Source organism: Marinobacterium aestuariivivens (genome assembly GCF_042661465.1).
GTDB lineage: Bacteria > Pseudomonadota > Gammaproteobacteria > Pseudomonadales > Balneatricaceae > Marinobacterium_A > Marinobacterium_A aestuariivivens.
Window position 1 is genome coordinate 5,601,335 of record NZ_JBHSWE010000001.1, and the last position, 112,487, is coordinate 5,713,821.

114 protein-coding genes and 15 pseudogenes (2 of these 129 running past the window's edge) are annotated in these 112,487 nt (G+C 62.8%); 37 read left to right on the forward strand and 92 right to left on the reverse strand.

Annotation, left to right across the window (positions count from 1 at the left end; translation table 11 throughout):
* The 3 genes from ACFQDL_RS29440 to ACFQDL_RS29450 all read left to right on the forward strand — a co-directional run.
* On the forward strand, positions 1-256 hold the 3' portion of the coding sequence (locus ACFQDL_RS29440; RefSeq protein WP_379912384.1) for a hypothetical protein. 74 nt of this gene lie to the left of the window's left edge; only the last 256 of its 330 coding nucleotides appear in the window; the start codon falls outside the window, past its left edge; the stop codon is at positions 254-256.
* Between the two features lie 122 nt (positions 257-378).
* Positions 379-1,146 (forward strand): class II aldolase/adducin family protein, encoded by a 768-nt coding sequence (locus ACFQDL_RS29445; protein WP_379912386.1) that lies wholly within the window; start codon positions 379-381, stop codon positions 1,144-1,146.
* Positions 1,147-1,178: 32 nt separating this feature from the next.
* Positions 1,179-2,354 carry a mandelate racemase/muconate lactonizing enzyme family protein gene (locus tag ACFQDL_RS29450; protein WP_379912388.1) on the forward strand — a complete coding sequence of 392 codons (1,176 nt, stop codon included), beginning with the start codon at positions 1,179-1,181 and terminating at the stop codon, positions 2,352-2,354.
* 67 nt (positions 2,355-2,421) lie between these two features.
* On the opposite strand, the gene ACFQDL_RS29455 is transcribed toward ACFQDL_RS29450, so the two are convergent.
* The 5 genes and pseudogenes from ACFQDL_RS29455 to ACFQDL_RS29475 form a co-directional block, all read right to left on the reverse strand.
* Positions 2,422-3,270: an amidohydrolase family protein gene (locus ACFQDL_RS29455; RefSeq protein WP_379912390.1), complete on the reverse strand. Its 849-nt coding sequence runs from the start codon at positions 3,268-3,270 to the stop codon at positions 2,422-2,424.
* 10 nt (positions 3,271-3,280) lie between these two features.
* A complete protein-coding gene (locus ACFQDL_RS29460) occupies positions 3,281-4,009 on the reverse strand; it encodes an SDR family NAD(P)-dependent oxidoreductase (RefSeq protein WP_379912392.1) in 729 nt (242 codons plus the stop codon).
* 11 nt (positions 4,010-4,020) lie between these two features.
* Positions 4,021-4,503 carry a phosphohistidine phosphatase SixA gene (gene sixA, locus ACFQDL_RS29465; RefSeq protein WP_379912394.1) on the reverse strand — a complete coding sequence of 161 codons (483 nt, stop codon included), beginning with the start codon at positions 4,501-4,503 and terminating at the stop codon, positions 4,021-4,023.
* 201 nt (positions 4,504-4,704) lie between these two features.
* A complete protein-coding gene (locus ACFQDL_RS29470) occupies positions 4,705-5,298 on the reverse strand; it encodes a hypothetical protein (protein WP_379912396.1) in 594 nt (197 codons plus the stop codon).
* 10 nt (positions 5,299-5,308) lie between these two features.
* A pseudogene (locus ACFQDL_RS29475) lies at positions 5,309-5,955 on the reverse strand (HupE/UreJ family protein).
* Positions 5,956-6,351: 396 nt separating this feature from the next.
* Here ACFQDL_RS29475 and ACFQDL_RS29480 point away from each other — a divergent pair.
* Genes ACFQDL_RS29480 through ACFQDL_RS29510 form a run of 7 tightly spaced genes read left to right on the forward strand, consistent with a single transcriptional unit; the run spans position 6,352 to position 12,469 of the window.
* Entirely contained in the window at positions 6,352-7,590 is a 1,239-nt protein-coding gene (locus tag ACFQDL_RS29480) for a cation:proton antiporter (RefSeq protein WP_379912398.1), read from the forward strand.
* On the forward strand, positions 7,587-8,549 hold the full coding sequence (locus ACFQDL_RS29485; protein WP_379912400.1) for an HlyD family secretion protein: 963 nt from the start codon (positions 7,587-7,589) through the stop codon (positions 8,547-8,549). Before ACFQDL_RS29480 ends, ACFQDL_RS29485 begins: the two co-directional genes overlap by 4 nt.
* Positions 8,550-10,058, forward strand: a complete 1,509-nt coding sequence (locus ACFQDL_RS29490; protein ID WP_379912402.1) for an ATP-binding cassette domain-containing protein — start codon at positions 8,550-8,552, stop codon at positions 10,056-10,058.
* Positions 9,944-10,288, forward strand: a complete 345-nt coding sequence (locus tag ACFQDL_RS29495) for an AAA family ATPase (protein WP_379913437.1) — start codon at positions 9,944-9,946, stop codon at positions 10,286-10,288. Before ACFQDL_RS29490 ends, ACFQDL_RS29495 begins: the two co-directional genes overlap by 115 nt.
* Positions 10,285-10,479, forward strand: a complete 195-nt coding sequence (locus tag ACFQDL_RS29500) for a hypothetical protein (RefSeq protein WP_379912404.1) — start codon at positions 10,285-10,287, stop codon at positions 10,477-10,479. Before ACFQDL_RS29495 ends, ACFQDL_RS29500 begins: the two co-directional genes overlap by 4 nt.
* Positions 10,479-11,378, forward strand: coding sequence for an ABC transporter permease (locus ACFQDL_RS29505; protein WP_379913439.1), 900 nt, complete (start codon positions 10,479-10,481; stop codon positions 11,376-11,378). Before ACFQDL_RS29500 ends, ACFQDL_RS29505 begins: the two co-directional genes overlap by 1 nt.
* A complete protein-coding gene (locus tag ACFQDL_RS29510) occupies positions 11,378-12,469 on the forward strand; it encodes an ABC transporter permease (RefSeq protein WP_379912406.1) in 1,092 nt (363 codons plus the stop codon). The genes ACFQDL_RS29505 and ACFQDL_RS29510 overlap by 1 nt, the downstream gene beginning before the upstream one ends.
* Before the next feature lie 74 nt (positions 12,470-12,543).
* On the opposite strand, the gene ACFQDL_RS29515 is transcribed toward ACFQDL_RS29510, so the two are convergent.
* From ACFQDL_RS29515 to ACFQDL_RS29600, 17 genes are all read right to left on the reverse strand, one after another.
* The gene (locus ACFQDL_RS29515) at positions 12,544-12,837 is read right to left on the reverse strand and encodes a hypothetical protein (protein ID WP_379912408.1); all 294 of its coding nucleotides are present in this window, start codon (positions 12,835-12,837) and stop codon (positions 12,544-12,546) included.
* Between the two features lie 11 nt (positions 12,838-12,848).
* On the reverse strand, positions 12,849-13,232 hold the full coding sequence (locus tag ACFQDL_RS29520; RefSeq protein WP_379912410.1) for a hypothetical protein: 384 nt from the start codon (positions 13,230-13,232) through the stop codon (positions 12,849-12,851).
* Between the two features lie 62 nt (positions 13,233-13,294).
* A complete protein-coding gene (locus ACFQDL_RS29525) occupies positions 13,295-13,699 on the reverse strand; it encodes a c-type cytochrome (RefSeq protein WP_379912412.1) in 405 nt (134 codons plus the stop codon).
* 27 nt (positions 13,700-13,726) lie between these two features.
* Positions 13,727-14,185, reverse strand: a complete 459-nt coding sequence (locus tag ACFQDL_RS29530) for an ATPase (RefSeq protein ID WP_379912414.1) — start codon at positions 14,183-14,185, stop codon at positions 13,727-13,729.
* 10 nt (positions 14,186-14,195) lie between these two features.
* On the reverse strand, positions 14,196-14,846 hold the full coding sequence (locus tag ACFQDL_RS29535) for an MBL fold metallo-hydrolase RNA specificity domain-containing protein (protein WP_379912416.1): 651 nt from the start codon (positions 14,844-14,846) through the stop codon (positions 14,196-14,198).
* Positions 14,840-15,550, reverse strand: a complete 711-nt coding sequence (locus tag ACFQDL_RS29540) for an MBL fold metallo-hydrolase (RefSeq protein WP_379912418.1) — start codon at positions 15,548-15,550, stop codon at positions 14,840-14,842. Before ACFQDL_RS29540 ends, ACFQDL_RS29535 begins: the two co-directional genes overlap by 7 nt.
* Before the next feature lie 78 nt (positions 15,551-15,628).
* The gene (locus ACFQDL_RS29545) at positions 15,629-16,309 is read right to left on the reverse strand and encodes a hypothetical protein (RefSeq protein WP_379912420.1); all 681 of its coding nucleotides are present in this window, start codon (positions 16,307-16,309) and stop codon (positions 15,629-15,631) included.
* A 140-nt stretch (positions 16,310-16,449) separates the two neighbouring features.
* A complete protein-coding gene (locus ACFQDL_RS29550; RefSeq protein WP_379912422.1) occupies positions 16,450-16,707 on the reverse strand; it encodes a heavy-metal-associated domain-containing protein in 258 nt (85 codons plus the stop codon).
* Between the two features lie 68 nt (positions 16,708-16,775).
* Positions 16,776-17,441, reverse strand: a complete 666-nt coding sequence (locus tag ACFQDL_RS29555; protein WP_379912424.1) for a methyltransferase family protein — start codon at positions 17,439-17,441, stop codon at positions 16,776-16,778.
* Between the two features lie 52 nt (positions 17,442-17,493).
* On the reverse strand, positions 17,494-17,682 hold the full coding sequence (locus ACFQDL_RS29560) for a DUF2933 domain-containing protein (protein ID WP_379912426.1): 189 nt from the start codon (positions 17,680-17,682) through the stop codon (positions 17,494-17,496).
* An 18-nt stretch (positions 17,683-17,700) separates the two neighbouring features.
* Positions 17,701-18,087, reverse strand: a complete 387-nt coding sequence (locus ACFQDL_RS29565) for a cupredoxin domain-containing protein (protein ID WP_379912428.1) — start codon at positions 18,085-18,087, stop codon at positions 17,701-17,703.
* Positions 18,084-20,381: a heavy metal translocating P-type ATPase gene (locus tag ACFQDL_RS29570; RefSeq protein WP_379912430.1), complete on the reverse strand. Its 2,298-nt coding sequence runs from the start codon at positions 20,379-20,381 to the stop codon at positions 18,084-18,086. The genes ACFQDL_RS29565 and ACFQDL_RS29570 overlap by 4 nt, the downstream gene beginning before the upstream one ends.
* Positions 20,378-20,860 carry a MerR family transcriptional regulator gene (locus ACFQDL_RS29575; RefSeq protein ID WP_379912432.1) on the reverse strand — a complete coding sequence of 161 codons (483 nt, stop codon included), beginning with the start codon at positions 20,858-20,860 and terminating at the stop codon, positions 20,378-20,380. The genes ACFQDL_RS29570 and ACFQDL_RS29575 overlap by 4 nt, the downstream gene beginning before the upstream one ends.
* A 73-nt stretch (positions 20,861-20,933) precedes the next feature.
* The gene (locus tag ACFQDL_RS29580; protein ID WP_379912434.1) at positions 20,934-21,290 is read right to left on the reverse strand and encodes an NfeD family protein; all 357 of its coding nucleotides are present in this window, start codon (positions 21,288-21,290) and stop codon (positions 20,934-20,936) included.
* A gap of 25 nt (positions 21,291-21,315) precedes the next feature.
* Positions 21,316-22,464, reverse strand: coding sequence for a heavy metal sensor histidine kinase (locus tag ACFQDL_RS29590; RefSeq protein ID WP_465264004.1), 1,149 nt, complete (start codon positions 22,462-22,464; stop codon positions 21,316-21,318).
* The gene (locus tag ACFQDL_RS29595; RefSeq protein WP_379912436.1) at positions 22,427-22,840 is read right to left on the reverse strand and encodes a hypothetical protein; all 414 of its coding nucleotides are present in this window, start codon (positions 22,838-22,840) and stop codon (positions 22,427-22,429) included. Before ACFQDL_RS29595 ends, ACFQDL_RS29590 begins: the two co-directional genes overlap by 38 nt.
* Positions 22,840-23,520, reverse strand: coding sequence for a heavy metal response regulator transcription factor (locus ACFQDL_RS29600; protein ID WP_379912438.1), 681 nt, complete (start codon positions 23,518-23,520; stop codon positions 22,840-22,842). The genes ACFQDL_RS29595 and ACFQDL_RS29600 overlap by 1 nt, the downstream gene beginning before the upstream one ends.
* 161 nt (positions 23,521-23,681) lie before the next feature.
* On the opposite strand from ACFQDL_RS29600, the gene ACFQDL_RS29605 reads away from it, so the two are divergent.
* The 10 genes from ACFQDL_RS29605 to ACFQDL_RS29645 all read left to right on the forward strand — a co-directional run bounded on the left by ACFQDL_RS29605 (position 23,682) and on the right by ACFQDL_RS29645 (position 35,152).
* Complete coding sequence (locus ACFQDL_RS29605) at positions 23,682-24,233, forward strand: cupredoxin domain-containing protein (RefSeq protein ID WP_379912440.1); 552 nt, start codon at positions 23,682-23,684, stop codon at positions 24,231-24,233.
* Between the two features lie 27 nt (positions 24,234-24,260).
* The gene (locus ACFQDL_RS29610; protein ID WP_379912442.1) at positions 24,261-26,156 is read left to right on the forward strand and encodes a copper resistance system multicopper oxidase; all 1,896 of its coding nucleotides are present in this window, start codon (positions 24,261-24,263) and stop codon (positions 26,154-26,156) included.
* Between the two features lie 13 nt (positions 26,157-26,169).
* Positions 26,170-26,898, forward strand: a complete 729-nt coding sequence (locus tag ACFQDL_RS29615; protein WP_379912444.1) for a copper resistance protein B — start codon at positions 26,170-26,172, stop codon at positions 26,896-26,898.
* A 126-nt stretch (positions 26,899-27,024) separates the two neighbouring features.
* Entirely contained in the window at positions 27,025-28,200 is a 1,176-nt protein-coding gene (locus ACFQDL_RS29620; RefSeq protein WP_379912446.1) for an ABC transporter ATP-binding protein, read from the forward strand.
* A 219-nt stretch (positions 28,201-28,419) separates the two neighbouring features.
* Entirely contained in the window at positions 28,420-28,809 is a 390-nt protein-coding gene (locus ACFQDL_RS29625) for a hypothetical protein (RefSeq protein WP_379912448.1), read from the forward strand.
* Between the two features lie 135 nt (positions 28,810-28,944).
* Positions 28,945-30,219: a TolC family protein gene (locus tag ACFQDL_RS29630; RefSeq protein WP_379912450.1), complete on the forward strand. Its 1,275-nt coding sequence runs from the start codon at positions 28,945-28,947 to the stop codon at positions 30,217-30,219.
* A gap of 135 nt (positions 30,220-30,354) precedes the next feature.
* Complete coding sequence (locus ACFQDL_RS33110) at positions 30,355-30,915, forward strand: heavy metal-binding domain-containing protein (RefSeq protein ID WP_465264005.1); 561 nt, start codon at positions 30,355-30,357, stop codon at positions 30,913-30,915.
* Positions 30,888-31,676, forward strand: a complete 789-nt coding sequence (locus ACFQDL_RS33115; protein WP_465264006.1) for an efflux RND transporter periplasmic adaptor subunit — start codon at positions 30,888-30,890, stop codon at positions 31,674-31,676. Before ACFQDL_RS33110 ends, ACFQDL_RS33115 begins: the two co-directional genes overlap by 28 nt.
* A gap of 63 nt (positions 31,677-31,739) precedes the next feature.
* Positions 31,740-34,904 (forward strand): efflux RND transporter permease subunit, encoded by a 3,165-nt coding sequence (locus tag ACFQDL_RS29640; RefSeq protein WP_379912452.1) that lies wholly within the window; start codon positions 31,740-31,742, stop codon positions 34,902-34,904.
* Between the two features lie 125 nt (positions 34,905-35,029).
* Positions 35,030-35,152, forward strand: coding sequence for a hypothetical protein (locus ACFQDL_RS29645; RefSeq protein WP_379912454.1), 123 nt, complete (start codon positions 35,030-35,032; stop codon positions 35,150-35,152).
* A 79-nt stretch (positions 35,153-35,231) separates the two neighbouring features.
* On the opposite strand, the gene ACFQDL_RS29650 is transcribed toward ACFQDL_RS29645, so the two are convergent.
* The 11 genes and pseudogenes from ACFQDL_RS29650 to ACFQDL_RS29700 form a co-directional block, all read right to left on the reverse strand.
* Positions 35,232-36,695: a sensor domain-containing diguanylate cyclase gene (locus tag ACFQDL_RS29650; RefSeq protein WP_379912456.1), complete on the reverse strand. Its 1,464-nt coding sequence runs from the start codon at positions 36,693-36,695 to the stop codon at positions 35,232-35,234.
* Between the two features lie 187 nt (positions 36,696-36,882).
* Positions 36,883-37,926: a succinylglutamate desuccinylase/aspartoacylase family protein gene (locus ACFQDL_RS29655; protein ID WP_379912458.1), complete on the reverse strand. Its 1,044-nt coding sequence runs from the start codon at positions 37,924-37,926 to the stop codon at positions 36,883-36,885.
* Between the two features lie 99 nt (positions 37,927-38,025).
* Positions 38,026-38,454 (reverse strand): VOC family protein, encoded by a 429-nt coding sequence (locus ACFQDL_RS29660; protein ID WP_379912459.1) that lies wholly within the window; start codon positions 38,452-38,454, stop codon positions 38,026-38,028.
* 147 nt (positions 38,455-38,601) lie between these two features.
* Positions 38,602-39,039, reverse strand: a complete 438-nt coding sequence (locus tag ACFQDL_RS29665) for a rhodanese-like domain-containing protein (RefSeq protein ID WP_379913443.1) — start codon at positions 39,037-39,039, stop codon at positions 38,602-38,604.
* Between the two features lie 150 nt (positions 39,040-39,189).
* Positions 39,190-39,635: pseudogene (locus ACFQDL_RS29670) on the reverse strand (MBL fold metallo-hydrolase); the annotation flags it as partial.
* A 130-nt stretch (positions 39,636-39,765) separates the two neighbouring features.
* Positions 39,766-41,290, reverse strand: a pseudogene (gene nhaC, locus ACFQDL_RS29675) (Na+/H+ antiporter NhaC).
* Between the two features lie 397 nt (positions 41,291-41,687).
* Positions 41,688-41,849, reverse strand: coding sequence for a hypothetical protein (locus ACFQDL_RS29680; RefSeq protein WP_379912461.1), 162 nt, complete (start codon positions 41,847-41,849; stop codon positions 41,688-41,690).
* Between the two features lie 73 nt (positions 41,850-41,922).
* Complete coding sequence (locus ACFQDL_RS29685) at positions 41,923-42,717, reverse strand: aldehyde dehydrogenase family protein (protein WP_379912463.1); 795 nt, start codon at positions 42,715-42,717, stop codon at positions 41,923-41,925.
* An 8-nt stretch (positions 42,718-42,725) separates the two neighbouring features.
* On the reverse strand, positions 42,726-42,866 hold the full coding sequence (locus tag ACFQDL_RS29690) for a hypothetical protein (protein WP_379912465.1): 141 nt from the start codon (positions 42,864-42,866) through the stop codon (positions 42,726-42,728).
* Positions 42,851-45,088 (reverse strand): bifunctional proline dehydrogenase/L-glutamate gamma-semialdehyde dehydrogenase PutA, encoded by a 2,238-nt coding sequence (gene putA / locus ACFQDL_RS29695; protein WP_379912467.1) that lies wholly within the window; start codon positions 45,086-45,088, stop codon positions 42,851-42,853. The genes ACFQDL_RS29690 and putA overlap by 16 nt, the downstream gene beginning before the upstream one ends.
* Positions 45,034-45,537, reverse strand: a complete 504-nt coding sequence (locus ACFQDL_RS29700) for a hypothetical protein (RefSeq protein WP_379912468.1) — start codon at positions 45,535-45,537, stop codon at positions 45,034-45,036. Before ACFQDL_RS29700 ends, putA begins: the two co-directional genes overlap by 55 nt.
* Before the next feature lie 571 nt (positions 45,538-46,108).
* Here ACFQDL_RS29700 and ACFQDL_RS29705 point away from each other — a divergent pair.
* Positions 46,109-46,564, forward strand: a complete 456-nt coding sequence (locus tag ACFQDL_RS29705) for an Lrp/AsnC family transcriptional regulator (protein ID WP_379912470.1) — start codon at positions 46,109-46,111, stop codon at positions 46,562-46,564.
* Positions 46,565-47,000: 436 nt separating this feature from the next.
* Here ACFQDL_RS29705 and ACFQDL_RS29710 read toward each other — a convergent pair whose 3' ends face one another.
* From ACFQDL_RS29710 to lhpI, 3 genes are all read right to left on the reverse strand, one after another.
* A complete protein-coding gene (locus ACFQDL_RS29710) occupies positions 47,001-48,278 on the reverse strand; it encodes an NAD(P)/FAD-dependent oxidoreductase (protein ID WP_379912472.1) in 1,278 nt (425 codons plus the stop codon).
* Positions 48,278-49,762 carry a Na+/H+ antiporter NhaC gene (nhaC, locus tag ACFQDL_RS29715; RefSeq protein ID WP_379912474.1) on the reverse strand — a complete coding sequence of 495 codons (1,485 nt, stop codon included), beginning with the start codon at positions 49,760-49,762 and terminating at the stop codon, positions 48,278-48,280. Before nhaC (ACFQDL_RS29715) ends, ACFQDL_RS29710 begins: the two co-directional genes overlap by 1 nt.
* 103 nt (positions 49,763-49,865) lie before the next feature.
* Positions 49,866-50,822: a bifunctional Delta(1)-pyrroline-2-carboxylate/Delta(1)-piperideine-2-carboxylate reductase gene (gene lhpI, locus ACFQDL_RS29720; RefSeq protein WP_379912476.1), complete on the reverse strand. Its 957-nt coding sequence runs from the start codon at positions 50,820-50,822 to the stop codon at positions 49,866-49,868.
* Positions 50,823-50,945: 123 nt separating this feature from the next.
* Between lhpI and ACFQDL_RS29725 the strand changes: the two genes are divergently transcribed.
* Positions 50,946-51,746, forward strand: coding sequence for a helix-turn-helix domain-containing protein (locus ACFQDL_RS29725; RefSeq protein ID WP_379912477.1), 801 nt, complete (start codon positions 50,946-50,948; stop codon positions 51,744-51,746).
* Between the two features lie 4 nt (positions 51,747-51,750).
* On the opposite strand, the gene ACFQDL_RS29730 is transcribed toward ACFQDL_RS29725, so the two are convergent.
* The 18 genes and pseudogenes from ACFQDL_RS29730 to ACFQDL_RS29815 all read right to left on the reverse strand — a co-directional run bounded on the left by ACFQDL_RS29730 (position 51,751) and on the right by ACFQDL_RS29815 (position 65,266).
* A complete protein-coding gene (locus tag ACFQDL_RS29730) occupies positions 51,751-51,930 on the reverse strand; it encodes a hypothetical protein (RefSeq protein ID WP_379912478.1) in 180 nt (59 codons plus the stop codon).
* 89 nt (positions 51,931-52,019) lie between these two features.
* Positions 52,020-52,433 (reverse strand): class I SAM-dependent methyltransferase, encoded by a 414-nt coding sequence (locus ACFQDL_RS29735; protein WP_379912480.1) that lies wholly within the window; start codon positions 52,431-52,433, stop codon positions 52,020-52,022.
* 137 nt (positions 52,434-52,570) lie between these two features.
* The gene (locus ACFQDL_RS29740) at positions 52,571-53,347 is read right to left on the reverse strand and encodes an NAD(P)-binding domain-containing protein (RefSeq protein WP_379912482.1); all 777 of its coding nucleotides are present in this window, start codon (positions 53,345-53,347) and stop codon (positions 52,571-52,573) included.
* A gap of 273 nt (positions 53,348-53,620) precedes the next feature.
* On the reverse strand, positions 53,621-54,727 hold the full coding sequence (locus ACFQDL_RS29745; protein ID WP_379912486.1) for a malate dehydrogenase: 1,107 nt from the start codon (positions 54,725-54,727) through the stop codon (positions 53,621-53,623).
* Between the two features lie 419 nt (positions 54,728-55,146).
* Positions 55,147-55,938, reverse strand: a complete 792-nt coding sequence (locus ACFQDL_RS29750) for a TatD family hydrolase (protein WP_379912488.1) — start codon at positions 55,936-55,938, stop codon at positions 55,147-55,149.
* 57 nt (positions 55,939-55,995) lie between these two features.
* On the reverse strand, positions 55,996-56,346 hold the full coding sequence (locus tag ACFQDL_RS29755; protein WP_379912490.1) for a PilZ domain-containing protein: 351 nt from the start codon (positions 56,344-56,346) through the stop codon (positions 55,996-55,998).
* A gap of 72 nt (positions 56,347-56,418) precedes the next feature.
* Complete coding sequence (locus ACFQDL_RS29760; protein WP_379913445.1) at positions 56,419-57,045, reverse strand: DNA polymerase III subunit delta' C-terminal domain-containing protein; 627 nt, start codon at positions 57,043-57,045, stop codon at positions 56,419-56,421.
* A gap of 97 nt (positions 57,046-57,142) precedes the next feature.
* Positions 57,143-57,499 (reverse strand): annotated as a pseudogene (locus tag ACFQDL_RS29765) (hypothetical protein); the annotation flags it as partial.
* On the reverse strand, positions 57,420-58,061 hold the full coding sequence (gene tmk / locus ACFQDL_RS29770; protein ID WP_379912492.1) for a dTMP kinase: 642 nt from the start codon (positions 58,059-58,061) through the stop codon (positions 57,420-57,422). The gene tmk and the pseudogene ACFQDL_RS29765, both read right to left, overlap by 80 nt.
* Positions 58,034-59,098: an endolytic transglycosylase MltG gene (gene mltG / locus ACFQDL_RS29775; protein WP_379912494.1), complete on the reverse strand. Its 1,065-nt coding sequence runs from the start codon at positions 59,096-59,098 to the stop codon at positions 58,034-58,036. The genes tmk and mltG overlap by 28 nt, the downstream gene beginning before the upstream one ends.
* The gene (gene pabC, locus ACFQDL_RS29780; protein ID WP_379912496.1) at positions 59,092-59,943 is read right to left on the reverse strand and encodes an aminodeoxychorismate lyase; all 852 of its coding nucleotides are present in this window, start codon (positions 59,941-59,943) and stop codon (positions 59,092-59,094) included. The genes mltG and pabC overlap by 7 nt, the downstream gene beginning before the upstream one ends.
* 34 nt (positions 59,944-59,977) lie before the next feature.
* Entirely contained in the window at positions 59,978-61,216 is a 1,239-nt protein-coding gene (gene fabF, locus ACFQDL_RS29785) for a beta-ketoacyl-ACP synthase II (RefSeq protein ID WP_379912498.1), read from the reverse strand.
* An 89-nt stretch (positions 61,217-61,305) separates the two neighbouring features.
* Positions 61,306-61,539 carry an acyl carrier protein gene (acpP, locus tag ACFQDL_RS29790; protein ID WP_188862345.1) on the reverse strand — a complete coding sequence of 78 codons (234 nt, stop codon included), beginning with the start codon at positions 61,537-61,539 and terminating at the stop codon, positions 61,306-61,308.
* 167 nt (positions 61,540-61,706) lie between these two features.
* A pseudogene (fabG, locus tag ACFQDL_RS29795) lies at positions 61,707-62,449 on the reverse strand (3-oxoacyl-ACP reductase FabG).
* A gap of 20 nt (positions 62,450-62,469) precedes the next feature.
* The gene (gene fabD, locus ACFQDL_RS29800) at positions 62,470-63,402 is read right to left on the reverse strand and encodes an ACP S-malonyltransferase (protein ID WP_379912500.1); all 933 of its coding nucleotides are present in this window, start codon (positions 63,400-63,402) and stop codon (positions 62,470-62,472) included.
* 207 nt (positions 63,403-63,609) lie between these two features.
* Positions 63,610-64,625: pseudogene (gene plsX / locus ACFQDL_RS29805) on the reverse strand (phosphate acyltransferase PlsX).
* A 2-nt stretch (positions 64,626-64,627) separates the two neighbouring features.
* Entirely contained in the window at positions 64,628-64,810 is a 183-nt protein-coding gene (gene rpmF, locus ACFQDL_RS29810; protein ID WP_379912502.1) for a 50S ribosomal protein L32, read from the reverse strand.
* Between the two features lie 18 nt (positions 64,811-64,828).
* A complete protein-coding gene (locus ACFQDL_RS29815; protein WP_379912504.1) occupies positions 64,829-65,266 on the reverse strand; it encodes a YceD family protein in 438 nt (145 codons plus the stop codon).
* Between the two features lie 214 nt (positions 65,267-65,480).
* Here ACFQDL_RS29815 and ACFQDL_RS29820 point away from each other — a divergent pair, with 214 nt between their 5' ends.
* Complete coding sequence (locus ACFQDL_RS29820; RefSeq protein WP_379912506.1) at positions 65,481-66,059, forward strand: Maf family protein; 579 nt, start codon at positions 65,481-65,483, stop codon at positions 66,057-66,059.
* Between the two features lie 27 nt (positions 66,060-66,086).
* Here the strand turns inward: ACFQDL_RS29820 and ACFQDL_RS29825 are convergent, their stop codons facing one another.
* From ACFQDL_RS29825 to ACFQDL_RS29835, 3 genes and pseudogenes are all read right to left on the reverse strand, one after another.
* Positions 66,087-67,094, reverse strand: coding sequence for a S49 family peptidase (locus ACFQDL_RS29825; RefSeq protein ID WP_379912508.1), 1,008 nt, complete (start codon positions 67,092-67,094; stop codon positions 66,087-66,089).
* An 11-nt stretch (positions 67,095-67,105) separates the two neighbouring features.
* Positions 67,106-67,762, reverse strand: a complete 657-nt coding sequence (locus tag ACFQDL_RS29830) for an HAD-IA family hydrolase (RefSeq protein ID WP_379912510.1) — start codon at positions 67,760-67,762, stop codon at positions 67,106-67,108.
* 263 nt (positions 67,763-68,025) lie between these two features.
* Positions 68,026-68,625 (reverse strand): annotated as a pseudogene (locus ACFQDL_RS29835) (ISAs1 family transposase); the annotation flags it as partial.
* A 312-nt stretch (positions 68,626-68,937) separates the two neighbouring features.
* Here ACFQDL_RS29835 and ACFQDL_RS29840 point away from each other — a divergent pair.
* A complete protein-coding gene (locus tag ACFQDL_RS29840; RefSeq protein WP_379912512.1) occupies positions 68,938-69,366 on the forward strand; it encodes an RrF2 family transcriptional regulator in 429 nt (142 codons plus the stop codon).
* A 38-nt stretch (positions 69,367-69,404) separates the two neighbouring features.
* Here the strand turns inward: ACFQDL_RS29840 and ACFQDL_RS29845 are convergent, their stop codons facing one another.
* The 4 genes from ACFQDL_RS29845 to rraA form a co-directional block, all read right to left on the reverse strand.
* On the reverse strand, positions 69,405-70,436 hold the full coding sequence (locus ACFQDL_RS29845; protein WP_379912514.1) for an NAD(P)/FAD-dependent oxidoreductase: 1,032 nt from the start codon (positions 70,434-70,436) through the stop codon (positions 69,405-69,407).
* Entirely contained in the window at positions 70,433-70,828 is a 396-nt protein-coding gene (locus tag ACFQDL_RS29850) for a hypothetical protein (protein ID WP_379912516.1), read from the reverse strand. Before ACFQDL_RS29850 ends, ACFQDL_RS29845 begins: the two co-directional genes overlap by 4 nt.
* The gene (locus ACFQDL_RS29855; protein WP_379912518.1) at positions 70,828-71,001 is read right to left on the reverse strand and encodes a hypothetical protein; all 174 of its coding nucleotides are present in this window, start codon (positions 70,999-71,001) and stop codon (positions 70,828-70,830) included. Before ACFQDL_RS29855 ends, ACFQDL_RS29850 begins: the two co-directional genes overlap by 1 nt.
* Positions 71,002-71,124: 123 nt before the next feature.
* Positions 71,125-71,616: a ribonuclease E activity regulator RraA gene (gene rraA / locus ACFQDL_RS29860; RefSeq protein ID WP_379912520.1), complete on the reverse strand. Its 492-nt coding sequence runs from the start codon at positions 71,614-71,616 to the stop codon at positions 71,125-71,127.
* Positions 71,617-71,771: 155 nt separating this feature from the next.
* On the opposite strand from rraA, the gene ACFQDL_RS29865 reads away from it, so the two are divergent.
* A complete protein-coding gene (locus tag ACFQDL_RS29865) occupies positions 71,772-72,224 on the forward strand; it encodes a YaiI/YqxD family protein (protein ID WP_379912522.1) in 453 nt (150 codons plus the stop codon).
* A gap of 4 nt (positions 72,225-72,228) precedes the next feature.
* On the opposite strand, the gene chrA is transcribed toward ACFQDL_RS29865, so the two are convergent.
* Positions 72,229-73,374, reverse strand: coding sequence for a chromate efflux transporter (chrA, locus tag ACFQDL_RS29870; protein ID WP_379912524.1), 1,146 nt, complete (start codon positions 73,372-73,374; stop codon positions 72,229-72,231).
* A gap of 109 nt (positions 73,375-73,483) precedes the next feature.
* Here chrA and ACFQDL_RS29875 point away from each other — a divergent pair, with 109 nt between their 5' ends.
* Entirely contained in the window at positions 73,484-74,881 is a 1,398-nt protein-coding gene (locus ACFQDL_RS29875; RefSeq protein WP_379912526.1) for an NfeD family protein, read from the forward strand.
* Positions 74,882-74,883: 2 nt separating this feature from the next.
* A complete protein-coding gene (locus ACFQDL_RS29880) occupies positions 74,884-75,639 on the forward strand; it encodes a slipin family protein (protein ID WP_379912527.1) in 756 nt (251 codons plus the stop codon).
* Here ACFQDL_RS29880 and ACFQDL_RS29885 read toward each other — a convergent pair whose 3' ends face one another.
* Complete coding sequence (locus ACFQDL_RS29885) at positions 75,640-76,518, reverse strand: LysR family transcriptional regulator (RefSeq protein ID WP_379912529.1); 879 nt, start codon at positions 76,516-76,518, stop codon at positions 75,640-75,642. It lies immediately after the preceding gene.
* 117 nt (positions 76,519-76,635) lie between these two features.
* Here ACFQDL_RS29885 and ACFQDL_RS29890 point away from each other — a divergent pair.
* Positions 76,636-77,408 (forward strand): annotated as a pseudogene (locus ACFQDL_RS29890) (ferredoxin--NADP reductase).
* A gap of 203 nt (positions 77,409-77,611) precedes the next feature.
* On the opposite strand, the pseudogene ydiJ reads toward ACFQDL_RS29890, so the two are convergent.
* Positions 77,612-80,680, reverse strand: a pseudogene (ydiJ, locus tag ACFQDL_RS29895) (D-2-hydroxyglutarate dehydrogenase YdiJ).
* Positions 80,681-80,816: 136 nt separating this feature from the next.
* On the opposite strand from ydiJ, the gene ACFQDL_RS29900 reads away from it, so the two are divergent.
* On the forward strand, positions 80,817-81,755 hold the full coding sequence (locus ACFQDL_RS29900) for a LysR family transcriptional regulator (protein WP_379912531.1): 939 nt from the start codon (positions 80,817-80,819) through the stop codon (positions 81,753-81,755).
* Positions 81,756-81,905: 150 nt separating this feature from the next.
* On the opposite strand, the gene ACFQDL_RS29905 is transcribed toward ACFQDL_RS29900, so the two are convergent.
* The 17 genes and pseudogenes from ACFQDL_RS29905 to ACFQDL_RS29985 form a co-directional block, all read right to left on the reverse strand.
* The gene (locus ACFQDL_RS29905) at positions 81,906-83,291 is read right to left on the reverse strand and encodes a TRAP transporter large permease (protein WP_379913447.1); all 1,386 of its coding nucleotides are present in this window, start codon (positions 83,289-83,291) and stop codon (positions 81,906-81,908) included.
* Positions 83,292-83,330: 39 nt separating this feature from the next.
* Positions 83,331-83,999 (reverse strand): annotated as a pseudogene (locus ACFQDL_RS29910) (TRAP transporter small permease subunit); the annotation flags it as partial.
* A 42-nt stretch (positions 84,000-84,041) separates the two neighbouring features.
* Entirely contained in the window at positions 84,042-85,112 is a 1,071-nt protein-coding gene (locus tag ACFQDL_RS29915) for a TRAP transporter substrate-binding protein (protein WP_379912533.1), read from the reverse strand.
* An 86-nt stretch (positions 85,113-85,198) separates the two neighbouring features.
* Positions 85,199-85,792, reverse strand: a complete 594-nt coding sequence (locus ACFQDL_RS29920; protein ID WP_379913449.1) for a 3-hydroxybutyrate dehydrogenase — start codon at positions 85,790-85,792, stop codon at positions 85,199-85,201.
* 98 nt (positions 85,793-85,890) lie between these two features.
* Positions 85,891-85,980, reverse strand: a pseudogene (locus tag ACFQDL_RS29925) (SDR family NAD(P)-dependent oxidoreductase); the annotation flags it as partial.
* A 482-nt stretch (positions 85,981-86,462) separates the two neighbouring features.
* Positions 86,463-86,852 carry a VOC family protein gene (locus tag ACFQDL_RS29930; RefSeq protein WP_379912535.1) on the reverse strand — a complete coding sequence of 130 codons (390 nt, stop codon included), beginning with the start codon at positions 86,850-86,852 and terminating at the stop codon, positions 86,463-86,465.
* Positions 86,853-86,894: 42 nt separating this feature from the next.
* Positions 86,895-87,311, reverse strand: a complete 417-nt coding sequence (arfB, locus tag ACFQDL_RS29935; protein ID WP_379912537.1) for an alternative ribosome rescue aminoacyl-tRNA hydrolase ArfB — start codon at positions 87,309-87,311, stop codon at positions 86,895-86,897.
* A gap of 64 nt (positions 87,312-87,375) precedes the next feature.
* Positions 87,376-88,737: a nicotinate phosphoribosyltransferase gene (locus tag ACFQDL_RS29940; RefSeq protein WP_379912539.1), complete on the reverse strand. Its 1,362-nt coding sequence runs from the start codon at positions 88,735-88,737 to the stop codon at positions 87,376-87,378.
* Entirely contained in the window at positions 88,724-89,329 is a 606-nt protein-coding gene (locus ACFQDL_RS29945) for an isochorismatase family protein (RefSeq protein ID WP_379912541.1), read from the reverse strand. The genes ACFQDL_RS29940 and ACFQDL_RS29945 overlap by 14 nt, the downstream gene beginning before the upstream one ends.
* A 96-nt stretch (positions 89,330-89,425) precedes the next feature.
* Entirely contained in the window at positions 89,426-92,065 is a 2,640-nt protein-coding gene (locus ACFQDL_RS29950; protein ID WP_379912543.1) for a cation-translocating P-type ATPase, read from the reverse strand.
* A gap of 1 nt (position 92,066) precedes the next feature.
* Positions 92,067-92,651, reverse strand: coding sequence for a VIT1/CCC1 transporter family protein (locus tag ACFQDL_RS29955; RefSeq protein ID WP_379912545.1), 585 nt, complete (start codon positions 92,649-92,651; stop codon positions 92,067-92,069).
* 6 nt (positions 92,652-92,657) lie between these two features.
* Positions 92,658-92,933 carry a DUF211 domain-containing protein gene (locus ACFQDL_RS29960; protein ID WP_379912547.1) on the reverse strand — a complete coding sequence of 92 codons (276 nt, stop codon included), beginning with the start codon at positions 92,931-92,933 and terminating at the stop codon, positions 92,658-92,660.
* Positions 92,934-93,048: 115 nt separating this feature from the next.
* Complete coding sequence (locus tag ACFQDL_RS29965) at positions 93,049-93,690, reverse strand: DUF502 domain-containing protein (RefSeq protein ID WP_379912549.1); 642 nt, start codon at positions 93,688-93,690, stop codon at positions 93,049-93,051.
* 28 nt (positions 93,691-93,718) lie between these two features.
* On the reverse strand, positions 93,719-94,339 hold the full coding sequence (locus ACFQDL_RS29970; RefSeq protein WP_379912551.1) for a hypothetical protein: 621 nt from the start codon (positions 94,337-94,339) through the stop codon (positions 93,719-93,721).
* Positions 94,309-94,818, reverse strand: coding sequence for a hypothetical protein (locus tag ACFQDL_RS29975; protein WP_379912553.1), 510 nt, complete (start codon positions 94,816-94,818; stop codon positions 94,309-94,311). Before ACFQDL_RS29975 ends, ACFQDL_RS29970 begins: the two co-directional genes overlap by 31 nt.
* A 108-nt stretch (positions 94,819-94,926) precedes the next feature.
* Positions 94,927-95,343 (reverse strand): SMU1112c/YaeR family gloxylase I-like metalloprotein, encoded by a 417-nt coding sequence (gene gloA2, locus ACFQDL_RS29980; protein WP_379912555.1) that lies wholly within the window; start codon positions 95,341-95,343, stop codon positions 94,927-94,929.
* 14 nt (positions 95,344-95,357) lie between these two features.
* Positions 95,358-96,086, reverse strand: a complete 729-nt coding sequence (locus ACFQDL_RS29985; protein ID WP_379912557.1) for a metal-dependent hydrolase — start codon at positions 96,084-96,086, stop codon at positions 95,358-95,360.
* A 207-nt stretch (positions 96,087-96,293) separates the two neighbouring features.
* On the opposite strand from ACFQDL_RS29985, the pseudogene ACFQDL_RS29990 reads away from it, so the two are divergent.
* From ACFQDL_RS29990 to ACFQDL_RS30010, 5 genes and pseudogenes are all read left to right on the forward strand, one after another.
* Positions 96,294-96,452 (forward strand): annotated as a pseudogene (locus ACFQDL_RS29990) (PAS domain S-box protein); the annotation flags it as partial.
* 68 nt (positions 96,453-96,520) lie between these two features.
* Entirely contained in the window at positions 96,521-97,855 is a 1,335-nt protein-coding gene (locus ACFQDL_RS29995; protein WP_379912559.1) for a methyl-accepting chemotaxis protein, read from the forward strand.
* Between the two features lie 458 nt (positions 97,856-98,313).
* Positions 98,314-98,565, forward strand: a complete 252-nt coding sequence (locus ACFQDL_RS30000; protein WP_379912561.1) for a hypothetical protein — start codon at positions 98,314-98,316, stop codon at positions 98,563-98,565.
* Between the two features lie 20 nt (positions 98,566-98,585).
* On the forward strand, positions 98,586-98,987 hold the full coding sequence (locus tag ACFQDL_RS30005; protein ID WP_379912563.1) for a PRC-barrel domain-containing protein: 402 nt from the start codon (positions 98,586-98,588) through the stop codon (positions 98,985-98,987).
* Between the two features lie 83 nt (positions 98,988-99,070).
* Positions 99,071-99,280, forward strand: coding sequence for a hypothetical protein (locus ACFQDL_RS30010; RefSeq protein WP_379912565.1), 210 nt, complete (start codon positions 99,071-99,073; stop codon positions 99,278-99,280).
* A gap of 51 nt (positions 99,281-99,331) precedes the next feature.
* Here the strand turns inward: ACFQDL_RS30010 and ACFQDL_RS30015 are convergent, their stop codons facing one another.
* Positions 99,332-99,811, reverse strand: coding sequence for a retropepsin-like aspartic protease family protein (locus ACFQDL_RS30015; RefSeq protein ID WP_379912567.1), 480 nt, complete (start codon positions 99,809-99,811; stop codon positions 99,332-99,334).
* Between the two features lie 120 nt (positions 99,812-99,931).
* Positions 99,932-100,105, reverse strand: a complete 174-nt coding sequence (locus ACFQDL_RS30020) for a hypothetical protein (protein WP_379912569.1) — start codon at positions 100,103-100,105, stop codon at positions 99,932-99,934.
* Between ACFQDL_RS30020 and fucP the strand changes: the two genes are divergently transcribed.
* A complete protein-coding gene (gene fucP, locus ACFQDL_RS30025; RefSeq protein ID WP_379912571.1) occupies positions 100,104-101,513 on the forward strand; it encodes an L-fucose:H+ symporter permease in 1,410 nt (469 codons plus the stop codon). The two genes, ACFQDL_RS30020 and fucP, sit on opposite strands and share 2 nt — an antisense overlap.
* A gap of 278 nt (positions 101,514-101,791) precedes the next feature.
* Here the strand turns inward: fucP and ACFQDL_RS30030 are convergent.
* A pseudogene (locus ACFQDL_RS30030) lies at positions 101,792-102,946 on the reverse strand (MFS transporter); the annotation flags it as partial.
* Between the two features lie 265 nt (positions 102,947-103,211).
* Here ACFQDL_RS30030 and ACFQDL_RS30035 point away from each other — a divergent pair.
* A complete protein-coding gene (locus ACFQDL_RS30035; RefSeq protein ID WP_379912573.1) occupies positions 103,212-103,901 on the forward strand; it encodes a hypothetical protein in 690 nt (229 codons plus the stop codon).
* Position 103,902: 1 nt separating this feature from the next.
* Here ACFQDL_RS30035 and mgrA read toward each other — a convergent pair whose 3' ends face one another.
* The 8 genes and pseudogenes from mgrA to ACFQDL_RS30075 form a co-directional block, all read right to left on the reverse strand.
* The gene (gene mgrA / locus ACFQDL_RS30040; RefSeq protein WP_379912575.1) at positions 103,903-104,931 is read right to left on the reverse strand and encodes an L-glyceraldehyde 3-phosphate reductase; all 1,029 of its coding nucleotides are present in this window, start codon (positions 104,929-104,931) and stop codon (positions 103,903-103,905) included.
* A 92-nt stretch (positions 104,932-105,023) separates the two neighbouring features.
* Positions 105,024-106,142 (reverse strand): ABC transporter ATP-binding protein, encoded by a 1,119-nt coding sequence (locus tag ACFQDL_RS30045; RefSeq protein WP_379912577.1) that lies wholly within the window; start codon positions 106,140-106,142, stop codon positions 105,024-105,026.
* A 24-nt stretch (positions 106,143-106,166) separates the two neighbouring features.
* A pseudogene (locus ACFQDL_RS30050) lies at positions 106,167-107,038 on the reverse strand (carbohydrate ABC transporter permease).
* Entirely contained in the window at positions 107,031-107,189 is a 159-nt protein-coding gene (locus ACFQDL_RS30055) for a hypothetical protein (protein WP_379912579.1), read from the reverse strand. The pseudogene ACFQDL_RS30050 and the gene ACFQDL_RS30055 overlap by 8 nt, the downstream one beginning before the upstream one ends.
* A complete protein-coding gene (locus tag ACFQDL_RS30060; RefSeq protein ID WP_379912581.1) occupies positions 107,182-108,117 on the reverse strand; it encodes a carbohydrate ABC transporter permease in 936 nt (311 codons plus the stop codon). The genes ACFQDL_RS30055 and ACFQDL_RS30060 overlap by 8 nt, the downstream gene beginning before the upstream one ends.
* Positions 108,118-108,216: 99 nt before the next feature.
* Positions 108,217-109,463, reverse strand: a pseudogene (locus tag ACFQDL_RS30065) (ABC transporter substrate-binding protein).
* Between the two features lie 220 nt (positions 109,464-109,683).
* On the reverse strand, positions 109,684-110,610 hold the full coding sequence (locus ACFQDL_RS30070) for a pseudouridine-5'-phosphate glycosidase (RefSeq protein ID WP_379912583.1): 927 nt from the start codon (positions 110,608-110,610) through the stop codon (positions 109,684-109,686).
* Positions 110,611-110,857: 247 nt separating this feature from the next.
* The gene (locus tag ACFQDL_RS30075; RefSeq protein ID WP_379912585.1) at positions 110,858-111,097 is read right to left on the reverse strand and encodes a hypothetical protein; all 240 of its coding nucleotides are present in this window, start codon (positions 111,095-111,097) and stop codon (positions 110,858-110,860) included.
* Between the two features lie 781 nt (positions 111,098-111,878).
* On the opposite strand from ACFQDL_RS30075, the gene ACFQDL_RS30080 reads away from it, so the two are divergent.
* On the forward strand, positions 111,879-112,487 hold the 5' portion of the coding sequence (locus ACFQDL_RS30080; RefSeq protein ID WP_379912587.1) for a flavin-containing monooxygenase. Its footprint extends 1,035 nt past the window's final position; only the first 609 of its 1,644 coding nucleotides appear in the window; its start codon is at positions 111,879-111,881; the stop codon falls past the right edge of the window.

Below are 112,487 nucleotides of genomic sequence, written 5' to 3' on the forward strand. Positions count from 1 at the left end.
TATATGGAAATCCGAATGTATTGTAAAGAACGGGCCTGGACGAAAGATCCACTGTCACTTGATGGCTGGCTTCAGCCAGCATTTTTGGACAGAGCCGCCATTCCAAATAATAGAAATGATCATATATATGGTAAATGTAATATTTATGACAGAAACGGCAGGCCGGTTGCTTGCGCACACCCGCGTCAGCGGGATCGCGGTCAGCATCAGCTGCGGCGGCGACGAGATCGAAACACTGCAGGCCTGCCGGGGTTGAAAGGGCATCACTCCCCCTTCCCACTGAGCTGAATATCGCCGGTGGCGGCTTTACTTTCGCCGCCAATGGGCTTTGCTCTTAGGTAGTGTTTCCGATAAAGCCGGCTCCGGAAGGAGGTCCAGGTGTTTGAACTGCCTGTAATCGACATGCAAGCGCAGGTCCCGACCGACGAGTGGCGGCTGCGGGTCGATCTGGCCGCCTGCTATCGTCTCGTCGCCCATTTCGGCTGGGACGACCTGATCTACACCCACATCTCGGCCCGCGTACCCGGCAGCCACCACTTCCTGGTCAATCCATTCGGCCTGACCTTCGACGAAATCACGGCGTCCAGCCTGGTCAAGGTCGATCTGGACGGCCGGGTGCTGAACGACACGCCGTTCAGCTTCAATCCCGCGGGCTTTACCATTCACAGCGCCATACACGAGGCGCGCGACGATGCCCGCTGCGTGCTTCACCTGCACACCAACGCCACCATCGCCGTCGCCACGCAAAAGGCGGGGCTGCTGCCATTGAGCCAGTTCGCGCTTTTTTCGTTACCGTCGCTGGGATATCACGCCTACGAAGGCCTGGCGGTCAACCCGGATGAAAAGCGACGCCTGCAGGAGGATCTGGGCAGCAACCACCATCTGCTGCTGCGCAATCACGGCGCCCTGACCGTCGGACCGACCGTCGGCGACGCCTTCATGCGGATGTATGACCTCCAGCGGGCCTGTGAGATTCAGCTGCTGCTGCTGGCCTCGAAAGCTGAAACCGTGCCGGTTTCAGCCGCCATCGTCCACGGCATCGCGCAACAGGCCGGCGTGGTGCATTCCGGCACCACCGGCGGCTGCAAGAACTGGCCGGCCATGCTGCGCAAGGCCTACCGCCTGGACCCGGGTTTCGCCGCCTGAGGAACCCGAATTCCGCACACCAAGGAGCCGATATGAAAATCAAAGCTGTCGAAATTTTCGATATAGAGTGCCCGAAGCGCCCGGTCTGGCATCCGGTGTTTGTGCGCATCCATACCGACGAGGGCATCAGCGGCGTCGGCGAGGCCGGCCTGGCCTACGACCTTGGCCACAGCGCGGCGGCCGCCATGATCAGGGAGATCGCCGACGCCATGCTGCTCGGCTGGGATCCGTTACAGACCGAACGGCTCTGGAGCCGGATGCTGCGGGAAAGCTTCTGGGGCCTGGGCGGCGGTCCGGTGATCTATTCCGCCATGAGCGCCATCGACACCGCGCTCTGGGATATCAAGGGCAAGGCCCTGGGGCTGCCCGTCTACCAGTTGCTGGGCGGCAAACACAACGACCGGCTGCGTACTTATGCCAGTCAACTGCAGTTCGACTGGGACCGCGAATTCAATCGCCTCGTTGAACCGGCCGACTACGGCCGGGCCGCGGAGAAGGCCGTCGCCGAAGGCTACGACTGCGTCAAGGTCGATCCCATCATGTACGACAGCGACGGCGTCACCCATTTCGACCGCACCCGCATCTTCACCCGCCCGGAAATGAAACTGTTCCGCGCCCGCCTGCAGGCGATCCGGGATGCCGTCGGCGACGATGTCGATATCATCTTCGAATGCCACAGCCTGCCCGGCGCGACAACGGCCATCCAGCTCGGCGAGCTCTGCGAGGAGGTCGGTTGCATGTACTTCGAGGAGCCGGTCAATTACCTCAACTCCGCGCTCCACGCCAAGGTGGCGGCAGCGGTCAGGGTGCCTCTCGCGGGTGGCGAGCGCCTCTACAACCGCTGGGGTGTGCGCCCCTATTTCGAGGACCAGAGCCTGGACGTGCTGCAGCCCGACGTGGGTCTTTGCGGCGGACTGACCGAAACCAGGAAAGTGTGCGACTACGCCGACATTTACGATATCCGGATTCAGGCCCACGTCTGCGGCGGTCCGGTCGCCACCGCCGCGGCGCTGCAGCTGGAATCGGCCATTCCCAACTTCCTGATCCATGAACATCACACCTATGCAATCAAGGACTGGAACCGGGAACTCTGCCTGCAGGATTACCAGCCGGTCAACGGCGTCTTTCAGGCACCGGACGCACCGGGCCTCGGGATCGAACTGAACGATGAGGTGGTGATGCGCTCGCCACGGGTCGAGGTGAAATAGCTCCCACGATCGGGGGTTGTCCGGGCCCCTTGAAGCACACCCGGTTTCCCGCCAAAGTGCGGCAAACTCAAAACCCGTACCAGCGCCGGGCATTGCCCGAACAGAGCGCCTCGCGCTCGGTTTCAGTAAAGCCCGGCAGCGAGCAGTACCATTGCCACAGCTCGCCATAGCGGGTAGCCAACTCGCAAAGCGGGAAATTGCTGGCCAGCATCACCCGTTCGATGCCGAAGCGCTCGATAACGGTTCCGAGCACCTGCTCGGCCCATCGGGGTCGCCAGCGCCGTGCAACCAACTCCCAACCAGAGCATTTGATCGCACAATGCGGGAACTGCGCCAGCCGCCCGATATTCGCCTGCCAGGCAACCCATCGCCCGCCGTCTATCGGCGGAAAGCCGCCATGGCCAATACAGACGCGCAGTTCCGGATTGGCTGCCAGTTGGCGGCAGAGCTGTGCGACGCTCTCGTCATCGGTTGCGAAGAGTTGCGCTTCGAAGATCAGCTGTTTCGCACCCAGACGTTCCAGCGCGTCCGCCACCGTTTTCAGGCTCAGCAATTCCGCCGCCCTTTCGTCGAGGATCTGGCGAATGCCGACGAGCGACGGATAGCTCTGCAACCGGTCCAGGACCTCGGCGAAGTCCGCTTGGCGCAGGTCGGCAAAGGCGATGCTGCGAAAGGGTCTGCGACAATGACGCTCGAGCCAGGCCAGCTCCCGCCAGGGCGCCGCATTGTCGAACCCCGCCTCTATATGGACAAAGCCTTCCAGCTCGAGCGGTGACGGCAACTTCAGGTCCGCCTCGAGATAGTCGCGCCGCAGCTGCGGCTTGTCCGGCCAGGCCGGCGGCGGGTCCGGTTTCAGCCAGCCGTAGTCGCCTTCGGCGAGGTCGAAGAGGTGCAGATGGGGGTCGATAATCTTCATCCGGCGCGGCTCAGCGGGCGGTATAACCGCCGTCGATGACCTGCAGGCTGCCGGTGATGAAGGACGCCTTGTCGCTGGCGAGAAAATGGATCAGCGCGGCTACTTCCTCGGGACGGCCGATGCGTCCCAGCGGCTGCAGCTGCGCCTCTTCGGCATGGACCGCCGCTTCCTCGGCACCGCTGCGGGCACAGTAGGCATCGATCGCCTTGTGGTACAGCGGCGTATCGATCGTGCCCGGACAGACGGCATTGGCGCGAATGCCATATTGCGCATAGTCCAGCGCCGTCGTCCTGGCCATCGAGGCAATGGCCGACTTGCTGAGGTTGTAGATAAAGGAGTTGGACTTGCCGACCAGCGCCTGGTCCGACGCGGTCAGCACGATGGCACCGCCGTGCTGCGCCTTCATCGCGGGCAGCACCGTACGTATCGCGGCATAGGCCCCTTTCACATTGGTCGCGAATACCCGGTCGAAATCCGCCTCGGCGGTGTCTTCGATGGTGGCGGAGAAATGAATGCCGGCGTTGGCCACCAGCACATCGATGCGACCGGTTGTCGCCAGTATGCCCGCAATCGCCCGTTCGACCTCGGCCACCCGCGTCATGTCGCAACGGATCGTTTCGCAGGCATCGGTGGCTGTGATATCCAGGTTGAAGACCCGATATCCGTCCTCAATAAAGACCTCGACGACACTTCGTCCGATGCCCGATGATCCCCCGGTGACGATACAGACCCTGCCCATGGCCTCTCCCCTTACCGGACCAGGCCCGGGCTCAGCATCCAGCGCACCCGATACCGCTGCGCACGGTCTGGATCGGGGGTCAGCTTGACCAGGCCCGCGTTTTCGAAGGCGACAACGGTTTGAGCTTCGTTCCCGGTCATCAGCAGGGCCGCCAGTCGCGCCAGCGATGGCAGATGCCCCACCAGCGTCAGCGCTTCCACGCCTTCGGCTGTGCGCTCCTGCAGCCATTCCACCAGGGGCATGACGGGATCCTTGGGATTGAGGCCGGCCAGATACTGCACCCGCCCCCTGCGATTCAGCGCCTCGGCCAGGATTTCGGCGCTTTCCCGCGCTCTGACCTTGCCGCTGTGATAAATCGGGCCCGACTCCAGTCCCAGTTCGGCCGTCCGGTTCGCGACGCGATGGACCGCATTCAACCCCTCCTCGCTCAGGTGCCGCTCCGGATCCGTCTCCTTATCAGCGGCGAGCCCATGTTGCATCAGATAGATCTCCATTGCCGCCTCCCAGTTGCGCTACAGCTCGGGAACCTGCGAAAAGATCCCCGTGATTCTTATTGGGGCCATCAACGCAGGTTCCCTAAGTGTAGGTCCATACCATTGAATGCGAGCGGGATGGGCTGCGATGGATCTCCTGGCGTGAAATCGAAGCGGTGTTTTTCGCCGGTCGGCGAAAAACCGCAAGGGCGGAATCCCCTGTCAGGGCTGGTAGAGCTCGGCGTAATAACCGGCGGTCGTCAGGTGCACCGTCACCGGCTCGGACCCGTTGTTCTGCCAGTACCAGCCATGGGTGCCCTCGAACGGCGCCTCGAAGGAGCCGCTGGCCGTGGTCTCGTTGCGGCCGAGCCAGAAACTGGTGAAATCATCGCCGGCATTCGGCGGCTCGCCGTGCATATCGAAACTGACCGCGCCGCCCTCGACCTGCCAGTGGAAGACGAAGTTCTCGCCCGCCTGCATCAGCGCCTTGATTTCGGCGCCCTGCCCCGGCAGGAGGGTCAGCGACATCTTGTCCGAGCGATAGCCGGTCTCGCTCTTCCAGACCGGCCCGACCGCCGCGCCGGGCGGCTCGACTGAAGCCACGCCGGCGCTGCCTTCGGGTTCCGCTGCATCGGCGGCACTCAGCCCGGTCAACCCCATGGACTTGCCGAGCCCGGTGGGATCGATGCCGTATTCGGCGGGCAGTATGGTGGTCACCAGCAGGGCGCCAGCGGTGACCGCGGCAATCGCAGTCGCCTTGACGAGACGCTTGCCGGAGGGCAGCCCCTCGCGGCTCAGATTGGAAATATCACGCATCCTGGATTCCTCAGGAAAGGGTCAGGTAGCCGGTCAGCTGGTAGCCGATCAGCATGAAGCCGGCCGACATCAGCACCACATTGGCCGCGAAGGCGTGCCGGGCAAAGCCCTCGGTACGGCGCCAGGCGTTCATCGCGATCAGGATCGCACCAAGCGCCAGCAGCTGGCCGATCTCCACCCCGACGTTGAACGCCAGAATGTTCGCGACCAGACCGTCTTCGGACAGCGTAAAGTCCTGCAGCTTGGTGGCGAGACCGAAGCCGTGGAAGAAACCGAAGATCAGCACCGCCGCCCGGGTGTCGGGCTGAAAGCCGAACCAGCGCCGGAAGGCCCCAGGTTGTCCAGTGCCTTATAGACGACGGATAGCCCGATAATGGCGTCGACGATGTACGGGTTGACGTGGGTACCGCTCAGTACCCCGTACAGCAGCGTCACGCTGTGGCCGACGGCGAACAGCGTGACGTAGACGCCGACCTCTTTCATGCGATAGAGGAAGAAGATCACACCGAGCAGAAACAGCAGGTGATCGTAGCCGGTCACCATATGCTTGGCACCGAGATAGATGAAGGGCAGCAGTTGGGCGCCACTGGCCTTTTCGATGAACAGGGCATCACCCTCGGCAACGCCGTGGGCCAGGGCTGCGGAGGCACCGCCCATGGCCAGAACATGAACCGCCAGGCAAAGCACTGCGCGAAGTGAAGTTCCGGCGATGCATGCAACCCCGGTGTCGATATCTGGAAAATTCATAATCGTCGCTGCAATCTGCCACTCTTCAAATGCGGTGGGTATCACTTAACCATTATTGGCCGGCAGATTGAATTGAACTTGGGACCCACTACCTCGGCACTACACCGAAAAAGCTCAACACAGCCTGGTAACCGCACTTCTATACCGGGCACCTGTACTGGTCAGCGCGACCATGAAGATCGTCAGCAATGATCTTCGGGCCGGGTTATTGTATCGAAGCGCTATAACCGGCCCGGCAGGCATGACGCGAGGGTTGCCTGAGGCGATGGACTATGCTGTGAGAACATCTCAACCGGCCCCTGTTCCATGGAAACACTGCTAATCGTTCTGGTTCTGCTGGTCGCGACCCGTCTTGGCGGGCTTGTTGCGGCAAGGCTTCGGCAACCGATGCTGGTTGGCGAACTCCTGGCCGGCGTCGCCCTGGGCCTGATGCTGGCCAGCTTCAAATTCAACCTTCCGCTGATCGAACTGGGCCGGGAACACCATGTGATGGCGCTCACCGACCTCGGCATTTTCTTTCTGATGCTCCTCGGGGGCCTCGAGATGCGCCCCCGCGAACTGGTCGAATCCGGAGTCCGCTCGATGACGGTGGCGGCCTGTGCCATGGTACTGCCGCTTTCAGCCGGTTTCGCCGTCACCTGGCTCTGGCTGCCCTCTTCCGATCTGCGCTTCGCCCAGTCACTGTTCGTCGGTACCGCATTGTCCATCACCGCAGTACCGGTGACGATCCGGGTACTTATGGACATGAACCGTCTCAACACCCGCGTCGGCAGGCTGATCGTCTCGGCCGCGGTGTTCGACGACCTGCTGAGTCTGGTCCTGCTCAGCATCCTCACCGCGATCCTCGGAAGCGGCCAGGTTCCGGGCGGCTTGACACTTGCGCTAATACCGCTGCGCGTACTGCTCTTCGTGACGCTGGTCTTCGCCTTCGGCACCTTTCTGTTGCCGCGCCTGACGCGATGGGTGATCGGCCTCGATGTCGAAGAAATGGGATTCAGCTTTCTGCTGGTGATGGGCGCCCTTTTTTCGCTGCTGGCGGAACTGCTGGGGCTGCATTTCATCCTCGGCGCTTTCGCCGCAGGCCTTTTCTTCGGCCGGGAAACGGTCGACAGCCAGTTGTACGACGACCTGCGTCACAAAGTCACGGCGATCACCACCGGCTTTCTGGCGCCCATTTTCTTCGCTTCGATCGGACTCGAACTGGACCTTTCGGCGATCGCAGAAGTGCCGCTGTTCCTGCTTTCACTGATCGTCGTCGCCTTTCTCGGCAAACTCCTCGGGGCGGCACTGCCGGCGCGGCTGTTCGGCCTTTCGCCGCAAGAGGCCTGGGCAGTCGGTACGGCCATGAGTGCCCGCGGTGCCGTCGAACTCATCATCGCCGGCATTGCATTACGTGCCGGCCTGTTCGAGTCGAATGCGGGGGATTCCGCCATCGTCGCCAATCTTTTCTCGGCGGTGGTGCTGGTCGCCATTGTCACCACCATCGCGGCACCGATCGGTCTGCGACTGATACTGTCACGGGCCGGCGGAGACCGCACACCATGACGGGCAAAGCCTGGGTCTGGACGGCGTTGACGATCGCCGCCGTCGCTGTCGCCTCTTACATCCTGTTTCGGGTGCTGAGTCCCACTCCGCTGCCAGAAGGTATTCTCTATGGCAGCGGACATATCGAGGGAACGGAGATCAGGGTCAGCGCCGAGACCAGCGGCCGCGTGCTCGATAGCCGGATGGAAGAAGGGCAGCCGGTTCGGGCTGGCGAACTGCTGGCCAGCCTCGATGACCGCGAGCTACGAATCCGTCAGGCATTGACCGAAGCCGAGCTGGCGGCCATCCGTCAAGGAATCCAGGCCCGGCAGGCGCAACTGGAGGTCTGGCACCATCATGTCGACACCGCCGCGTCGGACCATGAACGTTTTCTCAAGCTGCGTCAGACTGGTGCCGCGACGCCGCAACAGCTGGCCGGCGCCGAAGACCGCCTCAAGGAGGCGCAGGGCCAGGTCAGATTTCTGCAGGCGCAACTGGCCGAAAGCGAGGCCCGACTGCAGGCCGCCCGGCAGAACCTGCGACTGCTGAAACTGCAACTCGAAAAGACGCAAATCAGGGCACCCGTCGACGGTACCCTGATCGTCAAGGCGATCGAGGCCGGAGAACTCGCCAGTCAGGGTACCGCGATTGCGATGCTGGTCGACCTTTCGCGGCTCAGGCTCAGGGTGTACATCTCGGAACGACTGATCGGCAGGGTCCGGCTCGGCAACGAGGCAAGGGTCCGGATAGACGCCTTTCCCGATCGCTATTTCGAGGCACGGGTCTCGCTGATCGATCAGCGAGCCCAGTTCACGCCGCGGGACGTGCACCTGCCGGAAGAGCGCGCCCGCATGGTCTTCGGCATCGAGCTTTCGCTGGACAATTCCGATGGCTTCCTGAAACCCGGCATGCCGGCCGACGCCTGGATTCGCTGGACCCCTGACCAGTCATGGCCGGAACGGCTTGAGGTCCCGAGATAGATGACGGCGCAGGCTGGCGGAGAGCGAATCATCGAGGCACGGGGACTGGGCAGACGCTTTGGTCGCCACGAAGCGCTGACGGGTATCGATTTGCAGATCGGTCGTGGCGAAATATTCGGAATCCTGGGCCCCGATGGTGCAGGCAAGACCACCCTGATGCAGCTGCTGGCGGCGATCCTGGATCCGACCGCCGGCCGATGCCGTGTGCTGGGTTTCGATACCCGGAGTGAAGCCTCCGAGATAACGGCGCGTGTCGGTTACATGTCACAGGGCTTCACGCTGTACGACCGTCTGAGCGTCGAGGAAAACCTGGCGTTTTCAGCCCGCATTCGCGGCGTGTCCAAGGCGACATACCGGCAGCGACGTCAACGACTGCTGCAGATGGCGGGCCTTCAACAGGCCGTCGACCGCGAGGCTCGCGTCCTGTCGGGCGGCATGCGCAAGAAACTGTCCCTTTGCACCAACCTGATTCACGAGCCCGAGCTTCTGCTTCTGGACGAACTCAGCCTCGGTGTCGATCCGGTATCGCGCCAGGCGTTGTGGAAGATGCTCCGCGCCTTTCGTGAGTCAGGGATGACCATCGTCCTGACGACACCTTATATGGATGAGGCCGGCACCTGCGACCGGCTGGCATTTCTGTACCGGGGGCGCCTGCTGGCCGTGGACACCCCCGGCGCCTTGAAGCACCAGGCGCATGGGCGGATCTACGAAGTGTTGACGTCTCATCCGGCGGCGGTACAGGCACTGCTCGCCGACTATCCCCAGGTCATCAGCGGACAGTGGCTCGCCGACCGTTATCGCTTTCAGCTCGACAACGATCAGGGCATACCGGCACCGCTGCAGCCGAAACTCGAAGCCCTTGGCAGCCTGACGCCGTCCGCGCCCGACCTGGAAAACGCCTTTGTACAGCTGACGTCGCAGCCGGACGATCGTCTCGCGACAACCGGCTCGCGCAGTCCCGAACCCGGTCGGGCCGGCCATGGGACGGCCATTGCCGCCGCCGATATCAGTGTCCGCTTCGGCGAATTCACGGCCGTGAAGCAGGTATCCTTCCGTATCGCCGCCGGCGAGGTGATCGGCTGGCTGGGACCGAACGGCGCCGGCAAGACCACCCTGATCCGCGTACTTTGCGGCCTGCAACGCCCGAGCGCCGGCGAAGCCCGGATCGCCGGCCTGCCACTGGCGGCCGCATCGGCACAGATCAAGGCCCGCATCGGCTATATGTCGCAGCGCTTTTCGCTCTACCCCGACCTCAGCGTGATCGAGAACCTGCGCTTCTTCGCCGGCGTCTATGGCCTCTCGGGGCAACGCCGGCGCGATGCGATCCGCTGGGTCAAACCCTGGTCGGCATCGACGGCACAGACGATGACCGCACCGAAGCACTCTCCGGCGCCCTGCGCCAGCGACTGGCACTGGCCTGCGCCATCATGCACAGACCTTCGGTCCTCTTCCTCGATGAGCCGACCGCCGGTATCGATCCCCTGGCACGCCGCCGGTTCTGGCAACTGATCCAGCGCCTGGCCCAATCCGGCATGGCGATCCTGGTCACCACCCATTATCTCGAAGAGGCCCATTACTGCCACCGGCTCGGGCTGATGCACAACGGCCGACTGATTGCCCTGGGCACGCTTGCCGAACTGCGAAGCGGACTGCAGCCTCCGGATCCAGAGGCTCCTGTGGATGCCGTTTTCATGGCCTATCTGAACCGCTCATCGACTGCCACCGGGGACGCACCATGAATCCTGCCCGCATCGGTGCCGTCATCACCAAGGAAACGCGGGAGATCCTGCGCGACCCCATTACGCTGGGCGTCGCCCTGCTGATGCCGCTGGTTATGCTGTTTCTGTTCGGTTATGCCATTTCGCTCGACCTGCGCAGCGCCTCCTGGGCGTACTCGACGAGGACCGCAGCCCGGCCAGCCGTGCGCTGATCGAGCACTTCAGCGCCCACGAATCCTTCCACCTCAGCCGGTCCCTCGCAACCGTCCGGGAGGTGGAGCAGGCGTTGCAACGCAGCCAGCTGGACCTGGTGCTGGTGATTCCAGCGGGTCTGAACGACAGCCTGCTGCGACGGGAACAACCGGTCATTCAGGTCCTGGTCGACGGCACCTACTCAACGACGGCCCTGCTGGCGGCGGGCTATGCCGAAGCCTTGGCTGCGAGTTTCGGTACGGCGCCCAAGGCGAGCTTGAGACTCGAGACCCGGGTCTGGTACAACCCGTCGCTGAAAAGCGTTAATTACGTCGTACCCGGCCTCTATGCCGTGATATTGCTGGCATTCCCGCCGCTGTTAACCGCACTCGGCATCGTACGCGAGAAGGAAAGCGGTACGATTCAGTCGATTTTCGCCTCGCCGCTGACCTCCAGCGAGTTCATTTTCGGCAAACTGGTGCCCTACAGTCTGATCGCGCTGCTGCAGATGCTCATCGTGGTAGCCTTCGGCTATTTCTGGTTCGGCGTGCCGTTTCGGGGCAGTGTCGTCTTTCTGCTGGCAGCCGGTCTGATCTATGTGCTCTGTACCGTGGGTATAGGCCTGCTGGTTTCGACGGTGACCCATACCCAGTTGACCGCCATGCTGCTGGCCCTGATCGTGACGCTGATGCCGTCCTTTCTGTTTTCCGGTCTGCTGTTTCCGATCTTCACGATGCCGGCGCTGCTGCAGCTATACGCCGCAATCTTTCCGGGGCGCTATTTCGTCGATATATCGCGCGGTATCGCACTGAAAGGCACCGGGATCGACATCGTCTGGCTCCAGGTACTGGTGCTGGCCATCTATACCCTGGCGGTGTTTTTCCTCGCCAGTCGCCGGTTGAAGAAAAAGGTGGCCTGATGCGACTGAGCAGCCTGCTGGCCAAGGAGTTGATCCAGTTCTTTCGCGACCGGGTCATACTGCTACTGATCCTGTGGCTCTATACCGCGGAAGTGGTGATCTGTGCCTACGCCCTGGGACTGGATCTTCGGCATCTGCCGCTGGCCGTGCTCGATCACGATCGCAGTGCCACCAGCCGCGAACTGATCGATGCGCTGACCGGCAATGACGCCTTCGAGTTTACCGGCTATCCGCGGGACATGACGCAGGCAGAGCGGTGGCTGCAGGGCGGCCGTGCCCGCGCCGTGCTGGTCATACCCCAGGATTTTGCCGCAGTTCTGTTACGCGATGAAACCCCGACCCTGCAACTGCTGCTCGACGGCAGCGATGCCAATACCGCGGCGACCGCCCGCAACTACATCCTGCAGGGCCTGTCATCAATGCGGCCTGGCACGGATACCGGAACGACGCCCGCTGTCCGACCGGTCATACGCATCTGGTACAACCCGGACCTGACCTATACGCGCTTCATGGTGCTGTCGATGATCGCACTCGCCGCCCTGATGGTCGGCGTCATTCATCCGGCGGCGACCATCGTGCGCGAAAAAGAAATAGGTACCCTCGAGCAACTGCGGGTTACACCGGTGCGAATCAGCGAACTCTTCATCGCCAAGACGGTACCGACGCTGGTGATGGGCACGCTGTCGGTATTCCCGAGCCTGCTGATCGTCTGGTGGTTCGACGTCCCGCTGCGTGGCAGTCTGTTGCTGTTCGTACTCTTGACCGCCCTCTTCCTGCTTAGCGCCATCGCCATCGGCGTGCTGGTCGCAGCGATCTGCCGGACACTGCAGCAGGCGTTGCTGCTGGCCTTCTTCGGCCTGTTTCCGATGATGTTCCTGTCCGGCACCCTGGCACCGGTCGCCAGCATGCCCGCACCGCTGCAGTACCTGTCGCTGCTGAGCCCCTTGCGCTACTACATGGACGTCATTCTCGGCATTTTCCTCAAGGGCAACGGCATCGCCGATCTTTGGCCGCAGGCGCTGGCGCTGGCGACGATCGGTGTGCTGCTGTTCGGTATGGCTGCGTACGTGTTTCGGCGCCAACAACCATGAACGCCCACGCCTCCATGCCTTCGAGAAAACCGAGAGCTCAGAGGGAGCGCCTAGGGCCACGCAGGCCGGCCGTATCAGATGAAATAACCCGCGATGACAAGCCCACTGAGCGCCAGACTGCCGGAAACAAGGGCACTCAAGCGATTGCCGGTCAAATCGGCTCCCAATCCCAGTCGTGCCATCAACCACCTGAGCACGATGAACAGCACTATCACCAGCATGCCATGGCTGATCCAGTGATGGCCGGTGGCGGCCGTCATCCACGCCAGCACCGTCTCGTTGTTTTGCTCCTTCAGGACGACAAGCAGCGCATTCAGCAGACTGGTTATGGCCAGCGCCAGTCCGAAGACAGCGCTGTACTGTCCCACCGCCCTGTTTTTCAGGGTGGTATCCCCTGGGCTTGGGCGGCGAGCAACGCGACCTTGGCCCCCATGCTGACGAGGGCGCCGGCGCCCTCCATACTCAAGCCCAGGACAACGACCCAGCCCGACATCCAAAGCACCACGACTTTCAATTTCGCCCTGCCGGCGGTCAGACCGAAACCCGCGATGGGAAGATAGGTCGACAGCAGCAGCAGACTGAGGAACAGGTGTTCCTTGGTTTCCATGACGAACCCATGGGCGAAGGGCCAGGGACCGGCATTGATCAGCGCCTTGACGGGACCATAGAAATTCACATACCAGTGGCCGCCGGCAACATAGCTCAGCCACATGAACAGCGCACCGAGGAGACTGATCGGGCGCATCCTCGGGCGGCAACTCAAGGGTCAGCTCCACGGCATCAGTGGCTGGCAACACCGTGCCGGTGGCGGAAAGCCATACAGAATCAGTGGTGCCGCTGGTACTCGATACCGTTGGCCTCCTGCACTTCACGGATGAATTTGACGATCGCCGAGGACTGGTAGAATCCGATGCCTTCCTGCTTCGGCATATCGCCATAGGGCCAGTGGTGCTGACGCACGCCGTTGCGCATCGCGTTGTAGATCGACTGGTCGCTGTGGTGACCGGGATTGTAGATCTGATGAATCAGGGGCGGGCCTTTCTCGGTCCCGGTGCCATTCTCACCGTGGCATTTGGCACAGGTTTCGTTAAAGGCCTGCTGGCCGAATTTCGCCATTTCGCTCAGGTTCGGCACGCTGACGTCAACATGGCCGTCGCGATGGCCGGCCAGCGCCGGCTGCACCAGGGCGCCGGCCAACAACAGTACCGCCAGAGTCGCTTTCCGCTTCATAATTGGCGTTCTCCTCTTGAGTAATGCTCAAATATCCTCGAGACGGTTGCCGCCCTGGGCCATCCGCATCGCCTCGTGCGCCTCGATATCGATCAGATTCTGCAACAGCTCGCGTGCCGAGCCTGCGGCCGACTGGGCTTGCAGGTAGCGATAGAGTGCGATGACGCCATGGTGCTGTTCAAGCACGCGGGCCATCAGCTGCTCGATATCGAGGTTGTCATAGTCCGATTCGCACAGGCGTCCGCGCGCTGCCGGATTCTTGTCGAAATATTCGTAGCACCAGGTATTGAGCGCACGGCTGCTGGCCATTGCCTCGAACCGGTCGATCACCCGGGCCAGCTTTTCCTCGTGCTGTTCCAGATAGTCGAGCAGCAAACGGGCCCGCTCGTTGAGGGCCCGGTCCTCGCAATGATGCAGGCAGCGGGACAACTGGCGATGAAAGCCGGCGGTCCAGTTCAGCACGTCTTTCAAAGTTTCGATTTGCATCTGTCTCTCCTTAGAGTGTCAGGGTCGTACCCTTCCTGGCCACCTCGGCGCGGAACGCCGTATGCAGGCCCAGATAGTCACGCATGCCCTCCAGCGCCTCGGGCTCGCCATGCACCAGCCGGATGGCGGTATCCTGTTTGAGTGCGCTCTTATCGAGCCACTGGGCGAGTTCCAGGTAGTCCCCATGGCCCGACAGCCCCGCGAGTACCCGGACGTCGGCGCGCATCGGTACCCACTTGCCATGGATCTTGACCGCTTCGGCACCGGACGTCATTTTCGCGCCCCGGGTTCCGCCGGCCTGGTAGCCGGTAAAGAGCACCGTCGTTCCGGGATTGCCCAGCAGCCGCTTGAAGTGGTGCAGAATCCGACCGCCGGAGGCCATGCCGCTACCGGCGATGATGATATGGGGGTAGGCCTGCCCGGCCAGGGCCTTCGATGCCTCGACGCTGCGGGTATAGGTCGGCACCTGGCACATGGCCTTGCACTGCTGCGGTGTCAGCCGGTGCTGGCTGTGATAGCGGCAGTAGATATCGGAGACGTCGATGGCCATGGGGCTGTCGAGATAGATCGGCAGCCGGGGAATACTGCCGTTCGCCATCAGTGTCGTCAGCATATGCTGCAGCAATTGCGCACGCCCGACGGCAAAGGAGGGAATCAGCACCGCCCCGCCCTTCTGCGCCGCGCCGTTGACCGCATCAGCCAGCTGCGCCCAGGGTCCGTGTCCGGATGCCGGCGGTTGCCGTAGGTCGACTCCAGCAACAGCAGGTCGAGCTCGGGCAGCGGCTGCGGCGGTTGCATGAAGATATCGTCCGGCCGCCCCACGTCGCCGGAAAAGCCCACTCTCCTGCCTTCCGCCTCCAGAATGATACTGGCGGCGCCGAGAATATGACCGGCCGGTTGCAGATGGAACCGGATATCGGCTATCGAGACGTCTTCACCGAAATCGACCGTTCGAAACAGTGCCATGCAGTCTTCGGCTGTCCGCCGGTCATACAGCGGCGCCGGCGACCGGTGCCGGCCGATACGGTGTTTGGCGTAGAATCGGGCATCCTCTTCCTGCAGATGGCCACTGTCGGCCAGCAGGATGCGGCACAGGTCCCGCGTCGCATGATGGGTGTAAACCGGCCCGCGGAACCCCTGATGGTACAGCACCGGCAGATAGCCGGAATGATCCAGATGGGCATGTGTCAGCAGCACCGCATCGAGCGACGCGAAATCGAGTGGTAAAGGCTGCCAGTTGCGTTCACGCAGCCACTTGAATCCCTGGAAGAGGCCGCAATCCACCAGTACCCGGGTCTTGCCGGTCTCGACCAGGTACTTGGACCCGGTGACGGTTTCGGTTCCGCCAAGGAAGGTGATGTTCATCGTCGATACCTCTCATCCGGCCGGACAGTCCCGACAGCGAGGCCTGCCCGGTTAACGAAGGATTGCGGGCTCGGGCTGTCAGTCCTGCTTTTCCATTAACTGTTCGAGCATCTGCTGCATCAGGTCCAGCCGCTTGTCCATCTGCCGGAAGGCTTCCAGCATAGCGGCCTGCCCCTGCTGCCCCATCATCGGCATCGCGCCCTTGCCCATCATGCCCATGCCGCCGCCCATCATGCCCATTCCTCCGCCTTGCTGCATTCCGCGCATCATGCCCATCGCTTCCTGCATCTGGCGGCGGTGTTCTTTCATCAGCTCCATGCGCTTGGCGGGGTCCTCGGTATTGATGATCTCGTCCATCCCGGCCTGCATATCCTGCATGCGCTGCATCATCGGCATCATCCCGGACTGGCCGCCCATCATCCCCATGCCGCCCTGGTTGGCGCCCATCATGCCCATGCCGCCGCCCATCATGCCCATGCCGCCGGGGGCGGCGCCCATCATGGACCGGGTTTCTTGCATCGCCTGGCGATGCTCCTCCATCAACTGGCGACGCTGGGCCGGATCGGCGGTCTCGGCCAGGCGGTCGACAATCGACTGCATCCGGTCGAGCCGTTGCTCCATCGGCGACGGCATCGCGGTGGCGTCGCCTGATACCGCGGCATCCGGATGATGGGCCTGGTGCTCCTGATCCTGCTGTGCCAGCGCCAGCGGGGCGGCCAGCGACAGGGCCAAAGTGAGGACAACTGAAGGTGCTTTCATCTTTTGTGCTCCTGATAGATATCGTCTGTTTCCGTGCAGTTTTGTGTCGGGTTATTACTGGTGCAGCATGCTGTCATTATGGTTTTCGTTATTTCCCCGACGGGGCCTTGTTACAGCAATGAGGTTCGTGTCTGGCATTGTCACGGATGTTCTGGTCGGTAAAGCGGTACCAATGCGCTCGGAGATTCGCCCACCAGCCCCGCTCGAACTTCCCCCTGTGCGCGCACTATTTCCCTGACCTCCCCGATCTGCAGTTGCGAGGCGTCATACTGGATATCGAGCCGACGGGATTCGGGATCGAACATGACAGCAGCGACACCGGGCTGCAGCTGAATCTGCTGGACGATAGCGCTGGCGATCGTCTCTGCCGGCCGCTGGAGTATTAGATGGCGTTTCACCCGAAAGGCTGCATGGACGTCGGACCTGTGGGCTGTATCTGACATGGAAAATCTCCGCTATGGCTTGATCAGGGTTTTCGATGCCCGGACACCTTCGGCCGCTGTGGCCGAAGCCTGGGTATGAAGGCGGGCGTACTCGCCCGGTAGCGGCGGTATTCATCGCCGAACTCACGAATCACCTGTGCTTCCTCACGCTTCGCAAGTCGAAGGTAAATCACCAGCAGTATCGGAAACATGATCAGGGTCAGGAGCGTCGGCCATTGCAACAGAAAACCGAACATGATCAGGATGAATCCCACATACTGGGGGTGACGCATCCGTGCATAGAGTCCGGTCATGGCGAGACGATTTTCCTGCTGTGCTCGATGCAGGACGTTCCAGGCTGAGGCAAGCATAAGAAAGCCGCCTATGATCAGCAGGTTGCTGGCGATATGGAGAGGATCGAAATGCGGATTACCCTCCATTCCCAGCAGCGTATGCCAGAGATGACCGCTGTCGTGAGCGAAGACGTCGAGTTCGGGATAGCGACTCTGCAACCAACCCGAAAGCAGATAGATGGTGAGCGGAAAACCGTACATCTCGGTAAAAAGCGCCACCACGAAGGCCGAAAATGCGCCAAGGCTGCGCCAGTCGAGGCTGGTACGCGGCTTGACGAAGCTGAAGGCGAAGAAGATGAAGACCGCCGAGTTAAACAGCACCAGGGTCCATAATCCATACGCATCGTGTTCCGCCATCACTTCGCTCCCGCTGGCACTTCGCCCCTCTCAACAGGGGCGAGTTCCATGCTCATCGTCCATCGTCGTCGTGGCGATGGGAGCTGTGGCCATGACCGTGATTCATGAACAGGTGCATCAGCGGACAGGCCAGCAAGATCAGGTATGGTGCCCACTCCACCAGATGCTGGCGATGCTCCACCACCAGCAGGTAACCAAGGATGGCAACCGCACCGAGGGCAACGACACCCCGGCTGCTCATCCAGAATGAAGGGGTCTTTCATCGTTCATGATTCATCTCCTGGTTTTCGGCGACGACCAGTTCGCCACGGTACATCTTCATCTGGCAGGTGAAGGCGTAGGTACCGGCCTCCGCGACCTTCAGGCTGATCTCCTTCGGTTTGCCGACCGGCAGTTCCTCGCTAATATCGAGGCCGTCGAAGATCACCATGGCGGCACAGGGACTCGGGTCCTTGCGCAGGAACCGCAGCACCGCCGTCTCGTTCGGTTTGATCCGTACCCGGCTGGGACTGTAGACCCCATCCTCGACGGTAATTGCAACTGCGCCGTGGTTGGCCTGTGTCGCCGTGCCAGGCCGGTAGAGCCAGAACCACCAGACGATCAGGGCAATCAGTGCAATACCAACCAGATTCACCAGAATACTCATGCGGACTCCTCCTGCGGCTTGAACAGGCGCAGACGATTGGCGTTGGTGACGACGGTGACCGACGAGAACGCCATGGCGGCGCCGGCGATCACCGGGTTGAGCAGGATGCCGACGAAGGGGTAGAGCACGCCGGCGGCAAAGGGGATGCCCAGCACGTTGTAGACGAAGGCACCGAAGAGGTTCTGCTTGATATTGCGCAGCGTCGCCTTGGAAATGGCGATCGCATCGGCGATACCGTGCAGCGAACCGCGCATCAGGGTGACATCGGCACTCTCGATCGCCACATCGGTGCCGGTGCCGATGGCGAAACCGACGTCGGCCTGGGCCAGAGCCGGCGCATCGTTGATGCCGTCACCGACCATGCCGACGAGCTTGCCCTGCTGCTGCAGCTGCGCGACCTTGTTCTGCTTGTCGTCCGGCAGCACCTCGGCGAAGTAATGCCTGATACCGACCTTGTCCGCGACCGCCTTCGCCGTGGCCTCGTTGTCGCCGGTGATCATCACCACCTCGAGCCCCAGCTTCTGCAGCCGGCGGATGGCGGCGACCGAATCCTCCTTGACCGGATCCGCCACCGCGATGATGCCGGCGGCCCTGCCGTCCACGGCCAGATACATCGGCGTACGGGCCTGGGCAGCCAGCTCCTGGGCCCTGGTACGCAGGTCACCCAGGTCGACCTCGCGATCCTGCATCAGCTTGTAGTTGCCGAACAGCAGCGCACGGCCCTTTACCGATCCTTCGACGCCGTGGCCGGCGATCGCATTGAAGCCCTCGAGGGAATCCAGGGTCAGCTCACGCGCCTGGGCCGACTCGACGATTGCCTGGGCCAGCGGGTGTTCGGAGCCGGCCTCGAGACTGGCCGCGAGCTTCAGCAGCTCCTCGTCGCCGAAGCCGTTGCGGCTGACCACCTCGGTCACTTCCGGGTGACCGGCGGTAATGGTGCCGGTCTTGTCGAGCACCATGGTATGCAGCTTGCTGGCCTGCTGCAGCGCCCCGCCATTGCGGATCAGCACACCCGCTTCGGCTGCCTTGCCGACGCCGACCATCACCGACATCGGCGTCGCCAGCCCGAGTGCACAGGGACAGGCGATGATCAATACCGTGGTCGCCGTGACCAGCATGTAGGCGACCTGGGGTACAGGTCCGAAGTTGTACCAGACCAGGGCCGACAGCACCGAAATGATCATGACGACAGGCACGAACACCGACGAGATGGTGTCGGCCAGCCGGCCGATCGGCGGCCGGGAATTCTGCGCCTGCTTGACCATCGCGATGATCTGGGCCAGCGCCGTCTCCTTGCCGACCCGGGTGGCGCGGTAGAGGATCGAGCCGGATTTGTTGAGGGTGCCGCCGACCACCTCGTCGCCGGCATCCTTCTCCACCGGCATCGGCTCGCCGGTCAGCATCGACTCGTCGATGCTGGTGTGGCCTTCGGTCACGACGCCGTCGACCGGAACCTTTTCACCGGGCCGGACGCGGATGATATCGTCGATCTGCACCGCCTCGATCGGAATGTCCTTTTCTTCGCCCTTGCGCACCACCCGCGCCGTCTTGGCCTGCAGGCCGAGCAGCCGCTTGATCGCCTGGGAGGTACGACCGCGGGCCCGGATCTCGAGCGCAAGACCGAGGTCGATCAGGCCGATGATCATCGCCGTCGCCTCGAAGTAGACGTGCCGCGCCAGCTCCGGCACGATGCCGGGTGCGATCACCACCACCATCGAATAGAGCCAGGCGGTCCCGGTACCCAGCGCTATCAGCGTATCCATGTTCGCACTGTGGGCCTTGAACGACTTCCAGGCGCCGGTATAGAAGTGACTGCCGGCGAAGACCATCACGCCCAGGGTAACGAGGCCGATCAGCAACCAGAACAGCCGCTCGCCGGTGGTCACGACGTTCATCTCGCCGCCGAGTACGCCATAGGCCATCAGCGGTACACCGAGGGCCAGGGCGATGGCCATTTCCTTCAACAGCTTGCGGTAGTAGGCCTCCTCGGCCTTCTCCTTTTCATCGCTGGCCTGCTCCTCGTCTGTGATCTCCGAGGCGCCATAGCCGGCAGCCTCTACGGCCTGGATCAGGGACCGGGCATCGACCCGGCCGTTGACGATGGCCTCGCGCTCGGCAAGATTGAAGGTCGCCGACTCGACGCCCTCCACCCCGCTCAGGGCTTTTTCGATCGAGCGTACGCAGCTGGCGCAGGATGCCCCCGTGACCGCCAGATGGATGCTTCCTTCGTTGCCGGCGGTTGCGTTATCGGACCGAACTGCGGATTCATGGCAATGGGGTGCCTGGTTCATCATTGCATCTCCCTGTGGTGGCAGGCCAACCCCTTCTCTTTCTTCGGCCTGAACGTGCTGGCTTCCCGGTCTTCGCCTTCCGGGCCCCAGGTTTCGATCAGATGACAGATCATGTCCCCGCAGGGCGCCTGGTCGGGCATTTGATCCCACTGCACGAGAGCGCTCTCCATGCGCTCGAAAAGCGCCTGGGCTTCGCGTAACTGCTCGCGCATCTCGTCGACCCGCTGCACGATCAGTCCACGGACCAGCGGACAGGGCGAGTCACCGCTGTCGGCATGGTCGAGAATCTGCTGGATATCACGCAGCGTAAAACCCAGAAACTTGGCCCGCAGTGCGAAGCGCAGCCGCTCTTCATCCCGGGCGCTGTAACGGCGATAGCCGTTGTCGGCATCCTTGCGCGGTTGCAGCAGTCCTATCCGGGTGTAGTAACGCACCGTATCCGGTGCCACTTTCAGCTTTCGGGCAAGTTCGTTGACCGTCATTGCACTGACCTCTGTACTGGCTCATCGATATGCTAGAACCTGTGAGTTGCTCACAGGTCAAGTATAGTGCCGATTATTCTGTCGATCCGGCACCGCTGCCCAAGCGGCTGACCTTCAGCCGCAGCCCGTCGATACCGACCACCCGAACGGATTCGCCACTCCTCAACGGCTCGGGCGCATCGGCTTCCCAGACTTCATTGCCAACCATCACACGCCAATGATCGCCATTCGCCCCGACGACGACGACCCGGCTGTCGATCAGGGCTTCCGAACCGGTTATGACCGGCCGCCGCATAACCCTGATAACGAGGACATACATCAACAGCGACAATACGAAGATAACGGTATAAATAGGTCCCGCCATACTCAGTGGCCAGACCAGGAAAACCGCCAGACCGAAGACCGGCAGAAAAAGTATCAGATGACACATCCGCTCGACCTCCCAGCCCGCTTCTTTACAGTAGAGGTTCTTTCCGTCCCATCATTCCAGACGTCTTTCCGATAATTGCGCCGGCATTGATCCAGGTCAGGCATCGGCGCGACACCGGGCCCGCCTGTCCGACCGTCTGCCGGTCCCCGTATCCGCCCCGTCGCAGCACGCCGGACTCAGCCTGGCTTGCGCGGCAGGCGGATAATGAAGCGAGTGCTCTGCCGGTCGGACTCGCAGCCGAGACTGCCGCCATGGGACTCGACGATGGCCCGCGTGATCGCCAGGCCGAGCCCGGCATGGCTGCTGTGCCCTCGCGCCGTGCCGGGTCAAGCCGGTAGAAACGGTCGAAGATGCGCTCGATCTCGTCCGCAGGTATCAGGGTGCCGGTATTGGCGACACAAAGCTCCACCGCATCCGGCCGCTCGACGATCCGGACGCTGACCGTTGCATCCCTGTTGCTGTGCCGGATGGCATTGGAGAGCAGGTTCGACAGCGCACGGCGCAGCATTGACGGATCGCCGGTGATACTGCCCTGCCCTTCGCAGGCCAGACGGATGCCCTCGTCGTCGGCCAGCAGTTCGTAATAGTCGAACAGCTGCGATACCAGTTCGCGCAGGTCGATGAACGCCTGTCCGGGCACGATCAGCGCATTGTCGGACTTGGCGATGAACAGCATGTCCTCGACCATCTTGGCCATCCGCTGCAGCTCCTCCAGATTGGAATAGAGCGCCTCGCGATAGTCGTCGGCGCTCCTCGGGCGCGCCAGCACGACTTCGGTATGAGTGATCAGGCTGCTGATGGGCGTGCGCAGCTCATGGGCGATATCGGACGAGAAATTCGACAGGCGGATAAAGTCGTCTTCAAGGCGTGCCAGCATCGAATTGAAGGTCTGTGCCAGCCCCTGCAGCTCTGCCGGTATATCGTCGAGCGGTATGCGCTCTTTCAGTGAACGCGACGAGATAGAGGACACGACGCCGGTGACCGACCGGACAGGGCGCAGACCGTTGCGCGCCACCAGCCAGCCCAGCCCCCAGCTGCCCAGAGCGCACAGTCCGAAGGCGATCCAGAACCAGCGCTCGGCCGTATTCAGGTAACGCTGGTGCAGGCTGTCATCCAGCCAAAGCGCGACCTTTACGTTACCAACGCCTCCCCCGAGCGTTATTTCGCGGCTCATGCCGCGATACAGACGGTCCCCCTCCTGCCACTCCCACAGGAGCTCCCCCGTTGAGACGCGGTGCCGGGGCCTCGCTGCCCTGAACATGCCGGAGCCAGATTTGATTGTCCGGACCCACTATGGTCGCCAGCAGCCGTTCATGGTGGCCGAAGAGCGCGTCGAACTCGGCCGCCCTCAGCGCGAACTGCTGTCGGCTATGGACGTTTTGCAGCAGCTTGGCCGCGCTGTGCAGCTTGCTCTCGAGTTCCTGCTGATCAAGGGTGCGAAAATGCATCAGGCTGAGCTGTTTGAACACGGTGCCCGTCAGCAGCAGCACCGACAGCACCAGCAGCGTGAACATCAGACTCAGACGGGACGTCAGCGACAAATGCGTCATCAGGCTTCGGGCGTTTCGATGACATAACCCATGCCGCGAACCGTCTGGATCAGCCGCGGCGAAAAGCCGTCGTCGACCTTGCTGCGCAGCCGTCGGATCGCCACCTCGATCACATTGGTATCGCTGTCGAAGTTCATGTCCCAGACCTGCGAGGCGATCAGCGACTTCGACAGGACTTCGCCACGGCGGCGCAACAGCAGCTCCAGCAGGGCGTACTCCTTGGCCGTCAACTCGATCCGTTGACCGGCGCGATACACCCGGCGCTTGATGACGTCGACGTCGAGATCGGCGATCTGCAACCGGGTCTGGGCCGGCGTGGCACTGTGACGACGCAGCACCGACCGCACCCGCGCCAGCAACTCGGTGAACGCAAAGGGCTTGATCAGATAGTCGTCGGCCCCGAGTTCGAGCCCCTTGACCCTGTCCTCGACGCCATCGCGGGCCGTCAGGAAGATCACCGGCAGCTCGACACCGCGGGCCCTCAGGGTTCGCAACACTTCCCAGCCATCCGCTCCCGGCATCATGACGTCGAGGATCAGCAGGCTGTAGTCGACGGTCAGCGCCTGCTGCAGGGCGTCGGTGCCGTTTTCGGTCAGGTCGACACTGAACCCGGCCTCGCGCAGCCCTTTCTGCAGGTAGGTCCCGATCTTCGGTTCATCTTCGCCCAGTAATATCTTCATCGTGCACTACAGTGAAATTGAAAGCAGCCCCATTCTGCATCGAAGTGTCCGGCGTCCGCCAGCCTGCTCACCCAAGCTGACAAAAATGTAATGCAGGCGTCAGCCTGGCGTAAGGGTCCGGCGCTTACACTTCCAGCAAAGGAACCAATGGAGAATTTACCATGAGATCGATCAAGCCACTGGCATTCGCTTTGGCACTGGCCATGTCAGCCCCCTTCGTGCATGCCGAAGAAAACCAGGGTCATGGTCACGGCAGCCATGGCGGCGCCGATATCGGTCAGCCCGGAATGACAAAGGACGCGACCCGTACCGTCGAGGTCACCCTCTACGAAATGTACTACGAGCCCGAGACGATCGCTGTCAGTGCAGGAGAAACCGTGCGTTTCGTGGTCAAAAACTCGGGTGAACTGCTGCACGAGTTCAATATCGGCACCGCTGCGATGCATGAAGCCCATCAGGACAAGATGCAGCAGATGATGGATCACGGCATGCTGACGCCAACCGGCATCAACGAGGAGATGGCCAGCATGGACCACAGCGCGATGCCCGGCATGGAGGGCATGGGCCACGACGATGCCAACAGCGTGCTGGTCGAGCCGGGCGAAACGAAGGAGCTGGTCTGGACCTTCTCCGGCGATGCCCGACTGGAATTCGCCTGTAATATCCCCGGACATTACGGTGCCGGCATGGTCGGCGAGATCGAGCAGCACTGATCAGCGTACTCATTTCAGGACAGTTAAATGCTACCCAGTTGTATCAAACAAGCATGCTTTCTCACGGCCGGCCTGTTTTCCATCAGCGCCCTCGCCGGCAGCTACGATCTGGTGATCGACCAGCAACCCCTCGAAATCGACGGCAAGGCAAAGACCGCCATGACCATCAACGGTGGCGTGCCGGGTCCGACGCTGCGCTTCAGGGAAGGCGAAGAGGTCACCATCAATGTCACCAATAAGCTCGATGTCGACAGCTCGATCCACTGGCACGGTCTGCTGCTGCCCTATACTCAGGATGGCGTACCGGGCATCAGCTTTGCGGGCATCGAGCCCGGCGAGACTTTTACCTACCGCTTTCCGATCAAACAGGCCGGTACCTACTGGTACCACAGCCACTCGGGCTTCCAGGAGCAGGAAGGCGTCTATGGCTCGATCGTGATCGAGCCGAAGAAGCGCGAGCCCTTCAGGTTCGATCGTGAATACGTCGTCATGCTGTCGGACTGGTCGGCCGAGACCGGCAAGCAGATCTTTTCCAACCTCAAGGGCCAGAGCGACTACTACAACTACAATCAACAGACCCTTGGCAGCTTCATCGACAACGTCCGGCAGAACGGCTTCGCTGCCACGGTGCGCAACCGCCTCGACTGGGGCAGCATGCGCATGATGCCGACCGATATCGCCGACGTCTCCGGCTACAGTTTCCTGGTCAACGGCAAGTCGCCGGACGATAACTGGACCGGCCTGTTCGAACCGGGCGAGCGGGTGCGTCTTCGCTTCATCAACGGCTCGGCGATGACCTATTTCGATATTCGCATGCCCGGCCTGAAAATGACCCTGGTCCAGGCTGACGGCAACAACGTGCAGCCCGTCACTGTGGACGAGTTCCGCATCGCCGTGGCCGAAACCTACGATGTTATCGTGCAGCCCAAGGAGGACCGCGCCTTTTCGATCCTCGCCGAGTCGATCGACCGCTCCGGTTTCGCCCGCGGCACCCTGGCGCCGCGCGAGGGCATGGACGCCGAAATTCCGGCACTGCGGGAACGGCCACTGCTGACCATGGCCGATATGAGCATGGCGAGTATGGGCGGCATGGATCATGGAGCCATGGGTCATGGCAATATGGCCGGGATGGATCATGCCCGGGCGGTAGACATGGACCAGTCCCGGATGATGGCGAGCGCGGATCAATCCCCGATGCCGGGCATGGACCACTCGCAGATGTCGGGCATGGATCATTCGCAGATGCAGGGCATGGACCACTCGCAGATGCAGGACATGGATCACTCGCAGATGCAGGACATGGACCACTCGCAGATGCCGGGTATGGATCATTCGCAGATGCCGGGTATGGATCATTCCCAGATGCCGGGTATGGATCATTCCCAGATGCCGGGTATGGATCATTCGCAGATGCAGACTGGGGCCGGCGCCAATGGCGACTATGCACCGGGCAGCGGCCTGACACCGGCCGCGGCGAACGGCGGCAAGTTTCTGGTCTACGGCGACCTCAAGGCGATGACGCCTTTTGCCGATTACCGCGCACCGGACCGCGAAATCGAGCTGCGCCTGACCGGCAACATGGAACGTTACTTCTGGTCGATCAACGGCATCAAGTTCTCCGACGCCGAGCCAATCCGGCTGACTTATGGCGAACGTGTCCGAATCAAATTCGTCAACGACACCATGATGATGCACCCGATGCACCTGCATGGCATGTGGATGCAGCTCGACAGGGGCAACGGCCGCTTCAATCCGCTGAAACACGTCGTCAATGTCGCCCCCAACACCACCCTGACGGTGGATGTGCCGGTCGACGCCCTCGGCGAGTGGGCCTTCCATTGCCACCTGATGTACCACATGGCATCGGGCATGTTCCGCAAGGTGATCGTCGAACCGCCGGCCGCCCAGGCCGCGCAGATGTAAGGAAACCGATCCAATGAGCAGATTATCGAACCCGGGCGCACTCCAGCGCCTGACAGTCGCCGCCCTGGCTCTGACCGCCGCCATACCGGTGGCGGCCGATATGAAGGACGACGCGGTGATGAGCAAATTCATGCTGGATCGCTTCGAAACGCGTCGCGACGACGGCCAGGACCTGCTGGCCTGGGAAGCCCAGCTCAATGTGCACACCGATTACCAGGGCCTGGCGCTGAAGCTCGACGGCGAACGCCCCGAGGGTGGCCCTACCGAAAGCGCCGAATACCAGTTGCTGTACCAGCGTCTGGTCTCGGAGTTCTTCGACGCCCAGTTCGGCATTCGCTATGACGATCAGCCTGGGCCGTCCCGCAGCTATGCGGTCGCCGGCCTGCAGGGCCTGGCGCCTTACTGGTTCGAGATCGATGCCAACCTGTATCTCAGCGACGAAGGCGACCTGTCGGCCTCGCTCGAAGCCGAGTACGACCTGCTGCTGACCCAGCGCCTGGTGCTGCAACCGGCCGCGGAGCTGAATGTCGCTTTCAGCGACGACGAGGAGATCGGTGTCGGTTCGGGCCTCGGCACCGCTGAACTGGGGGTGCGACTGCGTTACGAGCTACACCGCAAGTTCGCCCCCTACATCGGTGTTCACTGGGAGAAGAAATTCGGCGATACCGCAGACTTCGCCCGGGAAGAAGGCGAGGACATCGAGTCCACCACCTACCTGCTGGGCGTCACTGCCTGGTTCTGAGGTTGCGGTGACAGGCCGGACGGAACACTCATTCCCCGCGCCTGACGGCTCTGTCCATCCAGTCTCAAACCAATGAGTATCCGGGCCTTTAGGCCCGGACATTCTCACCCGAGTTCGGTTACCTGAATGTTCGAGCAACTCCACCTCTTAAGCGACGAACTGGTTGCTACCTATTTCAGCCATTCGCACTGGTGGCTGCATACGACAGTGCACTGGATACTGCTCGGCTCCCCCATTATGTTAACCGGTTTACTCGCACTTCAACTGCATAAAACCCTGCGATTCTACCTCCACAAGAGTCAACAACTGCTCCCTGCAAAAAATATTCAGCGCAGCAAAATGCACCGAGAGATCAGCGGAACACTCTATTCCTATATTGTATTTAACACCGGCAGGCAACAAGTCCTGCTTTTTCTGGTGGCACTGCTGTCCCTGCCTTTACTGTACATAACACTGGAAATTCCCAAACATATCGTCAACCATGCCATCGGCACCGATGACTTTCCAATCGATATCGTTGGTATCCAGCTTGATCAGCTCGAGTTTCTGTTCGGACTCTGCCTTCTCTATCTGTTGGCCATCAGCCTGAATGGCTCACTCAAATATTCGGTAAACCTGTTCAAGGGTATACTGGCCGAATCGATTCTCCGGCGATTGCGGGTCAAGGTCTACAGCCTGTGGCGCAAGCGCCAGGGCGAGAGCAACCAGTCCCAGGTTATCCCGGTCATTGTGCAGGAACTGGAGGCCATCGCCGGTTTTGCCGGCGATATCGTCGTGCTGCCGGTTTTCCAGGGCGGCACCTTCCTGACCATCCTGTTTTTCCTCTTTATGCAGGACCCGTTGCTGGGCGCTGCGGCCGTATCACTGCTCCCCGTGCAACTTATCGTGATTCCTCATCTGCAGAAAAAGGTCAATTATCTTGGCCGCCTGCGCATGAAGGAGGTGCGGCACCTTGGCAGGGTGATCGGGGACCATACCGATCAATTCCCTTCAAAAACGGTTTCAGCCTTTGCCTCCATTCGCACGCTGCAATCGCTGCGCATCCAGATTTACCGCCGCAAATTCATGATGAAAGGGCTCTACAACTTCGTCACCCATATGACGCCTTTTTTCTTCTATACCATTGGCGGCTATCTGGTCATTGAAGAAAAGTTGACGTTCGGTGCACTGGTGGCCGCACTCGCCGCTCACAAGGATTTTTCGGCACCGCTAAAAGAACTGTTCAGATACTATCAAACACTCGAGGATGTCCGTATCAGATGGAACGAGCTTGCGATTTTATTAAAACGCCAGCCGGGCTAGATCAAGCATAAACCACTAGGAATGCTCGCCGTGACAATAGCGAAGACACGCAGCAGGAAACAGAAAACTATTGATACCCATCAACAAATATCATCTATTATAAGAGTAATATGATTTCGACAATGGCGACCAAAAGTTGCTGAAAGCTATACTAAGTCATATCGGAAAGCAGTACGTTTACTGACAGCGGATAAAACGATTTCAGGAGAATTCGCGACCATGCTGATGCAGCAGTTTCGCAGCCGACGCAAACTGATCCGGCCTCTGCTGCTGTTGTGGCTGATCTGTTCCGCTGCGCTGCTCTGTCAGGCCCTCGTTCCTCCGGCGGCCTCGGCGATCGCGTTGTCGACATCCGCCCTGTCCGACAGCACCACCCTGGATGCGGACGGGTGCGATCATCCGCTAGCCGATCAGGTATCCGACTGCGAACGCCAGTCTGATCTCAGTCTGCCGGCATCGCTGGTGCTGCCACTGGCAGTCCTGTCGCTGCTGATGGCCATCTTCGCCCTGCCCCATCTGCGCCGGATAGCGATCCCGGCCCGGGCCGCCGGGCCCTTCCGTTTTCCGCCTCCCCCACTCCGTCTGCTGAAGTGCTGCTATCTGAATTAGCGCTTCACCTTTCGCCACTGACCCTTGAATGACATGGACGCCGTTGCCGCGTCCGGCACCGCCTGTTGACGCCCGAAATCCGGGGGATCCGAGGCGGCAGCATATCGTACTGCAACACTGGAGTGACCCTTTGCCATGCGACTGACGCTTTTGGTTGCCGGCCTGCTGGCCGCTACCGTTACCTTTGCGGCGCCGCCGCTAACCCTGCTGCAAGCCGAACAGATCGCCCTGGCCCGGGATGCGGAAAGCAGCCGTCTGAATCTGCTCGGCGAGGCTGCGGACCACCAGGCCGTGGCCGAAAGGCAGCTGCCGGACCCCAGGTTGTCCCTCGGGGCACAGAATCTGCCCACCGACACTTTTTCGTTCGATCAGGAACCCATGACCCAGCTGCGACTGGCGCTGACACAGCAGTTTCCCGCCGGCGACAGCCTGCAGTTGGCGGGCAACAGACGACAGCTCGGAGGCGATGTCCAGCGGCAACAACGCCGTGACCGCCAGCTCAAGATTCTGGAAGGCGTGCGACTCGCCTGGCTGGAACTGCTTCACTGGCAGCATGCCCAGAACATCCTGCGGGAGGATGCGCAACTGTTCCGGCAGTTGCGGGATATCACCCGCTCCCTGTACCAGGTCGGCCGGGCCCGGCAACAGGACCTGCTGCGTGCCGAAGTGGAACTCGCTACCCTCGATGACCGGCTGCTGCAGGCCCGGCTACGGGAACAGGAAGTCCAGGCCATGCTGGCACGCTGGATCGGCGACAACAACGCCCGGCGACCGCTGGCCGGCGAACATCCGGCTGCGGCGTCCTGGTCGCGGCAACCGTCGGACATCGATGCAGCCCTGATTGCCCATCCCAGCGTGCAGCAGCGGGATCTGCAGATCGAGATCGCCGAAACCGGCGTAGCGCTGGCGCGCGAAGCTTACAAGCCGGCCTGGGGGCTCGAGGTGGCTTACGGCTGGCGCAACGGCGACAACGCCGACGGATCGGACCGGTCCGATTTCTTCTCCGCCGGGGTCAGCCTGCAACTGCCGCTCTTTACCGGCCAGCGCCAGGATCGAAGGGCCCTGGCCGCGCAGCAAGAGCGCGAGGCCGCCCGGGAGCAACGCCTGGAATGGTTGCGCCAGCTGCAGGCACAGGTGGCCGCCGAACAGGCGCGGGTCGAGCAGTTCGATGCCCGGCTGGTGCTGTACCGGGACCAACTGGTATCTCAGGCCCGCGCCAGGGCCGAAGCGGCGCTGGCCGCCTATCAGTCCAACGCCACCGACTTCCCCGACCTGATGCGCAGCTACCTGGCATGGCAGGCGTTGCGCCTGGAGCAGCTGAGACTGCAAACCGATGCCGCCCAGGCCCATGCCCGGCTGGCATATTTCCTGCCCGTTTCCCAGAGCGTCATGGAGTCACCCGATGCGTAATGCACTGCTGATTGTCACCCTCGTCGCCGGCGCCTTCGCCGCCGGCTGGCATGGCAAGGCGTACTGGCACGCCGACACCGCGAGCGCCTCGACGGAGGAGACCGGTGCCGCGAAGCCCTCTACTGGGTCGCGCCGATGGATCCCAACTACCGCCGCGACAAACCCGGCAAATCGCCGATGGGCATGGACCTGATACCGGTCTATGCCGAGGCGTCGCCGGACGCCGACGACGGCGCCGTGCGGATCAGCCCGGTGACCGAACACAACCTCGGCGTGCGCAGCGCCGAAGTGACCCGCGGACCGTTGCAACTGCCGATCCGCACCGCCGGCACCCTCGTCTTCGACGAAGACCGGCTGAGCCATGTCCACAGCCGGGTCGATGGCTGGATCGAACGGCTCCATGTCAAGGCCGCCGGCGACCCGGTGCGTCAGGGCCAGAAGCTGTTCGACCTCTACTCGCCGGCTCTGGTCAATGCCCAGGAGGAGTATCTCGCCGCGCTGCGCAGCGGCAATGCCGGGCTGCTGCAGGCCTCGCGCGAACGCCTGCGTGCGCTCGGGCTGACCGGGCCGCAGATCGATCGGCTGCACAGGGAACGCAAGGTGGAACAGCTGATCGGCATCCATGCCCCCAGGATGGCGTGGTCGAGCGGCTTCAGGTGCGCCAGGGGATGTTTATCCAGCCGGCCACCGAAGTGATGTCGGTGGCCTCGCTGGAATCGCTCTGGCTGATTGCCGAGGTGTTCGAGCGCCAGGCCGGCTGGGTGCGGCCCGGGCAGCCGGTGGAGATCGCCGTGGCCGCGCAGCCCGGCCGGATCTGGCGCGGCCAGGTCGATTATCTGTATCCGATGCTGGATGCCAAGACCCGCACCCTGCAGGTCCGCGTCAGGATCGACAACCCGGACGGAGTGCTGAAACCGAACATGTTCGCCACCCTGACCCTCGAGGCCAACATCGGCGAGGCGGTGATTTCGGTGCCACGTGAGGCGGTGATCCGCAGCGGCCGCCATGACCGTGTGGTCGTCGCCGAGGGCGACGGCCGCTACCGTCCCGCGCCGGTCAGGCTCGGAGTCGAAGCCGGCGACCGGGTGCAGATCCTGGAAGGCCTGGCACCGGGCCAGCGCGTCGTCACCTCGGCCCAGTTCCTGATCGACTCGGAATCCAGGATCGACGTTTCGCTCGCCGGCCTCACCTCGGCCGACCAGCCCGGTGCCGCACCCGATCGCGTCCGGGTCGAGGGCCGGGTCGAGAGCCTGATGCCGGCGCACGGCATGCTGACCCTCAGCCACGGGCCCGTTGCGGCCTGGCAGTGGCCGGCGATGACGATGGACTTCGTCACCGCAGATGGTCTGAGCCTCGCGGGCATCGAGGCGGGACAGCCGGTGCGTGTGGAAATCAGCCGTCATGGCGAGTCCGATTACCGCATCAGCGCCATCGAACCCGCGTCGCACCGGCACTGACCCCAGGGAGACCCGAATGAACACCCTGACGACCCTCTGCGCTCATCCAGGAGGAGCAGCCGAATGATTGCTGCCGTGATCCGCTGGTCGCTGACCAACCGTTTTCTGGTCGTGCTGGCAAGCGCCCTGCTGATCGGCTGGGGCCTCCTTGCCGTGCGCCAGACACCGATCGACGCCATTCCCGACCTGTCCGATGTGCAGGTCATCATCAAGACTTCCTACCCCGGCCAGGCACCCCAGGTGGTGCAGGACCAGGTGACCTTCCCGCTCACCACCGCGATGCTGTCGGTACCCGGAGCCGTCACGGTACGGGGCTACTCCTTCTTCGGCGACTCCTACGTCTACGTGATCTTCGAGGATGGCACCGACCTCTACTGGGCACGCTCGCGGGTGCTGGAATACCTCAGCCAGGTGGCCGGCAACCTGCCGGCCTCGGCCAGACCGCAGCTCGGACCTGACGCCACCGGTGTCGGCTGGGTCTACGCCTACGCACTGGTCGACCGCAGCGGCCGGCACGATCTGGCGCAGCTGCGCTCGCTGCAGGACTGGTTCCTCAAGTACGAGCTGCAGACCGTGCCCGGCGTATCCGAAGTGGCCTCGGTCGGTGGCATGGTCAAGCAGTACCAGATCCAGGTCGACCCAAACCGCTTGCGCGCCTACGGCATCCCGCTCGCGCACATCAAGCAGGCCATCCAGCGCGGCAACCAGGAGGTGGGCGCCTCGGTGATCGAGATGGCCGAGGCCGAATACATGGTACGGGTCAGCGGCTACGCCCAGGATATCGAGGCCCAGCGCAAGATACCGCTCGGACTCAATGAGCGCGGTACCCCGATACTGCTCGAAGATGTCGCCGATGTCGTGCTGGGGCCGCAGATGCGCCGCGGCATCGCCGAGCTCGACGGCGAGGGCGAGGTGGTCGGCGGCATTATCGTGATGCGCTTCGGCGAGAATGCCCAGAAGACCATCGAGGGCGTCAAGGCCCGGCTCGAAACGCTGAAAAAGGGGCTTCCGGACGGCGTCGAGATCCTGACCACCTACGACCGCTCGGGGCTGATCCAGAACGCGGTGGACAATCTCTATGAAAAGCTGTTCGAGGAATTCGTCGTCGTCACCCTGATCTGCGCCGCCTTCCTGTTCCACCTGCGCTCGGCACTGGTGGTGATCATCAGCCTGCCGATCGGCATCCTTGCCGCCTTTATCGTGATGCAGCAGCAGGGGGTCAATGCCAACATCATGTCGCTCGGGGGCATCGCCATTGCCATCGGTGCCATGGTCGACGGCGCCATCGTGATGATCGAAAACGTGCACAAGCATATGGAGCGCGCCGAACTGACCGACGCCAACCGCTGGCAGATCATCGGCGAGGCAGCATCGGAAGTCGGACCGGCACTGTTTTTCTCGCTGCTGATCATCACCCTGAGCTTCCTGCCGGTGTTCACGCTCGAAGCCCAGGAAGGCAAGCTGTTCGCGCCGCTGGCCTTCACCAAGACCTATGCGATGGCGGCGGCGGCGGGCCTGGCCATCACCCTGGTGCCGGTGCTGATGGGCTATTGCATCCGCGGCCGGGTGCTGCCGGAGCATCGCAATCCGCTCAACCGCCTGCTGACCGCGGCGTACCGGCCGGTGATCCGCGGCGTGCTGCACTTTCCGAAGACCACGCTGCTGCTGGCCGCACTCGCGGTCGCTGTGGGGCTCTGGCCGGCCAGCCGGCTGGGCAGCGAATTCATGCCGCCGCTCGACGAAGGCGACCTGATGTACATGCCCACCACCTATGCGGCGGTATCGATCGAGGAGGCACGGCGGATCCTGCAGCGCACGGATCGCCTGATCCGCACCCTGCCGGAGGTCAAGACGGTGTTCGGCAAGATCGGACGGGCCGACACCGCCACCGACCCGGCGCCGCTGACGATGATCGAAACCTTCATCCAGCTGCAGCCGAAGGACAGCTGGCGCCCGGGCATGACAGCTGAACGGCTGCGCCGCGAACTGGACGCCCTGGTGCAGTTTCCGGGCCTGACCAACGCCTGGGTGATGCCGATCAAGACCCGGATCGACATGCTCTCGACCGGCATCAAGACGCCGGTCGGCATCAAGGTGTCGGGTCCCGACCTGCGCCAAATTGAAAAGATCGGCAAGCGCCTCGAGGAGGTAATGCCCCAGGTCGCCGGCACCGCCTCGGTCTACTCCGAGCGGGTGGCCGGCGGCCGTTACATCAAGGTGGATATCCAGCGCGAGCAGGCCGCGCGCTACGGCCTCAATGTCGCCGACATTCAGGACGTGGTGCGTACCGCCGTCGGCGGCATGAACGTCACCGAGACGGTGGAAGGACTGGAGCGCTATCCAGTCAACCTGCGCTACCCCCAGGCCTACCGCGACTCGGTGGAGCAGCTTCGGCTGCTGCCGGTCGTGACCCCGGCGGGACTACGTATCGCCCTGGCCGACGTCGCCGACATCTACGTCGACGACGGTCCGCCTGCGATCAAGAGCGAGAATGCGCGGCTCAACGGCTGGACCCTGGTGGACATCGACGGCCGCGACCTGGGCTCCTACGTCGTGGAGGCCCAGCGCCTGGTGGCCGAACAGGTGGCGCTGCCGCCGGGCTATTCCATCGCCTGGTCCGGTCAGTACGAGTACATGGTACGGGCCAAGGAACGCCTGACTTTGGTGGTGCCGTTTACCCTGGCCATCATCCTGCTGCTGCTCTATCTCAACTTCCGCAACCTGGTCGAGGTACTGATCATCATGGGCACCCTGCCTTTTGCCCTGGTCGGCGGCGTCTGGCTGCTGTACCTGCTGGGGTACAATCTGTCCATCGCCGTGGCGGTGGGCTTCATCGCGCTGGCCGGGGTCGCGGTGGAGATCGGCGTGCTGATGCTGGTCTACCTGAATCAGTCGCTGTCGCGACGCCGCGCCGAAGCCACGGCCGCCGGACGGGAACTGACGCGGGAGGACCTCCGGGAGGCCGTGATGCAGGGCGCGGGGCTGCGGGTCCGGCCGATCATGATGACGGTGGCGGCCATCGTCGTCGGTCTGGTACCCATCATGCTCGGCAATGGCACCGGCTCCGAGGTGATGCAGCGGATCGCCGGCCCGATGATCGGCGGCATGCTCAGCACCCTGCTGCTGACGCTGATGGTCATCCCGGTGGTCTACTTCCAGTGGCAGACGCTGGCATTGCAACGGTACCGCGCTGAAGACCGGGGCACGGCTTCAACGAGCCGACCCTGATACCGGCCCAAGAGGCTTCCAGCATTGAGCAAGCCCCGGAGTGAGAGTCCGGGGCCGCTGAATCCTGGGGAATGCGACAGGTTATGACCGGTACAGGAACAAGTTGTACCTCATGGCCGAGATCCGTGCGCAGATTCGGTGACGCGCTCTTCGAGGGTGAAACCGGACTCGACGATCAGCGTGTCGACCTGCCGGTCGAGATGGCAGCCGCCGGCCGCGGCATCTCTGCCGCGGGATTCTGTGACTGAAGCCAGGGGATTCAATTGAATACGCACGAACACTTGCAACAGGCCAGGCGCAAGCGCGGTAATGAATTGCCTGCAACGCTCAGATGCACTTGGAGTAGACGACAAACCGGTTTCGGCCACTGGTTTTTGCCACGTACATCACCTGGTCCGCTGCGCGCATCAGGCCCTCCGGATTGTCGAAGTCGTGCTTGTCATTGTGGGTCGCAACGCCCGCCGATGCGGTGATGGTGACTTTCTCGCCACTGTCGGTTGCCAGGGGCGATTTGCGCAGCGACGAGACCAGTCGATTCGCCACCCGGGTGGCGAGGTCGCAATCCATGCCCGGCATTATGATGACGAACTCCTCGCCCCCGTAGCGCGATACGACGTCATAACTGCGCGTATTATCTAGCAATATTTGCGCCACGTGTTCCAGGGCTTCGTCGCCGGTCTGGTGGCCATGCCGGTCATTGATCTGCTTGAAGTGGTCCAGGTCCAGGAAAATGACGCTCATCGGTTGACGATCAGTCTCGCTTTGCTCGAAGAGCGTCTTGATCGACGTATCCAGGTAAGCCCGATTCCACAGACCGGTCAGGTGGTCGCGGTTGGCCTTTTCCTCCAGCAACTGGGCCTTCCGGGCCATCTTCCGAGACTCTTCCCGGTTGCTCTCGAGCACCTGCGCGGTGTGCAGGCTGCGAACCATCATCAGCTCCTTGGCCTGAGTCATCAGGCCGTCCAGGCTCTGGACGTCGATCAGGTCCAGTTCGAACAGCTCTTCGATCTGCGGAACCTCCTTGGCCACGGCACCCAGCACTTCTCCGACCCAGACATTGTCCAGCGACCAGTGCCTGGTGGCAAAGGCACGCACCTTGCCCAGGTGCTCGCCCATGTCGTGAGCCATAAAGAAGTCGGCAATCAACCTCGACAGGGCCACGCAGCGTGCCAGGTCATCTTCGGCGGCCGATCTGCCCAAGTCGTCGCAATGCCCGCTGTCCTGGATGGCGTTCAGGAGGTGCAACGGGAAATGCCACTGATCCAGCAGCCAGACACCGATTTCGAGCTGACCGTTCTCATGACCGTCCTGTTGCGCCGCCGCCGCCCCGGGCTGCACCTTGTCCAACGCAACCAAACCGATGTCACGCAGCATGCTGGCCAGAAAAGCATCTTCTACCGGAACGTCCGGCCTCTTTCCGGCAATCACGCGGGCAGCCGTTGCGGCCAGCAACGAGCGACGCCAAAAGAGGGAATAGTCCATCCCGCCTTCCCGGCTCCGACGCATCGAAGCCGACAACGAAAAACTCAGCGCCAGCATGATGGTGGCGTTCAGCCCCAGCATCATGACCGCCATGTCCAGATTACCTATCTGACGACTGCGGGCATAGAGCGGAGAATTGGCGATACGCATCAGTTTCGTTGCCAGGGCGGGATCAAGGCTCACCGCCTGGCTGATGTCGGCCATGCTGGCCGCGGGGTTCTCGGCCAGCTCGATGACACGTGCGGCGGCCGCTGGCAGGCTGGGGAGGTCGGAACAGGCTTTGAGTTTTCGTTGCAGGCCTTTGTCCATGGCGCGGGCTCTTCTTGTGACGGGATCCTTGCCGATAATTCTACTCCCTCTGTCAATCATTGCACACGCATCAGAAGATCTGCGCGCCCTGCCCGTCAGGATCAATAAGCCAAGCCTGCCGCTGGCCCCGCGGGCCTGGCATGGCGCATTCGGAGCGGCGTGCTTTCAGGCCGCTCAGCATCCGCCATCAGACAATCGGCGGCTCGAGATCGCTGCCCGAGAATTCCAGCCCCTCTTCCTGAAAGCTTTCGACCCGCTCGGCCATGCCCTGCTCGTCTTCGTACCGGGCGATATGGAACAGCGCCTCGCCTTCGTGCACCAGCGGGATATTGGTCCGGCCCACCAGGATGCCGCTGCACCCGGCCCGCACCTCGACATCCGAATCCCCCAGCGGATCGGAAATCATTCCCATTACCTCGCCCTTCTTTACCCAGTTCCCCAGCGCGCAGAGCGTGCGGAAGATGCCGCTGCTCGGTGCCCGAACCCAGGTGCTGGAACGGGCGAAGAAGGGCTCAGGCCGGGGCGTTCCGCGACGCCGCGACGAAGGTAGCATACCCAGCTCGCGCATGACATTGATGATGCCCTTCAGGCCGGCGCGGATGCTCAGCTCGTCGAAACGCAGGGCCTCCCCCGCCTCGTACAGCAACATCGGGATGCCGAGTTCGTCGGCGGCCTGGCGCAGGGAGCCATCGCGCAGATTGGCGTTCATGACCACCGGCACCCCAAAGGCATGCGCCAGCCGGGCCGTTTCCCGATCATCGAGGTTGGCGCGAATCTGCGGCAGGTTGACCCGGTTGATCGCCCCGGTATGAAGATCGATACCATGGGTGGCATTGCCGACGATCTCCCGCATGAAAATGTCGGCCAGCCGGCCCGTCATGGAGCCGCGTTCGGACCCCGGAAAAGCACGGTTGAGGTCTCGCCGGTCAGGCAGGTAGCGCGAGTGATGAATCACGCCATAGACATTGACGATCGGTATCGTGATCAGCGTGCCTTTGAGTCGCCTGAGTCCGCCATACTTCAGCAACCGGCGAATGATCTCGATGCCGTTCAGCTCATCGCCGTGAATCGCGGCGCTGACGAAGAGGCTGGGCCCGTCCTTCCTGCCGCGCACCACCTGCACAGGCATGGTCATGGGGGTGTGGGTATACAGATGCGGCAGCGGCAACTCGAGCATGACCCGGCTGCCCGCGGCGATCTCCTGACCGCCTATCGTTATCGCCTGCGGCATGGCGGTTATCCTTGTTGCAGAACAGGGAATGGATGGCATCCAGGCGGCACCTGCACCCGGTCGCGACGACCGCGGCAGGCTTGATGCCTGGCACCCGGATTACCAGTGGCCGGTATTCTCCATGCTGGCCCAGGGTTCCCGGGGCTCGAGCGCGGGCCCCATTTGCAACAGTTCGATCGAGATATTGTCCGGTGAACGGACGAATGCCATATGGCCGTCGCGTGGCGGGCGGTTAATGGTCACGCCGGCATCCGCGAGTGCCTGGCACAGTTCGTAGATGTTCTCGACCGCATAGGCCAGATGGCCGAAGTGGCGGCTGTCGCCGGGCAGGCCCTCGTCACCGTCCCAGTTATAGGTCAGCTCCACCGGGCATTCGTGCTGCTGCGGCGGCGCCATGAAGACCAGGGTGAATCGGCCTTTCTCGTTATCCGTGCGCCGGGTTTCCTCGAGCCCCAGCAGCTTGAAGAAAGCGATGGTCTTGTCCAGGTCCCTGACCCGGACCATGGTATGCAGATATTTGAGCTTCATTTTCTCTCCCTTCGAACAGGCTTAGCGCATCGTAATCGTTGCGCCAGCCATTTTGCCCGCCAGGTACTCCCCGGCCAAGCTGAACGTGCGTAGCGGCCGTTGCGCCGGCCATCCGCCGGCGGCACCTGTTGCCTGGAGACAAGAGGGTCACTCCGACACTTCGGTTTCGAAGCCGCTTTCCAGCCAGGCGGCCATGCCGCCGTCCAGGGCCGAGGCGCGGAGAAAGCCGAGTTCGCGCAACGTGGCGGCGGCCAGAGTCGAGATTTTGCCCAGCTGGCAGATCGTTACGATCCGCCTGGTCGGGTCCGGCAACACCTGGTTGACCCGCAGCTCCAGTTGCCCCCTCGGCAGATTGATGGCCCCGGGCACATGCGACGATTCGTAGGCCTCCCGTTCACGCACGTCGAGCACGATAAGGTCGCCATCGGGCTGCGCCACCCGCGCGTTGAGTTCCTGCAGCGACACGAAGGGCACCCGCTCGGCCGCCTCGCCGAGCAGCTGGGCGACGCTCTTGCCGCCGCTCATATTGGTGCGCAGCGCTTCGGTCAGGTGGGTCGGCGCGCTCAGGTTCAGGTTGTCCATCATCTCGATGAACAGTGCGCGATCGCGCTGCTGCAGCCGCGGATTGTTCGCCAGCTCCGCGCCGAGGGTGCTGGAACCCAGTTGCTTGTAGTCGTGGGCCGGATAAACCCGTAGCGCCGGATCGAGTTTGAGGATGCCGTTGAACAGGCTGTCGTAGAGGGCCCCCGGGTCGCCGGTCGGCAGATCGGTACGGCCGGTGCCGCCGATCAGCAGGGTATCGCCGGTGAACAGCCGGTCGTCGGCCAGCAGGCACATCGAGTCGCGGGTGTGGCCGGTGTATGGACCGCCTGAATCCGCAACTTGCCCACCACCAGCATGTCGCCGTCCTGCAGGCGCAGGTCGACAAAGGGCGCCGGGCTGTCCCGGTGCATCACCACCGGTATGCCCAGGGCGCGGGCGATGGTTCGCGTCGCCGAGAAATGATCGGCATGGGTATGGGTGTCGATCACGTAGTGAATGCGCAGGCCGTCGCGGCTGGCCAGCGCATGGTAGCGATCGACCTGGTGTATTTCCGGGTCGATCAGCGCCGCCGAACAGCTCTCCTCGCACCCGATCAGATAGGACTGGCAGCCGCCGTTGGCGACCTGTTCGAAAATCATGGCGGGCCTCGGTTGTTTGCGTTGCCTCCTACAACTTTAGCCCGCTTTTGTCCGACTGCCGCGACACGCATTCGGTCCGCACCCGAAGCCGCTCCTGCCTGGCGGAACGGCCCCGGGGCACCGGACAGGATCAGCGCGACACAGCCACCCCGGCGACGCCGGCGTCATCGGCCCATTCGACATGACTCATATCGGCCACAGGCTCCTCGCTCGCTGTCCAGCCTTGACGTTCGGCCTCGGTCGCACGCGGCGAAAAGATGCCGAGATTGGCATAGAGGATGCCGATCAGCGGCGCCGTCCAGCAGGCAAAGGCCAGCGGAATGTACAGCAGGTTCTCGAGATTGCCGTCCGCGATGCCGAGTCCGAGGGCGCTGATCACGAAGGCACCGCCGGCGTTCCAGGAATCAGCGGCGACATGAGGGTGCCGCCTTCCTCGATGGCGCGCGACAGGTTCAGGGTCGAATAGCCCAGGCCCCGGTATACCGGCGCGTACATGCGGCCCGGCAGCGCGATGGAGAGGTAGGGTCGCCCGCCACCAGGTTGGTGGCGATCGAGGTCGTCGCGGCGGCGGTCTGCACACCGGCAAAACCGCGCACTCGGGTGATGATCACACCGATGATCGTCTCCAGGCAGCGGGTTTTCTCCAGCGCGCCCCCGAACCCCAGGGCGATCAGCACCAGGGAGATGGTCCACATCATCGACTGAATGCCGCCCCGATTGAGCAGACTGTCGATCTCGCCGACGCCGGTATCGATCGAATAGCCGCTGTTGCCGTAGGTGAAAAGGTCGTGCAGTCCGACGCCCTGCACCATCATGGCGGCAGCACCACCGGCCAGCACGCCGGCAAACAGGGACGGAATCGGCGGCATGCGCTTGACCGCCAGCACGATGACCAGAACGGCGGGCAGCAGCAACCAGGCGGAGATGGTGAAGTGTTCCTGCAGCGATGCCGTGATGACATTGATCTTGTTGAACGAGGCCTCATCGTTGCCCATCAGCGCAAAGCCGGCGAACAGATAGATCGCGAACGCGATCAGCATCGCCGGAATCGTGGTCGGCATCATGTTCTTGATATGGGAGAAGAGGTCCGTTCCGGTCACGGCCGGCGCGAGATTCGTGGTATCCGACAGCGGCGAGACCTTGTCGCCGAAGAAAGCACCCGACACGACCGCGCCGGCGGTCCAGTAGACCGGGATGTCGAAGCCGGCACCGATGCCCATCAGGGCAAGCCCCACGGTGCCCACGGTGCCCCAGGAGGTACCCAGCGCCAGCGACACGATGGAACAGAGCAGCATTGCCGCGGCGAGAAACAGCTGCGGCGTCAGCAGGGTCAGGCCGTAATAGATCAGGGTGGGAACGGTGCCGCTGGCAATCCAGACGCCGATGATCATGCCGACGCAGATCAATACGGAAACCGAAGGCAGCGATACGTGAATGACGTGAAACACCCCTTCTTCTATATGCCGCCACTTCAAGCCGAGACGTATCCCGACGAGGGCGGTAATCGCCAGGCCGATGGCTAGGGGTATATGCGGCGTGAAATCACCGAAATAGAACAGCTGAAGACCCAGTACCAGCAGGGTCAACACAATGGGCGTCAGCGCCAAAGGCAAGCTGGGCGGTCTGCAGTGCGTCGTACTCGTTGCGTCTGTCATATTAATTCACCTGTACTCACTTGGGTGTAATTGCAGTTTCTGTTGTTGTTGTAATTGAAAACGATATGATCGCCCCTCGTGACAGGTCCCCTCGATGGTGGCCATCACGGCATTGCACTCTTTCACCCGCTCGAGTCCCGAAAGGAACAGACGCCGATAACGCAGATGCAGTGCCGGCCGATCAAATCCGCTGGCAATTAAATGACGAAAAAATGGCCCTCCTGTTTTATTAACCTGGCGTGCAAATAGGTTCCCTACCTATTTGCACATCACCCGCGGAAACGGGCGCAGGTGCGCGGACATGCTGGTTTCCGTGGCGTTCGCATTGACCTGCGGCCAATGATGAAGCATCCCTGCTTCATGTATTAACCCGCCGGGTTAATATTGATAAAAAACGTCAGTTGGAAGATCGGATAAAGCCGGGTTCATCGCCGTCCTGGTCATGCGACGAAACCCAGGACTTCAATCGCCTGTTGATGACTTCTTCGTTCGATCGATTATGTTTTTCAGCGCCGGCGCCCGACCGGGTCAGGGCGGCATCCGAGGATGAGTTTTCCATGGTCAACTCCCGTTGATGAAAGGGACGACTGAGCCCCCACCCCTCGGGGCGGGGCTCAGTCATCCGGTGCTTTTTACTCCGACGCGGCGATCAGGCTGGCATTGCCGCCGGCCGCCGTGGTATCGACGCACAGGTGGCGCTCGATCACGTAGCGTTCGGCGCCATCCCGCCCGCTGAGCAGCGGCAGCAAAGCGCCGTTCCGTCGCGATAGGGCGACACGGTACTGGCGCAGCACCGCTTCGGGCGCCGAGCTGACGACGGCTTCGAAGCCGTCCACGGTTTCCAGCGCAGCGGCCTGCAGCAAGCCGTCGATCCCGATGACCGGAATACCGGTGGCGGTGGCCGACGACAGGGCCTTTTCCGCGTCCGGTGCCACGACGATCGCGGCATTGCCCTGCGACAGGGCGAGTCCGGCCTGCTTCAGCGCCGCGTCCAGATCGGGCCCCAGACAGACCACGACCCCGCGCGGACAGCAGCGCAGCAGGTTGAGCTCACCGGTCGGCCCCGGCAGCTCTTCCGGTTCGGCATCCAGCGCCGCCGGTACGCTGCCGAAGATCGGCTGCAGCCGCTGCGCCCGGTCCTGTTCCCTGACCCAGACACTGCTGTCCAGGCGCCCGATCGCCCGCTGCAGCTGGTCGGCCGCGACGGTTTGCGCGCCGGACAGTTCGACGGCGGCACCGGCACCGGACGTCATGAAACGGCGCACGTACATCGGGCCGCCGGCCTTGGGACCGGTACCCGAGAGCCCTTCACCGCCGAAGGGCTGCGAGCCGACAATGGCGCCGATCTGGTTGCGGTTGACGTAGGTGTTGCCAACCCTGATGCGGCTGACGATCCGCTCGACCCGCTTGTCGACGCGGGTATGCAAGCCGAAGGTCAGGCCGAAGCCCTGGCATTGATCTGGTCCACCACCTGGTCGATCTCGTCCGCCTCGAAGGTGGCGACATGCAGCACCGGCCCGAAGATTTCCTCTTCCAGTTCGTGGATGCCGTCGAGCCGGATCACCGTCGGCGGCACGAAGAGCCCCTCTTCGGGCTTGGCCAGCGCTTGAGCACGCGCCCCTCGCGTTCGAACTTGTCGCAGTGCGCCTCGATACCCCGACGGGCAGCCTCGTCGATCACCGGGCCGACGTCGGTCGACAGCAGCCAGGGATCGCCGACCCGCAGCTCGTCCATGGCGCCGAACAGCATCTCCAGCAGGTGATCGGCGATATCCTTCTGCACATAGAGCATGCGCAGCGCCGAGCAGCGCTGACCGGCACTCTGGAACGAGGACGCCAGCACATCGCGCACCACCTGCTCCGGCAGCGCCGTCGAATCGACGATCATCGCGTTGAGACCGCCGGTTTCGGCGATCAGCGGCGCATCCGGCGCCATGGATTCGGCCATCACCTTGTTGATGTGCTGCGCCGTACCGGTCGAGCCGGTGAAGCAGACGCCGGCGATACGCGGATCGGAGGTCAGCGCCGCACCCACGGTGCTGCCGCTGCCCGGCAACAGCTGAACGGCGTCTTTCGGAATCCCGGCTTCGTGCATCAGTTCGACCGCACGGGTGGCGATCAGCGCGGTCTGGCCGGCCGGCTTGGCGATCACCGCGTTGCCCGCTGCCAGTGCCGCCAGGACCTGACCGGCGAAAATCGCCAGCGGAAAGTTCCACGGCGAGATACAAGCGATCACACCTCTTCCCGCGCCGAATGCCTGATTGCGAATGGCTTCGTTGGGGTAGTAGCGGGCAAAGTCGACCGCTTCGCGGATCTCGGCGACGGCATCCAGCAGACTCTTGCCGGCTTCACGGGTCGCCAGCGTGAACAGCTCGGCCGCATTCGCCTCGAACAGGTCGCCGACACGGCGGATACGGGCCGCCCGCTCCTCGGCCGGCAGCGACGACCAGGCCTCGAAACCTGCCTGGGATGTCGCGATAGCACCTTCGATATCGTCCGCGGACGCCTGAGTCAGGTAACCGACCAGATCAGAGGGTTTTGCCGGGTTGCGCACTTCCGTGACCCTGTCGCTGCGGACTTCGCAGCCGAGCACCGGGCCGCCCTGCCATTGCCGGGTTTTGAACGGTGCACGTGCGCTTTCGATCGCGTCGATCTCCACCGGGTCGGTATGGTCCCAGCCCCTGGCGTTCAGGCGCTTTTCGCCGTAAATCGCTTTGGGCAGCGCAATCGCCTTGCTGGACAGCGAATCCCCCAGGGCTTCGACGGTATCGAAGGGATCGCGGGCGATCTCTTCGGGCTGGATGCGGGTATCGACGATCTGGTTGACGAAGGAGCTGTTGGCGCCGTTCTCCAGCAGACGCCGGACCAGATAGGCCAGCAGGTCCTGGTGGGCGCCCACCGGCGCATAGATACGGCAGCGCGCCTGGCCCTTGCTGACGATGGCATCGTGCAGCGACTCGCCCATGCCGTGCAGGCGCTGGAACTCGAAGCAGTCGCGCCCCTGGGCAAGCTCCAGGATGGCCGATACCGAATGGGCATTGTGCGTCGCGAACTGCGGGTAGATGCGGTCGGTCATGGCCAGCAGTTTCCTGGCGCAGGCGATATAGGACAGATCGCTGTTGACCTTGCGGGTGAACACCGGGAAATCTTTCAGCCCCATGACCTGGGCACGCTTGATTTCGGCATCCCAGTAGGCGCCTTTCACCAGGCGCACCATGATGCGGCGGTCGAGCTTTGTGGACAGCGCGTAGAGCCAGTCGAGCACGTGCGCGGCACGCTTGCCGAAAGCCTGTACCACGACGCCAAAGCCGTCCCAACCCGCCAGCGACGGATCGGACAGCACCGCTTCGATCACGTCCAGGGAGATATCCAGCCGGTCGGCCTCTTCGGCGTCGATATTGAAGCCCATGTTGGCGGCCCGGGCCTTTCGCGCCAGCTCCAGCGCACGGGGCACCAGCTCGTCCATCACCCGGTCTTTCTGACCGAACTCGTAACGCGCGTGCAGTGCCGACAGCTTGACCGAAATGCCGGGATTCCGGCGGATCTCGTCATGGCTGCAGGCCGGTGCCAGCGACTCGATCGCATTGGCATAGGCGCGCAGATAGCGCCGGGCGTCGGCATCAGTACGGGCCGCTTCACCGAGCATATCGTAGGAGTAGGTATAGCCGCGGGACTCGTATTTTTTGGCGCGCTTGAGCGCTTCGTCGATATCTCGGCCGAGCACGAACTGGCGACCCATCTCCTTCATCGCCTGCGCCACGGCGGTACGCACCACCGGCTCGCCCAGACGCTTGACCATGCCACGCAGGGTCGTTGCCAGCCCTGCTGATCGACCGGCGACAGCAGCCGGCCGGTCAGCAGCAGGCCCCAGGTCGCGCTGTTGATCAGCGACGACTTGGACTTGCCGCGGTGGCCGCCCCAGTTGCCCGACGAGATCTTGTCTTCGATCAGCGCATCGATGGTGATCTTGTCCGGCACGCGCAGCAGCGCTTCGGCCAGGCACATCAGGGCCACGCCCTCCCGGGTCGTCAGACCGTACTGCGCCAGGAACTTTTCCATCATGGTCGGCGTGGAGTTGGCCCGCACATCCCTTACCAGGGCAGCGGCCCGCTCCGAAATGCGGGAACGAACGTCCGGGGAGATGCCGGCGTCGGCGGCCAGTGTCTTGACGACCGCAGATTCATCCGCCAGATAATGACTGCGAATAGTCTCGCGGCAAGCGGTCATCGACAGTGCTTTATTGTTCATCCGCCCGTTCTCCTGTGTGACGAGTTATCGATTGAACCATTCTACCGGGCTGGATTAGGTCTTTTTTCCTATTTATTGCCTTCCCTTAGATATTTGTTATTTTAATTTCTATTTATTTATTCTTATCGACAACAAAAATTAACCTAAATAGAGAATATGCCTCAGCCACTTCGAATCGGTACGCCCAAGGCGGGTACTCTCACGGCATGGGCGACTGTGGCGCAGACGAGCGTCACCCCGCTGTCCGCCGCCCCCAGGGCAATCGCACTATCACGAGGCAATGACAAGATCGTCAGGGTCGATGTGGTCGGGCCTGTCTGACACGCCGTGAACTCGTCCCTGAGGGCTCGTCTGCCGCCAGGGAGGGCGGCAGTCGAGCGGTCAGGGACGACGTAAAGCGTGTCGCCCGGAAACGGTACCGCCGGCCCGGACTGGCACTCACAGTCGTCAGGTAGTGCGATTGCCCTGCCGCCGTCCCCCGGATGGCTTTCTCCGGGCGGAACCGGGCTGTAGACTATTAGGCGGCCAACAATCCCGGAAGACGGCAAATCAACTGTCAGATGAAGCGATCATGGACAAAGTGGACCGGATAGACCTGAAGATCATCGACGAGCTCCAGCGCAATGCCAGGATCACGGTCACGGAACTTGCCTCCCGGGTCGGCCTGTCGAAAACGCCCTGCCAGTTGCGCATGCGTCGCCTGGAGGAGCAGGGCTATATCACGGGATATACCGCCCTGGTGGACCAGAGCAAGCTGGGGCTCGATCACATCGCCTTTGTACAGGTGACACTGAACAACACCAGCAGCAAGGCACTGGCCGCCTTCAACGAAGCCGTCAAAAAGGTCGCGGAAGTGGAGCAGTGCCACATGATTGCAGGCGGCTTCGATTACCTGCTGAAGATACGCACCCGGGACATGGCGTCCTATCGCACGGTACTGGGCGAGAAGCTCTCCACGCTGCCGCACGTTCTGCAGACGACAACCTTTGTGGTCATGGAAAATGTCAAGGATTTCGGGCTTGATTGAGCCGGAGGACTATTAACCCTAGTGTACCGTATGCCACGCACGTATGGATGCTGAGCGGCCACGCCACGGAAACGGGCGCAGGTGCGCGGACATGCTGGTTCCCGTGGCTTGGCGTGCAAACAGGTTCCCCTGTTTGCACGCCAGGTTGATAAGAACACCTTAATTGAGAGGAAGCAGAAGCTCATGTCCCACGACCTTGTCGATCAGGCCATAGGGTACTTTGTACTGTTTTCCCCTGAACTTGACCACCGCATATTCAAAGCACATTTTTATAATCGTACATTCGAGAATATTGCTGCCATCCGAAATGCGGACAATATTGTAGTTGTGAAGAATAAGGGCCATTGTCATTCCTGCTGTTTAGATGACGTTTTTTGACCGTTCTGCCCTGGCGAGACCGCGAAACAGGCCCAGGAGCAGCCGGCACGAGGCCGGCTCAGAACCGGGAGACACGGTAAGGCTTCGGATCCAGTCGTGGTTGCCTGCCGGCCATCAGACTGACCACAAGCTCGGCGCTGATCGCCGCCTGGGTCAGGCCCAGATGCTGATTGCCAAAGGCGAACAGCAAACGGTCATGCTGCGGGTGGCGGTCGATCACCGGCAGCGAGTCGGGCAGCGTCGGCCGGTGCCCCATCCACTCGGTGGTTTCGACGGCCGGACCGGCCAGCTCCGGCAACAGTGCCTCGCTGTGGCGGCGCAGGGTTTCGTAACGGCGCCGAAACGGCTTCAGCGTCAAGCCGCCGAGTTCGGTAAAACCGACCGCGCGCAATCCGGACTGTAGCGGACTCATGACGAATCGCCGCTCCGCCGAGCCGATCGGATGCTGCAGGGTATTGGCGCCGGCGGCAAAACTAAGATGGTAGCCCCGCTCGGCTTCCAACGGCACCTCGAGACCGACACTCTGCAACAGCGCTTTGCTCCAGGCCCCGGCACAAATGACAGCCCGGTCGAAACGCAGCGCGCCCGCATCGGTGTCCAGCGCCATCCCGTCCTCTCCGGGCCGCAGCGCCCTGACCGACTGCTGCAGATAGACGCCGCCACGGGCCTCGAAGGCGGCAAACAGCGCCTGACAGAGTTGATAGGGTTCCCGTACCTGACAGGCCTCGGGGAAGTACAGCGCATGACTGACGGTAGCGACCAGCGCTGGCTCCAGTTCCGCCAGCCGGGCCCCCTGCACCAGCTCGGCAGGAATGTCCCACTGGCGCAGATAGTCGGCATGGAGGCGGGCGTCGTCGAGCCGGTCCGGCGACTCCCAGACCAGCAGGTAGCCGGATCGGCACAGCTGTTCGCCGGCGCCGATATCCTCGAGGCAGCGCTGCCAGGCCGGAACCGCCGCCCGATTGAGCGCAACCAGCCCCTGCCGGGAGCGGGCGGCCTGCGACGGGCGGGCCGCCAGGACGAAACGCGCCAGCCAGGGCAGGATGCGGTGCAGATAGCCCAGCGGCAGCGCCAGCGGACCGTCGGGCTTGAGCCACATCGACATAGCCGAACGCAGTGTTTTCCCGGTGGACAGCGGCTCGATCAGCTCGGTGGCAAGATACCCGGCATTGCCGAACGAAGCACCCTTCCCGGGCGCCTCCCGATCGATCAGGGTAACCGTGTATCCCTGGCGCTGAGCTTCCAGCGCGGTACAGAGCCCGACCACCCCGGCGCCGACGATGGCCACCGTACCGGACCGGCTGCCAGGCTTGGTTGCATGACCGGGTTTCTGCATCAGACCACCCCTTTTGCCGTTTGCGCAGCGTCACTGTTATTCACCAGCGCGTCCCGGGCCTGCATTTCGCTGTCATCGGCACGCCGCGAAAACCAGCCGGTCTGGGCATAGAGAATACCGATGGCCGGCGACAGCCAGCAGGCAAAGGCCAGCGGCGCATACAGCAGGTTGCTGAAATCGCCCGATACGGCCGTCAGCCCCAGGGCTCCCATGACAAAGGCTCCGCCGGCATTCCAGGGAATCAGTGGCGACACCAGGGTACCGCCCTCTTCGATCGCGCGGGACAGGTTGAGGCGGCTGTAACCGAGCTTGTTGTATTCCGGCCCGTACATCCGGCCCGGCAGCGCGATCGACAGGTAGACGTCACCGGACACCGCATTGGTCGCCACCGAGGTCAGAATCGCATTGGTCTGCAGCCCGCGGAAACCACGGGTCAGTTTCATGATGGCACTGACCACCGACTCCAGGCAGCGGGTGCGTTCCAGCGCGCCGCCGAAGGCCAGGGCGAACATCATCAGCGTGACCACCCAGGTCATTGACGTGACGCCGCCACGGTTCAGCAGGCTGTCGAGCGCATCCGAACCACTGCTGATCTTGAAGCCGCTGTGAGCGAAGGTGAAGACTTCGTTGAGACCGTAGCCGTAGTTGATCGCGGCCACCAGTGCGCCAAGCACGAAACCGGTAAAGAGCGCTGGAATCGGCGACACCTTGAAGAACGCCAGCGCCATCACCGCCAGCAGCGGTATCAGCGGCAGAATGCCGAGGTCGAAGTGGCTGGCGAGCCCTTCCTTGTACAGGGTGATCTGCTCGAGCTGGGAGGCGTCGACGCCGGACTGCCCGCCGACCAGCAGATAGATCACGAAAGAGATGACCATGGCAGGAATGGTGGTCGGCATCATGTTGCGGATATGGTCGAAGACATTGGTTTCGGTGACGGCCGCCGCCAGGTTGGTGGTATCGGACAGCGGCGAGATCTTGTCGCCGAAGAAGGATCCGGAAACGACGGCACCCGCCGTCCAGTAAAGCGGAATACCGAAGGCAGTTCCGATCCCGACCAGCGCCAGGCCGATGGTGCCGACCGTGGTCCAGCTCGAACCGATCGACAGCGACACCACCGAACAGAGCAACATCGAGGCAGCCAGGAACCAGGACGGGTCGATCAGCTCCAGACCGTAGTAGATCAGCATCGGTACCGTACCGCTGGCGATCCAGGTGCTGACCAGCATGCCGACGATAATCAGCGTCGCGATCGACGGCATTGCCACGTGCAGCACGTGGAAAGCGCCGGATTCGATATCCTTCCAGCGCCACCCCTGGGACCATCCCACCAGCCCGGTGATGGCGAAGCCGACGGCCAGGGCGATATGGGGCGTGAAGTCGTCGTAATAAAAGATCTGCAGACCCAGCAGACCGATCGTCAGCACGACGGGTATCAGTGCGACCCAGAGGTTGGGCATCTCGATTTGGGGGGCTTGTTGTTTCATGTCCAGAACTCCGCAAGATGAGAGATCGCGGTCTTCATCTCTTTGTTATTGTCGATCGAAATAAAAAAAGGCCTGCCATTCAAGCGAAGCCCAAGAGGTACTGTCAGCCCTGGTTCCGGTAGGCCAGAATGGCGGCGGCGAGATCTTCGCGGGAATCGCCGACGGACTTGAACAGGGTAATGGCATTTTCGGGGCCCGCCAGCGCGGCACGCCCGGCATGCAGGCCCCGGCACAACTCGGAGAATTCAGCGATGACCTTGTCAGCCGTGATGACACCTTCGCGGATCGGGATAATCAGGTCGCCGGTTTCGCTCAGCGCGCCGGCCCGGGTATCGACGAAAACGGCGCAGCGCTGCATCGCGGCATTGTCCGTCTCGCGCATCGTCGGGGTGAAGCTGCCGACCAGATCGAGATGGGCGCCGGCCTTCAGCCAGTCTCCGGATATCACCGGTTCCGTTGCCAGGGTGGCGCAACTGACGATGTCTGCACTGCCTGCAGCCTTCTGCAACTGGTCGACCGGGCAGACACGGGCATCGATATCGGCGTCCCGAAGTTCCGCTACCAGTGCCTCGGATGCTGCGTCGTTGCGATCCCAGACGCTGACACGGCTGACCGGACGCACGCTCATATGCGCAGGGATCAGACGGCGTCCCATGCGGCCGGCCCCGACCATCAGCAGCTCGCGGCTGTCCTCGCGGGACAGGTAACGGGACGCCAGCGCTGAGGCTGCGGCGGTTCGGCGGGCGGTCAGTTCGTTACCCTCGAGCAGTGCCAGCGAATTTCCGGTCTTGCCGCAGCTGAGCAGGTAATGGCTGCTGAGGCCCGGCATATTGCGGGCGCTGTTGCCCGGAAAGACGTTGACCTGCTTCACGCCCAGGTATTCGCCCGGGATCCAGGCCGGCATCAGCAGCAGCGTGGCCTCCGGCTCCCCTGGCACCTCGACAGAGTGGTGATGCCGCACCGGCGAACAGACATCGTCGCGGGAAAAGACATCGCGAAGCGATTCGATCATGAGGTTCCAGGGCAGCGCATCGCGGACCTGCTCGGCATTCAGTTGCATCTCGGCTTCTCCTGTTGGTAACCTGTCATAGCATGGTAACGAAACCGGACGTCCTGCCATTGACCGAGACTCTGGAGCCCCATACCCAGACTACGAAACTTCCCTTCCAGTGCGGATTCGTCGATGAATAACAGCCAGGCGCGGCGCAATCTGATCGCGCGACAGAGCGGAGAACACCGCCATGAACATGCCCAGGTGCTGTTCGGCTGGCGTGGCCGCATGGATTGCCGCTTCGACGATACAGCCGGACGCCTTGCCAGCGGCAATGCGGCGCTGGTCCCGGCCTCGGCCGGTCATCTCTATGAAGGGTTGAACGACCACAGCGAACTGCTGGTGATCGATGTATCCCTCGCCGACCCCTATATCGCCTCGCTCGAAAGCGCCTGCGGGTTGAGCCTCGGGGAAACACTGTTCCAGCGTCCCGAGATCGTTTCGCTGGACGCGGACTCGCTGCCGCTGCTGGATTTCGCCGCCGCCCAACTCAAACACGGGACCGACCAGGGCAGTCCACTGGTCAGTTGCCAGCTGGTCTCGCTGTTCATGACGCAGCTGTGTCAGCTCTACCTGAGCGGAACGCCGCAACCGGCTTGCCGGACACGCCTCGATGCTGCCGAACTGAACCGTTTTATCGACCAGCGTCTCGACACACCGCCGGGCAATGCGGCAATGGCACAGGCGATGAATCTCAGCGAAAGCCATTTCTACCACCTGTGCCAGCGTCAATTCGGCGTCACGCCGCAGCAGTACCTGATGAACCGCCGGCTGCAGCATGCCCGGACGCTGCTGCTCGAAAGCCGGATGCCGCTGGCGGCCCTGGCGCTGGAAGTCGGTTTCGCCGACGCCTCGAGCTTTTCGCGCGCCTTCAAGAACCGCTTCAACGAGACGCCGGGCAGGACCCGGCAGCTGCATCAGGGGCTGGGCTGATCGGTCAGCCCGCCGGAACGACACCGTTAGCCGGCGCAGCCCGCCGGTAACTCAGGATCTGTCCCTTGAAGGGCGCACTCAGATAGTCCGGATTGTCCGGCGGGCTTTGGCTGTGGGCATAGCCGAGGCCGACCATGCGTTTGCTGAAACGCGCATGGTTGCCGCGCCCCGGATCGACCAGCACCACTTCGCAGACGGGTCTGGCATGCCTCTCGATGAAGTCGGCGAGCAGCTCGACATGTTCACGCTCGTAGAGCAGATCACTGCCGACGATCAGGTCGAAGCGACCCAGTCCGCAGTCGGGATCGGCCCAGCCGGTGCGGAAAAAGGGAATCTCGCCCCCTGATTGAGGCGGACGTTCTCGCGTAGGAAATTGCCGGCTTCGGGGTGATAGTCCGTCGCCGTGATATCGGCGTGACGGTGATTGAGCACCAGGCTGGTCAGACCGATGCCGCAGCCCACTTCGAGAATTCGCTTGCCGGCGATTTCGTAATCCAGCATCGCATGGGCCAGCACTTCACCTGACGCCCAGACAATACCGAAAAGAGACCAGTTGGCGGAGTGGATCCCGAGCTTTTCGGCCACGCCGCCGGCATCGAGATACTGCTGCAGGTCGCGCAGGGTTCTGAGATGAATATCGACGTCGCCAAACTCGAGTGTCTGGTAACGGAAACGCAGCACGGACATGGATCACCCTCGGTACGATGGTACGCAGCAGTGATCAGGCGAATGAATTTCGCTACGTGTGTAGACCTTCAGCATACTCGCTTTGCGGAACAGCGACCAATGGAATCCGGATCCGCACGGCGATCAGGCCATCGGGCTCAGTCGTCAGACTCCGGCTGCAGCCGCTGATGCAGCCGTTCGCAGGCCCCGGCCCAGGGCGCGAATGCCCCGCTGGCCTTGAGATGATCCAGGCCCAGACGGGTCAGGGTATTGGGTGTCGCGATGCCATCGCTCAGCTGGCCGAGACTCAGGTCCGTTCTTCCGGCCCCCAGCGCGGCCGCGCCTGCGGTGGCGCTCAGCGTCAGCTCACGCGCCTTTTCGGGCGGCAGCCCCTTCTGCTCCAGCCAGCCGCTGACGGTCGCGAACAGGTCCAGCAGCCAGCCGTTGTAACAGGCGGCGACAGTGGCCAGCTCGAACTGCTCTTCGGCCTGCAGCTGAACAACCGTTCCCAGCGGCGCGAACAACCCTGCCACCTCTTCGTTTTCCGGGAAGATCGGAACGGCGCCGGCACCGAACTCGGCACAGGAGAGCGGCATCGCCCGGACCAGGCGAATGGCGCCCGATGCTCCGGCGAAACGGTCTGCGCCAACACCGGCGATACAGGAGATCACCAGCTGATGGTCGCGGAAGCGGCATTCCGCCAGCACCGAATCGAGGATTTCGGGCCGAACGCAGAGCAGGACCCAGTCCGCATGATCGATGACGGCCTGGTTCGAGCCCATCACCTCGCAGCCATGGGTGTCGGCCAGGCCGGCAGCCACCTCCCGGTTGCGTGGCGAGACCAGAATGCGACGATCATCGCCGCCGTTGCGCAGGCCGGCAACGGTATAGCTGGCCAGATGGCCGGCGCCGATTATTCCAAGCGTTGCGGTCATGGAGGAAACTCCCAATAGCACTGCGATCTATCCGAAATCTGGAGGGTGGAACCCGCGTACGACTCCATGGACGGAGTAGGTAGTGCGAAGCTGGATGCCCAAGCCGAGCAATTCCAACGGCACCAAAGGTGAATCAGGCGTTTCGCACCTTGATCCACCCTACAGACTGTAAGCTGCAGGGTACGCGTGACGAAAAGACAGTCGCCCTCGACCTGCCACCCATTTACGAAACGCCCGCCGTTATGGCGGGCGCGGTTTACAGCGGGTTCTGGCCTACAGCACCCTGTTCGTAGTGCTGTAGCGCGACTTTTCGTCGGGGCCGGTGTTGTCGGAATAGAGCGTCACGGTCTGACCGGAACGCAGGCAGATCGAGAGGTTCTCGTGGGACTCGGCGGTTTCCTTCGGCAGCAGGTGTTCGATCATCGATTTTTCGTCGAGCAGCTCGGCCTCGGTTTTAGCCATCCGTTCACGGCTGAAGGCATCGATTTCGAGTCCCTGAATGATCTGGTAGCGGCCGTAGTTGCAGCGTACCGGGAAGGAGTAGATGATCCCCTTCTCAATGCCGTAGCTGCCGTCGCTGACGATACCCATGCTGATGAATTCACCAGGCTCCGTGCCCAGAGTCCAGTCACGCATGTGGTCGGTAATCGCCTGGGCGGCCGAGGGCGCACTGGATACGCCGCGCGCCTTGATGATCTCGCCGCCGCGGTTCTGGACCTGCGGAATGTAATCGTTGGCATACCAGTCCTGGCTGATCTCCTCCATCGCCGGATGACCGTGAATGGTGGCGTGACTGAGGTCGGGGTACTGGGTCGGGGAATGGTTGCCCCAGATGATGACGCGGCTGATGTCCTTCGGGTTGGCGCCGGTCTGGGTCGCGAGGATACCGCGGGCGCGGTTCTGGTCGAGACGGGTCAGGCAGGTAAACTGAGACGGGCTCAGGTCGGGGGCGTTGCGGCTGGCAATCAGGGCATTGGTATTGGCCGGGTTGCCGACCACCAGCACTTTGACGTCACGGTTGGCGTGATCGTTCAGCGCCTTGCCCTGGCGACTGAAGATCTCGGCGTTGACCTCGAGCAGATCGCGACGCTCCATGCCCGGGCCGCGCGGACGCGCACCGATCAGCAGTGCGTAGTGGGCGTTGCTGAAGCCCTCTTCGACATTGTCGTGCAGCGTGATGGTATGCAGCAGCGGATAGGCGCAGTCCTCGAGCTCCATCGCAATACCACGCAGCGCTTCGATCGCCTGAGGCACCTCGATCAACTGCAGAATTACCGGCTGGTCCTTGCCCATCATCTCTCCGGCGGCGATCTTGAACAGCAGGTTGCTGGCAATGCTGCCGGCCGCGCCGGTGATGGCGATACGTACGGGTCTTCTCATGGTTATCCCCTTCCTGTTTCTAGTCTCGGTAAAGCCTGATATAGATCTACTAATACCAAAGTCGAAAGGTTAATGTAAGCGCCGAATCCGACGCCTTGATGACAAACCCCGGTCAAAGCTTAAAAATAGATCAGAATCAGTCCGTTGACGGGATTATTTCGGTTCCTCGTAAAAATGTAGGATGGGTGGAGCCGCCATTGGCGTTTCCGTTCAGAGTGGCACCGGCTTGATGGCGGCGTAACCCTAGGCGGCGAAGGCGCCTTGGCACCGGTAGGCACGGATAATCTCCTTCGGTAACCGACACCTCGTCGATGGGTTGCACGGCGCCCATGGGAATCGGTATCGCTGCAGATTATTCATGATGCGCCGTTCCACCCATCCTACAAATAAAGCTTTCTACCCGAAAGCCCGATGAACCCTTATTTCACTCGACGTTGTGCCGCGCGACTGAACAACCGGTAGAAATTCTCGGACGTCCTTTGGGCCACCTCGTCGATCGAGACGCCCTTGAGATCGGCGATGCACTGGGCGACGGCCGGCACGTAGCGCGGCTCGTTCTTCCTGCCACGATAGGGTACCGGTGCGAGGTAGGGCGAATCGGTCTCGATCAGCATGCGCTCCAGCGGCACCTGGCGCACCACATCGCGCAGTTCCTCGGCATTGCGGAAGGTGATGATGCCGGAGAAGGAGATGAAGTAATTGAGCTCGATCGCGGCCGCCGCCATCCCGGCGCTCTCGGTGAAGCAGTGCAGCACGCCACCGCTGCGCGCATCGCCGTGGCGCTCGATCAGCCGCAGGGTATCCTCTCGGGCATCCCGGGTATGAACGATCACCGGCAGTTGCGCCTGCCCCGCCGCCTCGAGGTGGCGCTGGAAACTCTCCTGCTGCAATTGCGCCGAGTCGGCGTCGTAGTAGTAATCGAGGCCGGTCTCGCCGATCGCCACCACCTTGGGCCGCGCAGCCTCTTCCACCAGTCTGGAAACCTGGACCAGCCCCTCATCGGAGTGCAGCGGGTGAACACCGACCGAGGCATAGAGGCCCTCGCGTGACGCAATGCGCTCGTAGAGCGCCGGGAAACTGGCCATATCGACCGAGACGCTGAGGAGCGTATCCACCTGGTTGGCGCGGGCGGCGTCCAGCATGGCATCGAAATCGTCGGCATAGGGTGTCAGGTCGACCTTGTCGAGATGACAGTGGGAATCAATATACATCGGTCATGAACGCGAAAGATTGGATTGAAGAGGCCTTCGGGGCCTGACGAAAGCAGCTCAGAGGCTGTGGGTACGACGCCCGCTGTTGAGGGAGCCGGCCAGATAGGTCTCGATTTTGCGCACCAGCGCGGAGTCGTCCTGGGACAGCTGAATACCGATGCCCGGCACACGTCCGCCCTGCGCCGCCTTGGGCGTGACCCAGACCACCTTGCCGGTGACCGGAAGCTTGTCCGGCTCGTCCATCAGGCTCAGCAGCATGAAGACTTCCTCGCCGAGCTGATAGGCCCGCGGCGTCGGGATGAACAGGCCGCCGTTGGTAACGAACGGCATATAGGCCTTGTAAAGGTCTTCCTTGGTTTCGATTGCCAAAGACAGAATACCGTGACTGATGCGCGGCACTACGGACATCGAACGAAGCTCCCAATCAGTTTTATCTCACCAGCGCGGACCACCTTCTATCCCGCCCAAACGGACCACTTTTTATCTCGCAAGTGCGGACCACTTGAGCAAAACCCGTTCCAGCAGCAGCTGGCGATTCGGGTTGAGGCGCTGCATCAGATTCAGCCGTTCCTCATGGACCAGATCCGCCAGCGCATACAGCGTCTGGGGACTTGCCCTGCGTGCCACCGCCAGCAGCATGTTGCGTACATCAGCGTGACGCAAGTAGCTTTCGTCGCCGGTGGCCCCGATGCGGACGATATCTAATAACCAACCATACAACCATCCCAGCAAAAGCTCCAGGTCTTCTTTGGCCAGTTGTTGCGCGACGTCCAGCGCCGATCGGCGCTGTTTGAGTATATCCGCGAGCCCGGTAACAAGCTTGCGGCGCAGCGCCATCAGGTCCTGCTGCACATACTCGAGCGCCCGAATCGGCGACCCGAGACTGATACCCAGCAACTGGCTCGCCTCCGCCTGCTCGATCTCAAGACGCTGCGCCAGCCAGGCGGCCGCCTCTTCCGGCGCGGGCGGGTGACAGTCGATACGCTGACAGCGGCTGCGAATGGTCGGCATCACCTGGCCAAGACGGTGTGTCACCAGCAACAGCACCGTTTCGCGCCCCGGTTCCTCCAGGGACTTGAGCAGCGCGTTGGCCGCGGCAACGTTCATTGCCTCGGCCGGCTCCAGCACGACCAGCCGGTACCCCCTGCTGCGCCGTGCTATGAAGAAAGCCGGTCAGCTCACGCACCTGGTCGACGCGTATCTGCTTGCCGGCCTCCTCCGGACTGAGGCGGAACAGATCGGGATGACCGCCGCTGTCGAACAGCACACAGCTTCGGCACTGGCCACAAGCCTCGCTGCCGTCGGGTGACTGGCACAGCAGAAATCGCGCCAGCGCCCGGGCAAAGGCGTGCTTGCCAATCCCCTGGGCGCCGTTGATGACCAGGGCGTGGGGCAGCCTGCCGTCACGGTGCAGCTGGGTGACATGGCGCCAGCGATCCTCCATCCAGGGGAAGACTTCGGCTTCGGTGACACTCCCGGGGTCAGCCATGGGCGGCCTCCAGCATCCGCTCGAGCTGGGCACCGATCTGCCGCTGCACCGCCTCCAGCCCGACAGACGCATCGATCACCGCAAAACGCCCCGGCTCCGCCCGGGCCCGATCGAGATAACAGTCGCGCACGCGCTCGAAAAAGGCCTGTTTCTCCCGCTCGAACCGATCCGGCGCCGAGCGCTGACGGGCCCGGCTCAGGCCCAGCTCGACCGGCAGGTCCAGCAGAAAGGTGCAGTCGGGGCGCAGATCACCCTGCACCAGCGTCTCCAGCGCCTCGATACGCGCCAGGTCGATGCCGCGACCGCCGCCCTGATAGGCGAAGGTGGCATCGGTGAAGCGGTCGCAGAGTACCCAGGCGCCACGGTCCAGCGCGGGCCTGATCAGCTGCGTCAGGTGCTGTGCCCGGGCCGCGAACACCAGCAACAGCTCGGCATCGTCGCAGACTTTCTCGTCGCGCGGCTGCAGCAGCAGATCACGGATCTCTTCGGCCAGTGGCGTGCCGCCAGGCTCGCGGGTCAACACCAGCTCCAGGCCGCGCGCTTCGAGCGTACGGCGAATGAACTCGATATTGCTGCTCTTGCCGGCCCCTTCGGTGCCCTCCACCGTCAGAAAACGGCCTCGATCTGATGACATCTGTCAGTTCCCGGGGTCGAACGATAGTTTTCACGGCGCTTGAGCTGGTAGCGCCGCACGGCGCTGTTGTGCTCGGACAACCGACTGGAAAAATGGTGACTGCCATCGCCCTTGGCAACGAAATAGAGCCAGGGCCCGGGCTCGGGATTCAGTGCCGCGTCGATCGCCGCCGTGCCGACCATGGCGATCGGCGTCGGCGGCAGGCCGTCGATCACGTAAGTGTTATAGGCGGTGGCTTCGCGCAGATCGGCACGGCGCAGGTTGCCCTGGTAGCGCTCGCCCATACCGTAGATCACGGTCGGATCGGTCTGCAACCGCATGCCCTGCCGGAGCCGGCGTACGAACACGCCGCTGATGCGGGGACGCTCGTCCGGTACCGCCGTTTCCTTCTCGACGATCGAGGCCATGATCAGCGCCTGATACGAGTTCTCGTAGGGCAGCCCCTCCTGACGCGCCTGCCAGGCGGCCTCGAGGCTTTCGTCCAGGGCACTGCGGGCGCGGCGCAGCAGATCGAGATCCGACATGCCGCGATAGAACTGGTAGGTCTCGGCCAGAAACATGCCTTCGGCATGGCGCTGCGGCTCGCCGAGCTTCGCCATCACCTCGCCGTCGTCGAGCTCTGCCAGTGTCTGTTCGAGGACCTCGTTTTGCTCGAGGGTTTCGCGCAGCTGACGGAAGCTGGTGCCTTCGACAATGGTGAAATAGTGCCGCAGGATATCGCCCCGGACCATCTTGTCCAGCAGGTCGGCGGCACTCTGGCCGGGCTCGACCTGATATTCTCCCGCTTTGACCTGGTGCGCCAGGCCGTGCAACCGGGCGTAAAGCCGCAGATAAAGCGGATGTTCGATCAGCTCGAGGTTTTCGAGCTCGCCGGCGATATGCGTGAATCCCCGGCCTTTTTCCACCACGAAGGTCACCGGCCCAGCGATCGGCAACGGGCTTTCGACATAGCTGTCGATGTGCCGCCAGCCGGCAAGGGCGATAACCCCCGCCACCAGGGCACTGCCTCCGATTGCGGCCAGAGTCTTTTTCAGCACGCGCGATAGTCCTCCGTCAAGAGCTGCTGCAGTCGCCGGGTCACGGGACCCACCGGCCAGCAGCGCTCGGCCAGCGCGGTCACCGGCCAGATATCGATCAGGCTGTTGCACAGCCAGGCTTCATCGGCTTGTTCAAGATGCGACAGCGGGTATCGCCCCTCTTCGACCTCGAGCCCTTCTTCTGACGCCAGCGCCAGCAGCCGGTTCCGGACGATGCCGCTGACGCCGCTGCGATCGAGCTGCGGCGTGAAGATCCGACCGGCGCAGACCCAGAACAGATTGCTCATCGTGCCCTCGACCAGCCAGCCCTCCTGATCCAGCAGCAGCCCTTCGCGGATCGCCGGGTCCGTCCATTCGGCGCGCGCCAGCACCTGTTCCAGCCGGTTGAGATGCTTGATCCCGGCAAGCCGCGGACTGAGAGCCAGACGCAGGTCGCAAAGCCGTACCCGGACACCGTTGACGGCCGGCGCATCGGCATGGACCGGTGCCCGGGACAACATCAGGATACGCGTGGGCACCAGATCCGGCAGCGGCAGGTAGCCGCGCCCGCCGGCGCCCCGGGTCACAGTGATTTTCAGCACGCCCCAGGCTGCGAGATCCTGCATCGAGGCCAGCCGCGACAGGTCATCGCGCAGCCGCGCAACCAGGCCCTCGCTGGCGATACCCAGACGCCGGCAGCCCTGCAGCAGACGCTCGAAATGAGCCTCGAGCAGCAATGGACGCCCATCCTGCAGCTGGACGGTTTCGAACAGGCCGTCGCCATAGGCAAGGCCACGGTCGGTCACCGGCAGACTGTCGGTCAGAATACCGTTGACCAGAATTACGGGGTCGAGACTCATAGACATGCCGGGCGCGCCACCGGGGACGCGCCCGCTTCGATCAGATCCGGCGGAATGCCAGAGTGCCGTTGGTACCGCCAAAACCGAAGGAGTTGGACAGGGCCACATCGATGCGGCCCTCCTGAGCGGCGTTGGCGACATAGTTCAGGTCGCAGCCCTCGGACGGATTGTCGAGGTTGATGGTCGGCGGCGCCACACTGTCGCGGATCGCCAGCAGACAGAAGATCGCCTCGACGGCACCGGCCGCACCCAGCAGGTGACCGATCATCGATTTGGTCGAGCTCATCCGCATGCGATAGGCGGCATCGCCGAGCACCTGCTTGGCGGCATTGGACTCGGCCTTGTCACCGGCCGGTGTCGAAGTGCCGTGGGCGTTAATGTAGTCGATCTCCTGCGGGTTGAGACCGGCATCGCGAATGGCATTTTCCATCGACCGGGCGGCACCCTCGCCGCTTTCCGGCGGCGCCGTCATGTGGAAGGCATCGTCGCTCATGCCGAAACCCACGACCTCGGCGTAGAGGTTGGCGCCACGGGCTTTCGCCGACTCGTACTCCTCCAGCACCACGATACCGGCACCGTCGCCAAGCACGAAGCCGTCGCGGTCGCGGTCCCAGGGTCGGCTGGCCGCCTGCGGATCGTCGTTGCGGGTGGAGAGCGCACGGGCCGCGGAAAAGCCGCCAATGCCCAGCGGCGTGTTCGCCATTTCGGCGCCGCCCGCGATCATCGCGTCGGCGTCACCGTACTGAATCATGCGCATCGCCTGGCCGATGTTGTGGGTTCCGGTGGTGCAGGCGGTGGTGATGGCGATATTGGGGCCTTTCAGGCCAAACCGGATCGCCAGATTACCGGAGATCATGTTGATAATGCTGCCCGGAACGAAAAAGGGCGAAATGCGTCGTGCACCGCTTTCATTCAGAACATCGTGATTCTTTTCGATCATCGGCAGGCCGCCGATGCCGGAGCCGATCGCGCAACCGATGCGATGGGCGTTGCTGTCGTTGATGTCGATGCCGGAATCCTCGATTGCCTGCATCGCCGCCGCCATCCCGTACTGGATGAACAGGTCCATCTTGCGGGCGTCTTTGACGTTCATGTACTGGCCGACATCGAACCCCTTGATCGGGGCGGAAAAGCGCGTCGCGAACTGGGAAGCGTCGAAATGCTCGATCGGAGCCGCGCCACTCTTCCCTGCAAGAATGCTGTCCCAGGTATCCTTAACCGTATTACCGACCGGCGTCAGCATGCCGATACCGGTAACCACCACTCTCCTGCGAGACATTGCGATCCTCCAGTTCCTCTGGCAGTAAAAAGAAAAGCCGCACCATACTGCGACGGCTGCGGCTTTTCGGGTGTTCTGGTACGGGTCGATTACTGGTGCGCGTTGATGTAATCGATGGCCAGCTGTACGGTGGTGATCTTCTCGGCTTCTTCGTCCGGGATTTCAGTTTCGAACTCTTCTTCCAGAGCCATGACCAGCTCTACGGTGTCGAGAGAGTCAGCGCCCAGATCTTCGACGAAAGAAGCTTCGTTGGTCACTTCTTCCTCTTTAACACCCAGCTGTTCTGCGATGATTTTCTTTACGCGCTCTTCAATGTTGCTCATAACTAATCCTATATTCCTTTCAACCCACGCACCCCAGGATGCGAAACGGGATTCTATCGGGACCGCCCTGCCCAAGCAAGGGTGGCGGCATTTATTATCGCCGTAAACTGACGGCCAATTATCAACAAATTACCGAAAAAAACAATTCTTTGTGTCAGGTCAGGCAATTAACTCATGTACATGCCGCCGTTGACCTGGATCGATTCACCGGTAACGTAGCTGCCGCCCTGGCCTGCCAGGAAGCCCACCACAGCCGCGATCTCCTCGGGCTGACCAAGGCGGTTCATCGGAATCTGCGCCTGCAGATGGGCCTTGTGCTCGTCGGCAAGACCCGATGTCATGTCGGTATCGATGAAGCCCGGCGCCACGCAGTTGACGGTGATATTGCGCGAACCGACCTCACGGGCCAGGGCACGCGTAAAACCCTCCATACCCGATTTGGCGGCGGCATAATTGGCCTGTCCGGCATTGCCCATCGAGGCGACAACGGAGCTGACACTGATGATGCGACCCCAGCGGGCCTTGGTCATGCCACGCAGGCAGGCCTTGACGACGCGATAGACCGACGTGAGATTGGTGTTGAGCACCGCCTCCCACTCGTCGTCCTTCATGCGCATCAGGATATTGTCGCGGGTGATACCGGCATTGTTGACCAGGATCTCCACGGCGCCGAACTCGTCCTGCACCGATTTGATCACCTGCTCGACCGAGGCCGCATCGGCCACATCCAGCACCAGGCCGCGGCCCTTGAAGCCCGCTTCAGCCAGGTAGGCGCTGATCGCCTCGGCGCCCTTCTCGCTGGTCGCGGTGCCGACGACGACGGCCCCTGGCTGCCCAGTTCGGTGGCGATCGCCTTGCCGATACCCCGCGTCGCGCCGGTCACCAGCGCCACTTTACCTTCAATACTCATCCTGCTGTCCTTTGTCAGTATTATTCACCCAGCGCCTTGGCAAGGCCGGCCGGCTCGTTGATGGCGACCACGTTGAGCGCCTTGTGGACCTTCTTGTTCAGACCGGACAGGACCTTGCCGGGTCCGCACTCGACCGTGGTCTCGATGCCCTGCTCGACCATGGCGCGAACCGTATCGGTCCAGAGCACCGGACTGTAGAGCTGGGCGAGCAGATTCTGTTTCAACTGCTCGACCGAAGCCGGCACCCCGGCATCGACATTCTGCAACACCGGGATCTGCGCCTCGGCAACGTCGATGTTCGCCAACTCTGCGGCCATCTGCTCCGCAGCGGGCTTCATCAGCGCACAATGGGACGGCACGCTGACCGGCAGCGGCACGACACGCTTGGCACCGGCGGCCTTGCAGCCTTCGATGGCGCGCTCGACGCCATCCTTCTCGCCGGCAATCACCACCTGGCCCGGGCAGTTGAAATTGACCGGCGACACCACCTGCCCCTGGGCGGCGGCCTCACAGGCAGCGGCGATGGCTGCGTCGTCAAGACCCAGCACGGCCGCCATGGCGCCGGTACCGGCCGGCACCGCCTGCTGCATGTAGCGCCCGCGCGCCTGCACCAGACGCACACCGTCGGCGAAGCCAATCGCACCGGCACAGACCAGGGCACTGTACTCGCCCAGGCTGTGGCCGGCCATCAGTGCGGGCTGCGCGCCGCCCTGCTGCTGCCACAGACGCCAGAGCGCAACGCCCGCGGTCAGCAGTGCAGGCTGGGTAATTTCTGTCTTGTTGAGCTCCTCTTCCGGGCCCTGCTGGACCAGCTGCCAGAGGTCGTAACCCAGCACCTCGGAGGCCTCGGCAAAGGTATCCTGGATCACGGAATGGGTTTCGGCGAGTTCCGCCAGCATCCCCAGATGCTGGGAACCCTGTCCGGGAAATACAAAAGCAAGCGCTTGTGACATGGCTTCCTCGTGGTTGCTCTTCGTTATTGCCATGAGTAGCCCCAACGGGCATACGGGTGCGGTAGTTTACATCAATCGACCGGGATTGGCAGGCATCGGGAGAATGGCCTGCAGCAGCAGGAATTCGACAGCGATCGCCGACCCTGAAGGGGGAGTATAGCCAATCGGACAGGGTCGGCCAGACACGGTCGGTCAGACAGGGTCGTGTCAGACCAGAGCGGCCGCAAGGCGTTCGCTGATGCGCGAGGGCACATCCATCTCGACTTCGGCGACCGCCTGGTCGATGGCATAGCCGAAGCACTTGCGGTTGGCGCCACCATGGCTCTTGACGACGATGCCCTGCAGCCCGAGCAGGCTGGCGCCGTTGCGCGTCGAGGGATCGAGCTGCGCCTGCAGCTCCTTCAGCACCGGCCAGGCCAGCCAGGCCAGCAGACGGCGGTAGAGCCCGCGACGGAACGTCGAACGCACCTTGCGACCGATCAGGCGCGACACCCCCTCGGCGCTTTTCAGCGCGATATTGCCGACAAAACCGTCACAGACCACGACATCGGCACGACCGGCGAACACATCGTCACCCTCGATATAGCCGATGTAGTTCAGCCGCCCATAGGACTCGATCAGCCGGGCCGCGAGCTTGACCTGCTCGTTGCCCTTGATCGCCTCCTCACCGATATTGAGCAGCCCCACACGGGGTGCCTCGATGTGCTCGACCGCCTGACTCATGGTCGACCCCATGATCGCGAACTGCAGCAGGTGACTGGCGCAACTGTCGACATTGGCGCCCAGGTCGAGCATGTAGCAATGCCCCTGAGCGTCGGCACCGCACTGACGATCGCCGGCCGGTCGACACCGGGGAGGGTTTTCAGCACCTTGCGCCCGAACGCCATCAGCGCGCCGGTATTGCCGGCACTGACGCAGGCCCGGGCATGCCCCTCGGCGACCTGCCGCAGCGCAACACAGAGCGAGGAGTTTTGCCCCTTGCGCAGCGCCAGCGACGGCTTCTCGTCCATGCCGATAACATCCTCGGCAGGCACGACCTGGAGCCTGTCGGCGAGTCCCGCGGACAGTCTGTGCAAATGGGGAGAGATCGAATCGGGATGGCCGACCAGACGGATGGTCAGACCGGGGTAACGCTTGAGCGCCTCAACGGTGGCGGGAACCGTAACGCGGGGACCGAAGTCCCCGCCCATCGCATCAACTGCAATGGTGTAAAAGCCGGACAAACTTATTCTTCGTCCTGCTTGCTGACTACCTGACGACCACGATAGAAACCGTCGGCGCTCATGTGGTGGCGACGATGGGTTTCACCGGTGGTAGCATCAACAGACAGAGTCGGGTTGCCCAGCGCATCGTGGGAACGACGCATGTCGCGCTTTGAACGGGACTTTTTGTTCTGCTGTACTGCCATGGTTGGATAACTCCTGTTTCAACTCTTGTCAGTCTTGGCCTTAAGCTGGGCCAATACACTGAACGGGTTCGGTTTTTGTGCCTTCTCGTCTTCCGGGGCGGCTTCCCCGAAAGAGGTCTGAATACTGCAGTCGTCGTGGTAAGGCACCACCGGGAGGTTGAGAATCAACTCTTCCTCCACTACAGACCAAAGCTCGACATCTTCTTCCTCAACGACCAGCGGATCGTAATAACGCGGCAGTGTTTTCGCCACTTCCTCGCTGGGCGCGATTGCCAGATTGAAGCTGGCCTGGACGGTCACCTCGACGGGCTCCAGACAACGCTGACACGCCATTTGGACCCTGCCTTCGGCACTGCCCGTGACGGTACGTATCCGCTGCTGATCCAGCGAAAACAGAAGATCCACGCTGATATCCCCCTCGCTGCTGTCAACGAGATAGGACTTCAGACGTGGCATTCCGTCGATGCTGGCCAGACCCTGAATCCGTACTTCCCGCTCGGCAAGCTTTCGCGGGTCAACTTTTTTCGGTAATGGTCCGTACGACATAAGCGCGCAATTCTAGGGAGGCTCAGTATAGCTGTCAATCTGAAATCAATGACTTCCGGACTTCCAGCGCATAAATACGGGCTGCTATTCTACGCCGCTTCTATCCGACTGTAACCTCCGTCCCATGAAAAACCTGATTCTGGCTTCAAGCTCCCCCTTTCGCCGGGTACTCCTGGACAGGCTCGGCCTGCCCTACCGCTGCATCAGCCCCGGTATCGACGAGACCCCGCAACCGCACGAAACGCCCGAAGCCCTGGTCCAGCGCCTGGCGCTGGAGAAGGCCCGGGCAGTCGCACGCCAGGTGCCGCAAGGGCTGATTATCGGTTCCGATCAGGTCGCGGTGCTCGATGGCGACATCATCGGCAAGCCACTGACGCACGAGACTGCACGGTGCCAGCTGCAGCGCGCCTCGGGCCGGTCGGTGCAATTTCTTACCGGCCTGTGCCTGCTCGATGCCCGGACAGGCGAAAGCCAGGTCGAGGCGGTCCCGTTCCGGGTACATTTTCGCACGCTCAGCGACCGCATGATCGAGCACTACCTGCAGCGCGAGCAGCCCTACCAGTGCGCCGGCAGTTTCAAATCGGAGGGGCTGGGTATCGCCCTGTTCGAGCGTCTCGAAGGTGACGACCCCAACAGCCTGATCGGCCTGCCGCTGATCCGGCTGATCCGGATGCTGGAGAACGCCGGTGTGGAAGTGCTGTAAGGTGACGCGTTACGCGTAACGCGCTTGTCAGCGCAGCTGGGACGCGCCACCGAGGCCGAGTTCGGTCGCCAGCGCGCCGGCAAAGCTGACACCGAGGCGGTCTATCAACTGGTCCAGCGGCGACGGCTTGGGCCCGTACTCCACCAGTTCCTCGAAGCCGACAATATCCCGGGCCACGGCGCTGCTGCTCATCAGCCCATCCACCAGCCCCAGTTCCAGCGCCTGCTCGCCGGACCAGACCAGGCCGCTGAACAACCGGTCGTCATCCTTCAGCCGCTCGCCCCGCCCGGCCTTGACCTGGTCGATGAACTGCTGATGGGTGGTACCGAGCACGCCCTGCCAGAACGCCTTCTCGCTCTCCTTCAACGGACTGAAGGGATCGAGGAAGGTCTTGTGCTCCCCTGACGCCAGGGCCCGGCGCTCGACGCCGACCTTGTCCATCAGTTCGACAAAACCGAAGCCGGCCGATGTGACGCCGATGGAGCCGACCAGGCTCGCCTTGTCGGCATAGATCTCGTCGGCCGCGGCGGCGATGTAATAGGCACCGGATGCGCCGATATCGCTGATCACGGCGTAGACTTTCTTGTCGGGATGGAGTCCGCGCAGTCTCTTGATTTCGTCATAGACGTAACCGGCCTGCACCGGGCTGCCGCCGGGGCTGTTGATGCGCAGGATCACGGCATGGGACTTGCGTTCCTTGAAGGCGTCCCGCAGCGCGCCCACGAGCCTGTCGGCGCTGGCTTCCTCGCCATCGGCGATGGGGCCGCGCACGTTGATCAGGGCAGTATGCTCCTTGGCCACCACCTCCTGCCCGAGGTCTTTCCCCACCAGGAAGATACCCAGCAGCGCGAACAGATAGAGGAAGGTCAGCAGCTTGAAGAAAATGCCCCAGCGCCGACTGCGCCGCTGTTCGGCATGCAGCCCCATCAGCAGCTTTTCGATCAGCCGCCACTCCCGGGGGCTGCCGTCCCGGGCCTTGTCGAGGGTCGCCTTCAGTTTGTCGTCCGGTTTTTCATCCCAGGGATTATCCGCCACCTTCTGCTCCTTCAGACCTGTCTATGCGTATCCAGCCAGTGCTCGAGCTCTGGAAAATGGTCGATCTCCAGCACCGGATTATAGGGTTTGAGCCGATCGATATGGTGGGCTCCATAGCTGACGGCCACACCGGCCACACCGGCGCGCACGCCCATCTCCATATCGTATTCGGTATCGCCGATCATCAGGGCTTCGGCAGACGACAGCCCGGTAAGTTCCAGTATTTCATGGAGCATGTGCGGATCGGGCTTGGAGGTCGTTTCGTCGGCACAGCGCGAGACCTCGAACAGCGGACCGAGTCCGGTTTCGTCAAACACCCGGTCAAGGCCGCGTCGGCTCTTGCCGGTCGCGACTGCCAGCCGAAACCCCTTGTCGCGGAGACTTTCCAGGGATTCCCGGGCGCCCGGGAACAGGGCCGTCGGGGTTTCGTCCGCCACCAGGTAGTAGTGGGCGTAGCGCTCGCGCATCCGACCCACATCCTGATCCGCAAGCCCCGGATAGAGCGTCAGTATCGCTTCCGGCAGCCCGAGACCGATAATATTGTGAATCGCATCGACGCCCGGGGGCTCGAAGGCCAGATCCAGCGCCGCCCGCTGTATGCTCGATACTATGCGCGCAGCGGAGTCGATGACCGTTCCGTCCCAGTCAAAAATAAGCAGCTTGTACAACGTGATACCTCTCAGTCATATCCGGCGCCAAGCATGAAGCAAAGGCCGAAACGACGCAAGATTGCGCCCCGCAGCCCCAGGGCAATCGCACTACCTGACGACTGTGAGAGCCAGTCCGGGCCGGCGGTACCGTTTCCGGGCGACACGCTTTACGTCGTCCCTGACCGCTCGGCTGCCGCCCTCCCTGGCGGCAGACGGTCGCCCTGAAGCGGCCCCCCCTCGACAGCGCGGTGCCAACCGACAGACGCACCGAACCCGGTTCGCTACCCGACAATGGCCAGGCATGCCGGCGGCGAGAACCATCCGTGCACTCGCGGCGTCAACTGCAGCACCGAGGCCCGGAAGGCGTCGTCATAGGCAGCACGCAGCCGCTTATTCTTGACCCCGAGTTTGGAGCCCCTGGCCTGGCGCAGGAGGTTCAGGGCGAAGCGCCGGATGAGGGCCGGATTCTGCGCTGCATGTCCGATTCCTGCCCTTGACGGGTCCTCGTTGAAGGCCACGTCGAGCACCCAGAGCAGGCTATTCTCGACCCAACAATGATGGCGGATATAACGGCCGATCCGCTCCGGATCAGCGGCATGAGAGGTGATAAAGCAGCGACGCTCATGCGACACCTGACCGTTGAGTTCGCGCTGGCTCTTCACCATAACCAACGTCCGCAGCCCCGGCCAGTCCGGCTTCTGCGCCAGCCAGTCGATCTCGTCACTGACCCAGATGCGGCGTGTTTCGATCCGGCCGTGGTCTTTCTCCACGGCGTCGGCGTGGCCCTGGGGATGGTGTTTGGCTTCGGTGTCCATGAACAAGCGAACGTCGTCATGCAAGGTGCTCTGGTTCCCCTTGGGGGCCAGCACATAGTCGCCACCGCCCAAGGCTTGGGGTTCGGCAGCATGGCAACGGTTTCTGCAAATGCCGGAACTAAGCAGTTTTCGTACCGGCACCGGGCTCTCCGAGGCTGATGTGGTCGGGTCTGGCTGACCGTCTGCCGCCAGGACGGCGGCAGCCGAGCCCTCAGGGACGAGTTCACGGCGTGTCAGACAGGCCCGACCACATCGACCCTGACGATCTTGTCATCGCCTCGTGATAGTGCGATTGCCCTGCCCACAGCCCGCTTTCGGCTTGCAGCCGGGAGGCCGATTAAAGTATATTCAAAAAGCATTTTTATAATGGTTACCGGAATGCAACTGAGCCGATTTACCGACTATACACTGCGCGTGCTGTTTTACGTCGCGATCAACAACGACCGCCTGGCCACCCTCAATGAGATTGCCGACTTCTACCAGATCTCGGTGGAACATCTGCGCAAGGTGGTTCACGCCCTGTCGAAGAGCGGCTACCTCAAGACCTACCGCGGCAAGCATGGCGGTATCCGGCTCAACCGCCCCGCCGATCAGATCAATATCGGTGAACTGGTGGTGCAGACCGAGGGCCCCCAGCCACTGATCGACTGCGCCGGTCTCGAGTGCTGCCTGACCAGCATGTGCAACCTGCAGAACACCCTGGCACAGGCGCAAAAGGCCTTCATCGACACGCTCAGCCAGTACAGCCTCGCCGACATGCTCAACAATCCGCGCATGCAACAACGCCTGATCAGCAAGGTGGGGTGACGGTTACGCGTGACAGGTGATGCGTAACGCGTAACTCGTCACGCGTCACTTTCATCCAGCCTTCCGAGCCGACGCAGCAGCTGCGGGCTGGTGGTGGTGTACTGCAGCTGCACCTTCTTGCCGGGCTCGAGCCGCTGCTTGATCGCAAAGGCCGCCAGCGCCGCCTCGTGGAAACCGCTGAGAATCAGCTTCTGCTTGCCCGGATAGACGTTGATGTCGCCGACGGCGAAGATGCCCGGCACCGAGGTTTCGAAGGCCTGCGTATCCACCCGGATGCGGTGGCGCTCCATCTCCAGGCCCCATTCGGCGAGCGGTCCCGGGTTGGGCACCATGCCGAAGAACACCAGCAGCTGATCGAACGCCAGCCAGCGCTCGCCGCCATCGGCCAGGGCGACCTGCACGGCCACCAGGCGGTCATCCAGGGTGCGGTAATCCGCCGCCTTGCCCAGCACGCACTCCATGCGCCCCTCGGCACAGAGCGCCTGCATCCGCGCCACCTGCGAAGGCTGGGCGCGAAAGCGGTCCGAGCGATGCACCAGCGCCAGCGACCGCACCTCGGACGCCAGGGTCAGCGCCCAGTCCAGCGCCGAGTCCCCGCCGCCAAAGATCACCACCCGCTGCCCTTTCAGGGCGCGCCGGTCCCGGACCGCGTAGTGCAGCTGCCGGCCTTCGAAACGGTCTATACCCTCGAGCCGCATTCGGACCGGCCGGAAAACGCCGGCACCGGCGGCGATCACGACGGCGCCGACATCGAAGGCGGCACCGGCGTCGGTCACGACATGAAAGCGCTCGCCCGCCGGCTCCAGCCGGCTGACCGCATCGCCAAAGCGAAACTCGGTATCGAAGGGTTCTATCTGCTTCAGCAGGCGGGCGGCAAGTTCGCCACCGCTGATTTCCGGAATCGCCGGTATATCGAAGATCGGCTTGTCGGGATAGAGTTCGACGCACTGGCCGCCGGGACGCTCCAGCGCCTCGACCACTACGGCATTCAGCCCCAGCAGCCCCAGCTCGAATACCTGGAACAGACCGGCCGGACCTGCGCCAACGACCAGCACATCGGCGCGCCTCATGTTTCGACGCACTGGGCCGCAAGCAGCTGCTCGGAGCTGTAGTGCATTTGCAGCCACTCGAACAGACACTTCTCTTCGAACCGGACATGCTCCTTGAGGCAGCGACCGAACGCCCGCCACTGCGCGGGTTCGCGGCCATCCATCAACCGGCGCAGCTCACGATGATCACCGAGCAGGCGACTCGCGAGTTCGCCGCCCTCCGGCAGCAGCGGCAGTATCCAGTGCTCCTCCTCGTCGAAATGCACGCGCAAGGGCCCGAAGAAAGTTTCGCCCAGCTGCCGCCAGCAGGCCGTCAGTGCCTCCCTGTCATCGAGACGCCCCAGCCGGGACGCCACGACCAGCGCCTGGTGGTGTTCACGGCTCAGCGACAGCAGGGCCTCCACTCTTTTCATCAGCTTTTCCCGGCGCTGGTGGCTTTCGGCTCCTCCGGCGGCAGCTGCGGCCGGATCAGCGGCTTGCGGGCAGGCCCCTTGTAGCCGCTGGCGCTGTGAACCGGATGCAGCGCCGTCGCCGTCACATCCATCCAGTTCCGGTGCTGCCGGTTCAGATCATCATCCTGCGACATGTTCCGCCTCCTTATGATGTATTTCAAATTTATCTTTTGAGACTATAAGGCGGGAAAACGAAAGCTGCAAGGGCAAGCGTAAGGGGTAAGGCGTTACACCTCACGCCCTTGCGCTTCACGCCCTTACGCCTCTTCCAGCGCCAGCTTTTGCGGCGAGACCAGCAGACCATTGTTGTCGCCGTAGACATATTCGCCGGGGCGGAAGGTCACACCGCCGAACGTTACCGGCACGTTCAGATCGCCAAGCCCGCGCTTTTCGGTTTTCATCGGGTGGGTGCCGAGCGCCTGGACACCGATATCGAGGCTGCCGATCGCATTGACGTCCCGAACACAGCCGAAGATCACGATGCCTTCCCAGCCGTTCTTTTCGGCCTTTTCGGCCAGCACGTCGCCCAGCATGGCCCGGCGCATCGAACCGCCGCCATCGACCACCAACACCTTTCCCGCGCCCGGTTCGGCGACCTGCTCGCGTACCAGCGAGTTATCCTCGAATGCCTTGATGGTCACGATCTCACCGCCGAAGGCCTCGCGGCCACCGAGATTGGCGAACATCGGTTCGACGACCTGTACCAGGTCCGGGAACTGGTCACAGAGTTCGGGCAAAAGATCTTCCACGTCAGGCTCCTAATATCCTTGATCAATAGGTTGACCGGCCCCTGAAGAGCCGCGAAACAGCATCATCGGCCAACAGCGGGCCAAATGCACTACCACTATGGCAGGAAAATACCGACAATGGCCCGCCCGATGCCACAACCTGCCGGAGAGAGAAGATGCATATCTGGGTCGATGCCGACGCCTGCCCGAAAGTAATCAAGGAGATACTGTTCCGTGCCGCCCAGCGCACAGGTACACGCATGACCCTGGTGGCCAACCAGTACATGCCGACACCTCCGGGCTCTCTGATCGATGCGATCCAGGTCAGCCAGGGTTTCGATGTCGCGGACGATACCATCGTCGGCAGGATCAGTGCCGGCGACCTGGTGATCACCGCCGATATCCCGCTGGCCGCCGAGGTGATCGACAAGAACGCCCTGGCCCTGAATCCCCGCGGCGAGCTCTACACCCGGGAGAATGTGCGCCAGCGCCTGTCGATGCGCGACTTCCTCGATACCCTGCGCAGTTCCGGCATCAATACCGGCGGCCCTGCGGCACTGACCCAGAACGACCGCCAGGCCTTCGCCAACCAGCTCGACCGCCTGCTGGCGCGAAAAGGCAAGGGGTGACGGGTTACGCGTAACCTGTCACGAAGCCGGCGAGGATCGCCAGCGGTACCAGCCAGATGACACCGACGCCGAGGCCGCGAAGCAGGAAGAAACCGGCCAGCACCAGTGCCAGATCCGTCCCCGAGGTCACGGCGCTGACGAACACCGGCTGATAGAGCGCCGAGATCAACAGTCCCACCACCGCCGCATTGATGCCGGCAACGGCACCGGACAGCCGCGGCTGCGCCGCCAGCCGGTGCCAGCGCCGCAGCAGACCCAGCAGCAGCAGAAAGCCGGGCAGGAAGATCGCCAGTGTCGCCAGCAGCGCGCCCGCCACCGGCATCTGCGGCAGCAACGCGTAGCCAAGAAAGGTCGAAAGCGAGAACATCGGCCCCGGTACGGCCTGGGCCGCGGCATAGCCGAGCAGGAAGGTTTCGGCATCGAGCTGCGACCCGACCAGCCCCTGCAACAGCGGCAGCACCACATGGCCACCCCCGAACACCAGGCTGCCGGCGGTGTAAAAATCGCCGAAGAGTCCCCAGAGGCCCTCCCCGACGCCACTGAGCGACAGCAGCAGCAACAGTGCAAAGACAGCCAGCGCCCCATAATTGAAGCCGCTACCGGCCTGTACCGCCGCCGTATCGCGACTGCCAGGCAGCAACGCGGCTCCGAGAGCGGCGGCCAGCAGCAGCACGGCGAACTGGGTCAGGATGCCCGGCCAGAACAGAAGCGCCATCGCACTCAGCACCGCAAGCGCCGCCAGCCCCCGACGGGCGCAAAAGCTGCGGTACATTCCCAGCACCGCGTCGGCCACCACCACCAGCGCCAGCAGCTTGAGCCCGTGCAGCACGCCGTCGAACCAGGACTGGCCGAGCAGCCAGCCGCCGCCCGCCCCGAGCAGCAGCATCAACAGCACGGAGGGCAAAGTGAAACCGGCAAAAGCGCAGAGGGCGCCGCCAAGACCCGCGCGGTGATAGCCGATGGCGAACCCGAGCTGGCTCGAGGCCGGCCCCGGCAAGAACTGGCACAGCGCCAGCAAGTCGGCGAAGGCCCTGTCGTCGAGCCAGCCCAGGCGCTCGACGAAGCGATGGCGGAAATAGCCGATATGGGCGGCCGGGCCGCCGAAGCTGATGCAGCCAAGCAGCAGAAACTGAACGAATACCTGCCCCATCAACGACCTCCATGCTCACAAGCGCCGGTTTATAGCACAAAGTCGATGAAAGTTTGATGGCGTGCGGTCATCCATGCCGCCTCTTTCACACGCCATCTATACTGAACCCATGCGTATCCCAACCGCTTTGCGCCTGAAACTGTTTCGCCTGCTGCCGGTCCTGCTGTTGTGGCTGGGACTGGCCGGTCTGCTGCATCCCGTCGCCGCCCAACCCCAGCCCGGCGCCATCTGGCTGCTCGATCTCAAGGGTGTACTGGGGCCGGCCAACGCCGACTATCTCAGCCGCGGCATCGAGGATGCCGGCGAGGCGGGCGCGAAGGCAGTCGTCATCCGTATCGATACCCCCGGCGGACTGGACCTGTCGATGCGCGATCTGATCCGCACGATTCTGGCCTCGCCGCTCCCGGTCATCGGCTATGTCACCCCGGGCGGCGCCCGCGCCGCCAGCGCCGGCACCTACATCCTCTATGCCTGCCATGTTGCGGCGATGTCGCCGGCCACCAACCTCGGGGCGGCGACGCCGGTGCAGATCGCCTCACCCTCGCTGCCGTCACCCCAGCCGGAGCAGGCGGACAAGGACGGCCAGCAGGACGACCAGGCCAGCCCCGCACCTCGAGCCGGGACGGCGATGGAACGCAAGCTGATCAACGATGCCGTCGCCTACATCCGCGGCCTGGCGGAGCTGCGCGGACGCAACGGCGACTGGGCCGAACAGGCGGTACGCGAAGGCGCCAGCCTGTCGTCCACTCAGGCGCTCGAAAGGCAGGTGGTCGACATCATTGCGACGGATCTCGACGACCTGCTGCAACAGCTCGAGGGACGCGAGGTCAGCATCGACGGCCGCAGCCTGACCCTGAACCTCGAAGGCGCCTCCCTGATCGAACACCAGCCGGACTGGCGCAGCGAGTTTCTTGCCGTCATCACCAACCCGAACGTCGCCTATGTGCTGATGCTGCTTGGCATCTACGGTCTGATCTTCGAATTTTCCAACCCCGGCATGGGCCTGCCCGGTATCGTCGGTGCGGTCTGCATCCTGCTCGCGCTCTATGCCTTCCAGGTATTGCCGGTGAGCTACGCGGGACTCGGACTGGTCATTCTGGGCCTGGCACTGATGGTGGCCGAAGCCTTCGCACCGAGTTTCGGGGTGCTGGGCCTGGGTGGCGTCATCGCCTTCGTCGTTGGCTCGATCATTCTGATGGACACCGAGCTGCCCGCCTTCCAGATCGCCCTGCCGGTGATACTGGCGCTGGCGGTCAGCAGCGCAGGGTTGCTGGCGCTGCTGCTGGGCATGGTCTGGCGCTCACGCCGTCAGGCAGTGGTATCGGGTGTCACGGCACTGGTCAGCGATGTCGGTACGGTCGAACAACTGCATGACGGCCATCCACTGGTGCGTATCCGCGGCGAACTCTGGCAGGCGGAGTGCAGCGAACCTCTCGAGCGTGGTGACAGGGTCAGGATAATGGGCACCCAGGGCGTCCGCCTCAGGGTCGAAAAAATGGAGAGATGACCATGGCTTACTACTTCACGACGACGCTGGTGCTGGTCGGCGTCATGCTGCTGCTGTCGATGTTCCGGATCCTGCGCGAATACCAGCGAGGGGTCATTTTCCTGCTCGGGCGCTTCTACCGCGTCAAGGGACCGGGACTGATCATTGTCATTCCGCTGATCCAGCAGATGGTTCGCGTCGATCTGCGTACCGTGGTGATGGATGTTCCGACCCAGGATGTCATCTCGCTGGACAACGTCTCGGTCAAGGTCAATGCGGTGATCTATTTCCGCGTCATCGATCCGCAACGTGCCATCATTCAGGTCGAGAACTTTCTCGAAGCCACCAGCCAGCTGTCCCAGACCACGCTGCGTTCGGTGCTCGGCCAGCACGAACTGGACGACATGCTGGCCGAACGGGACAAGCTCAATGCCGATGTCCAGGAGATCCTCGACAAGCAGACCGATGCCTGGGGCATCAAGGTGGCGAATGTCGAGATCAAGCATGTCGACCTGGACGAAAGCATGATCCGCGCCATCGCCCGCCAGGCCGAGGCGGAGCGTATTCGCCGTGCCAAGGTGATCCACGCCAAGGGTGAGTTCGAGGCCTCCCAGCAGCTGCTCGATGCCGCGAACATCCTCGCGGCCCAGCCCCAGGCGCTGCAGCTGCGTTATCTGCAGACGCTGACCGAGATCGCCGGCGCCCACAGCAACACCGTGGTGTTCCCGTTGCCGCTCGATATCATCAGTGCATTCAAACCACCACCCCCGAAGGCCTGATCAGCTGTCCCGGCACAGTGCGATCCAGCGCTCGAGACCGGCGCTGCGGTACTTCTGGCGGTGCAGCACGAAATAGAACAGCCGCCGGAAGTCCCGCTCCGGCACCCCGAGTGGTACCAGGTCGCCGCGGCGGAAGTTGTCCTCGAGGGTCACCCGCGACAGGCAGCCGATACCGAGCCCCGCCAGTACCGCCCGCTTGATCGCCTCGGTATGCTGCAGCTCCAGCAGGATATGCAGCCGCGGCATCAGCCCGTACATCGCGCGATCGAATGCCTGACGGGTACCCGAGCCCGCCTCGCGCAGTATCCAGTCCGCCCCGAGCAGCTGGGCGTCGCTCAGCCGGCCGGCCTGCGCCAGCGGATGGGTCGCCGCGCAGAATACCACCAGCTCATCCTCGCGCCAGGGCAGCACCTCGAGATCCGAATGCTGAACCTCCCCTTCTATCAGACCGATATCGAGTTCGAAGCTGCGCACTTTTTCGGCGATAGCCGCGGTATTCTCCACATCCAGACTGACGCGGGCATCGGGGTGTTCCGCCATATAGCGTGCCATAATGCCGACCGCCAGGTAGTTGCCGATGCTGAGCGTCGCCCCGACCTTGAGCGGACCGGCCTCGGCGTGCTGCTGAAACGCCAGTTCGAGTTCTCCCGCCTGGGCCAGCAATGCCTCGACGCGCGGCTGCAGCAGCCGCCCGAGTTCGTTGAGCTGCAGCCGCTTGCCCACCCGGTCGAACAGCTGGATATCGAAATGGGTCTCAAGCTCGCGCAACGCGCCGCTGGCCGCGGACTGGGACATCGCCAGCCCCTCGGCGGCGCGGGTGATGTTCTGGCTGTGGGCGGCGGCGAGGAACACCTGTAGCTGTCGCAGGGTGTATTTCATAATCGACAAAACCGATAAGGGTTATTGGTATAATCATTTTTACAGCCGGTTATAGATAGCGCTAGTCTTGCAGCCATTAGGTTATAAGAATCACCGACAGGTGCAGGAAAAGGCATAATGAGCAATCTCAATCGCGAAACCGTCACCAGCGTCCATCACTGGAACGAAACGCTGTTCAGCTTCACCACGACCCGCGATCCGGGTTTCCGCTTCAAGAACGGTCACTTCACCATGATCGGCCTGGAGCTCGAGGGCAAGCCGCTGATGCGCGCCTACAGCATCGCCAGCGCCAACTATGATGACGAGATGGAGTTCTTCAGCATCAAGGTGCCGGACGGCCCCTGACCTCGCATCTGCAGAGGCTGCAGGTCGGCGACGAAGTGCTGGTAAGCCGCAAGCCGACCGGTACCCTGGTGGCCGACCATCTGCTGCCGGGACGCCACCTGTACCTGCTGAGCACCGGCACTGGCCTTGCGCCCTTCATGAGCATCATCCGCGACCCGGAAATCTACGAACGCTATGACAGGGTCATCCTGACCCATGGCGTGCGCTATGTCTCGGAGCTGGCCTATCAGCACACCATCCTCGAAGAGCTGCCGAACAACGAATATTTCGGCGACGAGATCCGGGAAAAGCTGCTCTACTACCCGACCGTGACCCGTGAACCCTTCCGCAACCAGGGCCGCCTGACCGACCTGATGCGCAGCGGCAAGCTGTTCGACGACCTCGGTCTGCCGCGACCGAACCTCGAGGACGACCGCTTCATGATCTGCGGCAGCCCGAGCATGCTCAAGGAAACCTGCGGCATTCTCGACGACTGGGGCTTCAGGGAGTCCCGTCACGGCGAAATGAGCCATTACGTCATCGAACGGGCCTTTGTCGAGAAATAACCCCCGGAGGTTTACAGTATCGTGGGAGCCCGGTCTCCGGGCGAACGGTTACAGCACCGGCAGCCATTCGCCCGCGGAGCGGGCTCCCACAGGCCAGAATGTAGGGTGGGTTAGGCACGCATGGCACGGTCTTCTTCCCACCCTCGACATTCCGGGCGTGCCGTAACCCACCATGGTGCGGTTACCGCGCCCCGAACAAGTTTTCAAACCGCCCGGCGCGGCCGGCTCAGCTGCTCGAGCAGCGCCTGCAACGGATGCGGGATCTGCTGGTCGTCGAAGCGCTTGACCTGGCTGCGGCACGAATAGCCGGTCGCGACCAGCTTGCCCTGGTTGTCGACGTCGTTGATCGGCTCACGCCAGCTCAGGTCGTAGATGCGGCGCGAGGTCTGGTAATTGGCACTCTCGTGTCCGTAGGTCCCGGACATGCCGCAGCATCCGGTGGACAGCACCTCCAGGCGCTGCCCCAGGGCCGCGAAGATCGCCTGCCAGCTGCGGATCGACGGCGCCGCCGAGGTCTTCTCGGTACAGTGGGCCAGCAGCCGGAACTCGCCGGCCGGCAGCCCCTGCCCCGCCGCCTCCAGACGCGCCTTCTGACCGACCAGCCACTCCTGAACCAGCTGCACCTCCGGCAACTCGGCCTCGGGCATCGCATAGGCGTATTCCTGGCGGTAGGTCAGGGTCATCGACGGATCGATCCCGACCAGCGGCAGACCGCTGTCGGTGAGCGCCCGCAGCATGCGGGCGTTGCGGCGCGCGGTCTTTTCGAATGCCGACAGGAAACCGTGCACGTGCAGCGGTTTGCCGTTGGGCTTGAACGGCGCCACCAGCACATAGAAGCCGAGCCGCCCCAGCAGCTCGATCACGTCGAATACCAGGTGGGTTTCGAAATAGCTGGTGAAGGCGTCCTGCACGATCACCACCGCCTTGCCGCGTTGCGCCTCGGTCAGTTCCGCGATCCGCAGCGGCGTCGCCAGATCGATGCCGCGCCGGCGCAGCCCCTGCAACAGGTCGTGCCGGCTGATCTCCGGGCTGTCGATCATGCCGACCTGGCGGCGGAAGAAGCGTTTCATCACCCGGTTGCGCATCGCCCAGTTGTAGGGCGCCGGGAAGCGTGCCAGGGCGGGAATCATGAACTCCAGACTGCCGACCAGATAATCCTTGGCCGGTCGCAGATAGCGACCGTAGTAGACTTCCAGGAAGCGGGCACGGAAGTCCGGCACATTGACCTTGATCGGGCACTGGCCGACACAGGACTTGCACGCCAGGCAGCCCATCATCGACGCATGGACCTCGTTGGAAAAATCGTACTCGCCGCGCCCCTTGCGCAGGCTGTTGCGCAGACGCCGCGGCAGTCCCTTCAGGAAGGACGCCGCCTGCACCTCACGGCTGGCGGCATTGAGATCGGTGCCCTGGCTGGCCATCAGACGCAGCCACTCCCGTACCAGTGACGCCCGCCCCTTCGGCGAATGGATACGCTCGCGGGTGCCTTTCCAGGACGGACACATGGCGTCGTTCGGGTCGTAGTTGAAGCAGGCGCCGTTGCCGTTGCAGTTCATCGCCGAATCGTAGCTTGCGCGCACGCCGGCCGGGATCTGACGATCGTGCTGGCCGCGGGTCGGTACGCCGTCGATCTTCAAAAGTTCGGCGCCGTCGATCAGCGGTGTCGCGATCTTGCCGGGGTTGAGCTGGTTGTGCGGGTCGAAGGCCCCCTTGAGGCGCTGCAGCTCAGGATAGAGATCGCCGAAGAACTCCGGCGCATATTCGGAACGCACGCCCTTGCCGTGCTCACCCCAGAGCAATCCCCGGTACTTCTGCGTCAGGCGCACCACTTCGTCGGTGACTTCGCGGATCAGCCCCTCCTGCGCCGGGTCCTTCATGTCGATCGCCGGGCGCACATGCAGCACCCCGGCATCGACATGGCCGAACATGCCGTACTGCAGGCCGCGTGCGTCCAGCACCGCGCGGAACTCCATGATGAAATCGGCGAGGTTCTCCGGCGGCACCGCCGTGTCCTCGACGAACGGAATCGGCCGGCGCTCGCCCTGGGCGTTACCGAGCAGCCCCACCGACTTCTTGCGCATGCCCCAGATCTTGTTGATCTCGCCGGCGCCATAGGCCACCGTATGGCCGAAGCTGCAGCCCGGCTGGCCGCTGACCGACGCCAGATGCGCGACCAGTTTGTCGACGTCGGCCCGCAGCTGCGCTTCGTCGTCACCGGTGTATTCCACCAGGTTGATGCCGGCGATCTCCGGCTCCCCGCTGCGCGGGAAGTAGTCGCGCACCGAGTCCCAGACGATGTCGCCCATCGCCAGGCTCAGCACCCGGAGTCGATCGTCTCGATCGAGGTCGGGCCCAGGCCATCAGCGCCTTGGCATCGCGCAGCGAAGCCTCGAAGCTGTCGTACTTGATGTTGACCAGCGCCGAGTACTTCGGGATCGGCAGCACGTTGAGCTTGGCTTCGGCAATGAACGCCAGGGAGCCCTCGGCACCGCAGAGCACGGAGTTGAGGTTGAAGCGGCCCTGGTCGTCACGGATATGGGCCAGGTCGTAACCGGTCAGGCAGCGGTTCAGCTTCGGAAACCGGGCCTCGATGTCATCGCGACGCCTCTGGTGGATCTCGTCGACCAGGCGGTGCACTTCGCCGACGCGGTCATCGCGCGCCTTGATCGTCGCAAGTTCGTCATCGTCGAGCGGCTTCGACTCCCAGAAGCTGCCATCGAGCAGCACCGAGCGCAGCTCCAGTACATGGTCACGGGTCTTGCCGTAAAGACAGGAGCCCTGGCCGCTGGCGTCGGTGTTGATCATGCCGCCGATCGTGGCCCGGTTGCTGGTCGAGAGCTCCGGCGCGAAGAAGAGCCCGTAGGGCTTGAGCGCGGCATTGAGCTGATCCTTGACCACACCGCCCTGCACCCGCACCCAGCGCTCCTCGGCATTGATCTCGAGGATCCGGTTCATGTGCTTGGAGCAGTCGACGATCAGGCCGTCGGTCAACGACTGGCCGTTGGTGCCGGTGCCACCGCCACGCGGGCTCAGGCCGATACGGTTGTAGCGGGACTCCGACGACAGCCGGGCGATCAGCATCAGGTCTTCGACCGAGGCGGGATAGAGTACCCCTGGGGCAGCAGCTGGTAGATACTGTTGTCGGTGGACTGCACCACCCGGTTGGCATAGTCGGGGCTGATATCGCCGCTGAAGCCCTGGCTCTTCAGCCGCTCGATAAATTCGAGATAGAGCGGTTCGGTGGTATCGGTGTGCGCGATGCGTGGGATCATGGCGTCAATGGACCTCGTGACCGCTTCGCGGGCCCGGCGCGGGGCGTTCTGCGAAGCAGGAATTGTCAGTATGGTGGCTATGATGCAGAATTCATATTTATCATTCAAACGCTAAAATTTTATTAATTGATCGTTAATGACGAATAATATTTCGATCCGGCACCTGCGGGCCTTCGTGGCCGTTGCCCGCCACGGCAGCTTCACCCGCGCCGCCGAACACCTGCACCTGACCCAGTCCTCGCTCACCGCCACCATCAAGCAGCTCGAGCAGCAGGCCGGCCTCACGCTGCTGGACCGGACCACCCGGCGGGTTCTGCTGAACCCGGAGGGAGAACGTTTCCTGCCGGTGGCCGAACGCCTGCTGTCCGATTTCGATACCGCCGTCACCGACCTGCAGGCGGTGGCGGAACATCAGCACGGCCAGGTGGGCATCGCCGCCTCTCCGTCGACCCTTGCCCGCCTGCTGCCACCGGTGGTGAAGGAGTTCCATGCCCGTTATCCCCGCATCGGCATCCTGCTGCGCGACCACAGTGCCGCCGGCATCGAGCAGCATGTGCTGGCCAACGACGTCGATTTCGGCATCGGCGGCAATCACTCCGACCAGCCGGACCTGAGCTATACGCCGATCCTGCGCGACCGCTTCGGCGTCGTGCTGTCGCCTGACCACCCACTCGCCCGACGCCGGGAACCGCTCGACTGGAAGGACCTGGACCAGGAGGAACTGCTGATGCTGTCGACCGATACCGGCATTCGCGCGCAGCTCTCCAAGTACCCTGCCCGTCATGGCACGGGCCTGCGACTCGACCGCCCGACCATCGAAGTCTCGAACCCGGCAGGCCTCGCCGCCCTGGTCGAGGCGGGTCTGGGCCTGTCGATCCTGCCGGCCCTGGCCGCCGGCACCCGTTCCTTCGAACAATTGCTGTTCCGGCCTCTCGACAACCCGGCCATCCATCGCGACCTCTATATCCTCCAGCGCCGCGGTCGCTCCCTCAGCCCCGCCGCCGATGCCATGCTGCGGCTGGTGCGCCAGCGTTTCGCCAGCATGCCGCTGCCACCTTTCGTCGAGACGGTATAGTTGCCTAAGGCGTTAGGACAGTCTCCGTAAGGCACCTTCGTGGGAGAGGCTTTTGTGGGAGCGGCTTTTGTGGGAGCGGCTTCAGCCGCGAACGAAATCGGCACCCATGGAGGCTATTCGCGACTAAAGCCGCTCCCACTCACGGCATTCTCAGCCGTACGCCTTGGCCGGCAGCCAGAGCACCAGTTCGGGACTGAACACCAGGATCAGCAGGCCGATCAGCTGCAGCACGATGAACGGGATCACGCCGCGGTAGATCTGGCTGAGCTTGACGCCCGGCGGGCAGACGCCCTTGAGGTAGAAGAGCGCGAAGCCGACCGGTGGCGTCAGGAAACTGGTCTGCAGCGTCATCGCCACCAGCATCACGAACCACACCAGCTCAGGGTTGTCGACCACGCCGTAGCCGTCGATGGACAGCCCCAGTGCCGAGATCACCGGCGCCAGCAGCGGCAGCACGATCAGGGTGATCTCGATCCAGTCGAGGAAGAAGCCGAGCAGGAAGATCACCCCGAGGATGAAGAAGATGATGCCGTAGGGGCCGAACGGCAGCCCGGTGAGGAAGGACTCGATCAGCTCGTCGCCACCGAGCTCGCGCAGCACCAGCGCGAAGCAGGTGGCGCCGATGAAGATCGCGAAGATGTAGGCGGTGGTGTTGGTGGTGCCGGCCACCACGTCCTTCAGTACCCTGAGGCTGAACTTGCGGTTGTAGACGGCCAGCAGGGTGGCGCCCAGGGCGCCGACGCCGGAGGCTTCGGTCGGGGTGGCGATACCGGCGAAGATCGAGCCCAGCACCACAAGGATCAGCAGCAGCGTCGGCAGCACGTCGCGCAGCACGTTGAACACCACCTTGAAGGTCACCGGCTTGGCATCATGCGGTACCGGCGCCGCCGCGGGTTTGATCAGACCGTAGCCGAGGATATAGAGGATATAGAGGCCGCCCAGCATCAGGCCCGGCGCCACCGCGCCCATGAACAGGTCGCCCACCGACAGCGCCAGCTGATCGGCCATGATCACCAGCATGATGCTCGGCGGAATCAGGATGCCGAGGGTGCCGGCCGAGGCGATGGTGCCGAGCGCCAGCGGCATCGAGTAGCCCTGTTTGGTCATCGCCGGCAGCGACATCACCGCCAGCAGCACCACCGAGGCGCCGATGATGCCGGTCGAGGCCGCGAGGATGATGCCGATGGCGGTGACGGTGACCGCGAGCCCGCCGCGCACCCGCCCGAACAGCTCCTGCATCGAGTGCATCAGCCGCTCGGCGACGCCGGACTTGTCGAGCATGATGCCCATGAAGATGAACATCGGCAGGGCCACCAGGATCCAGTTGTCCATGATCTTCCAGAGCCGGTTCACCACCAGCCCCAGGGTCAGGAAGTCGAGCCCGGTGATGGTGTCGAAATAGGTATCGGAGAGCTGGCCGATAAAGGCGAAGAGGATGCCGATGCCGCCCAGCACCCAGGCCACCGGAAAGCCGGTGAACAGCAGCGCGATGAACGACAGGAACATCGCGATCACAAGAATTTCATTCGCTTCCATTGGACTACTCCCCCGGCTCAGCAAGACGACTTCACGGTAAAGCCGCGACAGCACGGCGAGCGCCAGCAGCGCCATGCTGGCCGGGATCACCGACTTGATCAGCCAGCGCCAGGGCAGGCCGGACGGCGCCGAGGAGCTCTCGTTGATGCGCCAGGAATCGGCGACGAAGTCGAGGCTGTGCAGGAAGATCACGGCCAGGAACGGCAGCAGCAGCACCAGGATGCCGAGGATCTCGATGATGCGCTTGTTGCGGGTCCTGAAACCGGTGTGGAACAGGTCCACGCGGATATGGGAATTGGTGGTCTGGGCGTAGGCCAGGCCGAACATCACGCCGATGGCGTAGAGATGCCACTGCAGTTCCTCGAGGGCGATGAGGCCGTGGGAGAAGCCCTTGCGCAGCGTCACCTGCAGAATGATGACCAGCACCAGCAGCACATAGCACCAGCCGATGCCCAGCGTCAGGCGCTGGATGGCCGCGTCGATGCGGTCCGCCAGCGCCACGGCCGGCAGCTTGTTGTTGTCATGCACGTTTGAATGTACCTCGAAGGAAACTTGCAGAGAGTAACGAAAGGGTATCGACCTAGACATGTAGGGTGGAATGAGCCTGAGGCGAATTCCACCGGTGCTCTTGGCCGGCCCCAAAGCTGGATTGGCCTGGTTCCGCGCTTGCCTGATGTCACCGGTGGAATTCGGGCCTTCGGCTCTCATTCCACCCTACTTTTTCGGGTTACCCGTAACGCCTGACCTCGATCAATTCGCCTGCTTGCGCGGCAGGAAGGCGTTGGCTTCCCAGAGGTCGTAGCCTTCGCGGAACTGGCTCAGGTCATCCCAGACCTTCTTGAAGAAGGGATTCTCGGCGGATTTCTCGGCCGCGACTTCCTGCCACTTCTCGCTGAAGGTATCGAGCATGGTCTGGTTCCAGTAGCGGATCTCGACACCGTTCTTCGCCGCATCGGCCATCACCGGGAACTGCATCGCCTCGCCTTCGGCGATGGAGTTGGTCACCGAGGCCATGCAGGTGGTCTCAAGGATGGCCTGCTGGCCTTCGCTCATGCCGTTCCAGGCGTCCTTGTTGATCAGCAGCTCGAAGATGGTGGCCTGCTGGTGCCATCCCGGGAAGTAGTTGTACTTGACGATCTTGTTCAGACCCAGGCGCTGGTCGATCGCCGGCTGGGAGAACTCGGTGGCATCGATGGCGCCCTTCTCCAGCGCGCCGAAGATCTCACCGCCCGGCAGCTGCACGGTGCCGACGCCGAGCTTTTCCATCACCGAGGCGCCAAGACCGAAGAAGCGCATGTTCAGCCCCTGCAGGTCCTCCGGCTTCTCGATCGGCTTGGAGAACCAGCCCGAGGTTTCCGGCGACAGGATGGCGCAGGGCAGCACATGAACGTTGTAGCCCGCGCTGTCGTACATCTCCTGGTAGAGGCTCATGCCATTGCCGTAATAGAGCCAGGCCATGTATTCGCCGGCCTCGGGGCCGAAGGGCACGGCGGAGAACAGCGCCGCGGCCGGGATCTTGCCCTGCCAGTAGCCGGCGGTGGCATAGCCGGAATTGACCTTGCCCGACGAGACGGCATCGAGGATCTCGGGCGGACTGACCAGTTTGCCCGGCTCGTAGACCTTCATCCGGATGGAGCCGTCGCTGACCTTGTCGAGACGGTCGGCAACCCAGGTGATGGTGGTGCCGAGCGCCGGCAGGTTGGTGCCGAAGGCGACCGGCGTTTTCAGCAGCACCTTGTCGGCGGCAAGGCTCGCAGTTGCGGCGGCGGCAATGGCAGTGGCAACAGCTGCACGCAGCAGAGTGGATTTTATTGTTTTCATTCAAAGCTCCAGTTGTGTTTTCGCTCTTGGATCTGTTGTGGCCTCGAGGCCGGTTGATTCCCTTGCGGGCTGTCCGTAATGCCGGCCTACTGAGCCGTCCAGGCGCCATCGATCGGCAGGGCCGCACCGGTAATGCCGGCCGCCGCATCGCTGCACAGGAAGGCCGCCAGCTCTCCGATCGCCGACGGCTGTATCAGTGACGGGAAAGGCGTTTTGGTATGGATCAAACCAAGCTTGGCCTCCTCGAACGAGACGCCATGCTCGCGGGCATAGTTTTCGAATTGCTGATTCAGCAGGGGCGTATCGGTCCAGCCGGGACAGATGCTGTTGACGGTGATGCCGTCGGCGGCATGCTCCAGCGCCACGACCTTGGTAAAGCCGACCAGTCCGTGCTTGGCGGCGCAGTAGGCCGACTTGTTGGCCGACCCGACGAGCCCGTGCACCGAGGCGATGTTGATGATCCGCCCCCAGCCCGTCTGCTGCATTCCCGGCAGCGCCAGCCGCGTGGCATGAAAGGCGGCGCTGAGATTGACGGCCAGGATCAGATCCCACTTTTCGACCGGGAACGCGGCCGTTGGCGCGGTATGCTGAATACCGGCATTGTTGACCAGCACATCGACGGTGCCGAACGCTTCCAGCGTCTTTTCGAACAGGATTTCGACCTGCTGCGGCTGCGCCAGGTCGGCCTGGCAGTAGCGGGCCCTGACCCCTCTTCCCGTTCGACGGTCTCCGCGATCGGCTCGCCGACCGAGGCGTCCTCCAGTCCGTGCAGCATCACCTGGAAGCCGTGGGCCGCCAGCGTCCGGGCGGTCGCCAGACCAATTCCGCTGCTGGAGCCGGTCACCAGCGCCGTCTTAGTTGTCGCCATAGTGTTCTCCGTTTAGTGAATCAAGGATAGCCGATCGCGACAGGACCGCGGCCCAGGGTGCGAACAGGCGCAAACAGCTGCGCAGGGGTGTTCGGCAGCTGGAAATTGAATGCAGCTGAGTCGTCGTCGAAAGCGCAAGCGGTTGAATGCGACAGCAGCCGGCGCCGGGTGGTGGGCGGCGGCTTGAAATGAAGAATGTTTCAGGTGGGTTCATGACAGACTGCAGCTGTTGTTTTAATTGTCATGTTTACAGCAGCACAAGTCGGGCCAGTATTATTATTCTATTGATTTATATGTATTTTTTACAAACGTGGATAACCAAGACGGCCGTTATGTACAGACATCCATACAGATACCATCAGACAATCCTGACACCTATGTACAAATTTCAAGACACCCTTCTGACAGCGATATACCCGGCAACGCCGGACGGGGGATCTCGTCTGACGGTGCCGGTCTGATCGGCCAAGTCAGACGGCCTTCTAGAAAAACGGATTCCAGGCGACCTCCCAGTAATGGCCATCGGGATCCCGAAAATAGCCGGAATAGCCGCCCCAGAAGACCTTCTGGCCCGGCTTGACCAGGGTGGCACCGGCGGCCACCGCCTCCTCGAGTACCTGGTCGACCCTCTCGGGAGACTCGACATTGTGGGCCAGGGTGATGCCGCCAAAGCCGCTGCCGTCATCCTCGATGCCGATATCCCTGGCCAGCTCTTCGCGGGGAAAGAGACCCAGCAGGGTGCCCTCGGTTTCGAAAAAGGCGACCGTGTCGGTGCTCTCCTTGACCGGCAGCCCCAACCCCTTGCCGTAGAATTCGATCGCACGGGCCAGATCGGCAACGCCCAATGTAATCAGGGTGATACGCGGTTGCATGGCAACTCTCCTTTCGATTGCGGCCGGCCCCAGCGCCTTCCGTCAGCTGTAATCCACCTTGCCGCGCAATGCCTTGGTGCGGCCCTGTTTGGTCTTGCTGTCGAGACGACGCTTCTTGGAGGCTTTGGTCGGTTTCGTCGGCCTGCGCTTCTTTTGCTCGACCATGGCATTGAGAATCAGCTCCCGCAGCCGGTTCAGCGCATCCTCGCGGTTGCGCTCGAGCGTACGGTGCTGCTGCGCCTTGATGACGATGATGCCCTCCTTGGTGATGCGGGCATCCCGCAACGCCAGCAGTTTTTCCTTGTAGACCTCGGGCAGCGTCGATGCCTGGATATCGAAGCGCAGATGCACGGCGCTCGAGACCTTGTTGACATTCTGCCCCCCGGCGCCCTGGGCGCGGATGGCGTTGATTTCGATCTCGTCGTCAGGGATCGAGACCTGGTTTGAAAGTTTCAGCATTGAGTATCAGTCGAGAGTTATGAGTCGTGGGTCAGCTTACGCTGACCACTTGACGCTTGCCAGGCTAGCCTCCAAAACGCCGGTCGGTTTCCAGGGCCAGCCGTTGCAGATCATCGGACACCTGCAGCAGCAGCGAGCCCGGATGCTCGAGATCGCGCAGATGGGCCGGGAGCATGTTCAGCTCGCGCTGCACCCGCTGGCGTATATCGGCCAGCGACTCCGGCGGATTGAGCCGGCGTCCGTTCTGCATCACGGGCTCAAGCAGCGCAATACCCGCCGAAACCGTTTCATCCTCGGTGCAGAGGCGGTCGTAGCGCAGCAACCCGCTGTCATCAAGGTAACGGTATAACTGCTTGCGACCGGGCCAGGTCGCCTTGCCGCTCGAGCGCTTGCGTCGCGGCAGTCCCGCGTACTCCTGCAGCTTGTAGGCGCAGTTCAGGAAAGGCGCGTCCTCCGACGTCGTCAGGCTGGTACCGATGCCGTAGCCGTCGATCGGTACACCGCGCTTGACAAGGCTCTGGATCAGGTATTCGTCGACACTGCTGCTGGCTAAAATACCGATCTCGGGATGCCCGGCCTGATCCAGTATCTCGCGCACCTTGCGCGCCTCGTCCCCCAGCTCTCCGCTGTCGATGCGCACCGCCTTGATCTCGAGGCCCTGAGCGCCGATCTCGTCGGCGAGCCTCGCCACCCGCCGGGCGCCACGCTCGGTATCGTAGGTGTCGATCAGCAGCACCAGGTTGTCGGGCTGGCTGGCGGCGAAATGGCGGAAGGCCTCCGCTTCGACATCATGGGCCTGGATAAAGGAATGGGCCATGGTGCCCATGATCGGCATGCCGTAGCGCTGGCCGGCGAGCACGTTGGACGTGCCGTCGAAGCCGGCGATATAGGCGGCCCGGGCCGCCAGCAACCCCGCTTCGGCGCCATGGGCACGGCGCAGGCCGAAATCCACCAGCCGCTTGTCCGGGGCGGCCAGGCGGCAGCGGGCGGCCTTGGTCGCGACCATGATCGGCAGTTGCATCAGGTTGATCAGCCGCGTCTCGATCAACTGGGCCTCGGGCAGCGGCGCGGTGATCCGCAGCAACGGCTCGTTGCTGAAGCAGACAGTTCCCTCCGCCATCGCATGGACCGTGCCACTGAAGCGAAACTGCGCCAGATAGTCGATGAGATTCGGCTTGAAGAAGCCACTGCGGGCCAGGTAGTTCAGTTCCTGTTCGCTGAAGGCCGCCCGCTGCAGAAAATCCAGCAGTTGCTCCAGGCCGGCGGCGATCAGGAAATTGCGGTTTTCCGGAATCTTGCGCACGAAGAACTCAAAAACCGCCTCGCCCTGCATTCCCTGGTCGAGATAACTCTGCAACATCGTCAACTGGTAGAGGTCGGTCAGTTGCGGGCTGTCACAGAGGGCATCGCGTTCAGCGGTTGGCATCGAAGAGATCCTGCGATCGGGTCAGCCGGGCACCGGCCCCGCGCATGCGCTCGAGGGCCTTTTCGTCGTCGCCGGGCGAAACATTGACCGCCCGGATCGCATCCTTCAGCACCAGCGCCTCGAAGCCCTGGGCCCGGGCGTCCAGCACCGTCTGCAGCACGCAGTAGTCGGTCGCCAGCCCGCCTATAACGAGCCTGCGCACCTGGCGGTGGTGCAGGCGGTCGGCCAGATTCGTGCCCTGAAAACCGGAATAGGCTTCCTGGGTGGCGGTGTCGCCCTTCGAAATGACGATGACATCGTCCGGCAGCTGCAGCTGCGGCGCCCAGTCGGCACCCTGGGTATGCTGCACGCAATGTTGCGGCCAGGGGCCGCCCTGGGGTTCGAAGGAACAGTGATTCAGCGGATGCCAGTCGCGCGTCGCCACCACCGGCAGATCGCGGCTCTGGAACAGCCGCACGGCACTGTTCAGCGGCGCGATCACCTGGTCCCCATCAGGTACGCCGAGGTGTCCGCCGGGCAGGAAATCCTGCTGCACATCGACCAGGACCAGGGCGTCCCCGTCCTGCAGCCGAAGTTCGTCGCTAAGGCTCATCGTCTCCTCCTGGAAGCGGCGCTGTTCGATGGTCGCCGCCCTGCCCTTAAGGGTAGTGCATGTGCACAAAGCTGCGGCCAACGCTCATCTAAGACCTCAGGATCCCCGAGCCGGCGGGCGATAGATGAAACCGCGCCGTATCAGCCACTTTTCGGCCTCCGAGGCCGGCAGCACCAGTGATGCCAGCAGTATAGAGACCGCCAGGTCCCCGGGCGGCAGGGGCTGGGTGCGCAACAAATCGTTGAACAGCGGCAGGTAAATCGCCATCAGTTGCAGACTGAAGGTCAACAGCACGGCACCCAGCATCGGACGGTTGCTGCCCAGCCCGAGCTGCCAGAGGGACATCCGTTCACCCCGCACCGCCAGGGCATTGAAAAGCTGTGCCAGCGTCAGCACCGTGAACACCACCGTCTGCCAGTGCTCGACCCCGCGCCCCCAGGCCCAGGCCTCGGCGGCCAGCGACAGCCCGCCGATCAGCAGACCGACCCAGAGAATCTGCTGCCACATGCCGCGGGCAAAGACATTTTCATCGGGCGGACGCGGTGGCCGGCGCATGCTGCCGGGTTCGGCAGGTTCCGCAGCGAAGGCCAGTCCCGGCAGGCCGTCGGTGATCAGGTTGATCCAGAGAATATGGATCGGCAGCAACGGGATCGGCAGACCGATAAAGGGCGCCAGAAACAGCGTCCAGATCTCGCCGGCGTTGGAGGTCATGGTATAGCGGATAAACTTGCGGATATTGTCGTAGATGCGGCGCCCCTCGCGCACCGCGCTGACGATGGTGGCGAAATTGTCGTCGAGCAACACCATGTCCGCCGCCTCGCGGGCGACATCCGTGCCCTTCTGCCCCATCGCCACCCCGATACCGGCCCGCTTGAGTGCCGGCGCATCGTTGATACCGTCACCGGTCATGGCGACGAATTCACCCTGCGCCTGCAGTGCGCGCACAATGCGGATCTTCTGCTCGGGGCTGACCCGTGCATAGACCCGCAGTTGCCCGACCCGCCGGGCTAGCTCGTCACCGGACAATCGCGACAGCTCGGCCCCGGTCATCACCGGAGCGTCGTCATCGCAGATGCCCAGGCGCCGGGCGATGGCACGGGCTGTCGCCGGGTGATCTCCGGTGATCATCACCGGTACGATACCGGCCTGGCGGCACTCCTCCACCGCCTGCGGCACCTCGGGCCTGGGCGGGTCGATCAGGGCCACCAGCCCGACAAACGACAGCGCATGCTCGATCTGCTCCGGATCCGGCTCCGCCGTCAGCCGGTCGAAACGCCTCGAAGCCAGTGCCAGCACGCGGTAGCCCTCGCCGGCCAGGGCCTCGGCCCGCGCCAGGACGGCCTCGGGATCGAAACGCTCGCCGTCGGCCAGATGCCGGCTGCATTGCGGCAGCACCCGTTCCGGCGACCCCTTAACGTAGGCGATGCCACCGTCGTCCAGGCGATGCAGCGTCGTCATCTGCTGACGTTCGCTGGTAAAGGCCAGCACGCCCAGGCGCGGCTGCCCGGCCTCCAAGGCGGCCTTGTCGTAGCCGAAGCGGGCCGCGGCTTCGAACAGCGCCAGCTCCGTGGCTTCGCCCCTGACCTCGTCACCGTTCGCCACCACGTCGTTGTTCAGCGCCAGTGCACGGCCGAGTTCGCTCCAGACGCTGTCACCGTCGGGGGCCGGCAAAGCGTCCCGCAGTTCCCCGTCCGCCCAGAAGCGCTCCGCACGCATCCGGTTCTGCGTCAGGGTGCCGGTCTTGTCGGTGCAGATATAGGTGACCGCGCCCAGGGTTTCGACCGCCGGCAGTTTGCGTACCAGCGCATGGCGCCGCCCGAGCTTGCGTGCACCGAAGGCGAGCGACACCGTCACCACTGCCGGCAACGCCTCCGGTATCGCGGCCACCGCGAGGCTGACCGCGGTCAGGAACATCAGCAGCACCGGTTCGCCCCGCAGCGTGCCGGCAAGAAAGATCAGTACACAGATCGCCAGCACCACCAGCGCCAGACAGTGGCCGAAGCGGGTCAGCCGCTGCTGCAGCGGGGTCTTGACGCGGTGTTCGCTGCGCAGCAGACCGGCAATGCGGCCGATTTCGGTATGCATGCCGGTGGCGACCACGATGCCCCTTCCCCTGCCGCGCCCCACCAGGCTGCTCTTGTACAGCAGGTTGCGACGGTCGCCCGGCGGCAGCGAGGCATCGGCCAGCGCTTCGGTGGTCTTGGACACCGCCTGGGACTCCCCGGTCAGGGCCGACTCGTCCGCCTCCAGCGCCTCGGTTTCTATCAGGCGCAGATCCGCCGGTACCAGATTGCCGGCTTCCACCAGCACCAGATCCCCCGGCACCAGTGTCGTCGCATCGACCGACTGCACCCGGCCATCACGCAACACCCGGGCCTCCGGTGAGGCCATCCTGCGCAGCACCGCCAGCGCGCGCTCGGCACGGTACTCCTGAACGGCGCCGATCACGCCATTGAGCAACACGATGACGAGAATCGCGATCGCATCCTGCGGCTCTCCGACGAGGCCCGATATCAGGGCCGCGGCCAGCAGCACCAGGATCATCAGATCGCTGAACTGATGCAGAAAGATCAACAGTGGCGAGTGACGCCGCCCCGCGGCAATGCGGTTGGGCCCGGCGCTGTCGAGCCTGCGCCGGGCCTCGTCCGCCGCCAGCCCTTCGGGTCCGGCACCCAGATGGTCGAGGGTTTCGTCTATGCTCAGGCAATGCCACCCGCGGGGAGGCTTTGGTGACATCTCAACCTCCGAGCAGCATAATCAGGCCCGCGGTGACCAGGGCCACCAGCAGTGCCTGCAGGCCACTGCGCCACAACGAAATGCCGGCGATCCGCCCCAGAAATACGCCGAGGAGAAAGATCAGCACAAAGGCCACCGACAGCGACGCAATCAGCGGCGACAGGGCCCGGGGCAACAGACCCGCCTCGGCCAGCCAGAGCGGGCCGATGATCAACAGCGACAGCAGCAGCGGTGCGGCACCGTTGACCAGGGCGACCAGCAGCGGTACCCAGCGCGCCGCCTGGCCATGGGCGCTGTGTTCGAGACTTTTGACCATCGCCTGTTCCAGTTCGCCAAGGGCCTTCTGGCGTTCGGCGGTTTCACTGATATAGGCACTGCTGACACCGCTCACGCCGAGCGCGATCGATGCGCCGAGACAGGCGCCAATGACCACCGGTAGCGGTGCCGGCTCACTGACCGAAAAACCCAGGATCAGGCCCAGCATGGTCAGAGCGCCGTCGAAGCCGTTGACGACGAAGTAACGGCGCATGATGCCGTGGGAGTGGCTGATCCGCAGCAGAAAACCGATCTGCCGTAACCTGTTCAACCGCATCTACTCCGACTGCGGCCCGGCTTGCGAGCCCTCGACATCGACCTCGTCGATGCTGTGCAGGGAAGCGCCGAGATCCCGGATCACCTGATGGATGGAGTCGAAATCGAGCGACGGGCCGGTGATTTCGATCGTCAGCGATTCGGTGTTCTTGTCCATCTCGACCACCCGTACCCGGACACCGTAGGCACCGATGTCAGACAGTGCCCGGGCCAGCTCCAGTATGTTCGGGTCGTGGGGCTTGAGTACATCCAGCAACACCCTCGTCAAAACCGCCATCTCCACTCCTTGCCATGCCGATATCCTGGTTAAGGATAGGCCCGGCGGTGAAGAGGTGCCGCGGATTTGTCGCCCCCCCTTGATCTGCATCAGCGGTTGGTGACGGACGGGCAGCTCAGGACCCGGGGCTTTCGCCCTGAGGCTTGCGATTTGCGGCTTTCTGGGCAGCGGGCACGCTGGCGACGCCGGCCGTCAGCGTGAAGCGCATCGCCTCCTCCATGCTCATGTCGATCGGGCGCACGGCGCTGCGCGGCATCAGCACCGCATACCCGCCGATCATGTAACTCAGCGGCAGGTACACCAGCACACTGTCGTCGGCCCGAAAGCCCTCCGGCATCCTGTCCGGCAGCGCCTGGGTGACGAAACCGATCACCTGCATGCCGCTGTCACCGAAGGTGACCGCCACCACCTGTTCGAACTCCTTGTGCGCATCGGGAGAGAAATAGTTGAAAAAATCCCGGATCGCGCGGTAAATCGACTTGATCAGCGGCATCCGGTAAAGCAGGTCTTCCGCCATCGCAAACAGCCGCTGCACCACATAGGCATGCATCAGCACGCCGATGACGAAGATCAGCAACAGTGCCGCGACCAGCCCCATACCCGGCAGATAGAGGAACTCGGGCAGAATCATCCGCATCAGCCCGCCGAGTACCAGTTCGACCGATACCAGCAGCCAGTAAACCAGATAGAGCGTCAGCACCACCGGCAGGATCGTCACGAGCCCGGTCAGAATGTTGCGGCTCAGGAACTTCAGCATGGCATCCTCTCTTTTGGCCAAGGCGTTATCAAGAATAGCCGCTGTCACCGCCGCCCGGACAGCGCTCAGGCAGAGGCCCGGGCCAGCAGCGCCACCGGCGATACCCGAGACCGCCGTTGCCATGCACCAGGCCCATCCGCTCCGGCCCCTCCAGCAGCCGGTGATGCATGCTGATCAACGCGTTCAGGGCCGGATTGTTCCAGGCGCCGCGGGCGAGGTTCATGCCACCGGTAATGGTGATGCTGTGCCGTGCGAGAAACGCCGGTATCTCGTCCAGCAGGTCGACCAGTCCGCTGGCGAGCAGAAATGCCATCGGCACGACCGGATAGCAGGTGTAGGCCTCGAGCAGCGCCTCGCCGGCGCGAAAGTGCGCGGCGAAGTCGATGCCGGCCTGTTCGCAGCCATCGCGATAGGCCTGGCGCAAGTGGTCGTAGCCGGCGATCTGCTGCAGATAGTCGGGACCGTCGCCATCGAGCCGCGCCAGCCCCACCCCGGGAATGTCGATGCACTGTTGGGCCGGGACTTCGAGCCTGCGGGCCAGCGACTCGCTGCAGACCAGCAGACGGCCGGAAAAGTCGACCAGCGGATTGGCACAGTCGACGCCACGAAACAGCGAGGTCAGCGGCCGGTGCCAGCGCTCGTCGGGCAACAGATCGGGGAGTAGTCATCCGCCAGGGCGTGACGGTAACTCAGCTTATAGTTGTCGAACAGCGCCCGGGCGATCTGGCGGAACTGCTGCTCGTCGCCCCGGTGGCGTTTGAGAAAATCGCCGGCCAGGTCATTGTAGGCCAGGGTCAGCGGGTAATGCTCGCCATAGACTGCCATCAGCCGCAGGCGCTCGTCACGCCCGTAGTCGCTCTTGATCAGGTCCTCGCCGCGGATCACCACCGCCTCGATGCCCTCCCCGATCAGGCTCCGGGCGCGGGCAAGCGCCTCGATCGGGGCGCAACCGCTGCGAAAATGATCCTCCGGCTCGGGGCTGTGCCAGTCGGCACTGAGCGGCTCGATCACAAGCTCATGGATGCGAATACCCAGCCGCGCTATACGGGATTCGAGGTCGTGACAGTGCTGCTGGCAACCGACAGCATCGACGGTCCTGGCGGCGGCGACGATCAGGGCACGGGACATGGCTTGAACTCCTGGCGAAACAGAGGCAGCCAGCGTATCAGGGATTACCCTTAATGCCATCCCCTGACAGCGATTCGTGGCGAAAAGGGACCGCGAGGCCGCAAAAAATCAGCGCATCCCAGGCACCTCGTACAACTCCAGCGGCAGGCCGTCGGGATCCTGGAAGAAACAGAAACGGCGGCCGGTGTACTCGTCGATGCGAACAGGCTCCAAGCCGACATCGAGGGATTCCAGATAGGCCACCCAGCGAGCGAGGTCCCCGACCGCGAAAGCCAGATGCCGCAGCCCCTGCGCCTCCGGATAGCTCGGGCGCGGCGGTGCGCCCGGAAAGCTGAACAGCTCGAGCTGAGCCCCGTCGGGCAACGCCAGATCGAGCTTCCAGGACTCGCGGTCGGCGCGATAGTGCTCGGCGATGATGCGCAGCCCCAGCCGCTCGACATAGAAGTCACGGGAGCGGGCATAATCGGAGCAGATCAGGGCGACGTGATGAAATCCGGCCAGCGCCGGCCTGCCATTGTTGTCCATGTGTCAATCTCAGCTCAGGTGCTGGAACAGGTTTGCGAGCCCCCGCTGCAGCCAGGTGAAAAAAGTGCCGGCCGGCACGCCCGCTTCCCGGATATCGTCGAACTGCGGCAGCCAGCCCCGCTGGCCGGTGCCATCCAGAAAAGGCCGGCACAGCCCAGCAACAACAGCAGTGACGGCAGCGGCTGTCCCCAGTCGGTCAGCTTCAGCGCCGAACCGAAAGAGCGCTTGATACGCATCCCCGACAGATCGACACTGTAGAGTTCGTCGAGAAGCAGATGCAGGGTCGCGCCGGCAAAGACGAAGCCGCCGACGCCCCAGGCCACGCGCGCCTCGAGTCCGAACAGCCCATACCCGAGCCAGAGCGCCGCTGCGGCGAACAGCAGGTTGGCCAGCAGGCTGTGCAGCAGGCCGCGGTGCACGGTGTACTGGGCGAACAGCCACATCAGGGGATAGCGCACCGCCAGGAATCCCAGCGCCGACAGCCCCAGCACCTGCCAGAGCGGCAGTGTCGTCATCCAGTGCATCAGCACCAGACCCGCCACCAGGGCTCCGAACAGCCGGAATACCAGCCTGATCGCAATCGACTCGTCGGCATCGATATCGGGCAGCAGCCCGCCGAGGGTACCGGCCAGACAGTAGAGCAGGGCTTCGCGCAGCTCCGCCAGCCCCGTCACCAGCGCGGCCACGGACAGGCCTGCGCTGATCACGGCGGCCGTAACGGTATGGGTTTTGAAATCTGCCATGAAAGGTGGCCCTAACGTCCTGCAGGGATGGAGCATTCTACCTTAACGGTCGCGCCTGTATCAGGGCTGAAGGCGGCCGTCGCCTTTTGGCCTGCCATCGTCGTGGACAGGCAGTCAAATTAATTACCCTTTTGTCCTCAAGGGTTTGCATTGCACCGCGTTCTGCTTTATACCAAGGCTGCATTGACACCAGCCAGGAATGCTCGAGTGAACGCATACAATAACAACATCGGACTGCCTGACCAGGAAGGCGTCTACATCATCGTCACGGATATCAAGGGTCATGTCCGCTATGCCAGCGACGATTTCATCGGCCTCTCGGGCTACCCGCCGGACGAACTGATCGGCCACAACATCTCGCTGCTGCGGGATCCGGACATGCCCCCGGGCCCTACAAGGACCTCTGGACAACGATACTCGCCGGAAAACCCTGGATGGGCATGTTGCGCAACCGCAACCGTTCGGGCAAAGCCTTCTGGGTCGACACCTATATCATTCCGATTTTCGCCAATGGCGAACTGGTGGAATTCCAGTGCATCTACCGCTCGCCGAGTATCGAGATGGTACGACGGGCCGAACGGATCTACGAGCTGCGCAAGCTGGGCAAGGAACCTCCGGAACTTCGCTTTCCCGCCGTTCCGGTCAGCTGGCGCAGCCTGGGCACGACGCTGATTGCCCTCGCACCGGCGGCGGCCGCGGCGCTGATCCCGATGGCAATGCCGGCCAAAATCGCCCTTGTCGGCCTGTCACTGCTGCTGGCCGCCGGCGGAAGCTGGCTGCTGACCCGGCAACTGACCCGCCAGATCCGCGACAGCCGCCGCTTTGTCAGCCACCGCCTCAAGCAACTGATCTATACCGGCACCAGCGACGATATCGGCCAGCTGGAGCTGGCGCAGCGGCTGCTGCAGTCCCAGCTCAGCGCCATCCTGCGCCGCATTCAGGACACCTCGGGCGCGGTGCGCCGCAGCTCCGCGGATTCAACCCGTGTGATGCAGGAAACCAGCGGCGAGATCGAACGGCAGCAGGACTCCCTGACGCAACTGGCCACCGCCATGGAGCAGTTCGCCAGCACTACCGAGTCGGTCGCTCGCACCACCACCGAAGCCCTCGACCAGGTGGATTCGGTTCAGCAGGATGCGAGGACGGGCAGCCAGATCGTCGGCCGTGCCATCGACAGCATGCAGCAACTGGACAGCGCCATGGAGCGGATAAACGGCAATGTCGACTCCCTCACGCAACGCAGCGACAGCATCGGCCGGGTGATCGAGGTGATCAAGGATATCGCCGAGCAGACGAACCTGCTGGCGCTCAATGCCGCGATCGAGGCGGCACGGGCCGGTGAGAACGGCCGCGGCTTTGCCGTGGTCGCCGACGAGGTGCGCAAGCTCGCCCAGCGCACCCAGGCCTCGACCAGCGAGATCAACGAGATGATCGGCGCGCTCCAGCAGGAGACCGGCCTGATTGCAGGTTCCATGCAGCAGGGGCGGGAACTGAGCAGCCAAAGCGTCGGCAATATTCAGGCAGCCGGCGACAGCCTCCAGGGCATCCTGCAGGCCGTCGATGCGCTCAAGGGCATGGCGACCCAGATCGCCACCGCGGCCGAAGAGCAGAATGCGGTGACCGGCGATATCAACGCCCAGATTCGCGCCATCAGCCAGGCCGCCGAAAGCGTGGTCCACAAGGCCGGCCGCACGCTGGCACTGAACCGCGATGCCGAGGACCTGGCCGACCGCCAGAGCCGGATGGTCGAGCGGGTGCTGGCGAACTGAACGCCCTCTTTCGGCGCCGCCCTGGCGGCGCCGAAAGAGTCGCCAAATACAGACAACTCCGCAAAGAGTTGCGGTAAATCATTGATTATTCGAAAACATAGCAGTCGCATTATAACGACAGACAACATCTCGTCCGCGCCTAGACCTTCGACCGGTTTTTTCTTTTGTTATCCTGCAGTTACGCATGGATCTGCGCTGTTCGCTGAGCCGGTGCCCCTGACCGGGTGCTCAGGGTTCGAACGACCGGCGCCGTCTCCCGCAGTGACAAACCGGCACAGAAACAGCAGATAAAATCCCCGTCAATCAACCGCTTACGCGCTTATCCTCAGATCACCAACGGCAATTTCCCAAGGTTTTGGAACTGACTGGTACGGTTTTCGCTGGTCCTTCTTTGAGTACCCGAAGCACTGTGCCGACTGTTCGAGCCGGCGACAGAGCAAAGCAACGAGGAGACTGCAATGAAAGTTCCATTCAAGACAACACTGCTGGCGGCTGCACTGACCTCTCTGGTCGCAGTGCCCGTCTGGGCTGCCGGGGACGAGGAAACGACGATGCCGGCCACCGGTACCGAACAGATGCAGCAGGACCCGGCCGGTTTCGGCACTCCCGCCCCCGTCCCGCAGGACGAAAGCCTCCGCACCGAAGATCCGCAGCAGATGGGAACCGACGATCCGCAAACGGCGTCGACGGACGCCCCCTGCAAAAGCTGACGCCGCAGGAGCTGAAGAAGATGGAAGTGGTCGATCCGCTCGGTGAGAAGGTCGGCAAGATCGAGACGGTCGTGCGCAGCAAGACGGACTCGGATATCCAAGCCGTGGTCTCGTCGGGCGGCGTGCTGGGTATCGGCGACCACAAAGTCGCGGTGCCGATCGACAAGCTGGAGCTCAGCGGCGACAAGGTCGAGATCAGCGCGACGGAAGAGGAGCTGCAACAGCAGGAGGCATACGCTCCGGAGTCCTTCGTAGAACTTGAGCCGGCGGACAGGCCCCTCAGCGAGTTCTCCGCATTCGAACCGGTGCCCGAAGAAGAGGTGCCGATCGAAGAGGCGCCAATGTCGCAACCGCAGGAGCCGATCCCCGAGCCCGATCAGCCGATGACTCAACCGCCTGAAGGGTCCGGCGGCACCTATTGATCGGTTGTATCTGCAAGGCCGACACAAGCAAAGGCCCGGCCGGCGGGGTTGCTCCCCGCAGTCCGGGCGGGAGGTTCAATCCGATGAAAACCGTACTGGGTCCGGCCATCGCCATTCTCTGCAGCGTCATGATGCTGCAGGGCTGTGGCTTTGTGGCCGGTGCCGCCGTCGGAGGCACCGCCGGCTATATGATGAAAGACAAGGGTTACGAGGTGCGCAGCCCGATCACCGACGACAACGCCGAAGGCTATCATCTGCGCTCACCTGTGGCCAAAGAAAACCAGAGACCGTAACAGAGGACGAAGTCGACCCGGCTTCGATCCTGCCGGGCCGCCTATTGCCGGTCAGGACTCGGCAATCTCGGCCCTGCCGGCACAATGACTGAGCACGAGGCGGGGAGGATCCATCGAAAAGATGAAGGGCGAGGCCTGCTTCAGGGCACTGAGTCCGAGAATCGCGCGGGTACCGCCCGGAAAGACCGCCGCCTCGACATCCCGTAGCCAGCAGTTGCCGCCGATATTGACCCGGCTGATCGAATAGAGCGGCACCGACAGTTCGTCCCCGTTCGCCAGCCGCCCGCGCACCTGGCTGAGATAGCGAACCCCGCCCTGCCGCTTCAGCTCGCTCAGCATTTCTTCGTTGATCGTCATGTAGCCGGAGCCGGTATCGACCATCAGGTCGACGGCCCCCAGGCCCCCGATCGCGCCCTGCACATAAAAGGTCGCGGCATCCCTGCTGAGCATATCGACGTGCGTATCGAACTCTTCGGCGCCAACGGCGGGAGCCATGCCAGCCGCCAGCAGCGCCAGTGCTTTCCAAAACATCAGGATCCTCTCAAGGGTACAGTACGACCAAGGTACACAACTGGTGGCTATACCACCAGCACATTGATCAAAAGTCAACCAGCCATCGCTCAAACCCGGGCCGCATTGCAGCCATTCGGATTACAAATATTTCAAAGCCCGCACCGGGCGTTCATCTGCGGTTTTTATTCGGATGGTGCAATCGATGCTGAAATCCTTCAAGGCCTGCAGCCGGCGGCGCTCTGCGCACCGCTCGAAAAAGACAAGAGGCAAGGCAACCATGAACAACAAATCGCCGATGGTTTTCCGGGACATGATAGTCCCCTTCATCCTGCTGACCACCTGCTTCGCCGCCTGGGGCGTCGCGGCCAACATGACCGACCCGCTGGTCAAGGTGTTCAGCAAGATCTTCACGATGAGCGCGCTGCAATCCGCGCTGGTTCAATTCGCCTACTATGGCGCCTACTTCTGCCTGGCACTGCCGGCGGCCTTCATCAACCGCCGCTTTTCCTACAAGACCGGCGTGCTGGTCGGCCTCGGCTTCGCCGCAGGCGGCGCCTTTCTGTTCTATCCGGCCAGCCAGTCGATGAGCTACGGCTATTTTCTCGCCGCGCTTTTCGTGCTGGCAGCCGGTCTGTCCATCCTTGAAACCTCGGCAAATCCGTTCGTGATCGCCATGGGGCCGGTCGACAATGCCACGCGCCGTCTGAACCTGGCCCAGGCTTTCAATCCGGTGGGCTGCAATATCGGCGTCTTCCTCGGTGCAGCGCTGATCCTGACCCAGCTCAACCCGGCCACCGCCGAACAGCGAGCAGCGATGCCGGCACAGCAGCTGCAGGCCATCCAGACCGCCGAACTCGATGCCGTCATGGTGCCCTATGTCGGCATGGCCTTTGTACTGGTGCTGATCTGGATCGCAATCGCCCTGCTGCGTATCCGCCCGGCTCGCGAAAAGGTGGTCGCCCATAGCCGCGATGTCCATTTCGGCGCCACCCTGGGCCGCCTGATGCGCAACCGCCACTACCGTTTCGGCGTCATCGCGCAGTTCTTTAACGTCGGCGCCCAGACCTGCGTCTGGACCTTCACCATCCAGTACGTGATGGACGCGCTCTCGGTCAACGAAGCCCGTGCCGGCGACTACCTGCAGTACAGCCTGATCCTGTTCCTGATCGCACGCTTCGCCATGACCTGGCTGATGGGCTATGTCCGCGCCTCGAAACTGCTGGCCGGCCTGTCATTCCTGGCCGCGGCTCTGTGCCTGTACATGACCGCCAGCCCGGATATCACCGGTGTCTGGGCCCTGGTCGCCATCTCCGGCTGCCTGTCGCTGATGTTCCCGACCATCTATGGCATTGCCCTGCAGGGACTGGGCGAAGACACCAAGTTCGGCGCCGCCGGCCTCGTCATGGCGATCCTCGGCGGGGCGATCATGCCGCTGTTCCAGGGCGCCATGATCGATGCCTGGGTGCCACCCTGTCCTTCGTCGTGCCGGCCGCCTGCTTCCTGGTCGTGGCCCGCTACGGCCTGTTCGACCTCCAGTCGGAGCGCCAGGCCCACGCCACCGCTTGCCCGGCGAAAGCATAAGATTGATATGATGAGCTTCGCCGGCAAAAGCTCCTGCACAATGCCGGCATGCCCGCGGGGCGGCCTCCCGACCTCCCTGGCGTTCGCTGCGCTCAGCGCCATCCTACGGCCGATGCGGATCACCTCGCACGGATTGTAGGTTGGAATGAGCAACGAAGTTGCGAATTCCGACGTCGTCCGCGAATTCGAATCCCGGAATTCGCCCGCGGGCTCATTCCAGGCTACGGGCTGCCCTGCCAGTACTCCGAGGGTGGATCCGGCGCTGCGGCCTCGATCCACCCTACCCGTCCGCTCATCCCGTTCCAGGGTCGACATCAGCCCCCATGCGCCCGCCGCGGCCGTCGACCCGCAGCAACAGCAGGCCCCCGCCACCAGCAGGATCACCACCGACAGAATGCCGTATCGCGAACTGCCGGTCAGCAATGCCACCCAGCCTACCAGCATCGGCCCGATCACCGCCGCGAACTTGCCGAGCATGTTGTAGAAGCCGAAGAACTCCCCGGCGCATTCCGGCGGAATCAGTCGGCTGTAGAAGGAACGGCTCAGCGCCTGGATCCCGCCCTGCACCAGGCCGACGACGATCGCCAGCACATAGAACTCGGTGACCGAATCCATGTAGAAGGCGTAGAAGGTCACGCCGATATAGACGCCGATGGCGATCAGAATGCCACACTTCGCCCCCAGCCGGGTGCCCAGGTAACCGTACAGCAGTGCCGCGGGAAAACCGACGAACTGAGTGATCAGCAGGGCCACGATCAGGCTGTCGGTATCGAAGCCCAGCGCCACGCCGTAATCCACCGCCATGCGGATGATGGTGTCGACCGCGTCGATATAGAGCCAGTAGGCCAGCAGGAACCAGAACACCTGGCGCAGCCGGCGGATATGACGCAGCGTTTCGCGCAGTTGCCTGAACCCCGCCCGGACGGCGCCCCAGCCGGAACGGGGGTTAACGACCGGCGGCTCCTCGACCAGCCAGAACAGCGGCAGCGAGAACAGCAGCCACCAGACTGCGACCATCACGAAAGACAGCTGCACCGCCTGGGCCTTGTCGGCCAGGCCGAAGAACTTTGGCTGCAGCGTCATCCAGACGTTGACGGAAAACAGCAGCCCGCCTCCGAGATAGCCCAGGGCATACCCCAGCGCCGAGACCCGGTCGCGGTCCCGGTCCGGACAGATGCCGACGATCAGCGCGTCGTAGAAGACGATGCTGCCGGAAAAGCCGACGATGCCGCAGGCGAACAGCGCCGCTGCCAGCAACCACTGCCCTTCTGCAACCCAGTTCAGACTGCCGGTCATCAGGATGCCGAGAAAGGCAAAAAAGATCAGCAGCCGCTTGCGCACACCACCCCGGTCGCCGATGGCGCCAAGCACCGGCGCCAGCACCACCACCAGCAGGCTGGCCAGGCCATTGGCCATGCCCAGATGAAAGGTGCTCTGGGTCGCCGGCAGCCCCTGACTCCAGTACTGCTTGAAGAAGATGGGAAAGAATCCGGCCATCACCGTGGTGGCAAAGGCGGAGTTGGCCCAGTCGTACAGGGCCCAGGCCCAGATTCTGCGTTTGTCGGTGTCCATCTCGATGCGATCGCTCCTCCACTGTCGCCGTCATTCTGGGCAATCACGGCAGGTGACGCCAGCTTTTTACCGCCGCCGGCAACGGCTCTCGCCCCTGCCGGCGAAGGGCTACACTGTAGGCACTGAAGTCAGGAACACCCGGCAGCCAGGCGCTACCGTACCGAAACGGACCCGGAGGGAAAGTTGTATGTACCAGTCAGACAGAAGCCATACCCCGCAAGTGAACACGGCCATGGGACTGCCAGCCTGGCGAGCACTGCCGCTCATGCTGTGCTTGGCCGCCGCCACGCTGATTGCCGGCTGCAGCTTCAATCAGAACTACTCGTCGGCTCAGCACAACGATATTTCACTGCGAAATGATGCCCTGAGCCACCAGGGCATGGCCTTTATCAGCCCGTCGACCATCACCGGGCAGGAAGAGGACAAGCAGGTACTGGCATTCGTGTTCGCCAAGACGCTGGCGGAAAAGCGTCCCGATATCCGCGTCGTCGATCTGCCCCAGACCCTGGGTGCAATCAACCGCGCGGGGCTGGCTTCCGAGTACAACCGGATGTTCGAGGACTACCGCGAGACCGGTATCTTCAACCGCACTTCGCTGAAAAAGATCGGTGAGGCCGCCAATGCCCGCTACCTGGTACAGCTCAACCTGGCCAACTTCCGCCAGGAATCGCGCGGACGCTTCAGCATGCTGGGCTTCCGGGTCTATCAGACCACCCACGCCAATATCCGCCTGTTCGTGCAGATATGGGACAGCCATGACGGCAGCATTGCATGGGAAGGCGTCGAGGAACTGAACCTTGCCGAGGAAACCGGCCGTGAAAAGACCATTACCTTCACGTCCGTCGTCGAGGAGTCGGCGCGCAATCTGGTCAGGCTGCTGCCCGGTCCGGACAGCAACGGCAGGGCCTATTCGGAGTCGGTCCGGACGGATCCGATTCCGATCGCCAAGCAGTAAGTTATCCTTCCGACGACTGTGCCCAGAGGTTGATGCCGCCGTCGGTGGCGTAACGGTCGATCTCGGCCAGTTCCTCAGGCGTGAAATCGGGCCGCTCCAGCGCCCTGACGCTGTCGGTCACCTGCTCCGGCCGGCTGGCACCGATCAGTGCGGAGGTCACCCGGCCGCCACGCAGTACCCAGGCGATCGCCATCTGGGCCAGTGACTGGCCGCGTTGACGGGCGATCTCGTTCAGCGCCCGGATCCGCCCGAGATTTTCACCGGTCAGAAAAGCCGGCCGCAGCGAATCCTCGCGGGCGGCCCGGCTGCCCACCGGCACGCCACCCAGATACTTGTCGGTCAGCATGCCCTGGGCCAGCGGCGAAAAGACGATGGAACCGCAACCCAGTTCGTCAAGGGTCTCGAGCAGGCCGTCGTCCTCGATCCAGCGATTGAGCATCGAATAGCTCGGCTGATGAATCAGGCAGGGGGTCCCCAACTCCCTGAGGATCGCCACGGCTTCATAGCTGCGGGCCGAGTTGTAGGACGAAATGCCGACATAGAGCGCCTTGCCCTGGCGCACCGCGCTGTCGAGCGCCCCCATCGTCTCTTCCAACGGCGTCTCGGGGTCGAAGCGGTGCGAATAGAAGATATCGACATAGTCGGTACCGAGACGCCTGAGGCTCTGATCGAGACTGGCGAGCAGCGACTTGCGGCTACCCCATTCGCCGTAGGGGCCGGGCCACATCCGGTAGCCGGCCTTGGTCGAGATAATCATCTCGTCACGATGGCCGGCAAAATCGGTCCGCAGCAGCTGTCCGAAAAAGCTTTCCGCCGAGCCCGGCGGCGGACCGTAGTTGTTCGCCAGATCGAAATGAGTGATCCCCAGATCGAAGGCGGTGCGACAGATATCCCGCGCCCGATCGACGGGCGCATCCTCGCCGAAGTTCTGCCACAGCCCCAGCGACAGGGCCGGCAGTTTCAGGCCGCTGCGCCCGCAGCGGTTGTAGTGCATCCGTTCGTAGCGGTTCTCGTCGGCCTGGTAGGGCATCGTTTCTCCTCGGGTCTGGGAACACTTCAGTGCCGGCTTTCGGCCATTGTCGGGTTTCGGCCCTGCGGGCCTCTACCCGACCTACATTATATTTAACCCCGATCCAGGCGCTCCTCGGTCTCGGGATCGAAGAACACCGCCTTGCTCATGTCGAACATCAGGGGCACTACCTGTCCGACCGGCGTGCTGTAGCCCGGGTTGATGCGGCAGTTGGTCTCGACACCGTTGATTTCGGTGACCAGCATGGTGTCCGCACCGGTCGGCTCGGTCACCAGCACCTGCATCGGTACCTGGCGCACCAGCGCCTCGCCGGCCTTGTGGGGCACCGGATCGGTGATCATCTCCGGGCGGATCCCCAGCACCACTTCCCTGCCGGTATGGCCACTGAGGCGCTCCGCATTGGGCACCGGCAGCCAGGCCGGATTGCCCTGCCCGTCCCGAATCTCGACACCGAGTCCGCTGTCGCCCGCCACCAGGCGACAGCGCACGAAGTTCATCGCCGGCGAGCCCATGAAGCCGGCAACGAACTGGTTGGCCGGGTCGTCGTAGATCTCCTGCGGGGTCCCCAGCTGCAGCAGTTCGCCAGCGCGCATCACCGCGATGCGGTCGGCCAGCGTCATCGCCTCGATCTGGTCGTGGGTGACATAGACGATGGTGGTGCCCAGACGCTGGTGCAGTTTCTTGATCTCGGTGCGCATCTCGACCCGCAGCTTGGCGTCGAGATTCGACAACGGTTCGTCGAACAGATAGAGCTTGGGCCGGCGTGCCAGCGCCCGCCCCATGGCGACGCGCTGACGCTGACCGCCGGAAAGCTGGCCCGGCTTGCGGTCGAGCAGGTGCTCGATCTGCAGGAGACTGGCGACCCGCTGCACTTCCGCTGCGCGCTCGGCCTTGGGTACCTTGCGGATCTCGAGGCCGAAGGCGATGTTCTCGCGCACCGACATGTTCGGATAAAGCGCATAGGACTGGAACACCATGGCGATGTCGCGGTCCTTGGGCGCCGCCGTGGTCACATCGGCATCACCGATCAGAATGCGGCCGCCGGTCACATCCTCGAGCCCGGCGATGCTGTTCATCAGCGTCGACTTGCCGCAGCCCGATGGCCCCACCAGGATCAGGAACTCGCCCTTGTTGATGGCGATATTGATGCCCTTTAGCACCTCGGTCTGGCCGTAGGTCTTGATGACATTGTCGATAGTCAGGTTAGCCATTTTCATACACCTCTTATTGTTCTCTCAGCCCTTGACGGCACCGGCGGTCAGACCGCGGACGAAATATTTGCCGGCCAGCACATAGACCACCAGCGTCGGCAGCGCCGCCATCAGCGCCGCGGCCATGTCGACGTTGTATTCCTTGCCGCCGAAGCTGGTATTGACCAGGTTGTTCAGCGCCACCGTCACCGGCTGGGTATCGCCGCCGGAGAACACCACGCCGAACAGGAAATCGTTCCAGATCTGGGTGAACTGCCAGATCACGCAGACCACGATGATCGGCGTCGACAGCGGCAGCACGATGCGGCGGAAAATGAAGAAGAAGCCGGCGCCATCGAGACGTGCCGCCGCGATCAGCTCCTCGGCAGCCCAATGTAGAAATTGCGGAAGAACAGCGTGGTGAAGGCGATGCCGTAGGTGACGTGCACCGCCACCAGGCCGGTGGTGGTGTTGGCCAGACCGAAGGTCGCCAGCATGCGCGCCATCGGCAGCAGGATCACCTGGAACGGGATGAAGCAGCCCACCAGCATGGCGCCGAACAGCAGCTCGCTGCCGCGAAAGCGCCACATCGACAGCACATAACCGTTGAGGGCGCCGATCAGTGTCGAGATCGCCACCGCCGGGATCACGATCCGGAAGGAGTTGGCGAAGTACGGCGCGATCCCCTCGCAGGTACTGCCGGTGCAGGCGCCGTTCCAGGCCTTGCTCCAGGCGTCGAAATTGAGGCTGCCCGGCAGCGAGAACAGCGTGCCGCTGCGGATCTCCTCGACATCCTTGAGCGAAGTCAGCAGCATCACCCAGAGCGGCATCAGATAGACCAGCGCGGCAACGCCGAGAATCCCATAGAGGCCGTAGCGCAGCAGGCGCTGATTAAGAGTCTGTTGTACCTTAACCATGTTTCTTACCCCGCAGCTCCGAATACTCCGAGTGTGGTTGCGGCACCAGGATCGCCAGCACGCCGCCGAGCATCACGAAGCCACTGGCCGCGCCGGGGCTCTTCTGGCCGCACGCAATGGCATAGAGGCCCGTGTGTTGCGACTTAACCATGTTTCTTACCCCGCAGCTCCGAATAGAGATAGGGCACCAGGATCGCCAGCACGCCACCGAGCATCACCATGGCACTGGCCGCACCGAGGCCCATCTGGCCGCGGGTGAAGGCATGCTGGTACATGAAGGTCGCCGGCAGGTCCGACGCATAGCCCGGGCCGCCTCCGGTCAGCGCCATCACCAGGTCGAAGCTCTTGATGGCGATATGGGACAGGATCACGAAGGCGCTGAAGAACACCGGCTTCAGGCTCGGCAGTATGATGCGGCGATAGATCTTCGGCATCGAGGCACCGTCGAGCTGGGCGGCCTTGACCATGTCCTGGTCGACACCTCGAAGACCTGCAAGAAACATCGCCATGACGAACCCGGAGGACTGCCAGACGGCGGCGATCACCAGGCAATAAACGACCATGTCGGGATTGACCAGCCAGTCGAAGCTGAAGCTCTCGAACCCCCAGTCGTGCAGCGTTTTCTCGAGGCCCAGGCCCGGATTCAGCAGCCATTTCCAGGCGGTACCGGTGACGATGAAGGAGATCGCCATCGGATAGAGGTAGATGGTGCGCAACGCGCCCTCGGCGCGAATCTTCTGATCCAGCAGGATGGCCATCAGGACGCCGATCACCAGGCAGACCAGGATAAAAAGCCCGCCGAAGATAATCAGATTCTCGACCGCGACACTCCAGCGCTCGTTGGCGAACAGTTTGCCGTACTGTTCGGTGCCGATGAACTTCCATACCGGCAGGATACGGGAGTTGGTCAACGACAGCAGGCCGGTCCAGATCATGTAGCCGTAGACGGCGACCAGGGTAATGACGACCGTAGGTGCCAGTACGATTTTCGGCAGCCAGTCGGCGAGCCGGTCCGGCAGCCGGCGTGCAACGGGCCGCGCCGCCCCTGTTGCGGGCAGCGATACAGATTGTTCAGTCATGACGGATTACCGTTGAGAGGATTGTCGGCGGACAGGTACTGCCCGCGAATGACTGCGCGACCGGACGCCGCGCAGCCCCCACACCTTTGAAGGCGCCCCTTAAAGGCTGGCGTTGACCGCGCGGGCCAGCTTCTCGACCGCGTCTTCGGCGCTCATGTCGCTGGAATTGAAGTAGTTGGTCACGACGTCGTAGATCGCGCCCTGCACGCGGGAGGTGGTCGACAGGCCGTGGGCCATGCTCGGCACCAGGCTGTCGTGCTCGGCGCTGGCGACAAAGGCATCCATGGAGTCATGGGCACAGCTGTCGAAGGGCGTCCGGTCCATGCCCTGACGGGCCGGAATAGAGCCCTTGTTGAGGTTGAAGGTTTCCTGGAATTTCGGCTCCATCACCAGGCGTGCGAGGTCCTGCTGTGCCGCCTCGCGGCTCTCCTCGCTCTGCCGGAACATTGCCAGGCTGTCGATGTTGAAGGTGAACATGTCGGCGGTACCCGGCGCCGGCAGGCAGACATAGTCGGTGCCGGGCTTCTTGCCGGCAGCGGTGAACTCGCCCTTGGCCCAGTCGCCCATGATCTGCATCGCTGCCTCGCCGTTGATCACCATCGAGGTGGCGACGTTCCAGTCACGGCCGCTGGCGTCGCTGTCGATCAGGTCGCGCATCTGCCGGAAGGTGTTGAACACCTTGACCATGGTGTCGCCCCTGAGCGTCGCCTCGTCATGTTCGACGAACGCCTTGCGGTAGAAATCGGCGCCCTCGGCCAGCGCGATCGCCTCGAACAGCGTCGCGTCCTGCCAGGCCTGACCACCGTGGGCCAGCGGCACGAAGCCGGCCTCCTTCAGTTTCGGCGCCACCTGGATCATCTGCTCCCAGCTGGTCGGAATCTCGACGTTGGCCTTTCTGAACACCTCGGGATTGGCCCAGAGCCAGTTCACCCGGTGCACATTGACCGGTACGGCGACATAGTGACCGTCGTACTTCATCACATCGCTGACCACCGCCGGCAGCAGCGAGTCCCACTGACCGGATTCGGCCACTTCATCGAGCGGCGACAGGAAGCCGAGCTCCCCCACTCCTGGATATCCAGACCCTTGATCTGGGCCGCCGACGGCGGGTTGCCGGAAATGGCGCGGGACTTGAGCACCGTCATCGCGGATTCACCGCCGCCGCCAGCCACGGCAAAATCCTTCCAGGCATGACCGGCGTCTTCCATTTCCTTTTTGAGTACATTGATGGCGGCCGCTTCCCCGCCGGACGTCCACCAGTGCAGGACTTCGACTTCACCGGCGGAGGCGGTGGCACAGGCGACAGACAGGGCAAGACCGGAAAGGCAGGTTTTGAGCTTGTTCATGTTGTGATGTCCCGATTTATTGTTATCAACGACGGGGCCATTGCAGCCCGACATTCGGCATGAACCAAGGTATCAAAGCGCTGCCGGGATAGGGGTAAACTTACGCAAGGAAAAGTAACAAAGTGTAACAGGGCGGTAGGAGCGCCGCCCCGGTGCGAATTCCACGCCTGTCGCTCGTGAGGCGTAAGGCGTAAAGACCCTGTCGTCATGACCAGGGGCTTCAAGTCCCCTCATGCCTGCAACAGGCCACCGCGACCTGCGCCGCCAGGCGCGCATTGTTCAGGACCAGCTGGATATTGGACGCCAGGCTGTCGCCGCCGGTCAGCTCCGCGACCCGCGCCAGCAGGAAAGGCGTCGTCGCCTTACCCTGAATCCCCTGCTCGTCGGCCTCCCGCAGCGCCTGCTCGATCGCCGCATCGATCACCGCTGCCGGCATCGCATACTTTTCGGGAATCGGATTGGCGATCACCACCCCGCCTTTCAGGTTCAGCTCCCATTTGACACGCAGGGCCCCTGCGATCGCCTCGGGCGTGTCGAGGCGATAATCGACCCTGAGGCCACTGTCGCGGCTGTAAAACGCCGGCAACCTGTCCGTTCGGTAACCCACCACCGGCACACCCCGGGTTTCCAGATACTCCAGCGTCAGCCCCAGATCCAGGATCGACTTGGCTCCGGCGCAGACCACGGCGACGTCGGTCCGGGCCAGCTCCTGCAGGTCGGCCGAGATATCGAAGCTATGCGCGGCTCCCCGGTGTACGCCGCCAATGCCACCGGTGGCGAAGATTCGCACCCCGGCCATCGCCGCCAGGATCATCGTCGCCGCCACGGTCGTTGCACCACTCTTGCCTGCCGCGACGACAAAGGGAATGTCCCGACGGCTCACCTTCGCCATCTGGCGCCCCTCCCTGCCGAGGCGCTCGATCTGTCCCCGCTCGAGCCCCACTGTCAGCCGCCCGTCGAGAATGGCGATCGTCGCCGGTATCGCACCCTGGTCTCTCACCGCCTCCTCGACCCTCAGGGCCGTCTCCACATTGCGCGGCCAGGGCATGCCATGGGCAATGATCGTGGATTCCAGCGCCACCACCGGCTGATTGGCCGCCACGGCCGCCGCCACCTCGGGGTGAACATCCAGATAGGGCTTTGACATGATGTTGCGACTCCCAGCCTGCTGGCGACCTGATCAAGGGCTCATCCTGAATACCAGGGCGCGTTTTCCAGAAAAACGCGGCGCAACGCGCCGAACATCCTGAAGCGAGCATCTCGGCCTGACCAGGCTTGCGCCGCGGTAACGGCCTTTCCGAAAGTTGAAGTTTCAACCTAACGCTAAGTTAAACAATGCGTTAGTCACTGCTTGAATATATTTCATTTTTATTTATCAAGTATTATCCGGCTTTTCAGGATGCAGATTCAGGCTTGATTATCAAAAGGTTAGCCGGGTCACCGTGATGCAGGACGACTTTCGCGTCCAACCGGCCCGCCGACAGTTCCAGAATCTGACCCGGTGCCAGTTCAAAATCCAGCTGACATCCGTCACTGCAAATCAAGCTGATCGAAAGCTCCTCTGAATGAGTGTTTTCAATGCTGGCCATCTCACCGGCACCGATGATTTCATGAATGTCTGTAATATTTTTCATGGTGTCTGCTTACCGTTTTCAAGGCTTGCGGTTGCATGTCCGTTCCTGGAATGGCATGCAGCCTGGTTCGAACCAAGATACCTCCATGATCAAGCTCCTTCTACAGCTTGGTCCAGTGCAGGTCGGGGAGCAACCGGATCGGCGGCTCGGCACCCATGCCTCGCTCCCCGACGGGGCTTATCGGAAAATACTCCCAATGCTCGCCGGCTTATCGCCATGGACGGCGGAAGGCCGCCCCGCCTCGATGCAAAAAACGCAGAAGCAATTTTCTGCTCTAACGGGATGAAGGTGCCATCTTCAGACGCAGGGTCCACTGAGCGAAGCGAACGGCACCATTAAACTCTATACCGGTTAACGGCACAAAACAGGCATAAGGTTAGAGAAAGCCGCGTAAGCAAAAGTCAGACCTCCTCATCTCTCGGCAAAGTTACGAGTATGTGGAGAGTTTTTGGCTCATCATTTTAATGGATTATTAATTGAATGACATATTATTGACTTCAGTTCTTATTTGAAAAAACTTTCATCCGATCGACGCAAACCAAAATGGTCGCATTCGGCACAAAGCCTAATTGATGATAAGGGAAACAGGCATACTGTCACCGGAAATCCTGGATTCACCCCGTTTCCTTCAAAACTTCCACGCATTCGTTCAAGAACTGCACCGACGCTCTGGGTATCTTCTTCCCATGCCTGCTCGATTACGCCCTCTGCGGATGGTGCGGGCGCCCCTGATGCGGGGCATCTCGTGACTCGTCATAAACATCAAAAAAGAGAGTGCACCATGACTACGCAAGTAACCCTGACCAAGACCCCCAACGCCCAAGTCACCCAACTCGACGCCATGGTGATCGGTGCCGGTGTCGCCGGCCTGTACCAGCTGCACAAATTACGCGAGATGGGAATGAATGTACGCGGCTATGAAGCCGGCACCGGTGTCGGCGGCACCTGGTACTGGAACCGCTACCCCGGCGCCCGTTTCGATTCCCAGGCGGAGATCTATCAATACTGGTTCTCGGAGGAGCTGTATAAATCCTGGCAGCCCAGCGAGCGCTTCCCGGCCCAGCCGGAAACCGAGCGGTGGCTCAATCACGTGGCCGACCGCCTGGACCTGAAAAAGGATATCCAGTTCAGCACCCGTATCTCGTCCGCCCACTACAACGAAGACGCCGGGCGCTGGACAGTCACCACCGATACCGGCGAAACCATCGATACCCAGTTCCTGATCGCCTGCTGCGGCATGCTCTCCGCGCCGCTGAAAGACCGCTTCCCCGGCCAGGACAGCTTCCACGGCGAGATCCACCACACCGGTCTGTGGCCCAAGGAGGGTGTGGACTTCAAGGGTAAACGGGTCGCAGTCATCGGCACGGGCGCCACCGGTATCCAGGTGATC

Coding starts and splice junctions, on each gene's coding strand:
- ACFQDL_RS29450 (WP_379912388.1), top strand. CDS start 1,179: ATGAAAATCAAAGCTGTCGAAATTTTCGATATAGAGTGCCCGAAGCGC.
- ACFQDL_RS29455 (WP_379912390.1), bottom strand. CDS start 3,270: ATGAAGATTATCGACCCCCATCTGCACCTCTTCGACCTCGCCGAAGGC.
- ACFQDL_RS29460 (WP_379912392.1), bottom strand. CDS start 4,009: ATGGGCAGGGTCTGTATCGTCACCGGGGGATCATCGGGCATCGGACGA.
- sixA (WP_379912394.1), bottom strand. CDS start 4,503: ATGGAGATCTATCTGATGCAACATGGGCTCGCCGCTGATAAGGAGACG.
- ACFQDL_RS29470 (WP_379912396.1), bottom strand. CDS start 5,298: ATGCGTGATATTTCCAATCTGAGCCGCGAGGGGCTGCCCTCCGGCAAG.
- ACFQDL_RS29480 (WP_379912398.1), top strand. CDS start 6,352: ATGGAAACACTGCTAATCGTTCTGGTTCTGCTGGTCGCGACCCGTCTT.
- ACFQDL_RS29485 (WP_379912400.1), top strand. CDS start 7,587: ATGACGGGCAAAGCCTGGGTCTGGACGGCGTTGACGATCGCCGCCGTC.
- ACFQDL_RS29490 (WP_379912402.1), top strand. CDS start 8,550: ATGACGGCGCAGGCTGGCGGAGAGCGAATCATCGAGGCACGGGGACTG.
- ACFQDL_RS29500 (WP_379912404.1), top strand. CDS start 10,285: ATGAATCCTGCCCGCATCGGTGCCGTCATCACCAAGGAAACGCGGGAG.
- ACFQDL_RS29510 (WP_379912406.1), top strand. CDS start 11,378: ATGCGACTGAGCAGCCTGCTGGCCAAGGAGTTGATCCAGTTCTTTCGC.
- ACFQDL_RS29525 (WP_379912412.1), bottom strand. CDS start 13,699: ATGAAGCGGAAAGCGACTCTGGCGGTACTGTTGTTGGCCGGCGCCCTG.
- ACFQDL_RS29530 (WP_379912414.1), bottom strand. CDS start 14,185: ATGCAAATCGAAACTTTGAAAGACGTGCTGAACTGGACCGCCGGCTTT.
- ACFQDL_RS29540 (WP_379912418.1), bottom strand. CDS start 15,550: ATGAACATCACCTTCCTTGGCGGAACCGAAACCGTCACCGGGTCCAAG.
- ACFQDL_RS29545 (WP_379912420.1), bottom strand. CDS start 16,309: ATGAAAGCACCTTCAGTTGTCCTCACTTTGGCCCTGTCGCTGGCCGCC.
- ACFQDL_RS29555 (WP_379912424.1), bottom strand. CDS start 17,441: ATGGCGGAACACGATGCGTATGGATTATGGACCCTGGTGCTGTTTAAC.
- ACFQDL_RS29560 (WP_379912426.1), bottom strand. CDS start 17,682: ATGAGCAGCCGGGGTGTCGTTGCCCTCGGTGCGGTTGCCATCCTTGGT.
- ACFQDL_RS29565 (WP_379912428.1), bottom strand. CDS start 18,087: ATGAGTATTCTGGTGAATCTGGTTGGTATTGCACTGATTGCCCTGATC.
- ACFQDL_RS29570 (WP_379912430.1), bottom strand. CDS start 20,381: ATGATGAACCAGGCACCCCATTGCCATGAATCCGCAGTTCGGTCCGAT.
- ACFQDL_RS29575 (WP_379912432.1), bottom strand. CDS start 20,860: ATGACGGTCAACGAACTTGCCCGAAAGCTGAAAGTGGCACCGGATACG.
- ACFQDL_RS29580 (WP_379912434.1), bottom strand. CDS start 21,290: ATGTGTCATCTGATACTTTTTCTGCCGGTCTTCGGTCTGGCGGTTTTC.
- ACFQDL_RS29590 (WP_465264004.1), bottom strand. CDS start 22,464: ATGAGCCGCGAAATAACGCTCGGGGGAGGCGTTGGTAACGTAAAGGTC.
- ACFQDL_RS29595 (WP_379912436.1), bottom strand. CDS start 22,840: ATGACGCATTTGTCGCTGACGTCCCGTCTGAGTCTGATGTTCACGCTG.
- ACFQDL_RS29600 (WP_379912438.1), bottom strand. CDS start 23,520: ATGAAGATATTACTGGGCGAAGATGAACCGAAGATCGGGACCTACCTG.
- ACFQDL_RS29605 (WP_379912440.1), top strand. CDS start 23,682: ATGAGATCGATCAAGCCACTGGCATTCGCTTTGGCACTGGCCATGTCA.
- ACFQDL_RS29610 (WP_379912442.1), top strand. CDS start 24,261: ATGCTACCCAGTTGTATCAAACAAGCATGCTTTCTCACGGCCGGCCTG.
- ACFQDL_RS29615 (WP_379912444.1), top strand. CDS start 26,170: ATGAGCAGATTATCGAACCCGGGCGCACTCCAGCGCCTGACAGTCGCC.
- ACFQDL_RS29620 (WP_379912446.1), top strand. CDS start 27,025: ATGTTCGAGCAACTCCACCTCTTAAGCGACGAACTGGTTGCTACCTAT.
- ACFQDL_RS29625 (WP_379912448.1), top strand. CDS start 28,420: ATGCTGATGCAGCAGTTTCGCAGCCGACGCAAACTGATCCGGCCTCTG.
- ACFQDL_RS29630 (WP_379912450.1), top strand. CDS start 28,945: ATGCGACTGACGCTTTTGGTTGCCGGCCTGCTGGCCGCTACCGTTACC.
- ACFQDL_RS33110 (WP_465264005.1), top strand. CDS start 30,355: ATGGATCCCAACTACCGCCGCGACAAACCCGGCAAATCGCCGATGGGC.
- ACFQDL_RS33115 (WP_465264006.1), top strand. CDS start 30,888: ATGTTTATCCAGCCGGCCACCGAAGTGATGTCGGTGGCCTCGCTGGAA.
- ACFQDL_RS29640 (WP_379912452.1), top strand. CDS start 31,740: ATGATTGCTGCCGTGATCCGCTGGTCGCTGACCAACCGTTTTCTGGTC.
- ACFQDL_RS29650 (WP_379912456.1), bottom strand. CDS start 36,695: ATGGACAAAGGCCTGCAACGAAAACTCAAAGCCTGTTCCGACCTCCCC.
- ACFQDL_RS29655 (WP_379912458.1), bottom strand. CDS start 37,926: ATGCCGCAGGCGATAACGATAGGCGGTCAGGAGATCGCCGCGGGCAGC.
- ACFQDL_RS29660 (WP_379912459.1), bottom strand. CDS start 38,454: ATGAAGCTCAAATATCTGCATACCATGGTCCGGGTCAGGGACCTGGAC.
- ACFQDL_RS29665 (WP_379913443.1), bottom strand. CDS start 39,039: ATGATGGACAACCTGAACCTGAGCGCGCCGACCCACCTGACCGAAGCG.
- ACFQDL_RS29680 (WP_379912461.1), bottom strand. CDS start 41,849: ATGGAAAACTCATCCTCGGATGCCGCCCTGACCCGGTCGGGCGCCGGC.
- putA (WP_379912467.1), bottom strand. CDS start 45,088: ATGGTCAAGCGTCTGGGCGAGCCGGTGGTGCGTACCGCCGTGGCGCAG.
- ACFQDL_RS29700 (WP_379912468.1), bottom strand. CDS start 45,537: ATGAACAATAAAGCACTGTCGATGACCGCTTGCCGCGAGACTATTCGC.
- ACFQDL_RS29705 (WP_379912470.1), top strand. CDS start 46,109: ATGGACAAAGTGGACCGGATAGACCTGAAGATCATCGACGAGCTCCAG.
- ACFQDL_RS29710 (WP_379912472.1), bottom strand. CDS start 48,278: ATGCAGAAACCCGGTCATGCAACCAAGCCTGGCAGCCGGTCCGGTACG.
- nhaC (WP_379912474.1), bottom strand. CDS start 49,762: ATGAAACAACAAGCCCCCCAAATCGAGATGCCCAACCTCTGGGTCGCA.
- lhpI (WP_379912476.1), bottom strand. CDS start 50,822: ATGCAACTGAATGCCGAGCAGGTCCGCGATGCGCTGCCCTGGAACCTC.
- ACFQDL_RS29725 (WP_379912477.1), top strand. CDS start 50,946: ATGAATAACAGCCAGGCGCGGCGCAATCTGATCGCGCGACAGAGCGGA.
- ACFQDL_RS29735 (WP_379912480.1), bottom strand. CDS start 52,433: ATGTCCGTGCTGCGTTTCCGTTACCAGACACTCGAGTTTGGCGACGTC.
- ACFQDL_RS29740 (WP_379912482.1), bottom strand. CDS start 53,347: ATGACCGCAACGCTTGGAATAATCGGCGCCGGCCATCTGGCCAGCTAT.
- ACFQDL_RS29745 (WP_379912486.1), bottom strand. CDS start 54,727: ATGAGAAGACCCGTACGTATCGCCATCACCGGCGCGGCCGGCAGCATT.
- ACFQDL_RS29750 (WP_379912488.1), bottom strand. CDS start 55,938: ATGTATATTGATTCCCACTGTCATCTCGACAAGGTCGACCTGACACCC.
- ACFQDL_RS29755 (WP_379912490.1), bottom strand. CDS start 56,346: ATGTCCGTAGTGCCGCGCATCAGTCACGGTATTCTGTCTTTGGCAATC.
- ACFQDL_RS29760 (WP_379913445.1), bottom strand. CDS start 57,045: ATGAACGTTGCCGCGGCCAACGCGCTGCTCAAGTCCCTGGAGGAACCG.
- tmk (WP_379912492.1), bottom strand. CDS start 58,061: ATGTCATCAGATCGAGGCCGTTTTCTGACGGTGGAGGGCACCGAAGGG.
- pabC (WP_379912496.1), bottom strand. CDS start 59,943: ATGTCTATGAGTCTCGACCCCGTAATTCTGGTCAACGGTATTCTGACC.
- fabF (WP_379912498.1), bottom strand. CDS start 61,216: ATGTCTCGCAGGAGAGTGGTGGTTACCGGTATCGGCATGCTGACGCCG.
- acpP (WP_188862345.1), bottom strand. CDS start 61,539: ATGAGCAACATTGAAGAGCGCGTAAAGAAAATCATCGCAGAACAGCTG.
- fabD (WP_379912500.1), bottom strand. CDS start 63,402: ATGTCACAAGCGCTTGCTTTTGTATTTCCCGGACAGGGTTCCCAGCAT.
- rpmF (WP_379912502.1), bottom strand. CDS start 64,810: ATGGCAGTACAGCAGAACAAAAAGTCCCGTTCAAAGCGCGACATGCGT.
- ACFQDL_RS29815 (WP_379912504.1), bottom strand. CDS start 65,266: ATGCCACGTCTGAAGTCCTATCTCGTTGACAGCAGCGAGGGGGATATC.
- ACFQDL_RS29820 (WP_379912506.1), top strand. CDS start 65,481: ATGAAAAACCTGATTCTGGCTTCAAGCTCCCCCTTTCGCCGGGTACTC.
- ACFQDL_RS29840 (WP_379912512.1), top strand. CDS start 68,938: ATGCAACTGAGCCGATTTACCGACTATACACTGCGCGTGCTGTTTTAC.
- ACFQDL_RS29845 (WP_379912514.1), bottom strand. CDS start 70,436: ATGAGGCGCGCCGATGTGCTGGTCGTTGGCGCAGGTCCGGCCGGTCTG.
- ACFQDL_RS29850 (WP_379912516.1), bottom strand. CDS start 70,828: ATGAAAAGAGTGGAGGCCCTGCTGTCGCTGAGCCGTGAACACCACCAG.
- ACFQDL_RS29855 (WP_379912518.1), bottom strand. CDS start 71,001: ATGTCGCAGGATGATGATCTGAACCGGCAGCACCGGAACTGGATGGAT.
- ACFQDL_RS29865 (WP_379912522.1), top strand. CDS start 71,772: ATGCATATCTGGGTCGATGCCGACGCCTGCCCGAAAGTAATCAAGGAG.
- chrA (WP_379912524.1), bottom strand. CDS start 73,374: ATGGGGCAGGTATTCGTTCAGTTTCTGCTGCTTGGCTGCATCAGCTTC.
- ACFQDL_RS29875 (WP_379912526.1), top strand. CDS start 73,484: ATGCGTATCCCAACCGCTTTGCGCCTGAAACTGTTTCGCCTGCTGCCG.
- ACFQDL_RS29880 (WP_379912527.1), top strand. CDS start 74,884: ATGGCTTACTACTTCACGACGACGCTGGTGCTGGTCGGCGTCATGCTG.
- ACFQDL_RS29885 (WP_379912529.1), bottom strand. CDS start 76,518: ATGAAATACACCCTGCGACAGCTACAGGTGTTCCTCGCCGCCGCCCAC.
- ACFQDL_RS29900 (WP_379912531.1), top strand. CDS start 80,817: ATGACGAATAATATTTCGATCCGGCACCTGCGGGCCTTCGTGGCCGTT.
- ACFQDL_RS29905 (WP_379913447.1), bottom strand. CDS start 83,291: ATGGAAGCGAATGAAATTCTTGTGATCGCGATGTTCCTGTCGTTCATC.
- ACFQDL_RS29915 (WP_379912533.1), bottom strand. CDS start 85,112: ATGAAAACAATAAAATCCACTCTGCTGCGTGCAGCTGTTGCCACTGCC.
- ACFQDL_RS29930 (WP_379912535.1), bottom strand. CDS start 86,852: ATGCAACCGCGTATCACCCTGATTACATTGGGCGTTGCCGATCTGGCC.
- arfB (WP_379912537.1), bottom strand. CDS start 87,311: ATGCTGAAACTTTCAAACCAGGTCTCGATCCCTGACGACGAGATCGAA.
- ACFQDL_RS29940 (WP_379912539.1), bottom strand. CDS start 88,737: ATGCCAACCGCTGAACGCGATGCCCTCTGTGACAGCCCGCAACTGACC.
- ACFQDL_RS29945 (WP_379912541.1), bottom strand. CDS start 89,329: ATGAGCCTTAGCGACGAACTTCGGCTGCAGGACGGGGACGCCCTGGTC.
- ACFQDL_RS29950 (WP_379912543.1), bottom strand. CDS start 92,065: ATGTCACCAAAGCCTCCCCGCGGGTGGCATTGCCTGAGCATAGACGAA.
- ACFQDL_RS29960 (WP_379912547.1), bottom strand. CDS start 92,933: ATGGCGGTTTTGACGAGGGTGTTGCTGGATGTACTCAAGCCCCACGAC.
- ACFQDL_RS29965 (WP_379912549.1), bottom strand. CDS start 93,690: ATGCTGAAGTTCCTGAGCCGCAACATTCTGACCGGGCTCGTGACGATC.
- ACFQDL_RS29975 (WP_379912553.1), bottom strand. CDS start 94,818: ATGTCCCGTGCCCTGATCGTCGCCGCCGCCAGGACCGTCGATGCTGTC.
- gloA2 (WP_379912555.1), bottom strand. CDS start 95,343: ATGGACAACAATGGCAGGCCGGCGCTGGCCGGATTTCATCACGTCGCC.
- ACFQDL_RS29985 (WP_379912557.1), bottom strand. CDS start 96,086: ATGGCAGATTTCAAAACCCATACCGTTACGGCCGCCGTGATCAGCGCA.
- ACFQDL_RS29995 (WP_379912559.1), top strand. CDS start 96,521: ATGGGCATGTTGCGCAACCGCAACCGTTCGGGCAAAGCCTTCTGGGTC.
- ACFQDL_RS30000 (WP_379912561.1), top strand. CDS start 98,314: ATGAAAGTTCCATTCAAGACAACACTGCTGGCGGCTGCACTGACCTCT.
- ACFQDL_RS30005 (WP_379912563.1), top strand. CDS start 98,586: ATGGAAGTGGTCGATCCGCTCGGTGAGAAGGTCGGCAAGATCGAGACG.
- ACFQDL_RS30010 (WP_379912565.1), top strand. CDS start 99,071: ATGAAAACCGTACTGGGTCCGGCCATCGCCATTCTCTGCAGCGTCATG.
- ACFQDL_RS30015 (WP_379912567.1), bottom strand. CDS start 99,811: ATGTTTTGGAAAGCACTGGCGCTGCTGGCGGCTGGCATGGCTCCCGCC.
- fucP (WP_379912571.1), top strand. CDS start 100,104: ATGATAGTCCCCTTCATCCTGCTGACCACCTGCTTCGCCGCCTGGGGC.
- ACFQDL_RS30020 (WP_379912569.1), bottom strand. CDS start 100,105: ATGTCCCGGAAAACCATCGGCGATTTGTTGTTCATGGTTGCCTTGCCT.
- ACFQDL_RS30035 (WP_379912573.1), top strand. CDS start 103,212: ATGCTGTGCTTGGCCGCCGCCACGCTGATTGCCGGCTGCAGCTTCAAT.
- mgrA (WP_379912575.1), bottom strand. CDS start 104,931: ATGCCCTACCAGGCCGACGAGAACCGCTACGAACGGATGCACTACAAC.
- ACFQDL_RS30045 (WP_379912577.1), bottom strand. CDS start 106,142: ATGGCTAACCTGACTATCGACAATGTCATCAAGACCTACGGCCAGACC.
- ACFQDL_RS30055 (WP_379912579.1), bottom strand. CDS start 107,189: ATGGTTAAGTCGCAACACACGGGCCTCTATGCCATTGCGTGCGGCCAG.
- ACFQDL_RS30060 (WP_379912581.1), bottom strand. CDS start 108,117: ATGACTGAACAATCTGTATCGCTGCCCGCAACAGGGGCGGCGCGGCCC.
- ACFQDL_RS30070 (WP_379912583.1), bottom strand. CDS start 110,610: ATGTCAAAGCCCTATCTGGATGTTCACCCCGAGGTGGCGGCGGCCGTG.
- ACFQDL_RS30075 (WP_379912585.1), bottom strand. CDS start 111,097: ATGAAAAATATTACAGACATTCATGAAATCATCGGTGCCGGTGAGATG.